A 91,038-nucleotide genomic window follows, 5' to 3' on the forward strand; every position below is an offset into this window, starting at 1 on the left:
TGGCGCTGGTTTCCCCGGCGAACGCTGGACCTGAGTCGCGGTGCGCGCTTGCGCCTGGCCCTGCAGGACCTGGGGCCAATCTTCATCAAGTTCGGGCAGATCCTTTCGACCCGTCGCGACCTGTTGCCCGAAGACATCGCCGATGAACTGATGCGGCTGCAAGACCGCGTGCCGCCGTTCGATTCCAAGGTTTCGGTGGCGCTGATCGAGGAACAACTGGGCAAGAAGGTCGGCGAAGTCTTCAGCCGTTTCGATGTCGAGCCCCTGGCTTCAGCCTCCGTCGCCCAGGTTCACGCCGCCCAACTCAAGAGCGGCGAAGAAGTGGTGGTCAAGGTCATCCGCCCGGGCCTCAAGCCGATCATCGCCCAGGACCTCGCCTGGTTGTTCATCCTCGCCCGCGCCGCCGAGCGGCTGTCGGCCGATGCCCGCCTGCTGCACCCGGTGGACGTGGTCCAGGACTACGAAAAAACCATCTACGACGAACTCGACCTGCTACGCGAGGCGGCCAACGCCAGCCAGTTGCGTCGCAACTTCGAAGGCTCGCCGCTGCTGTACGTACCGCAAGTCTATTGGGACTGGTGTCGACCGAAAGTATTGGTGATGGAGCGCATCTACGGCATCCAGGTCACCGACCTGGCCACCCTGGCCGACCAGCGTACCGACATGAAAATGCTCGCCGAACGCGGCGTGGAAATCTTCTTCACCCAGGTGTTTCGCGACAGCTTCTTCCACGCCGACATGCACCCGGGCAACATTTTCGTCAGCACGGTGCAGCCGTGGAGCCCGCAATACATTGCCATCGACTGCGGTATCGTCGGCAGCCTGACCCCCGAAGACCAGGACTATCTGGCGCGCAACCTGTTCGCCTTCTTCAAGCGTGACTACCGTCGCGTCGCCCAACTGCACATCGATTCGGGCTGGGTGCCGGCCGAGACCAAGCTCAACGAATTCGAAGCGGCGATCCGTACCGTCTGCGAACCGATTTTCGAAAAACCGTTAAAAGATATTTCCTTCGGCCAGGTGCTGATGCGCCTGTTCCAGACCGCGCGACGTTTCAACATGGAAGTCCAGCCGCAGTTGGTGCTGTTGCAGAAAACCCTGTTGAACATCGAAGGCCTCGGCCGCCAGTTGTACCCGGACCTCGACCTGTGGAACACCGCCCAACCGTTCCTCGAACGCTGGATGCGCGAGCGCGTCAGCCCCAAAACCTTGCTGGGCAACGTGCAGAGTCAGTTCGAGCAGCTCCCCCACCTGGCCAACATGACCCGCGACCTGCTCGAACGCATGTCCCAACCCCACGCACACGACCCGACGCCACCGTGGCACCGACGCAAGGACGACTGGCTGTTGCGCCTGCTTGGCGCAGCTCACCTGGGGGGCGGCGCGGTGCTGGCGACCGGCGGGCCGCTGAGCCAACTGGGTCACTGGCCGGCCGGTATCATGATGCTGGTAGGTCTGTATCTGGTCGTTCGCCGATAGCCAGCACCGGTTCGCGCTGGCACACTGTTTCAACGCTGGGCCCGCCGACATCAGGTGCGCGGCCCATGGTCGGAGTCAAAGATGAAAAACTGGCAGGACGAGATCAAGTGGGACGCTGACGGCCTGGTGCCGGCCATCGCCCAGGACCACAAGACCGGGCGCGTATTGATGATGGCCTGGATGAACCGCGAAGCGCTGGCCTTGACCGCCGCCGAGAACCGCGCCATCTATTGGTCACGTTCCCGTGGCAAGCTGTGGCGCAAAGGTGAAGAGTCCGGGCACGTGCAGCACCTGCATGAGATGCGCCTGGACTGCGACGGCGACGTCATCATCCTGATGGTCGAGCAAGTCGGTGAGATTGCCTGCCACACCGGCCGTCAAAGCTGCTTCTATCGCGTCTTCGAGAACGGCGACTGGAAAACCGTCGACCCGGTGCTCAAGGACCCGCACGCCATTTATTCAGGACATACCCATGAGTGACACCCTGACCCGCCTGGCCCAGGTGCTGGAAGAGCGCAAGGGCGCCGCGGCCGACAGTTCCTATGTCGCCAGCCTGTACCACAAGGGCTTGAACAAGATTCTGGAGAAAGTCGGCGAAGAGTCGGTCGAGACCATCATCGCCGCCAAGGACGCCGCCATCAGTGGCGATTGCAGCGACGTGATCTACGAGACCGCCGACCTGTGGTTCCACAGCCTGGTCATGCTGGCCCAACTGGGGCAGCATCCGCAGGCCGTACTGGATGAACTGGACCGTCGCTTCGGTCTGTCCGGGCACGTCGAGAAAGCCTCGCGCCCGTCCGCCTGATCAACTTTTGAGAGGAATAGCCCCATGGGTATTTTTGACTGGAAACACTGGGTCGTCATCCTGGTCGTCGTGGTGCTGGTGTTCGGCACCAAGAAACTGAAAAACCTCGGCACCGATGTCGGCGAGTCGATCAAGGGCTTTCGCAAGGCCATGAACGATGACGAAAAACCGGCCGACTCATCGGCGACTCCTGGCCAACCGGCGCAGCCGACCCAATCGGTACCCCCCCAGGGCACCCAGCCAGTGAATGCGCCGCACACCATCGACGTGCAGGCCCAGAAAGTCGAAGAGCCCGCCCGCAAAGACTCGTGAGCACTGACTAATGTTTGGTATCAGCTTCACTGAACTGCTGCTCGTCGGCCTCGTCGCCCTGCTGGTACTGGGCCCCGAGCGTCTGCCGGGTGCTGCGCGCACCGCCGGTCTCTGGGTCGGTCGTCTCAAGCGCAGCTTCAATGCGATCAAACAGGAAGTTGAACGTGAAATCGGTGCCGACGACATCCGTCGGCAACTTCACAACGAACATATTCTGTCCCTGGAGCAGGAAGCGCGGAAAATCTTCACGCCGACCCAGCAGGAACCGACGCCGGTCCAACCTGCGGTCGAGCCGACGATTGCGCCACAGGCGTCGGTGGATGACACGGCGCCCGTGGTGGCCGAGCCTGCCAAACCGGTGGAACCCGCCCCGACGGCGACAACGCCAGAAGCGCCTAACGACCCTACATTGCCGCCGCGAGCCCCATGAGCGATATCCCAGAGAACGACCAGCCGATGCCGCTGGTATCGCACCTCACCGAGTTGCGCACCCGCCTGCTGCGTTGCGTCGCGGCGATTTTCATTATCTTCGCCGGGCTGTTTGCCTTCACCCAGCAGATCTACACCTTCGTCTCCACACCGCTGCGCCAGTACCTGCCGGCGGGGGCGACAATGATCGCCACCGACGTGTCGTCGCCGTTCCTGACGCCCCTGAAGCTGACGATGATGGTCTCGCTGTTCCTGGCCATTCCGGTGATCCTGCACCAGATCTGGGGCTTCATTGCACCTGGCCTGTACAAGCATGAAAAACGCATCGCCGTACCGCTGCTGGTGTCCAGCATCCTGCTGTTCTACACCGGCATGGCCTTCGCCTACTTCCTGGTGTTCCCGCTGATCTTCAAGTTCTTCGCCGCCGCCACCCCGGCGGGTGTGGAGATGATGACCGACATCACCAGTTACCTGGATTTCGTCATGACGCTGTTCTTCGCCTTCGGCGTGGCGTTCGAAATCCCGGTGGCGGTGGTGCTGCTGGTGTGGATCGGCGTGGTTGACGTTGCCTACCTGAAGAAGGCCCGCCCCTACGTGATCATCGGCTGCTTCGTGGTCGGCATGATCCTGACCCCGCCGGACATCTTCTCCCAGACCCTGCTGGCTGTGCCGATGTGGCTGCTGTTCGAGATCGGCATCCTGTTCGGTGGCTTGGTGCGCAAGCGCCGGAAAGAAGAACCCGAGGACCAACCAGTCGATGACCACAACGACCAGCCGCCAGCGACCCAAGCGTGAACCTGCTGCTGCTCGAAGAGGCCGACTTCATTGGGCCTGACCGCGTGATCCTGAACGATCGCCGGTTGACCCACATGCAGGAAGTCCACCGCAGCGCCGTCGGTGACAGCCTACGGGTTGGGCGCATCGGTGGGTTGATGGGCACGGCTCAGGTGCTGCGCCTGGAAGCCCGCGAGGCCGAACTGCAAGTGACCCTCGACCAGGCGCCGCCGGCCAAGTTGCCGCTGACCCTGGTACTGGCCCTGCCGCGTCCGAAAATGCTCCGGCGGGTGTTCCAGACTGTCGCCACCATGGGCGTGCCGCGGGTGGTGCTGGTCAACAGCTATCGCGTGGAAAAGAGCTTTTGGCAGACGCCTTTCCTCGAACCCGAGGCCATCCGCGAGCAACTGATCCTGGGCCTGGAACAAGCCCGGGACAGCGTGCTGCCAGAAATCATCATCGAAAAACGCTTCAAGCCCTTCGTCGAAGACCGCCTGCCAGCCATCACCGACGGCACCTTGGGCCTGGTGGGGCACCCCGGTAATTACCCGCCCTGCCCTCGCGCGCTGACTGAGCCGGTGACATTGGCCATCGGCCCGGAGGGCGGCTGGATTCCCTACGAGATCGACCTGTTGGCCAAGGCCGGGCTGCAACCGGTACAACTGGGCGAGCGGATCCTGCGGGTCGAAACCGCCGTCACGGCCTTGCTCGCACGTCTGTTCTGATCCTCTGTGGCTTCATGCGCCCCTCGCCACAACGTCAGCAAGCCCAATATCTTCCGTTCATTTCTACAGATCCTTCCCTGAAAGCCGATACAGCACGGATAAAACAAAATCAGCGCTGCGAGGGAGTATCGGCATGTTCCAGTGGTTTGCCCAGAGTCTGGGAAATGTAAGCGTCAATCGCAAGCTCGGCTTCGGCTTCGGCCTTGTGCTGTTCCTGACCCTGATGATCGCGTTTACCGGATGGACCGGCCTGGGTAACGTGATCAGCCGTGGCGACAAACTGGGGTTCATTTCCGAACTCAGCGGATTGACTAAGGACTTGCGCCTGGCACGCATGGACTACTACAACTCTCGTGGAGAAAACGGTCCGCAGGAGGTCAACGACCTGATTGACAAGCTCGATGCGGGGCTGAAAACCGCCCGCCAACTGATCGAGCAACCGGACGATGTAGCGCTGATCGACAAACAACTGGCCGCCGTCGTCGAGTATAAAAGCGCCTTCGCCGAGATGATCACCGCCACCGCCAGCCGTGAAGACGCTCGCAGCAAACTCGGCGCCAGCGCTGACAACGCGGTGGCCCGCGTCACCGAAGTGGAAAATGCGCTGCTGCAAGGTGGCGACGTCGGCCAGTTCAACAGTCTGGTGAGCCTGAGCAAGGCGATCCAACAGGCGCGCTATCAGGTTCGCGGCTACACCTACAGTGGCAAAAGCGAGGCCCAACAACCGGCCATCGATGCAATTACCGATGTCCTGAAACTGCTTGCACGTTTGCCGGCCCAGTTGCCTGAAGAGCACGCCGACAGGTTCCAGCAGGCCAGCGACTCGATGAACCTCTATCGAGCGGCGGTTAGCCAGTTCCGCGATTCCCAGCTTGATACCGCTGCAGCACTCAAGCGCATGGCTGAGCAAGGCGAAGTGCTGCTCGAAACCAGCCAAGAGTTGACCGCCTCCCAGACCGGCGTGCGTGACCGTGATGCGGCCGAGGCCAAGACTTTCCTGATCGTGGCCGCAACGCTGGCCCTCGTGTTCGGCATCATCTCAGCCTTGGTGATCACCCGGCAGATCGTCGGCCCCTTGAGCCAGACCCTCAGGATCGCCCAAGGCGTGGCCGCCGGCGATCTGACCCACAACCTGACCTCCGAGCGCCGTGACGAACTGGGCCAGCTGCAGCGGGCCATGCAGAGCATGACCGTGGGCCTGCGCCAATTGATCGGCGGCATCGGCCAAGGCGTCACGCAGATTGCCAGCGCAGCCGACCAACTCTCGGCCGTCACCGAACAGACCAGCGCTGGCGTCAACAGCCAGAAAGTGGAAACTGACCAAGTCGCTACCGCGATGCACGAAATGACCGCCACGGTGCAGGAAGTAGCACGCAATGCCGAGGAAGCCTCCGAAGCCGCCCTTGCCGCCGACCAGCAAGCACGTGAAGGCGAAAAAGTGGTCGGTGAAGCCATCGTCCAGATCGAACGCCTGGCCCTCGAAGTGGGCAACTCCACCGCGGCGATGGGCGACCTGAAGCGCGAAAGCGACAAGATTGGCAGTGTGCTCGACGTGATCAAATCCGTGGCCCAGCAAACCAACCTGCTGGCCCTCAACGCAGCCATCGAAGCGGCCCGTGCTGGGGAAGCCGGGCGTGGTTTCGCGGTCGTGGCCGATGAGGTTCGCAGCCTGGCGCAGCGCACCCAGAAGTCCACCGAAGAAATCGAAGAGCTGATCGTCGGCCTGCAATCGGGCACCCAGCAGGTCGCGACCATCATGGACAACAGCCGCAGCCTGACCGACAACAGCGTCGAGCTGACCCGCCGTGCCGGTGGCTCCCTGGAAAACATCACCCGCACGGTCTCGGCGATCCAATCGATGAATCAACAGATCGCCGCAGCCGCCGAGCAACAAAGCGCCGTGGCCGAGGAAATCAACCGCAGCGTGCTGAACGTACGTGACGTGTCCGAACAAACCGCCGCCTCCAGCGAAGAAACCGCCGCCTCCAGCGCCGAACTGGCGCGGCTGGGCGTTCATTTGCAGACGTTGGTGGGGCGGTTCAAGGTCTAAGATTACTCCCGCCTGGCTACGCGCTGTAGGAGCTGTCGAGTGCAACGAGGCTGCGATCTTTCCCCTGACACTTGAGTCTCAAGCGGAAGATCAAAAGATCTCAGCCTTCGGCAGCGCCTACACAGCCCAAGCGGGAGAGCCCCGGAAAAACACCCGCCTATTTCCTACAGATCGCCACAACAGGGTCGATACTCTTCTCATAAAGCCTATAAAAGGTTCAAGGGAGTATCGGCATGTTCAGTTGGCTGACCGAGAAGCTTGGAAATGTAAGCGTCAATCGCAAACTGGGTTTCGGTTTTGGCCTGGTACTGCTGATGACCATCCTGAACACCTTCGCCGGCTGGAACAGCCTGAGTAGTGTGATCAGCCGCGCAGATAAGCAGGCTTCCATCGCCGAGCTCAACGAGCTGGACAAGGATCTGCGAGTCGCCCGTCTCGACTATGAAATGCGTCGCGGTGAACAAGGCCCAACAGCCGTCAGCGAACTCTTGGTCAAGCTGCAGGAAGGCACGCACGCCTCCCTCAAAACGTTTACGCGCGCCTCTGACCTGGAAATGCTCAATCAGCAGTTGGCGACGCTTGACGAATACATACGCGCCTTTGCCGACATGACCCAGGCGACGCAGAACCGCGAATCGGCTCGACCCAAGCTGGGAGCCAACGCCGACAACGCCGTGGCCAAGGTGAAGGAAGTCGAAGATGCCTTGCGCCAAGGCGACAGTGTCCCCCTATTCAACGACGTGGTTGAGCTGAGCAAACTGATCCAGCAAGCGCGCTACCAGGTTCGTGGCTACACCTACAGCGGCAAGGCCGAAGCCGAGCAACCGGCGCTGGAGGCCATTGATAACGTCTTGAAAAGCCTGGAGGCCTTGCCGAGTACACTGCCGGAGCAGTACACCGCCAACCTGCAACAGGCCACCGAATCAATGAAGGCCTATCGCGCCGCAGTCGGTCAGTTCCGAGACTCGCAGGTAGCCAATGCCTCAGCCCTCAAGCGAATGGTGGAGCAAGACACCCGTTTGAACGAGTTAAGCCACCGATTGACGGCCTCGCAGACCGAGAAACGTGATCAGGAGACGATTCACGCGAAAGAGGCATTGATCATCGTCACCCTCCTGGCCTTGGCGTTTGGCCTACTGGCAGCGTGGATCATTACCCGACAGATCGTCGTTCCGCTGCAACACACCCTGGTTGCAGTCGAGCGCGTCGCTTCGGGCGACCTGAGCCATGACCTTGACGTCCATCGGCGCGACGAGATGGGCCAGTTGCAAAGCAGCCTGCAACGCATGGTGATCAACCTGCGGCAACTGATCGGAGGTATCAGCGATGGGGTTACGCAAATCGCCAGCGCCGCCGAACAGCTCTCGGCCGTCACCGAGCAGACCAGTGCCGGGGTCAATAGCCAGAAAGTGGAAACCGATCAGGTCGCCACCGCCATGAACGAAATGACTGCCACGGTGCAGGAAGTGGCACGCAACGCCGAGGAAGCCTCCGAAGCCGCAGCCGCTGCCGATGCCCAGGCGCGCGAAGGCGACAAGGTGGTCGGAGAAGCGATTGCCCAAATCGAACGCCTGGCACTCGAAGTCGGTAACTCCACCACCGCCATGGGCGATTTGAAGCGAGAAAGCGACAAGATCGGCAGTGTGCTGGACGTGATCAAGTCCGTGGCCCAACAGACAAACCTGCTGGCCCTCAACGCGGCAATCGAGGCGGCTCGCGCGGGAGAAGCCGGTCGTGGTTTCGCCGTGGTGGCCGACGAGGTTCGCAGCCTGGCCCAGCGCACCCAGAAATCCACTGAAGAAATCGAGCAACTGATCGTCGGTCTGCAATCAGGCACCGAACAGGTCGCGACCACCCTGGACAACAGCCGCAACCTGACCGACAACAGCGTCGAACTGACCCGCCGTGCGGGGGGCTCGTTGGAGAACATCACTCGTACGGTCTCGGCGATCCAGTCGATGAACCAGCAGATCGCCGCGGCGGCTGAGCAGCAGAGTGCGGTGGCTGAGGAGATCAACCGTAGTGTGCTGAATGTGCGTGATGTGTCGGAGCAAACGGCCTCGTCCAGTGAGGAGACTGCCGCCTCCAGTGCGGAGCTGGCGCGGTTGGGGGTGCATTTGCAGACGTTGGTGGGGCGGTTCCGGGTTTGATGCCTTGCGGCTGCCTTACTTAGGATTTGTGTGTATATCCGTTTTTTTGGTAACGGCGGCTTAGGGTTCCGCTCTTACAGCGGCTCACTTTCGAAAAGCGCGAAAGTAACCAAAGCGCTTCTGCCCCACCACTTGGCACCTCGCCTAGGCTCGGTGTGCCCGAGATCAACGTCCACCACGAGGCGGCCTAACAGCCGACCTGGTTCTTGATGGAGACCGCGTTCCTCCTGTGGGAGCGAGCTTGCTCGCGATGGCGTTGGGTCTGCTTGCATCAATGCTGAATGTGCCGCCGTCTTCGCGAGCAGGCTCGCTCCCACAATGGGATCGGAGTACGACCGGGAGAGCCAGGTCGGCTATAAGGCCGCCTCGCGAGCAAGCTTTGCTCCCACAGGTCCTGCTCAAACAGATCTGAGGGGTGTACGACCGCAAGAGCCAGGCCGGCTACTAGGCCGCCTCGCGGTGGACGTTGATCTCGGCGCCCCGTTAACCACGCTGGCCGAACGCAGGCATTGTGGAGTGGGCATCCCGGAGCAATGCCGGAGTGAGGGCATGCCGAGCCCTAGCGAGGCACCGAGTGGTGGGGCAAAAGCGTTTTGCTTACTTTTGCGCTTCTCAAAAGTGAGCCGCTGTAAGAGCGGAACCGTCAGCCGCCGTCACCTAAATAACGGATATACATACAAAAATACCTGCGTCCCACAATCCGTCATCCCAAGGCTACGGAGCCTTGCGCCATTGCCTACAACTACGCCAGAATCCGCCGGCTTGTGCGCCTTGGCCCTGGGCTCTAACGTTTGCAGGTCGCTGTCAGTTCAGCGATCGGGTTTAGCAGCTCGGCACAATATCAAGGCACGCAGGTCCGCTTTATGGCGGCTGTGCGTGGGGCACTTCGGTGCGCCGGGTTCCTTGATTCCTGGTCTGCTAACCCGCGCACAGTCGCCACCTTTTTCGTTTAGCAGCGATGTCTGGCGGCTCCATCAATCAAGGAGCGTCAACCATGCACAAGGTCACACCCAACCCACCAGAACCAGAAACCGACCCCAAGAAACTCCAGGAAGCCACTGATCGCGCGCTCGATGACTACCTGATCCCCAAACAGGCCAAATCCGAGAATAAGCCATCGCCAGGCCAGCTCTTCACCGTCGTCGCCTGCATCGACACCGAAAGCCTGCTGGCCAACCTCAGCGAAAACCTGGCCTCAGCCGATGCCATGATCAGCGACCTTGCGTTCGACCTGAAAGGCTCGCGGCGCCACGTTGCCTTCGGCATTCAGCAACTGATGGAACTGAGCAGGTTATTGGCAAACCGGATGTTGGATAGCATCAACCCGCAACACTGAGCGCACCACAGAATCGGGGGCGGCTGCGCCACCCAGCGGGAGCAAGCTCCCTCGCCACAAGGGCGATCCGCAGATAGAAAATACGCCCAACAAAAAGCCCCGCTTCCTTCCAGAAGCGAGGCTTTTTTGCGTATCAGGCCAGTTGAGGCTGTACGCTCACCGGCTGTAGCGGCAGCAACGGTGCATGAGGGTCGGCCTTGACCGACTCACGCCACGCCGCCAGCCACTCCGGATGCGCCTCGCTCCAGACCTGCTCATGTAGGCGGGACAGGGCCACCGGGTCACTTAGCAACGCCAGTCGCTCAGCGTTGCTTAGCTCGGCAGGACCGACCTTCAGGGCGTGGCGGACACGTTCGACCCGCAGCCATTCAATCGGCTCGGCCTGGCCGTGACGCGAGGTCGCCAGCGCACACGCCAAGGCGTTTTGTTGCGGATCGACCACCGCCCGGATGAAACCGTCTTTGAGCGCATGCCAACGGTTTTCATGGGTGTACTGGTCCGTCGACAGCAGCTCCTGTGGCGGGGCGTATTCCTCGGGGATCAGGAACAGGCTTTCATCACGGGACTTCAAGCCCAGGCCCACGCGGCTGGAGATCACCGACACCGGAATCGACAGCATCAGCGAACCCACGATCGGCACCAGCCACCACAGGAAGCTTGGGTTCAGCCAGATCACCAGCAAGGCCCAGAAGAAGCCCAGCAAGGTTTGCGGACCGTGGCGCTTGAGCGCTTCGCTCCATGGCGTGGAGTCGTCGTCACGTTGTGGCGAGTTCCAGGTCGCAGCCCAGCCCAGGAACGCGGCGAGCACGAAACGGGTGTGGAAAATCATCCGCACCGGCGCCAGCAGCATGGAGAACAGCATCTCCAGCAGCATCGACAGCGTCACCTTGAACTTGCCACCAAACGCCTTCGCACCCTTGGCCCAGATCAACACGATACTCAGCAACTTGGGCAGGAACAGCAGCACGATGGTGGTGGAGAACAGGGCGATGGCCTTTTCCGGATGCCATTGTGGCCACAACGGATAGAGCTGACGCGGCTCGAGGAAGTACTGCGGCTCCATCAGCGTGTTCACCGCCAACAACGCAGTGGACAGCACCAGGAAGAAGAACCACAGTGGCGCCGACAGGTAGGACATCACGCCGGTCAGGAACACCGCACGGTGTACCGGGTGCATGCCCTTGACCAGGAACAGCCGGAAGTTCATCAGGTTGCCGTGGCACCAGCGACGGTCACGCTTGAGTTCGTCCAGCAGGTTTGGCGGCAGTTCTTCGTAGCTGCCCGGCAAGTCATAGGCAATCCACACGCCCCAGCCGGCACGGCGCATCAGCGCCGCTTCGACGAAGTCGTGGGACAGGATGGCACCGGCGAACGCGCCTTTACCGGGCAGCGGCGCCAGGGCGCAGTGCTCGATGAACGGTTTCATGCGGATGATCGCGTTGTGGCCCCAGTAGTGGGATTCACCCAACTGCCAGAAGTGCAGGCCGGCGGTGAACAGTGGACCGTACACCCGAGTGGCGAACTGCTGCATGCGCGCATACAGCGTGTCCATGCCCGAGGCACGTGGCGCGGTCTGGATGATGCCGGCGTCCGGCGTGGCTTCCATCAGGCGCACCAGGCTGGTCAGGCACGTACCGCTCATGACGCTGTCGGCGTCGAGCACGACCATGTACTTGTAGTCGCTGCCCCAACGACGGCAGAAGTCGTCGAGGTTGCCGCTCTTGCGCTTCACGCGACGGCGACGGCGGCGATAGAATATCTTGCCGAAACCACCGGCTTCACGGCAGACGTCCAGCCAGGCCTGTTGTTCGGCCACGCAGATATCGGTTTCGTTACTGTCACTGAGCACGAAGAAGTCGAAACGATCCAGGTCACCGGTGGCGGCCACCGACTCGAAGGTTGCGCGTAAACCGGCAAATACCCGTGGCACGTCTTCGTTGCAGATCGGCATCACCAGCGCGGTGCGGGCGTCCTTGGGAATCGGCTCGTTGCCAGCGCTGGCACCGGAGATGCGGTATTTGTCGTGACCGGTGAGCAATTCGAGAAAGCCCATCAGCGCCGTCCAGAAACCCGCCGAGACCCAGCAGAACAGAATCCCGAACAGAATCAGGATGCTGGTTTGCAGCGCATACGGCAGTACTTGCGTGGCGGTCTGCAACAGCGGTTGGTGCAGGACTTCTTCCAGGTCCACGAACGACCAGCCCTGGTACGGCATGATGCCTTTCATGTACCAGCCGGCGACGATAGTCTGGCCGAGCATCAATATCAGCAAGATGTAGCGGCGGATCGAGCCCACGGTACGCCAGCGCGCATGTGGCAGCACGCGCTCGTCCTTGGGCGGCTTCGGCGGGTTGGTACGACCGGTCAGGCGTCGCCAGCCGCGCACCAGGATATTGGTGCGCCACGGCTCCGGCACGACCTTGGTCCGACGGATCGGCGGCGTCGCTTTCAGGCAGACCCGACCACCGGCGTCGAGCCCCAGCATCTGGGCGTCCTCGAGTTCCTCGGCGCTGCTCAGCGTCAGCCGGCGGCCCACCGAGGTTTGCGCCGCCTCGGCGGGCTGGTCGAAGGCCGATGAGGACAAGCGTTCGTGCAATTCGCTGAAGGACTTGCAGCCCGCCAGTTCGGCGCGCTGCTCGTCGGTCATGGGCAAATGGGCCAGGTACTCGCTGAGCGTCTCTGGCTGTACTGGCGTATTACTCATCGGCTGGCAACTGATAGCTCCAGGTCTCGGTCAGGACTTGTTCAGTCGGTTCCGGTTCCTGCTGGGTTGGGGTCGGTTCAACAGCTGCGTCCGCCGCCTTGACGGCCTTGGCTTCGTCTTTCGCTTTTTCTTTCGCGAGTTCTTTTGCGGTCTGCTGGCGGGCGACTTTGTCGGCCTTGGCCAGGGTCGTGGTCACGGAATGCGAGACAGCCGGGGCTTCGACAGGCATCAATGGACGGACCAGCGCCGCACGCATTTCGGTGGGCTGTTTCGAGTCCTTGATCTTCAACCGCAGGGTCAAGCGCCAGCCCTTGGTTTCAGGGTTGTAGCGCACGCTATTCTCGACGATCTCGCCGTTTTCGCCGACGCTCACCTGGCTACGCACATCGGCGTCTTCCGGCAGGGCCTGCAGGGACGGACCTTCGAAATCCACCAGGTAGGCCACGCTGCCGTCCGGCTGACGGATCAGGTTGGACTGCTTCACGTCGCCGGTGGAACGCAGGGTCTGCTGGACCCAGGCGCTGTCCGGCGAGTGCAGGCTGGCTTCGTCGAGGGTCCAGTGCAGGCGATAGTTGAAGTCCAGCGGCTGACCTGGCTCAGGCAGTTTTTCCGGGCTCCAGAAGGCAACGATATTGTCGTTGGTTTCGTCGGCGGTCGGAATTTCTACCAAGTCGACGGAGCCCTTGCCCCAATCGCCTTTGGGTTCGATCCAGGCACTTGGACGCTTGTCGTAGCGGTCGTCGAGGTCTTCGTAGTGGCTGAAGTCACGCCCCCGTTGCAACAGGCCGAAGCCACGCGGATTTTCTACCGAGAAGTTGCTCACGGCCAGGTGTTTCGGGTTGTTCAGAGGGCGCCAGATCCACTCGTCGTTACCGGCATGGATCGACAGGCCACTGGAATCGTGCAGTTCACGACGGTAGTTCAGCACTTTGGACGGTTGGTTGGCGCCGAACAGGTACATGCTGGTCAATGGGGCCACGCCCAGCTTGGTCACGCGCTCACGCAGGAACATGCGCGACTTCACGTCGACCACGGTGTCGGTGCCCGGACGCAGGATCAGGCGATAGGCGCCAGTGGCGCGCGGCGAATCCAGCAGGGCGAAGATCACCAAGTGCTTGTCGGTCGGTTTCGGACGCTGGATCCAGAATTCGCGAAAGCGTGGGAACTCTTCACCTGATGGTAATGCGGTGTCGATGGCCATGCCACGAGCCGACAAGCCATAGACCTGGCCCTTGCCGATGACGCGGAAATAACTCGCGCCCAGCATGGTCATGATTTCGTCTTGCTTGTCGGCCTTGTTGATCGGGTACAACACGCGAAAACCGGCGTAGCCCAATTGCTCGGTGGCCTTGGGATCGAATTTCACGTCACTGAAATCGAAGCGCGACGGGTCATACTTGAGCTCTTCGACGGTGGTCGCGGTGATTTCGTTGATCTTCACCGGCGTGTCGAAATGCATGCCCTGGTGATAGAAGGACAGCCTGAACGGTGTCTTCTGGTCGGCCCATTCGGCTTTTTCGGTGCGAAAACGGATTTTTTGATAGTCAGCGAATTTCATATCGCGGAATTCGTTCGGCAGATTGCTGCGCGGGGCTTCGTATTTTTGCCCGGCCAGTTCTTGAGCCTTCGCCGATACATCATCCAGGCTGAATGCCCACAGTTGGCCCGCGCCGAACAGGCACAGCAGAGCCGAGCCCGCTACCAGGGCGTTTCTAAACCGTTTGGCAGACATTTTTGGTGCATTACAGGGACTAACAATCACGAGCAACCCTCGCCGAAAACTGATCAAAAAACCAACGGCCAGATAAAGTACCTGCACGGAAACGGCGCTGAAAACCGTTCCTGCTGACCACCCTTGCCAAGTTGGCGAGCATTGTTCCGACTCCGATGGGACAAAATGATTCCCCAAACGGTTCAGGACAAATCTCTACCTAAAGTCAAATGGACCAGCGAATGCTGGTCCCCCGTAGCGCGCGATTATCTAGTAGCCCGCGTGACAACGCATCAGGGGCAACAAAGTATTTATCGAGAAAACTCCCTGTTTTGCCTCGAAACAGGACCGAAAAGATGTTTCAAAGGCTTTCAGACCTGTAACAGGAAGGTTACCGGGCCATCATTGACCAGATGCACCTGCATGTCGGCGCCGAATCTACCTGATGCCACAGTGCCATGCACCTGTTTCGCCTGGTTCAGCAAATAGCTGAACAACTCTTCCCCCAGGGCCGGAGGCGCGGCTGTCGAAAAGCCCGGGCGCAAACCACTTTTGGTGTCGGCCGCCAAGGTGAACTGCGACACCAGCAGCAACCCACCACCGACATCCACCAGCGACAGGTTCATCTTGCCGTCGGCGTCACTGAATACTCGATAGTTAAGCAACTTATGCAAGAGCTTGTCGGCGCTGGCCCGGGTATCCCCGGGCTCGACGGCCACCAACACCAGCAAGCCTTGATCCACCGCCCCGACGATCTCGCCTGATACTTCGACCCGTGCGCCGCGAACGCGTTGCAACAGCCCCTTCATGCTTCTTCGGGCGGCAGGTCGAGCAGGCGCCGGGCCATTTGTGCAGCGGCGCGCACCAGTGCATCGGTGATCCCCGGCTCCGAGGCGGCGTGGCCAGCGTCGCGAATCACCTGCAGTTCGCTGTTGGGCCAGTTCTGATGCAGCTCCCAGGCATTGTCCAACGGGCAGATGACGTCGTAGCGGCCATGCACGATGACGCCCGGCAAATGGGCGATCTTGCCCATGTCGCGAATCAACTGGTTGGGTTCGAGGAAGGCGTTGTTGGTGAAGTAGTGGCATTCGATCCGGGCGATCGACAGTGCCCGCTGCGGCTCGGAGAAGCGATCGACCACCAGCGGGTTCGGACGCAGGGTCGCGGTGCGGCCTTCCCAAGTGGACCAGGCCTTGGCCGTGTGCATCTGGGCGATCTGGTCGTTACCGGTCAGGCGCTTGTGGAAAGCGCTGAGCAGGTTGTCACGCTCGTCCAACGGGATTGGTGCGATGTAGTCCTGCCAATAGTCGGGGAACAGGCGACTGGCGCCGGCCTGGTAGAACCACTCGATTTCCTGCGGCCGGCAGAGAAAGATCCCACGCAGGATCAGGCCGTGTACCCGCTCCGGATGAGTCTGGGCGTAGGCCAGGGCCAGGGTCGAGCCCCAGGAACCGCCAAACAGTACCCATTTCTCGATGCCCAAGTGCTTGCGGATGCGCTCCAGGTCTTCGACCAGATCCCAGGTGGTGTTGTTTTCAAGGCTGGCATGGGGGGTGGACCGGCCGCAACCGCGCTGGTCGAACGTGACGATGCGGTACAGGTTCGGATCGAAGTAGCGGCGGCTCTGTGCATCGCAGCCAGCACCCGGGCCGCCATGAATGAACACCACCGGCAGGCCTTCTGGGGAACCGCTTTCATCGACATAGAGCGTGTGGGTGTCATCGACAGCCAGATCGTGCCGGGCATGAGGTTTGATCTGCGGGTACAAAGTCTGCATTGCGCGCTCCGTAAGGGGTCGAGTCATCCCTGTGGGGACGTCTATTTAGTCTGCCGTACGGCATCATAAACCCGAATCACCTTAATGAGCATGTCCCTGCGCAGTCAAAGCATGTCAGCCAGGTACGCCAGCAGTGTGCGATACATCCGATCGACCTCCGGCACCTGGCCCCGACCGCGCAGGCAACCGTGGACCAACCCTTCGCCGACAGACAGCACAGCGTCCACCCCTGCGGCGTTCAGCCGCTCGCTATAAAGGACACCATCGTCGCGCAGCGGGTCCCATTGCGCCACGACGATCAACGCCGGCGGCAAGCCGCCCAGGTGATCGGCGAGCAACGGCATGGCGCAAGGCGACGGTGCATCGCCGCCCAGGTACAGCGCGTGATAGCCGTCCAGGTCATGGCGGCTCAGCAGCGGCGCATCGGCACATTCGTGGCGCGAGGCGAGCGTTGCCGGGCCACCGAGCGCCGGATAGATCAACACCTGGGCCCGGGGCAACGCTTGCCCGGCATCACGCAAGGCCAGGCATAACGCAGCGGCGAGATTGCCGCCAGCACTGTCACCGACCACCAGCCGACGACGCGGATCGATGGCAAAGGGCATGGCTGCCAGATGACGCCACACGGCGAGGCAATCGTCCAGCCCGGCTGGAAACGGATGCTCTGGCGCCAATCGATAATCCACCGCCACCACCAGCGCACCAAGGGCGCCCGCCAGCTCCATGCAGATGAAGTCATGGGAGTCCAGGTCCCCCACCACCCAACCACCGCCGTGCAGATAGAAAATGCAGGGCCAGCCAGCGGGTGGCGCGGCACCCCGCGGGTGATAGGCCCGCACCGCCACACCGGCCAACTCGAAATCCTCGACTGCCAGTGTTGGCGGGCACGCCGGGGTGAACGCCCGGCACATCTGGCTGTAGGCCTGGCGCAAACCGGTGAGACTGTCGTCCGGGCTGGTAAAGCTCATGGTTTTGTCGATGAAGGCTGACATCTGTTCAGAGAGTGGATATGAGGTCATGACCAACACCACCTATTGAAATGTGGGAGCAAGGCTTGCCCGCGATGGCGGCGTGTCAGTCGACGTAATGATTGGATGTACCACCGCCATCGCGGGCAAGCCTTGTTCCCACAGGTAAATCACCCCGCCACAGCCGGGTAGGTCAATGCTTGAGGCTGGCCTGCACCGTCGCCACGCCATCCTTGCCGTCGAAGCTGGTGACTCCGGCCAGCCACTTCCGCACATCCTCGGGATGATCGCGCAACCATTGCCGGGCGACGTCCTGGGGCGTCTTGCGCGCCATGATCGGTACCATCAACTGACTCTCCTGGGCAGCGCTGAAGGTAAGGTTTTCCAACAACCGGTTCACATTCGGGCACCGTTGGGCGTAGTCCGGTGCGGTGACGGTGGAGACGGTGGCGGCGCCTTCGTTCGGGCCATAGACATCCTCGCTGCCGGTCAGGTAGGTGATGTTCATGTTGATGTTCATCGGGTGCGGGGTCCAGCCAACGAAGACCACGAACTCCTTGCGATTCACCGCCCGCTGCACCGCGGCCAGCATGCCCGCTTCACCGGACTCGATCAGCTTGAAGTCCTTTAGGCCAAAGTGGTTGGTTTCAATCAGGGTCTTGATGGTGGTGTTGGCCCCGCTGCCTGGCTCGATCCCGTAGATCTTGCCACCGAGCTGATCCTTGAACCGGGCGATGTCGGCAAAGGTCTTGAGCCCCGCCGCCGCGACGTAGTCTGGAACAGCCAGGGTGGCCTGGGCGTCGGCCAGGCTCGGCGTGTCCAATACCTTCACTTGGGTGGCCGCCAGAAACGGCGCGATGTTCTTGTCCATCGCCGGCTTCCAGTAGCCCAGGAAGATGTCGAGACGCTTGTCGCGAATGCCCGCGAAGATGATCTGCTGCACGGCGCTGGTCTGCTTGCTTTCGTAGCCCAGCCCGGTGAGCAACACATCGGCCATGCCGCTGGTGGCGATCACGTCGGTCCAGTTGACCACGCCCATGCGCACGGTCTGGCACGACGCAGGCTCGGCGGCCATCGCCCCGGCGCTCAAGAGGGTGGTACCGCAGAGGATCGACAGACAACGTTTGAACAGTCTTTTCATCGGGAAGGTCTCGTGCGGCAGCGGATTATTGTAGGTCGGTGTCTTGCTGCACCGTGCCAAAAACATTACGCAGCGCCGAGGGGCTGAAGATGAACTGTGGCGACTCGGTTTTGCACAGTGGCGACAGTTCCTCCCGAGACTCAAGGACAAAACCAACCTGTGGCAAGGGGGGCTGTGAGAGCAAAGCTTGCCCGCGATGAAGGCGACGCGATTGCTCTGAAGCAGCGGCGCCTGTATCGCGAGCAAGCTTTGCTCCCACCGATAATTCCCCTCGCCACAGGAGTCATGGCTAGATCTTTATTTCTTGTAAGCCTGCCGTCCCCACCCCAGGAAGCCTTCCAGCAATTCCCTGAGCACCACCTGGGTCGGTGCCGCCAGATCAGCGCGGTAGTTGAACGGTTCGAACTCTTCCATGTAGGTGCTCTGGCACAGTTCCAGTTGCACCGCGTGGATGTCTTCGGCCGGGTTGCCGTAATGCCGGGTGATGTGTCCGCCCTTGAACCGCCCGTTAAGCACATGAGTGAACTGACCGTGACCGGCGCAGATGGCTTCGAGCTGGCTGGCCAGGGGCGGGGCGCAACTGACACCGTTGAAAGTACCGAGGTTGAAGTCCGGCAGCTTGCCGTCGAACAGGTGCGGGATCACCGAACGGATCGAGTGGGCATCGAACAGCAAGGCATAGCCAAACTCGGCCTTGAGCCGCGCCAGCTCCTGTTGCAGCGCCTGGTGATACGGCATCCAGATCTGCTGCAGATAAGTCGCCCGCTCCGCAGCTGACGGCTCCAACCCTTCTCGATACAACGGCACACCATCGAACAGTGTCGCCGGGTACAAACCGGTGGTGGCGCCGACGTACATCGGTTTGTCATCAGAGGGGCGGTTCAGGTCGACGACGAACCGTGAATACTCGGCGGCCAGGGTGCTGGCGCCCAGCTCGGTGGCACATTCGTATAACCTTGGGATGTGCCAGTCGGTGTCTGGCAGGCTTTGGGCCTCGGGGATCAAACCCGCCTGCACCGCAGGGGTCAGACGCAGGCCGGCATGGGGCATGCTGATCAACAGCGGCACGCGGCCTTGCTTGAAATTCAGGACCTTCTCCACAACCGTTCTCCTCAATCGATTTGCACGCCGTGACGCACGACGCGTTTTTCCAGTTCGCCACCGAGCCAGTACGCCAGGTCGGCCGGGCGGTCGATGTGCCAGGCGACAAAATCCGCGACCTTGCCGGCTTCCAGCGAACCGTGGGTATGAGCCATGCCCAAGGCCTGGGCCGCATGAATCGTCGCCCCGGCCAGGGCTTCTTCAGGGGTCATCCGAAAGCATGTGCAGGCCATGTTCAACATCAAGCGCAACGACAACGCTGGCGAGGTGCCGGGGTTGAGGTCGCTGGCCACGGCGATTTTCACACCGTGCTTGCGCAGGGCATCCATGGGCGGCAGTTGGGTTTCGCGCAGGAAATAAAACGCCCCTGGCAACAGCACCGCCACGGTGCCGGATTCGGCCATGGCCTTGGCATCGTCCTCGGTCATGAATTCCAGGTGATCGGCCGACAGCGCCTGGTAACGCGCGGCCAGGCTTGAACCGTGCAGGGATGACAATTGCTCGGCGTGCAGCTTCACTGGCAGCCCCAGTTGTTGCGCTGTGATAAACACCCGCTCGACCTGCGCCGGGGAAAACGCCAGGTATTCGCAAAAGGCATCCACCGCATCCACCAGCCCTTCAGCCGCCAGGGCCGGAAGCATCTCGGTGCAGATGTGCTCGATGTAGTCGTCGGCCCGATCCTTGTATTCCGGCGGCAAGGCGTGGGCCGCCAGACACGTGCTGCGCACGCTGACCGGCAATTCGGCGCCGAGGCGACGAATGACGCGCAGAATCTTGCGCTCGCTGGCTAGGTCCAGGCCGTAGCCGGATTTTATTTCCACCGTGGTCACGCCGTCGCGCATCAGGCTTCCCAGGCGTTTGGCGGCGCTGGCGAACAGTTCATCTTCACTGGCGGCCCGGGTGGCGCGCACGGTGCTGGCGATGCCGCCACCGGCTGCCGCGATCTCGGCATAGCTGACGCCTTGCAGGCGCTGTTCGAACTCACCACTGCGGTTGCCGCCAAACACCGTGTGCGTGTGGCAGTCAATCAGCCCCGGCGTGACCCAGGCGCCCTTGAGGTCGTTGACCGCCGGGTAGTCACCCGTTGGCAATTCGGCACGCGGGCCGATCCATTGAATGTGCTCACCCTGGGTGACGATGGCGGCGTCTTCGATGATCGAGTAGACGCCCTGGGCCATGGTGGCGGCGTGGCAGTTTTGCCAGAGGGTTTTCATCCCGATGCCTCCGTATGATTAATGACAAGCGCACACGTAGGAGCTGCCGAGTGCAACGAGGCTGCGATCTTTCCCCAGACAATTGAGCCGTGAGCGAACGCACAACAGATCAAGATCAAAAGATCGCAGCCTTCGGCAACTCCTACAGGGTGCACGCTCTTGAGCAGTTAAAGGCTCGGCAACAACTGCGCCGCAACCAATTCGTTCAGGCACCGGCTCGCCAGCAATTGACTGGCCGCATTGATGTCCGGCGCAAAGAAGCGGTCCTTCTCATAAAACGGTACGTCTGCACGCAGCAATGCCCGGGCCCGTTCCAGTTTCGCGGAGGTCTTCAGGCCACCGCGCAGGTCCAGCCCCTGGCAGGCCGCGAGCCATTCCACCGCGAGGATCCCACGGGTGTTCTCGGCCATTTCCCACAGCCGCTTGCCGGCAGCCGGGGCCATGGAAACGTGGTCTTCCTGGTTGGCCGACGTCGGCAGGCTGTCCACCGAATGGGGATGGGACAGCGCCTTGTTTTCACTGGCCAGAGCCGCCGCGGTGACCTGGGCGATCATGAAGCCGGAGTTCACCCCGCCATTGGCGACGAGGAACGGCGGCAGTTGCGACATGTGCTTGTCCATCATCAACGAAATGCGTCGTTCGCTCAGGGAGCCAATCTCGGCAATCGCCAAGGCCATGTTGTCGGCCGCCATCGCCACCGGTTCGGCGTGGAAGTTGCCGCCGGAAATCACGTCGCCCTCGGCGGCGAACACCAGCGGGTTATCCGACACCGCGTTGGCCTCGATCACCAGCACCTCGGCGGCCTGGCGGAACTGGGTCAGGCAGGCGCCCATCACTTGCGGTTGGCAGCGCAGGGAGTACGGGTCCTGGACCTTGTCGCAGTTCTGGTGCGAATCGGAGACTTCGCTGCGCTCGCCCAGCAGATCGCGGTAGGCAGCGGCGGCGTCGATCTGACCCTTCTGGCCACGGGCGGCATGGATGCGTGCATCGAATGGCGAACGCGAGCCGAGCACCGCTTCCACCGTGAGGCCGCCCAGGGCCAGGGCACCGGCAAACAGATCTTCACCTTCAAACAGGCCACGCAGGGCAAACGCGGTGGACACCTGGGTGCCGTTGAGCAGTGCCAGGCCTTCTTTGGCGGCCAGGGTCAGCGGCACGAGGCCAGCCACTTTCAGCGCGTCGACGGCCGGCAGCCATTCGCCCTTGTAGCGAGCCTTGCCTTCGCCCAGCAGCACCAGGGACATGTGGGCCAGTGGCGCCAAGTCGCCGGAAGCACCGACCGACCCCTTGAGCGGAATGTGCGGATAAACCTCGGCATTGATCAGCGCAATCAGCGCATCGATCACCTGCCGACGGATGCCGGAAAAACCCCGGCTCAGGCTGTTGACCTTAAGCACCATGACCAGCCGCACCAGCGCGTCGCTGATTGGCTCGCCCACCCCGGCGGCATGGGACAGCACCAGGGAGCGCTGCAGGTTTTCCAGGTCTTCGCTGGCGATACGGGTCGAGGCCAGCAGGCCAAAACCGGTGTTGATGCCGTAGGCGGTGCGGTTCTCGGCAAGGATCTGTTCAACGCAGGCAACGCTGGCCTCAATCTGCGCCGACGCGCTGGCGTCGAGGCTCAAGGTCACAGGTTGCTGATAGATGTCACGCAATTGAGCCAGGCTCATTTGGCCAGGAATCAGGTTTAAGGCAGTCATGTATTGCTCCTTTTGAGCGTTTTGTTTTTACCCGCCAGTCGCTCCGGAATGTTCCGTTATCCGTCACCTTCGCTTTTTGGGCGATGCTTTATGGGCAATAGGTGCCTTGGCACGCTGGCGCTTTTTTGATCAGTTCAAATTCGGTAATACGCTGTGCAGCACATTCGGGTCTTTGAGCAGGCCGGCGGCACTGGCGATGTCCGGCGCCAGCCAGCGGTCCTGGTCGTAGGCCGGGACGCGCTCGCGCAGCAATTTCCAGGCGATGTCGGTGCCGGCGCCGAAACGCTGGGCCTTGAGAAACTCAAAGGCCTGGGCCGCCAGCAGGTATTCGATGGCAAGGATCTGCGTGCAGTTTTCCAGCGCCCGGTGCAGCTTCAGGGTCGCGTTGGTGCCCATGCTCAAATGGTCTTCCTGCAACCCGGAGGTGACGAAATTGTCGAGCACCGCCGGTTGCGCCAGTTGCTTGTTCTGCGCGCACAACGACGCGGCGACGTATTGCACGATCATCATCCCCGAGTTCACCCCGGGGTTGGCCACCAGGAAGGCCGGCAGGCCGCTGACGTGGGGGTTGATCAAACGGTCGAGACGGCGCTCTGCGATGGAGCCGATCTCAGCCATGGCAATCGCCAGCAGATCCGCCGCCAAGGCGACCGACTGGCCGTGGGGATTGGCCTGGGACATGACCCGGAAGTTCTCCGGCGTGCCCAGCAGCAGCGGATTATCGGTGACCGCGTTGAGTTCGGTTTCGATCTGTTGCCGGGCGTGGGCCAATTGGTCGCGAGCCGCGCCGTGCACCTGGGGAATCGAGCGGATGCTCAATGCGTCCTGGGTGCGAATGCCCAGGCTCGCGGCGATGACCTCGCTGCCGTCCAGCAGGGCCCGCAAGTTGACGCCGACCTGCTGCATGCCCGGGTGCGGCTTGAGGGCGATGACGTCGGCATCGAACGCGGCAATCTGCCCGCGCTGGGCCTCGAAGCTCATGGCACCGATCACATCGGCCCATTGCACCAGCCGCGTCGCATCGGCCAGGGCCAGACAGCTCAGACCGGTCATGCACGGCGTGCCGTTGACCAGACACAAACCGTCCTTGGCCCCCAACTGCACCGGTTGCAAACCCTCTGCGGCCAGGGCCTGTTGCGCCGGGACGATTTGCCCGCGATAGCTGACTTGGCCGACGCCCAGCAGCGCGATGCCGATGTGGGCCATGTGGGTCAGGTAACCCACCGAACCCTGGGACGGCACTTGCGGCGTGATGCCGCGATTGAGCAGCGCCAGCAACGCTTCGACCACCCGGCGATGGATGCCGGACTTGCCCTGGCTGTAGTTGAGAATGGCGGCGCAGACAATCGCCCGGGTCTGTTCATCGCAAAGCGCCGCGCCGACGCCACAGGCATGGCTGAGCAGGGTGTTGCGCGACAGCTGGCTGAGTTGTTCATCCTTGAGCGAAACATTGCACAAGGCCCCCAGGCCGGTGTTGACGCCATAGGCACGCTCGCCGCTTTCGACGATGCGCTGGACGATGGCCTGGGCATTGTCGATCCGCGCCCAGGTCTCAGTCGATAGCTCGAGCACCGCGCCAAAGCGCGCGACGGCGACCACTTCCTGCCAACGCAACGGGGCGCCTGTGATTACGATTTTTTCAGCCTGGGACATCTTCAACCTCATGAAAAATTCACTTCAGCATCACATCTGGCTTAAGGCATAGCCTCTGTGGCGAGGGAGCTTTCTCCCGCTGGACTTTTGTAGGAGCTGGCGAAGCCTGCGATCTTTTGAGCTTTCGCTTGGGATTCAAGTGGCAGGGGAAAGATCGCAGCCTCGTTGCACTCGACAGCTCCTACAGGCCGAGCGGGGGCAAGCTTGCTCGCCACAAAAGCGCGCCGAGCACCAAAAACCTCTCAAACCACCGCCGCCCGCCGTTGCACAAACCGATCGACATACTCATCCGCCGGCGAGTGCAGGATCTCCCGAGGCGTGCCGACCTGGATCAGCTTGCCGTCCTTGAGGATCGCGATACGGTTGCCGATGCGCACGGCCTCGTCGAGATCGTGGGTGATGAAGACGATGGTCTTGTGCAGGGTCTTTTGCAGTTCCAGCAACTGGTCCTGCATTTCCGCGCGGATCAGCGGATCGAGCGCACTGAAGGCTTCGTCCATCAGGATAATGTCGGTGTCCGCCGCCAAGGCCCGGGCCAGGCCGACGCGCTGGCGCATGCCGCCGGAGAGCTGGTGCGGGTATTTGTTCTCGTAGCCTTTCAGGCCCACGGTGTTGATCCAGTGCAGCGCCCGCTCGGCACACACCTGCTTGCTCTCGCCGCGCACTTTCAAGCCATAGGCGACGTTGTCCAGCACGCTCTTGTGGGGCAGCAGGCCGAAGCTCTGGAACACCATGCTGATCTTGTGCCGGCGAAATTCGCGCAGGGCGTCCATGTCCAGTTGCAGGATGTCCTCACCGTCCACCAGGATCGCGCCACTGGTAGGATCGATCAGTCGGTTGAAATGGCGCACCAGGGTGGATTTGCCGGAACCGGACAAGCCCATGATCACGAAGATCTCACCGGTGCCGATGCTCAGCGACAGGTCGTTCACGCCAACCACGCAGCCGGTTTCGGCCAGCACCTGGTCCTTGGTCTTGTTCTGGCGGATCAGCTCCAGGGCTTCCTTGGAGCGATTGCCGAAAATCTTGAAGACGTTCTTGACTTCGATCTTGCTGATGGCTGCGTTGCTCATTTGCTCACCTCGTGCCGAGGACGACCATAGGCCTGGGTAATGCGGTCGATGACCACGGCGAGAATCACGATCGCCAGCCCAGCTTCCAGGCCGCGTCCGACGTTGAGGGTCTGGATGCCCACCAGTACGTCTTCACCCAGGCCACGGGCGCCGATCATCGAGGCGATGACCACCATCGACAGGGCCATCATGGTGGTCTGGTTGATCCCGGCCATGATGCTCGGCAGGGCCAGGGGCAGTTGCACGCCGAACAGCTGTTGCCAGCGGTTGGCACCGAAGGCATTGATGGCTTCCATCACTTCGCCGTCCACCTGGCGGATACCCAGGTCGGTCAGGCGAATCAGTGGCGGCGCAGCGTAGATCACCGTGGCGAAAATCGCCGGGACCTTGCCCAGGCCGAACAGCATCAACACCGGAATCAGGTACACGAAACTCGGCATGGTCTGCATGATGTCCAGCAACGGCATAAGTACCGAACGCAGGCGATTGCTGCGCGCCGAGAGAATGCCCAGCGGAATGCCGATCATCACCGAGATCAGTGTCGCCACCAGCATCAGGGCGAGGGTCTGCATCAGCTTGTCCCACAGGCCCACCGCGCCCACCAGGAACAGCAGGCCGACGATTACCGCCGTGGTTGCGACCTTGCGGGTGGCGTGCCAGGTGATGCCGCCGACGATGGCCAGCATCAGCCACCAAGGCGCCATGCGCAGCAACCCTTCGAGGTTGACGATGGCCCACAGCAAAGTGTCGGAGATGTGTCGGAACACATCGCCATAGTTGGTCACCAGGGAGTCGACCCAACCGTTGACCCAATCGGCGATGGAGAAGGTAAAGCTTTCGGGAAACATAAGAGACTCTCAATCAAGTGGATGCGGTGAACGTCCCAGCCAGCCCCACGGTTGGCCGGGAAGTATTCGACCTACAGAGCCGCGTCGATTTTCTTGGCAGCGTCTTCGCTTACCCAGGCGTGCCAGACTTCAGGATGTTCCTTCAGGAAGATCTTCGCCAGTTTCGGCGACTCGATCCGCTCTTTGGCCATGCGCCCGAGGTTCTGGTTCAGGATGTCGATAGGCAAGTTGACCTTTTCCAGCACCGCCACCAGTTCCGGAGCCTCGTCGTGGAAGGTCTTGGACAGGCCGACCTTGATGCTTACGCTCTTATCCACACCCGGTTTTTCTTCCAGTTTCACCAGGTCCACCTGGCCCATCAGCGGCGTGGGTGACCAGTAGTAGAACAGGATCGGTTCACCGCGCTTGTAGCTCGACAGCACCGCCGCATCCAGCGCCGGGCCGGTGCCTGGGCGGAAGTTGGTGTAGGTTTTTTCCAGGCCATAGCTTTTCAGCATTTCACTGTTGTCCAGCTCACAGGTCCAACCGGCCGGGCAGTTGTAGAAACGGCCCTTGGACGGTTCTTCCGGGTCCTTGAACACGGCAGCGTACTGGCCCAGATCAGCGATGTTCTTCAGGCCTGGCGCCTTGGCTTCGAGCTTGCGTTTGGCGTCGCCTTCAATCACGTAGCGCGGCACATACCAGCCTTCAATGGCGCCCACGACCGGGGCGCCGACGCCGACCACCTTGCCGGCCTTCTCGGCCTTGTTCCAGACCTCACTGCGGCCGACCCACTCTTCGGCAAACACCTGGATGTCGTTGCTGCCCAGGGCGTTCTCCATGGTGATGGAGTTGCCTGGCAGGCTGTCGACCTTGCAGCCGTAGCCTTTTTCCAGCACCACTTGCATGACGTCGGTCAGCAGCATGCCGCTTTCCCAGTTCAGGCCGGCGAACTTCACCGGTTTGCCCGACTCGCACCAACCCGCCGCTTGTGTGGCGCCAGCGCTGGCCAGCAGGCCCATGGAAAGCAACGTGGTCAGCAGGGTCTTGTTCGATTTCATTGTGTGACGCTCCTAATCAGTGAATTGGCTTACGGCAGTCAAGAGGCATCCAGCCCTTTCCACGTCCAATCAGGCCTGCGCCGCAGCGCGACCAGCCCCGCTTGTTATAGGTGCTACAACGCCGGCTGGTTCGACCGGCAGAATCAGTTGATCGGGTACTGCGCCGTGCCATTGTTTCGCGCACCTGCGCACCAATAACCGAACCGGCACCTGCGGCAAAAAAGGTTTTCACCGAAGAAGTCTCGCTCGGCAGGTAACGCGAATAGTCCGCCACGTAGGGGTCGAAGGCGATCTGCCAGGATGCCGCGAGCGACACCGCAAGCAGGAAGCTGCTCCAGCTGAAATGGCGGATTTGCAGGAGTGCGCCAACGTCCGTCTGGCTCATCAGGCGAGCGAACAGGTAAACAAAGGCAATCACACCAAGGAGGCTGGCGACACGTCCAATGAAGTGAATCACCCGATAACCGAGCACCGTGACCAGCACGATGACACTGGCGAAAATGAGGATGCCGACACTGTCGCTGACGCCAAACAACTGGCCCAGCGCCTGGCCGGAAAGCACGGTTCCCGTTGCGGTGAAACCCAGGTACATCAGGCACACCAGCACGATCGGGATAGCCGCGCCATACACACCAAACTGCACCCGGCTGGAGATCACCTGCGGCAGGCCCAGCTTGGGCCCTTGCGCGGCATGCAACGCCATGACGCCACCGCCGAGCAGTTGGCCGATCAGCAAACCGATCAACGACCAGAACACATCACCGCCAAGCACCACCGCCAATGCACCGGTGACAATTGCGGTGATTTGCAGGTTGGCCCCCATCCAGAGGGTGAACTGGCTCAACAATCGGCCGTGTCTCTCTGCTTCCGGGATGTAGTCGATCGAACGTTTCTCGATCAACGGCTTGCTGCTTGCGCGTGTGCGGGTGACAGCCATGGTTCAACCTTTGTGGATTGTTCTGGTCATTGGATAACGCCCTGTAGGAGCTGCCGAGTGCAACGAGGCTGCGATCTTTCCCCAGACACTTGAATCTCAAGCGAAAGATCAAAATCAAAAGATCGCAGGCTTCGCCAGCCCCTACCCGGTAATCATCGGCAGGTTCAGCCCCTGCTCCTTGGCGCAATCAATGGCGATCTGGTAACCGGCATCGGCATGACGCATCACGCCCGTGGCCGGGTCGTTGTGCAGCACGCGGGCAATGCGCTCGGCCGCTTCGTCGGTACCGTCGCAGACGATCACCATGCCCGAGTGCTGGGAGAAGCCCATGCCAACGCCGCCACCGTGGTGCAGCGACACCCAGGTCGCGCCGCTGGCAGTGTTGAGCAAGGCGTTGAGCAGCGGCCAGTCGGAGACCGCATCGGAACCGTCCTGCATGGATTCGGTTTCACGGTTGGGGCTGGCCACGGAACCGGAGTCCAGGTGGTCGCGGCCAATCACGATCGGCGCCGACAATTCGCCGCTGCGCACCATCTCGTTGAACGCCAGGCCCAACTTGGCCCGCTGGCCCAGGCCAACCCAGCAGATACGTGCCGGCAAGCCCTGGAAGCTGATGCGCTCGCGGGCCATGTCCAGCCAGTTGTGCAGGTGGGCGTCGTCGGGGATCAGTTCCTTGACCTTGGCGTCGGTCTTGTAGATGTCCTGGGGGTCACCGGACAGCGCGGCCCAGCGGAACGGGCCAATGCCGCGGCAGAACAGCGGACGGATATAGGCCGGTACGAAACCCGGGAAGTCGAAGGCATTTTCGACGCCCTCTTCCTGGGCCATCTGGCGGATGTTGTTGCCGTAGTCGAAAGTCGGTACGCCCATTTTCTGGAAGGCCAGCATGGCGTTGACATGGACGGCCATCGATTGCTTGGCGGCCTTCACCACGGCCGCGGGTTCGGTCTTAGCGCGGGCACGGTATTCGTCCCAGGTCCAACCGGCCGGCAGGTAGCCGTTGAGTGGGTCGTGGGCGCTGGTCTGGTCGGTGACCATGTCTGGGCGCACACCACGACGGACCATTTCCGGCAGGATCTCGGCGGCGTTCCCACACAGCGCAATGGAAATCGCCTTGCCTTCGGCGGTGTATTTCTCGATGCGCGCCAGGGCGTCGTCGAGGTCCTTGGCTTGCTCGTCGACGTAGCGGGTTTTCAGGCGGAAATCGATGCTCACCTGTTGGCACTCGATGTTCAGCGAGCACGCACCAGCCAGGGTCGCGGCCAAGGGTTGCGCACCGCCCATGCCGCCCAGGCCGGCGGTCAGGACCCAACGGCCCTTGAGGTTGGAGTCGTAGTGCTGGCGACCGGCCTCGACGAAGGTTTCATAAGTGCCTTGCACGATGCCCTGGCTGCCGATGTAGATCCAGCTGCCGGCGGTCATCTGGCCGTACATGGCCAGGCCCTTGGCGTCGAGTTCGTTGAAGTGCTCCCAACTGGCCCAGTGCGGCACCAGGTTGGAGTTGGCGATCAGCACGCGAGGGGCGTTGCTGTGAGTCTTGAACACGCCCACTGGCTTGCCGGATTGCACCAACAGGGTTTCGTCATCGTTCAGATTGGTCAGGCTTTCGACGATCTTGTCGTAGCATTCCCAGTTGCGTGCCGCGCGGCCGATACCACCGTAGACCACCAGTTCCTTAGGGTTCTCGGCCACTTCCGGGTCGAGGTTGTTCATCAACATGCGCAGCGGCGCTTCAGTCAGCCAGCTCTTGGCGGTCAGCGTGTTGCCGCGAGGGGCACGGATTTCAACGTCACGGTATTTTTCAGGTTTGCGGGTAGCGTCGGTCACAGCAAAAACTCCTCAGCGATCAATCCAGACCAGCCCGGGCAGTGGGCAGCGATTTAGCGAACGTTGCGTTGAACATCGGTAACCCATACGCATACGTCTTTACTTGTATGTACAAGCATATGCAATCAAGCGGCCAACTTGTTGGAGGTGGTGTTCAGAAACGGTTGGGGGTTTGGCTGAAAGCCTTGTGATTTAAGGGCTGCTGAGCGGCAGGAAATTTTTCAAGAGGGTTTTCGAGGGGGAAATCGGAGGGTCACAGAAGCGTGGTGTTGCGCCACGCTGGGGCATTCGGTAACAAGTTGGTGCGCAGAAGAAACAGCAGGCAGGCACCTTGTGGCCAGGGAATTTATCGGTGGGAGCAAGAAGCTGGCATTAGTGGGCCGTCAGCTCAATCACGCAGCATTGACCGTGGGTGGAGACATCCACCAACCCGGTGTTACCGCTCAGTTGCAAACAGTCGTAGAGGCCCAAGTCAACGGCGGATTCACCGATCTTGATAGCCAACCCCGGGGCGGCACAGAACACCAATACTGTTCCCGCCTCACTGAAAAACCGCTGCTGGCCGCCCAACCACTGCAACCGCGCGCGGTAACGTTGCGGTGCGTAGATCAGGTTGAAGTCACGAATCGGTCCGCCCAGCAGCGTGCAATACACATGGCTCTCGCCACTGAACGCAAAAGGGTCCAGCGGATGCAAAGGCCGCGTGGCCTGGCCATCGACATTCAGCGTCATGCCATCACCCTGCAAGACACTGATGACCCGCTCGTAACCGGCGAAGGTGGAGAAGCCGCCCGACTCACCAATGTCGGCAATCGACAGGCGCCAGCCGAAACCTTCCAGGCCGGCACCGGTATCGCGAGTGATTTCTTCAGTGCTGCCGCCACCGTTTTTCCACGGCATGCGCGGGTAGTCTGCTGCGCGTAAAACCTTCAAATGGCTCATTTATGAAAGCGCCCTTCGAGACTGTGACGGGAGCCCGGATGGATCAGGCGTGCGGCGGTCACCGGCTGGCGTCCGGACCAGGTGCGGCGGCGGATCAACAGGCACGGCTCGCCCTTTTCGATCTGCAACAGCTTGCATTCACTCGGCTCGGCCAGGATCGCCTCGACCACATGCTCGCCCTCGGTCAGCGGCGCGACCTGGTTCAGATAGGCGTAAGGCGTTTGCACGGTGAAGTCCTGCTTGAGGTAGTCCGGGGCCACCAGTGCGTTGACGAAACGGTCCTCGATTTGCACGGGGATGTCGTTCTCGAAATGCACAATCAGCGAATGGAACACCTTCTGGCCTTCGCGCATATCCAGGGCCAGGGCCCGCTCGGAACCGGCCGCCTCTTCTTCCAGGGTGATGACCTTGCAAGTGTGGCGATGACCACGGGAGGCGATTTCGTCGGCGATGTTATGCACTTCGAACAACGCGGATTGGCTCTTGGGTTCGGCCACGAAGGTGCCGACCCCCTGCATGCGCACCAACAGGCCGTCGGCGGTCATTTCCCGCAGCGCACGGTTGATGGTCATGCGACTGAAGCCCAACTGACTAACCAGTTCGCTTTCCGACGGCACACGGTAATGTGGCGGCCAGTTTCCACTGTCGATCTGCTGGGTGATCATTTGTTTGACGCGGGCGTACAGGGGTGCCGGACTGTCACCCATGTTTGCGGCCAGCGGCGGTTTGGCAGGCGGAGTCGACACGGCGGTTCCTTGTTCTGCGGATAAGAATGCTAGCTTGCCGGAGTTTACCGGCCAGGCAAACGTCTGTATATGTATATACAAATTACGCACAATGAGGTTGAACCATGTCCGCCTTCTTTGCCGAACGCGCGCTGCTGCCTAGTGGATGGGCCCATAATGTACGTTTTGAGGTCGACGCCGAAGGCGTCCTGACCCATATCCAGGCCGGTTCCCACGCAGACGGCGCCGAACGGCTGGGCGGTCCGCTGTTGCCGGGCATGCCGAACCTGCACTCCCATGCCTTCCAACGGGCCATGGCCGGGCTGGCGGAAGTGGCGGGAAATCCCAACGACAGTTTCTGGACATGGCGCGACTTGATGTACCGCCTCGTCGGAAAAATCAGCCCCGACCAACTCGGCATCATCGCCCGCCAGCTGTACATCGAAATGCTCAAGGCCGGCTACACCTCGGTCGCCGAATTCCACTATGTGCACCACGACACCGATGGCGCGCCCTACGCCGACCCCGCGGAGCTGGCCCTGCGCATCAGCCACGCCGCCAGCGCCGCCGGCATCGGCCTGACGCTGCTGCCGGTGCTCTATAGCCATTCCGGTTTTGGCGGCCAGGCGCCCAATGACGGGCAGCGCCGGTTCATCAACAGCACCGAAAACTACTTGAAGCTCCAGTCACGCTTGCAGCCGATCCTGGCCGGGCAGCCGTCCCAGGCGCTGGGTTTGTGCTTCCATTCGCTGCGTGCCGTGACACCCGAGCAAATCCAGGATGTGCTGGCCGCCAGTGACCGTGAGTGCCCGGTGCACATCCACATTGCCGAGCAGCAGAAGGAAGTCGACGATTGCCTGAGCTGGAGCGGCGCCCGCCCGCTGCAATGGCTGTACGAAAACACCGAAGTCGACCAGCGCTGGTGCCTGGTCCACGCCACCCACGCCAACGCCCAGGAGGTTAGCTTCATGGCCAAGAGCCGGGCGATTGCCGGCTTGTGCCTGACCACCGAAGCCAACCTGGGGGACGGGGTTTTTCCGGCCGTGGATTTTCTCGCCCAAGGCGGGCGCCTGGGTATCGGCTCCGACAGCCATGTATCGTTGAGCGTGGTCGAAGAATTACGCTGGCTGGAATATAGTCAGCGCCTGCGGGATCAACGGCGCAACCGCTTGTATCGCGCGGATCAGCCGATGGTCGGCCGCACCTTGTTCGATGCAGCCCTGGAAGGCGGTGCCCAGGCCCTGGGGCAACCGGTCGGCGCCCTCGAAATCGGCAAGCGCGCCGACTGGCTGGTGCTCGATGGTAACGACCCCTACCTGGCCACGGCCCAGGACGACGGGATCCTCAATCGCTGGCTGTTTGCCGGCGGCGATCGCCAGGTGCGCGATGTGATGGTCGGCGGACGGTGGGTGGTACGCGCTGGCCGTCATGCCGACGAAGAGCAAAGCGCCCGGGCGTTTACCCAGGTCCTGCGCGAACTGCTGGGCTGATTCCCAAAACACCAATGTAGAAATACCCCTGTGGGAGCGAGCCTGCTCGCGATGACGGCCTACCAGTCAACTTATGTGTTGAATGTGAAGCCCCCATCGCGAGCAGGCTCGCTCCCACAGGTTCTATAGCGTTAGTCCGAGGTTTTGGCCATCTGTCGATCCGACGCGCGCCAGATCAAGCGTGTGGTGTCGTAGCCCTGCTGGCGTGCCTTGCTCAGCAGCTCCTCGCGCACGACGCTATTGACGGTCGGTGTACGGGACAGCAGCCACATGTAGCGACGGCTTGGGTCGCCGACGATGGCGGTCTTGTAGTCATCGCTGACGTACAACACCCAGTATTGCCCTTTCGCCACGCCTGGCACGATCCGCGAAAACCAGTTGTCGAACTCGACCCAGAGCTTGTCGGTCTTGCCCGGCACCTGAGGTGTGGCGGTGCCTCTGGCTTCTTCCCACTGCCAGTCCGAGGTCAGGCAGCGATTGAGCACTCCCACGTTACCGTCTGGCTTGAGGGTGTAGTGAGCTTCCGATTGCGCGCAATTGCGCTGGAAATACATGGGTAGGCGGGCCAACTCATACCAGGTCCCTTGGTAACGTTTGAGATTGACGCTGTTGACCGTCTTGGGTGCCAACGGATCTTCGCCAGAAGTGGCACAGCCAGCCAAAATCAGGCCAGCCAAAAGCACAAAAACTAACCGCATCATTATTTTTCTCCCGCAGGCCTCTGGCCTCGGTTTACTTCAGGCCTTGGCCGGAAAACATCAACACTTTGTCACCGGCGTACTGCACGCTGATAAAGCTTTTCTGGTCGCCCCAGGTGCAGCTGGACATGCCGAGCGCGCCTGAACAATCGGTCGGTTTCCCCAGTAACGTTTCGACTTCGGACTTGGGCATGCCAGCCGACAGCTTCGAGTAGTTTTCCTGGTTGACCTTGCTGCATGCAGTCAATACGACACACACAAACAACAAGGCGATAGATCGCAGCGACATGGTGTAACTCCTGGAACGGAAGGGGGCTGGCAGGTGCCAACCAGAAGCTTAGAAGAGAAAACCCCTATCTGGTTCCCCGACGACCCCAGTATTTATTGGGCCTCGACAAGTGTTTCACCGGTGAAACACCCGGTTTGTGACCGGGTCGTGCATTTCGTCGCAATGAATCGCTGACGATTGATGAGATGGGCGCCTGCGCCGATAAAAGAAACAGCGCAATCGACTGCCTTATGGCAAATTGACACCCCACCCTGACCCGTCCCTCCGCGGTAGTGTTATTAATGACCAGAAACATGAAATTCAGCCATAAAATACTGTTGGCTGCCGCCCTCGTGGTGGCCGTTGCATTCGCCTGTTTCATCCTGTTCAACGACTATCGTCAACGCCAGAGCCTGCACGCCAGCACCGAGACCTCCATGCAGGAACTCGGCAGCCTGACCAGCCGCAACATCCAGACGTGGGTCGACGGTCGCATCCAGTTGCTGCAATCGCTGGCCCAGCAGATTGCCGTGGATGGCAGCAGTGCCGACAGTCTCAAGCGCGCCGTGGGCCTGCCGGCCTACACCGGCAATTTCCAGCTCAGCTATTTTGGTGGCACCGACGGCGTGATGTTCTCGGTACCGGCCGGCAATCGCGCCGCCGATTACGACCCGCGCGCCCGTGGCTGGTACAAGGCTGCCAACAGCGCGCAGCAAACCATCGTCACCGAACCCTACATCGCCGCCTCGTCGGGCAAGCTGGTGATTACCGTCGCCACCCCGGTGCAGCACCAGAACCAAATGATCGGCGTGGCCGGTGCGGACATCGACCTGTCCAGCGTCAGCGCCATCATCAACTCGCTGAACTTCGGCGGGCACGGCCACGCGTTCATCGTCAGTGCCGACGGCAAGATCCTGATCCACCCCGACAGCAAGCGCGTGCTCAAGACCCTGGCCGAGGCCTACCCTAACGGCGCGCCTCAAATCAGCCCGGGTGTGAAAGAAGTCGACCTCGACGGCAAGACCCAATTCATCTCCTTCACCCACGTCAACGGCGTGCCGGGAGCGGACTGGTACGTGGCGCTGGTGCTCGACAAGGACACCGCGCTGGCAATGCTCAGCGAGTTCCGTACTTCAGCACTGATCGCCATGGTCATCGCCGTGGTATTCATCATCGCCCTGCTCGGCATGTTGATCCGCGTGCTGATGCAACCGCTGCTGACCATGGGCCGTGCCATGCATGACATCGCCGAAGGCGAAGGCGACCTGACCCGGCGCCTGGTCATCCACGGCCACGACGAATTCGGCGCACTGGGGACTTCGTTCAACCGCTTTGTCGAGCGCATTCATACCTCGATCCGCGAAGTGGCCTCGGCCACCGGTCGGGTCAACGAAGTCGCCCTGCGCGTGGTCAGCGCGTCCAACTCATCGATGTTCAACTCCGACCAGCAGGCTTCGCGCACCAGCAGCGTGGCCGCGGCCATCAACCAGCTCGGTGCCGCCGCCCAGGAAATCGCCCAGAACGCCGCCCTCGCCTCGCGACACTCCAGCGATGCCCGTAACCAGGCCGAAGACGGCCAACACGTGGTGGATAAAACCATCGCGGCCATGCAGCAGTTGTCGGCCAAGATCAGCGATTCGTGCGCCAACATCGAAACCTTGAACAGCAACACGGTGAACATCGGTCAGATTCTTGAGGTGATCACCAGCATCTCCCAACAGACCAACCTGCTCGCCCTCAACGCCGCCATCGAAGCAGCCCGTGCCGGAGAAGCCGGGCGCGGCTTCGCGGTGGTGGCCGATGAAGTGCGTAACCTGGCCCACCGCACCCAGGACTCGGCGAAGCAAGTGCAGAAGATGATCGAAGCGCTGCAAGTGGGCGCCCGGGAAGCGGTACTGACCATGACCGATAGCCAGCGCCAGAGCGAAAGCAGCGTCGGCATTGCCAACCAGGCCGGCGAACGCCTGGGCAGCGTGACCCAGCGTATTGGTGAAATCGACGGCATGAACCAGTCCGTGGCGACCGCCACCGAAGAACAGACGGCCGTGGTGGAGTCGATCAACGTCGACATCACCGAGATCAACACCCTGAACCAGGAGGGTGTGGAAAACCTGCAAGCCACCTTGCGGGCCTGTGCCGACCTTGAACAGCAAGCGGTGCGGTTACAGCAGTTGGTGGGTAGTTTCCGGATCTAGTGTTTTGGCGGGCCCCATCGCGAGCAGGCTCGCGATGGGGATAGCATCCGCAACACCATTTAGAACCTTGACCCAGGCCTGCTCAAGAATTCCACTTCCTCAGCCGTGGACTCGCGCCCCAACACCGCATTGCGATGGGGAAAGCGCCCAAACCGGGCAATGATCTTCTGATGCCGTTCGGCATAGTCCAAGTTGTCTTCAAACACCGCCCGCTGCGCCTCCGGTTGTTCTCGCACCAAGTCGATAAACCGCGACACAGCCTCGTTCTGCACCGCCAGGTTTTCGCAGTGTTCGAGTACCAGATAAATGAATACACGCTGGATCGGCTTGAGTTCTCGGTCGAGCCCCGCCGCCAGGCCTCGGGCTACCAGTGCTTGAGCACGCAGGTCGCCGGAAAAGCTTTTGGGGGTGTCGCGAAAGATCATCCGCGCAAGTTGATCCAGTAGCAGCACCAGGGCCAGCCAACCTTCCGGGCGTTGCGCCCAATCGGTCAATCCGCCGGCCAGTGCCTGCTCGACCCATTCGCCGAAGCGCTCTTGCGCCTGGCGATCATGGCCTTTGCCAAACCACAGCGCGCCCTTGTCAGCGGCTATTTCGTCCGGCGTTTGGGTTGAACCAAACCACCAATCGAGCAAAGGCTGCCAAGGCTCGGCCATGATTCACTCCTTGTGGTAAGCCGTGGCGCGCGCCACTTCTTCTTTCGAACCGAGGAACACGGCCACACGCTGGTGCAGGCCTTCGGGCTTGATATCGAGAATACGCTGGTGGCCGTCGGTGGAAGCGCCACCGGCCTGTTCCACCAGGAACGACATCGGGTTGGCTTCGTACATCAGCCGCAGTTTGCCCGGCTTGGACGGCTCACGGTTGTCGCGCGGGTACATGAACAGACCGCCACGGGTCAGGATCCGGTGCACATCGGCAACCATCGCAGCAACCCAGCGCATGTTGTAGTTCTTCTTCAGCGGACCTTCTTCGCCCGCCAGCAATTCTTCGACGTAGCGTTTTACCGGGGCTTCCCAGTGACGCTGGTTGGACATGTTGATGGCGAATTCCTGGGTGGTTTCAGGAATGGTGATGTCTTCGTGGGTCAGTACGAAGCTGCCCATCTCGCGGTCCAGGGTGAAACCCTTGACGCCGTCGCCCAGGGTCAGCACCAGCATGGTCTGAGGGCCGTAGATGGCGTAACCGGCGGCGACCTGCTCGGTGCCTGGCTGCAGGAAGGCCTTTTCATTCAAGGCTTCGTTCTGGCTCAGGTACTCGTTCGGGCAACGCAGTACCGAGAAGATGGTGCCGACCGGTGCGTTGATGTCGATGTTCGACGAACCGTCCAGTGGGTCGAACACCAGCAGGTAGGCGCCCTTGGGGTATTTGCCCGGGATCTGGTAGGCATTGTCCATTTCCTCGGACGCCATGCCGGCCAGGTGGCCGCCCCATTCGTTGGCTTCGAGCAGGATTTCGTTGGACAGCACGTCGAGCTTCTTCTGCACTTCGCCCTGCACGTTCTCGGTGCCCATGCTGCCCAGGACGCCACCCAGCGCGCCTTTGGAGACGGCGTGGCTGATCTCCTTGCACGCACGCGCCACCACTTCGATCAAAAAGCGCAGATCGGCAGGGGTGTTGTTGCTGCGGGTCTGCTCAATCAAATAGCGACTCAAGGTAACGCGGGACATGGACGGCTCCGAAGAATAGGGGGCGGAAAAACCAGCGCAGTTTAGCGCGAGTCGGGACTTAATTCCTCCTATGAGACGGGGAATGGTGGATTGAGTTCATATCCGGGCCTGCCAACCTGCGTTCCTACGGGGATTTGACCGGTGGCTTGCGCAACAGGCTGAACGCCATCGCCGCGAGGAACAGCACGCTGAGCAGCAGCACCGCCCACAAGCCGATTTTCTTCCAGCGGATATCGACCGTTGCAGGCGCGGTTGCCGGGACCACGGTCGGCGTCGACGTGGCCGTGTCGTTCACGGTCGCCGTACCCAGCGTCGCCAGGCGCGACGGTTTGTAATCAGGCACCAGCGTGGTCAAGGGCAAGCTGGCCGTTTTCACTGTCGCGCTGCCCAGGGCCAGGCTGTAGGGCCCTTCGCCGCGCGCCAGGAACACCACCTGGGTCGGGCGCACGGCAAAGCGCAGGGCCGGGGCTTCGCTACCCAAGCCGCCGCCACGCTCGTCCACGGTCAATTTCAATTGCTGCACGGTCTGGCCGGACAGTTGCAATTGATTTTGCAGCACATCCTGGCCGTTCTGGGTCAGGCGATAGAGCAAGCCACTGCCCAGCGGTTGCCACGGATGGCTGCTTTCACGGCGACCGGCCAAGGTCACCGGCGCCAGGCTGTTGGCCTCGCTCAGCTCGACCTGCACCTGCTCGATGTTCAGCCCCATGGGCAACTGCCAGGTGTATTCACCGGCCTTCGCGGTGCTGCCGGCCAATGGCTGCGACCAGGCCAGCGGCAACGGCAGGCTTTCGCGGCTGGCGCTTTGCAACTGGGCCGAAGTCAGGATCGGCGCGGAGGACGGCGAATCCCACAACAACCGCAGATAGCGCGCCGCTTGCCCTGGCAAGGTCACTTCATGCTGCTCGACCCGCTCATCGGCAAAGGTCAAGCGCGCCACCTGGCCTTCCCCCCATGACTGCCAGTGCTGCAAATCATCACTGGCTTCGATGGTGAACCGTTGGAAACCGTCGCGTTCACTGGTCCAGTCGAGGACCAACCGCTGCAACGGCGCCTTGATCGCACTGGCATCCAATAACCAGCCACGCAACGCCTCCTCCCCCGCTTCGAGCCGACTGGAGGGTTGGACTTCCACCAAGGTACCGTTGGCGCTCGATTGCACGCGCACACTGGGCGCGCGTTCGTTGTCATCGGCGGCGTTGTACAGCGGGAACCACTTCACGTCGGTGAGGGTGCGATTTTCCCGGCTCTGGGCCGACTCACGCACCAAGGCGTAGGCCTGGGCCTGACCGGCCGCGTTGAAGACCCGCAGGTCGCTCAGGTCGGTCTGCCGCGCTTGCAGCTGAACGTTCAGTGGCAATGTTAGGCGATACCACGGCCCTTCGCCGCTCAAGGCCAATGGCACCTGATGGGCGAAATCCGCCGCTTGCTCCTGGGCCACGGCCGACAATGCCGCCCATAACCCCACCACGCCCAGCCCGATCCGACTCAACTTGCGACTCAAGATGACACTCCCTCACTGACAGGCATAGGCGGCTCATCCTGCGCGACCGTCTCCGGGCGCTTGGGTGGCAGCGGCGCGAAGTAGCCCACCACCAATAGCAATACACCCACGCCGATAAACGACACGATCCGCGCCAGACCGCCACGGTTACTCAATTCGACAAAGAACAGCTTGGCCACGACCACCGCGATCAACGCCGCGCCGATCAACCATACTTCACGGCGGTGGCGCAGATGCCCCCCGATCATCAGGCCCAGGGCAATCAGGGTCCAGACAATGGACAACCCGGCTTGCACGAACATCGACTCAAGCAACGCATCCAACTCGTATGGCACCCCCATCCACTGGTGAGCACTGCGCATCACCAGGGCAGTGAAGAACGCGAACAGCGACACACCGGCGATCAACTGGGTGATGTGCCCGACGCGATTGCAACGGTTCGTCGATTGCGCCACGGCGCTGCGGGCCCACACATAGATACCGAACAAGGCAAACAGCAGGCCAAGCTCCAAGGGATTGAGCAACGGCACATAAGGCAGTGGCGCTGAGTTGCCATCGCTGAAGGTGTTGGTCAGCCAGAACCAACCGAGCATCGACAGCGCCATCGGCGCCGCCGCGTAGACACGGTATTCGCGCGGTTGGGCCGACACCGGCCACGGCCAGGTACGCGGCGAGGCCATCAGCACCAGGTAAAGGCCTGGCAGGATCGCCCAGGCCAGCCAGCGCCAGGCGTTGTATTGCTCAGACAGCAACAGCAGGCCGTAACGCAACTCCAGCATCAACACCGCCATCAGCAACCAACAGCCGAGCACATGGGCCGTACTGCGCGCCGGGGCGGGCAGCATCGGCGCCAGGCGCTTGAGAGAGAGGAAATGCACGGCAAATACCGCCAGCCAGGCCAGCCAGCCAAAATCCGCCGCCGGGTGATAGTGGCTGTGCCAAGCCGCAACGAGCACGCAGCCCGCCGCCGGAATCAGCAAGGTGCACAGCAGCCCCAGCGCCGGCCATTTCAAACGCTGCGCCAAGACCGTCCACACTGCCACGCTGGTCGCCGCGACCAGCAGTAGCCAGCTGCCTTGCAGGTTCGCCGGGGCAAAGCGCAACACTTCGCTGACCCACGCCAACGCCCACCACCCGGCCCCCCAGATCAGCAGGAGTTCGGACAGGCGCTGCAAGCTCAAGACCTTGAGTTCCTGCGCCGCGTGCGCCCGTTGCAGGCGCCATGCGCCCACCAGCGCTGCCAGCCCCAGCACCAGCGGCGTCCAGAAGCCACTGTGGGCCAGCGGTCGGAGATCCTCGGCATTGAGCGGCCCCAACAACGCCGGCCCCGCCGTCAGGAACGCCGCACCGCCCAGTAATTGCAGCAGCAGGCCGAAGACAAAGCTCACACGTTGTTTCAGGTACAGGCTCAGCCAGATGATCAACAGGCCGCTGGCCGCCCACACACCGCTCGCCGTTTGCCACGGCAGGACGAACAGCACCGCAAGATTGATCAGCACCAGCCCCGCCAGTAACACCACCGACAAGCCGCGCAGCAACCGGACATCGTTGCGCACCATGTTGTCACGGGCCGCCAGCAACATGCCGCCAATCAACGCCAGGCCGATCAGCGAGGCGCTGAGCAAACCACTCCAGCCCGCGCTGAACACCGCCGTCGAATCCACTTCGGCGCCTTGCAAACGCAGCAGGAACAGCGCACCGCCAAGCAGTTGCACCCCAAATGCAGTGAACAGAAAGCTGCGCGACTGCAGGCGCAGGCCAACAAACAGCGTCGCCAATCCAGCCAGGGCCCAGGCAATGGCGGTGCCGTGGGTGAAGAAGAACAGCGGTGCCAGTAGATAGAGGAAACTCAACCCCAGCACAGCCAGCACCGGCAAGCCTTGGCGCTCCCAATGGGCGCTGTGTTCAGGCTCAGCCTTGTGCAGTTGGTAGAAGGTGAACAGCAAGGCGCCGCCGAGCATCAACGCGCCCAGCGCTGAACCATCGAGCAGGCTGGCGTCGCCGATACGCAATTCGCTGACAAACGCCAGTGCCGAGCCCAATTGCAGCAACAAGGCAAAGGCCCGGGCGAATGGGCGCTGCTGGCGCAGGCCCAGCCAGAAGATCCCCGCGCCTTCCATGGCCCACGCCGCGGCGGTCCAACGGGCATCGAGCCCCAGAGGGATCGCCAGGCTGGCAAAAATCACCCCCAGGGCAAGGCAGGTTTCCGCCAGCAGCAGGGCGCGACCGCCCATCAATACCCGCGCCAGGCCCATGTAGATCATGCCCAGGGCCAGGGCGCTGAACGCAGCGGCGAACTCAACATGCTGCACCAACGCGAACTGCAAGCCGAAGCCCACCAGCGGCGGGCCGAACAGCATGGTGCCGTCCACGTAATCGCCCTTGCGCGCCGACCAGTGCAACAGCGCGTCGCGGCTGGCGTCTTGGGGAGCATCGCTCATCTCCAGCAATTTACGCCGCGTGAACAGCAAGCCAATCGCCAGGTAGATGAGGAAGAACAGGATCAGGAACGGCTCGGTGCTCCAGAGCAGTTCTGGCGTGTAGGAACGCAGGCCCCAGGCGAAACCGATGCCGAAGGTGCCGACAAAGCCGATCAGGTTGAGCAGGCGCCAGGCCTTGAACCAGGCAATCGCGAGAATGCCGGCGTTGAGCAGGATGAAATAGCTGAACAGGGCGACGTGATTGCCACTGCCGGTGGAGGTCAGGATCGGCGCGGCAAACCCACCCAGCGCCGCAGCCGCAGCCAGGCCCAGGGCGTTTTGGGTAATCGCCAGGATTGCCGAGAACACGGTCACCGCGACCAGCAAGCCCAGGGCCGCTTTGGAGTCGAGCAATGGATGCAGGCGCATGGCCGCGAACACCGTCAGGTACAGCACGGCGATCCCGGTGCCCTGGAGCATCAACGCATAACTGCTGTTGCGTTGGCGCAACCACCAGCCCAGGCCCAACAGGCCCAACGCGCTGGCCGCGACACCGGCGTAACGCAACTCGATCGGCACCACCATGCCTTCGGTGGCGTAGCGCAGCAAAAACGCCAGGCCAAGGAACAACAGCACCACGCCGACCCGCAGCACCGTGTTGCCGCCGAACAGCCAGTTGCGCGCGCCAATTACGGCGCGGTCGAACAGATTCGGGCCACGGGAAGTTGCTGGTTTCGAAACCATCGAATCCAGGGGCAGCGGCGCGAAGTCGCGCTCGGCACGGCGACTGGATGTGGTTGGCGCGGGTTTCCAAACGTCATCAGGCAACGGTTGGCTGGCCTGGGTGGCCATCGGGGGAACGGGTTCGAGGTCTGGCGGCAATTCCCAGACGAGCTCTGGCTCCGTAGGCGTCTCGGGCTTCTGGGCCTGGGGCACGACAACCTCGGGCGCTGGCGCCGGATCACTCGATTCGGCGACCTTACCGCGCTCGAGAACCGCTAGACGGGCTTCCAACGTGAGCAGGCTCTGCTGAGTTTCTTGCAACAACATCTGCTGCTTGGCCGCCTGGGTAGCCAGGCGCCCCAATCGAAACGACTGGGCGATGCCAAGCCCCACCAACGCGCCTATCAGCGCATCGGCGAACGACTCGTCCACCACCCAGCCGAGTGCCAGGCCCAACAGCATCAAGATCCATTGCATGGTCGATATCCCTAAGCGGCCCATTGCGGGCGTAACCGGGGTGATGCGGTGCCTGACTCAGTCTAGTGGAACAGCACAAACCTTGTGGGAGCGGGCTTGCTCGCGAAGGCGGCGTGTCAGGCGACATCATTTCTGCCTGATACTCCGCTTTCGCGAGCAAGCCCGCTCCCACATTGGATTGTCAGCGCTGCCAACAACTGAGCCCGGCCACACCCCAGCCCGGCGAAACTGGCGCCTAGTATATCGACGAAGCCCAACCGCCGTTGGGCTTCGCTCACACTTCTTACAGTGAATGCTACTCCAGGGCTTTCCAGATGTCGGTGGCGTATTCGCGGATGGTCCGGTCCGAAGAAAACCAGCCCATGCGCGCGGTGTTGAGCACCGCCGAACGCCACCATTGTGTGGAGTCGTGCCAACATTCATCGACCCTGACCTGGGCCTCCCAGTAGGCGTCAAAATCGGCGCAGACCAGGAAGCGGTCGTAATCGACCAACGAGTCCACCAGCCCGACGTAGCGCATCGGATCATCTGGAGAGAACACCCCACCACGAATCGCCTGCAACACATCGCCGAGCCGATGGGAGGCGGCGATATCCGGCGCGGCGCTGAATTCACCGTTTTGCTTGCGGGCTTCCACCTGTTCAGCGGTCAGGCCGAAGATGAACATGTGTTCACCGCCGACGCGCTCATGCATCTCCACGTTGGCGCCGTCCATGGTGCCGATGGTCAACGCACCATTGAGGCCGAACTTCATGTTGCTGGTGCCCGACGCTTCGAAACCCGCCGTGGATATCTGCTCCGACAGGTCCGCCGCCGGAATGATGCTTTCGGCCAGACTGACGTTGTAGTTGGGCAGGAACACCACTTTGAGCAAGCCGCGCACGGTCGGGTCGTTATTCACCACCCGGGCGATGTCGTTGGTCAGCTTGATGATGAGCTTGGCCTGGTGATAACTGGCGGCGGCCTTGCCGGCGAAAATCTTCACCCGCGGCACCCAGTCTACTTCCGGTTCGGCGCGAATCGCCTGGTACAGCGCCACGGTGTGCATCAAGTTGAGCAACTGGCGCTTGTACTCGTGGATCCGCTTGACCTGCACGTCGAACATCGCCGCCGGGTTCACGGCAATGCCCAGCCGCTCGTGAATCAGGTACGCCAGGGCTTTTTTGCTATGCAGGCGCTGCTCGGCGAACTGCTTGCGGAACGCTGGCTTGTCGGCAAACGGCTCCAGTTCGATCAAGCGTTCCTCGGGGTTGTCGAGCACGCTCGGGCCGAGGGCATCGACCATCATCGAGGTCAATTCGGCGTTGGCCTGGAACAACCAGCGGCGGAAGGTGATGCCATTGGTCTTGTTGTTGATCCGGTGCGGATAGAGCTTGTGCAACTCGGAAAACACCGTGCTGCGCATCAACTGGGTATGCAACCCGGACACGCCGTTGACGCTGTGTGAACCGAGGAACGCCAGGTTGCCCATGCGCACTCGGCGACCATTGTCCTCTTCGATCAGCGAAACCGAGCGCAGCACATCGAAATCGTGCACGCCCTTGGCCCGCAGTGAATCGATGTGCCGGGCGTTGATCAGGTAAATGATCTGCATGTGCCGGGGCAACATGCGCTCCATCAGCCCCACCGGCCAGGTTTCCAGGGCTTCGGGCAGCAGCGTGTGGTTGGTGTAGGACAGCGTGTCCTGGGTGATCTGCCAGGCCGCGTCCCAAGCCACGTCGTAGACATCCACCAGCTGACGCATCAACTCGGCCACGGCAATGGACGGGTGAGTGTCGTTGAGCTGGATCGCGGCGTGGTCGCCCAGGGTCAGTACCGAGGTGTGCATGTTGCGATGACGGCGCAGCAGGTCTTGCAGCGAGGCAGCCACGAAGAAGTATTCCTGGCGCAGACGCAGTTCCTGGCCAGCCTCGGTGCTGTCGGCCGGGTACAGCACACGGGAAATACTTTCGGCCCGGGCCACTTCGGCTACCGCACCCAAGTGGTCGCCGGCGTTGAAGCGTTCCAGGTGCAGCTCTTCCATGGCCCGGGCACGCCACAGGCGCAGGGTGTTGACGCTGGCACCGCGCCAGCCCACCACCGGCGTGTCATAGGCAATGGCCCGCACGGTTTCCGCCGGGGACCAGACCTGCCGGGTTTTACCCGCCTCATCGGTCACGGTCTCGACGCTGCCGCCAAAGCCGATCGGGTAGGCCACCTCCGGCCGCTCGAACTCCCAGGGGTTGCCGAAATCCAGCCAGTGTTCGGTCTGCTCCTGCTGCCAGCCGTCAACGATAGCCTGGCGGAACAGGCCGTGTTCATAACGGATGCCGTAACCATGGCCGGCAATGCCCAGGGTCGACATGCTTTCCATGAAACACGCAGCCAAGCGGCCAAGACCGCCGTTGCCCAGTGCCGCATCGGGCTCAAGCAGGCGGATACGCTCCAGGTCCACGCCCAGTTCGGTCAGAGCCTCACGTGCCGTGTCCAACAGGCCGAGGTTGCTCAGGCTGTCGTAGAGCAAGCGACCGATGAGAAATTCCAGGGAGAGGTAATAGACGCGCTTCTGGCCCTTGCGGTAGATCTGTCGCGTGTGGTCCATCCAATGTTCGACCATGTGGTCGCGAGCGGCGAGGGCGATGGCTTCGAACCAGTCGTGATCAAACGCATGATCCGGGTCCTTTCCGACGGCATAAGTGAGCTTGGTCAACACGGCATCGCGAAATGCAGCAACTTCGGCTTCGCGAACAAGTGGTTCTTGAGTCATTGATAAGACCTCGAACGAGCATGGAATTGTCTGAGCCTATGCAGTCTGACAGACGGTACAGGCGCTTGGTTCGGTGGATTTCCCCAGATGTCGGGGAATCGCCGCCAGGGAGTTGCCGGATGGTCGAATGAATGCAGGGGGCGTGCCGATCCGGGCGGGTTTGGCTGGGATGAAAAAAAACTGGCGGATGGTCGTTCAAAATTTCACCAGTCCCGGTATGATCGCGCGCCCTGATGCATGCTGGTAAACCGTGATGATGAAGCCCAACCTGATCGCCGCCGCGGAGATCGACCGACTCGATACCTGGGCCAAGTACTCCGCCCCGATGTGCGGTTCCTGCGTGTCGAGCTGCTGCACACTGCCGGTAGAGGTCAAGATCAAGGACCTGATCCGGATCGGCATCGTCGATGAGTTCGAACTGGGCGACCCGCCGAAGAACATCGCCAAGCGCCTGCAAAAGGAAGGGATCGTCGAGCGCTATAACCAGAAGTCGGAGATCTTCACGCTCCAGCGCATGAGCAACAATGACTGCCTTTATCTGGACCGCAAGAGCCGCTTGTGCACCATTTACGAGAAACGCCCGGACACCTGCCGCAACCATCCACGGGTTGGGCCACGGCCGGGCTATTGCGCCTACAAGCCCAAGGAAGTGGAGCGCGAGCGCAATCCGCGGACGTTGGACAAATTCTGATCGACTGCTGATTTTTTAGCGTCTGATCTATCGTCGCGAAGAGGCCTTAATAGACGCTACATAAACCCAGGCATAAAAAAACGCCCCCGATCTCGCGACCGGGGGCGTTTTTTTAACGGCTAACTAAGTCGAAACTCAGTTGCCGCTTTTCTTGGCAGCACGAGTACGCTCGCTTTCGCCAAGGATTTTCTTACGCAGGCGAATCGACTTAGGCGTCACTTCACACAGTTCGTCTTCCTGCACGAACTCCAGCGCTTGCTCCAGGGTGAACTTGACCGGCGGAACCAGGGCGATGGTTTCGTCTTTGCCCGAAGCACGCATGTTGTCGAGCTTCTTGCCTTTGGTCGGGTTCACGCCCAGGTCGTTGTCGCGGCTGTTCAGGCCGACGATTTGACCTTCGTAGATATCCTGGCCGTGCTCGACGAACAGCTTGCCGCGCGCTTGCAGGGTTTCCAGCGAGTAGGTCAGTGCCTTGCCGGTCGCAACCGATACCAGAACACCGTTCTGACGGCCGGACATGTCGCCGGACTTCATCACGTCGTAGCGATCGAAGATCGAAGTCAGGATGCCGCCACCGGAGGTCAGGGTCAGGAACTCGTTACGGAAACCGATCAGGCCACGAGCCGGGATGTTGTACTCAAGGCGCACACGGCCCTTGCCATCCGGAACCATGTTGGTCAGGTCGCCTTTACGCAGGCCCATTTGCTCCATGATCGCGCCCTGGGATTCTTCCGGCAGGTCGATGGTCACGTTTTCGTACGGTTCGTGCTTGACGCCATCAACCATGCGGATGATCACTTCAGGACGGCCAACGCCCATTTCGAAGCCTTCGCGACGCATGGTTTCGATCAGTACCGACAGGTGCAGCTCACCACGGCCGGAGACCTTGAACTTGTCGGCCGAGTCGCCTTCTTCAACGCGCAGGGCAACGTTGTAGAGCAGCTCTTTGTCCAGGCGTTCTTTGATGTTACGGCTGGTCACGAACTTGCCTTCTTTACCGCAGAATGGCGAGTCGTTGACCTGGAAGGTCATGGAAACGGTTGGCTCGTCGACGGTCAACGCCTTCATCGCTTCGACGTTCAGTGGGTCGCACAGGGTGTCGGAGATGAACAGTTGCTCGAAGCCGCTGATGCAGACGATGTCGCCGGCCGCTGCTTCTTCAACGTCGATGCGGTGCAGGCCGTGGTGCCCCATCAGCTTGAGGATACGACCGTTGCGCTTCTTGCCGTCGGCGTCGATGGCAACCACTGGAGTGTTCGGCTTGACGCGACCACGAGCGATACGGCCAACGCCGATAACACCCAGGAAGCTGTTGTAGTCCAGTGCCGATATCTGCATCTGGAACGGACCGTCACGGTCGACTTTCGGCGCCGGTACGTCGTCGACGATCGACTGGTACAGCGGGGTCATGTCTTCAGCCATGTTGGTGTGGTCCAGACCGGCAATACCGTTCAGGGCCGAGGCGTAGACGACTTTGAAGTCCAGCTGTTCTTCGGTGGCACCCAGGTTGTCGAACAGGTCGAAGATCTGGTCCAGGACCCAGTCCGGACGCGCGCCCGGACGGTCAACCTTGTTGATCACCACGATCGGACGCAGGCCGGCTTCGAAAGCCTTCTTGGTCACGAAACGGGTTTGCGGCATAGGGCCGTCCTGGGCATCGACCAGCAGCAGCACGGAGTCGACCATCGACATCACGCGCTCTACCTCACCACCAAAGTCGGCGTGGCCCGGGGTGTCCACGATGTTGATGTGGTAGCCATTCCAGTTGATGGCGGTGTTTTTCGCCAGGATGGTAATACCGCGCTCTTTTTCCTGGTCGTTGGAGTCCATCACGCGCTCGTCGTTGAGCTCGTTGCGCTCCAGAGTGCCGGATTGACGCAGGAGTTTGTCTACCAGGGTGGTCTTACCATGGTCAACGTGAGCAATGATGGCGATGTTGCGTAGATTTTCGATCACTTGTGTATCTCGATCAGAGGATTCGGTGTGCTGACAGGTCGTGGCAGCGATTTACGTTGAGTCCGACAAAGCCGTTACAGCTTGTCGGCGGCGTCGGGGGGCCGGTGACGCAGGCCACAGGCAAACAGCCCCGGGCACTTAGCTCGGTCGATAAACGCGCACATTGGCATGCCCCTCACTGAGCAAATGGTGGGCATGCAGGCGACTCATCACGCCTTTGTCGCAATACAGCAGGTACTGGCGAGTAGGGTCCAGTTCCTTGAAACGCGCGTTCACGGCATAGAACGGCATCGTTTTTACCTCGATGCCGGCGATACTCAGCGGGTCGTCCTCAGCGTCGTCCGGGTGACGGATGTCGATGATGATCTGACCGGCCAGTGCTTCGCCGACTTCTTCAATTTGTACGTCCTGGCCCAATTCATCGATCACCCGATCGATCGGCACCAGCCTGGCGTTTTCGAGCGCTCGTTCGAGCACTGCCATGTCGAATTCTTTCTCTTCGTGCTCCACCCGCCCGCGCTTGGCCGCCGTCTTCGGATTGACCGAGATGACGCCGCAGTACTCCGGCATGTGCCGGGCAAACTCGGCGGTGCCGATTTCATTGGCCTGGTCGATGATGTCCTGCTTGTGGCTGGCAATCAGCGGCCGCAAGACCAGCTTCTCGGTCACACAGTCGATCACCGACAGGTTCGGCAGCGTCTGGCTCGACACCTGGGAGATCGCCTCGCCGGTCACCAGCGCATCGATTTGCAGACGATCGGCAATTCGTGAAGCGGCGCGCAACATCATACGCTTCAAAATGACGCCCATATGACTGTTATCGACTTTGCCGAGAATCTCGCCCAGGACTTCTTCGAACGGCACACTCACAAATAACACGCGTTGGGAGCTGCCGTACTTCTTCCAGATGAAGTGCGCCACTTCCATCACGCCCAACTCATGGGCGCGCCCGCCGAGGTTGAAGAAGCAGAAATGGCTCATCAACCCGCGACGCATGATCTGGTAGGCGGCTACCGTGGAGTCGAAACCGCCGGACATCAGCACCAGGGTCTGCTCCAGCGAGCCCAGCGGATAACCGCCGATGCTGTTGTGCTGGCTGTGGATCACGAACAGCCGCTGGTCGCGAATTTCGATGCGCACTTCGATCTGCGGGTCTTTCAATGAAATGCCGGCGGCGCCGCACTGCCGGCGCAATTGGCTGCCGACGTACTTTTCCACGTCCATCGAACTGAACGGGTGCTTGCCGGCACGCTTGCAACGCACCGAAAAGATCTTGCCGGCCAGGGCATCACCATAATGAAACATGCACTTGGCGAGGATGTCGTCGAAATCCCCCAGCGGGTATTCATCGACTTGCAGGAAATGCGCGATGCCCGGCATGCAGCTCAGGCGCTCGGTCATTTCCTTCAGGACCTTGGGTTCGCTGACACGGGTTTCCAGCTCGAGGTTGTCCCACACGCCATTCACCACCACGGCCGGGTCCAGGTCTCGGAGCACGGCACGGATGTTCTTGGCCAACTGGCGGATGAAACGCATCCGTACCGGGCGGCTCTTGATGGTGATCTCGGGGAAGACTTTTACGATTAGTTTCATGAAAACAGCGCGCGAACGGCCAGCCGAAAAAGGGGGGCGCGGATTATAGCGGAAATTGCTCAAGGTTTAACCAGTTTATGTGCAGATGGTTTTGCACGCACCAAAACAGGTCATTATCGATTGACGGCGCCACATTGCGGTGCGTTATTGTCTGACAATCTTTGGTTTACGCCTATAAAAGCGTGGATTTGGTGCAGAAAACCCATGCTGGGGCACTGGCATGCAATTTGCTCCCTTGTGAGGCAGGTTGCCTTGGCAGAGTATTCGCGCCGGCATCACCCATATCTAAGGGCACTCCACTACCCGCCCGAAGCCACCCGGAGGACATATGTCGAAGTCGGTTCAACTCATCAAAGATCATGACGTCAAGTGGATTGATCTGCGCTTCACTGACACCAAAGGTACTCAACATCACGTGACCATGCCGGCCCGTGATGCGTTGGACGACGAATTCTTTGAAATCGGGAAAATGTTCGACGGTTCCTCCATCTCCGGCTGGAAAGGCATCGAAGCCTCCGACATGATCCTGATGCCAGACGACGAAACTGCCGTCCTGGACCCGTTCACCGAAGAGCCGACCCTGATCCTGGTCTGCGACATCATCGAACCTTCGACCATGCAAGGCTATGACCGCGACCCACGCGCCATCGCCCACCGCGCCGAGGAATACCTGAAGTCCACCGGTATCGGCGATACCGCTTTCTTCGGTCCTGAGCCTGAGTTCTTCATCTTCGACTCGGTCAAATTCAAGTCCGACATCTCCGGCTCCATGTTCAAGATCTTCTCCGAACAGGGTTCGTGGATGTCCGACCAGGACGTGGAAGGCGGCAACAAAGGCCACCGCCCAGGTATCAAGGGCGGCTACTTCCCGGTTCCACCGTTCGATTTCGACCACGAAATCCGTACCTCCATGTGCAACGCACTGGAAGAAATGGGCCAGACCGTCGAAGTTCACCACCACGAAGTGGCAACTGCCGGCCAGAACGAAATCGGCGTGAAGTTCAACACGCTGGTCAAGAAGGCTGACGAAGTCCAGACCCTGAAGTACTGCGTACACAACGTTGCCGATGCCTTCGGTCGCACCGCGACCTTCATGCCGAAGCCGCTGTACGGCGACAACGGTTCGGGCATGCACGTTCACATGTCGATCTCCAAAGACGGCAAGAACACCTTCGCTGGCGAAGGCTATGCCGGCCTGTCGGACACCGCCCTGTACTTCATCGGCGGTATCATCAAGCACGGTAAGGCCCTGAACGGCTTCACCAACCCGTCGACCAACTCCTACAAGCGTCTGGTACCTGGCTTCGAAGCGCCGGTCATGCTGGCCTACTCGGCTCGCAACCGTTCCGCCTCGATCCGTATTCCTTACGTGAACAGCCCTAAAGCCCGCCGTATCGAAGCGCGCTTCCCGGATCCGGCTGCCAACCCGTACCTGGCCTTCGCTGCACTGATGATGGCCGGTCTGGACGGTATCCAGAACAAGATCCACCCTGGCGATGCTGCCGACAAAAACCTGTATGACCTGCCGCCTGAAGAGGCCAAGGAAATCCCACAGGTGTGTGGCAGCCTCAAAGAAGCCCTGGAAGAGCTGGACAAGGGCCGTGCCTTCCTGACCAAGGGCGGCGTATTCAGCGATGACTTCATCGACGCTTACATCGCACTGAAAAGCGAAGAAGAAATCAAGGTTCGCACCTTCGTACACCCACTGGAATACGAGCTGTACTACAGCTGCTGATCCAGTAAACGCCGCCACGCACGGCGTGAAGTAAAAAAAGGCCTCCTTCGGGAGGCCTTTTTTATGGGCGCAGGTTACGTGCATGATGCCTCGCTGCTCCCCCAATAGAAGACGAGACTGACCATGACTTTGCGCTTCAAACGCTGCCTTGCCCTGTCTGCCGCGCTGCTGGCCTCCACCGCCGAAGCCGCCCCTACCCCCGCCCCCGAGGCCCTTACCCCGTTGCTCAATGCCATTGGCGAACGCCTGGCCCTCGCCGATCAGGTGGCGCTGAGCAAATGGGACAGCCATAAGCCGGTAGAAGACCGCCAGCGCGAGCGCGAAGTCACTACCGCCGCCGTCGCCCAGGCGCCGGCCTACAAACTGAGTGGCGAAACCGTGGAAGCGTTTTTCGCCGCCCAGATAGAAGCCAACAAAATGGTGCAGTACATCAACTTGTCCGACTGGGCCTTGGCAGGTAAGGCCCCGAGCCTCCCACGCCCGGACCTGGTGGGACAAATCCGCCCACAACTCGACCGACTGCAAAAACGCCTGCTGCAACAACTGGCCGACTTCGCCCCCTACCGCACCGACCCGCAGTGCCCACAATGGCTGGCCCGAGCCACCCACCACAACAAGCAACACCCGGTGCACCGCCTCGCCCTGATCCGAGCGACCGGAGAGCTGTGCACCTCCACAAAATCCTAGAACAACACCCCTTCACCTGTGGGAGCGAGCCTGCTCGCGATGAGGCCTGTACATTCAACATCTCAGCGTCTGACACAACACTTTCGCGAGCAGGCTCGCTCCCACAGGGGTTCTGCATCGGGCACAAGATTTGTGTTCACAGCAGATCCCTGCGGGAGCAACAACTTGGGCCAACCCTGCGCCCTGGCCTATGCTGCACCCATCACTTTTCGTTTTCGGTCGATTTTCCATGGGTCGCGGCTTTTCAATCATCCTGTTGTTGCTGCTGGCACTGCCCGCCGCCGCGCAGATCTACAAGTACACCGACGCCGACGGCAACACCGCCTATAGCAACCAACCGCCCCAAGGCGTACCGGCCCAGACGGTGGAGTTGCCGCCGCTCAACAGTATCGAACGTCCATCCCCGGCCAGCCCGGACACACCGCCAGCCCCCGTCAACGGCGACGCGCCGCGCAATGCCTACGAGGTGCTGGAACTGACGGACATCCCCACCGAAGAAGCCCTGCGCGCCAACAACGGCATCTTCACCGTTGGGGTGCGGGCGCAACCGCGCCTGCGCAGCCCTCAACTGTTCCGGCTGCTGCTGGACGGCCAACCCTACGGCCAGCCGACCAACGTGCCGCGCCTGCAATTGGTAAACATCGATCGGGGCGAGCACAGTCTGGCGGTTCAAGTCATCGACGGGGACACCCTCGTGCAACAAAGCGAAACCGTCACGTTCACCGTGCAGCGGGTGCACCAGCCATGATCCGCTGGCTGCTCGCGCTTAGCCTGGCGCTGGCGGCGCTGCCTGGGGTGGCGCAGATCTACACCTACATCGATGCCCAGGGTAATCGCGTCTTCACCGATCAGCCGCGCCCCGGCAATGCGAAGAAAGTCCAACTGCCACCCGGCAACCGGATGCCGACGCCACCCCCGGGCACAACCTCGGCGTCCATGGCCGAAGACCGGCCCGAGCCCCTGTTTCATTACGAAATGCTCCGACTGTTGATACCCGAGCCGGACGCGACGATACGCAGCACCGCAGGCGAACTGATCGTCAGCGTCACCAGCGAACCCGGCCTGAAAAAAGGCCACCGCTACCGCCTGCTGCTCGACGGCCAGCCGACAGGCGCACCGGGGCCGAGTCCGGTGTTTGCCTTGAGCAACATCGATCGAGGCACCCATCACCTGGCGGTAGAAATCCTCGATGAGCAGGACCGCATCGTCGAACGCACCGCCAACCAGCCCTTGCACATGCAACGCATGTCCCTGGCGCAAAAGCGCCGCATCAAACCCTGCGCCACGGCCGATTACGGTCAACGGCCCGAGTGCCCCCTCGCCGAAAAGCCTGAAGAGGAAAAAAGCAGCATCTTGCCGTTCTTCTGATGCCGCTCAGCATGGCGCACTATATTGGTGCAAACCCTTGCACGCTACTCAGCTTCCAAACCCATTTTGGTTCGAAAGTACCCGAAAAAGCTGGCAGAACGCCACGCGACCGGGCTAAAAACACCCTTTTGAGGCTCTAAACGCTTCTTTTCGGAGCCTTGGTTTGGTTTTTGCATTTTCATTGCGACAGCGCATTAATCGCGCGCGCAATTTGGGACCGGTCCTGAGTTGCGACGCTCCAAAAGAGGTCCTGATGACCATTAGCGACGCACTACACCGCTTGCTGCTCGACAACCTCACCACCGCCACCATCCTGCTCGACGCCGAACTGCGCCTCGAGTACATGAACCCGGCGGCAGAGATGCTCCTGGCCGTCAGTGGCCAGCGCAGCCACGGGCAGTTCATCAGCGAGTTATTCACCGAATCCACCGAAGCGCTCCACTCCTTGCGCCAGGCGGTGGAACAGGCCCATCCGTTCACCAAGCGCGAAGCGATGCTCACCGCGCTGACCGGCCAGACCCTGACCGTGGACTACGCGGTTACGCCGATCCTGAACAACGGCGCCACCCTGCTGCTGCTGGAAGTCCACCCGCGTGATCGCTTGCTGCGTATCACCAAGGAAGAAGCGCAATTGTCCAAGCAGGAAACCAGCAAGATGCTGGTGCGCGGCCTGGCCCACGAGATCAAGAACCCCCTCGGCGGGATTCGTGGCGCGGCGCAGTTGCTCGCCCGCGAACTGCCGGAAGAAAGCCTCAAGGACTACACCAACGTCATCATTGAAGAAGCCGACCGCCTGCGTAACCTGGTGGACCGCATGCTCGGCTCGAACAAGCTGCCATCGCTGGCGATGTGCAACGTCCATGAAGTGCTGGAGCGGGTCAGCAGCCTGGTGGAAGCCGAAAGCCAAGGCTGCATCACGTTGGTGCGCGACTATGACCCGAGCATTCCCGATGTCTTGATCGACCGCGAGCAGATGATCCAGGCCGTGCTGAACATCGTGCGCAACGCGATGCAAGCCATCAGCAGCCAGAACGAGCTGCGCCTGGGTCGCATCAGCCTGCGTACCCGCGCCATGCGCCAATTCACCATCGGCCATGTGCGCCATCGCCTGGTGACCAAGATAGAAATCATCGACAACGGCCCAGGCATCCCTGCCGAACTGCAGGAAACCATTTTTTTCCCCATGGTCAGCGGCCGTCCGGACGGTACCGGACTGGGCCTGGCCATTACCCAGAACATCATCAGTCAGCATCAGGGCTTGATCGAGTGTGAAAGCCACCCTGGCCACACCACCTTCTCGATCTTCCTGCCACTGGAACAAGGAGCCACATCGACATGAGCCGTAGTGAAACCGTGTGGATCGTCGATGACGACCGTTCTATCCGTTGGGTCTTGGAAAAAGCCTTGCAGCAGGAAGGCATGACCACCCAAAGCTTCGACAGCGCCGATGGGGTGATGAGTCGCCTGGCGCGTCAGCAACCGGACGTCATCATCTCCGACATCCGCATGCCTGGCGCCAGCGGCCTGGACCTGCTGGCGCGGATTCGCGAACAGCATCCGCGACTGCCGGTGATCATCATGACCGCCCATTCCGACCTGGACAGCGCCGTAGCGTCCTACCAGGGCGGCGCTTTCGAATACCTGCCCAAGCCTTTCGACGTCGATGAAGCGGTGTCGCTGGTCAAGCGCGCCAATCAACATGCCCAGGAACAACAGGGCATGGAAGAGGTGCCAGCCCTGGCCCGCACCCCGGAAATCATCGGCGAAGCGCCGGCGATGCAGGAAGTGTTTCGCGCCATCGGGCGCCTGAGCCACTCCAATATCACCGTGCTGATCAACGGCGAGTCGGGCACCGGTAAAGAACTGGTGGCCCATGCCCTGCACCGCCACAGCCCACGGGCGGCATCGCCGTTCATCGCGCTGAACATGGCGGCGATTCCCAAGGACCTGATGGAGTCCGAGCTGTTCGGCCACGAGAAAGGGGCGTTCACCGGCGCGGCCAACCTGCGGCGCGGGCGCTTCGAGCAAGCCGACGGCGGCACGTTGTTCCTCGATGAAATCGGCGACATGCCGGCGGACACCCAGACCCGCTTGCTGCGCGTACTGGCCGATGGCGAGTTCTATCGGGTAGGCGGGCATACGCCGGTCAAGGTGGACGTGCGCATCATCGCCGCGACCCACCAGAACCTGGAAACCCTGGTTCACGCCGGCAAATTCCGTGAGGACTTGTTCCACCGCCTGAACGTGATCCGCATTCATATCCCGCGCCTGGCGGACCGTCGCGAAGACATCCCGACCCTGGCCAGGCACTTCCTCAGCCGCGCGGCCCAGGAACTGGCGGTCGAGCCCAAGCTGCTCAAGAGCGAAACCGAGGAATACCTCAAGAACCTGCCATGGCCGGGCAACGTGCGTCAGTTGGAAAACACCTGCCGCTGGATCACGGTGATGGCTTCAGGTCGCGAAGTGCACATCAGCGACCTGCCGCCAGAGCTGTTGAGCCTGCCACAGGATTCGGCTCCGGTGACCAACTGGGAGCAAGCCCTGCGCCAGTGGGCAGACCAGGCCCTGTCCCGTGGCCAGTCGAGTCTTTTGGACAGCGCCGTGCCGGCCTTCGAGCGAATCATGATCGAAACCGCCCTCAAGCACACCGCCGGCCGCCGCCGCGACGCCGCGGTGCTGCTGGGTTGGGGCCGTAATACCTTGACCCGCAAGATCAAGGAATTGGGGATGAAGGTAGACGGTGGGGATGATGATGACGGGGATGAGGGTTGAATAGCCTTTAGCTCTTCGCTGATCTTGAAGGCCAATCGCGAGCCTGCTCGCGATGCTTTTAAAAGCTTTGTGCACCGCATCAATGCACAGCGAACCGCAATTGCGCATACACAACGAGCCAAAACCCATCGTTCCAGTTCGAAAAAAACGCACTCACAAAAGCAAAAGCCCCGGAATACGGGGCTTCTCGCATCTTCAGCAGATTTTTTGTGACAAGCCATTCAAAACTGGCACGCCCCCTGCAATAACCCAATCACTATCCAGTTTCGGGGACCTTGGTACAGGCAGGCCGGGGATTCCCCTCTTTTATACCGGGCTCATCGAGCCCACTGTTTTGGGGGCCTTGATACAGGCAGGTCAAGGTTTCCCTTCTTTACACCAGGGCTGGACCTTCGCGGCAAGCCCTCCCGTTTTGGGGACCTTGGTACAGGCAGGCCGGGGATTCCCTCTTTTATTGCTCCTGGAGACGGACCTCCAGCCGCCAGCGGTCATCGACCTCGCTGGCGGTCCACGCTCCGCGCAACGGACGCGCCGCCACCAACGTCAGCAACAACCCCTTGTCACTCAACCGCACCCGCCAGTTCACGTCCTTGCCGTTGAGCTTTAACTGGCCGTTCTGCGGTCGACCTCCTGCTTCGAACAACAACGCGACCGAACCGTCGACGACCTCCCCGTGCAACTTGGGTTCGGTGTTGAACCAGGCCACCACACCACCGTCAGCCACCTCGACCTGCTGCAGCACGCTCGGCTCGGGCGTGGTCAAGCGTCCGATCATCAGCCCGACCATCATGCCGAAGATCGCCAACGAGCCCATCACCCGAGGCATTAGCTTCGAACGTCGGTCGGTTTGCAGCGTAGAATGCCGCTCATCTTCATCTGCGGAGCCGTGCATGTTTCACGTCATCCTTTTTCAACCGGAAATTCCGCCGAATACCGGCAATGTCATCAGGCTGTGCGCCAACAGCGGCTGCCACCTGCATTTGATCGAACCGCTGGGCTTCGACATGGACGACAAGCGCCTGCGCCGTGCCGGTCTCGACTACCACGAGTATGCCACCTTGCAGCGTCACGCCGACCTTGCCAGCTGTCTGGAAAGCCTCGGGCATCCGCGCCTGTTCGCCTTTACCACCAAGGGTTCGCGGCCATTCCATGACGCCAGCTTCGTCGCTGGCGATGCGTTCCTGTTCGGCCCGGAAAGCCGTGGCCTGCCGGCCGACGTGCTGGACGCCCTGCCCGCCGATCAGCGCCTGCGCCTACCGATGCGCGAAGGCTGCCGCAGCCTGAACCTGTCCAATACCGTGGCAGTGGCGGTTTATGAGGCGTGGCGGCAGAACGGCTTCCGGTAACAAGATTGATAATCCCAGACCAGAAACCCCTGTGGGAGCGAGCCTGCTCGCGATAGCGGTGTCTCAGTCAACTCACGACTGACAGACATAACGCTATCGCGAGCAGGCTCGCTCCCACAGGTTTTGCGTCTTGGCTTACAAGCGCGAGACCGCTTACTGAACGGTCACGTCGCCTTCTTGCTGCATGCGCTGCAGCTCTTGCGCATACAGGGCATCGAAGTTCACAGGGGCCAGCATCAGGGCCGGGAACGAACCGCGGGTGACCAGGCTGTCCAGGGTTTCGCGGGCGTAAGGGAACAGGATATTCGGGCAGAACGCGCCGAGGGTGTGGCTCATCGAAGCGGCATCCAGGTTCTTGATCAGGAAGATCCCGGCCTGTTGTACTTCGGCGATGAACGCCACTTCGTCACCGTTTTTCACGGTAACCGACAGGGTCAGCACCACTTCGTGGAAGTCATCTTCCAGGGCTTTCTGGCGAGTGTTCAGGTCCAGGCCTACGCTCGGCTCCCACTGCTGGCGAAAGATCGCCGGGCTTTTCGGGGCTTCGAAGGACAGGTCACGTACGTAAATGCGCTGCAAGGAGAATTGCGGTGCGGTTTCTTCTTCGCTGGCAGCTGTGTTCTGTTGGTCAGTCATCGCAGATCCTTCTTACTTTCAGGTTCTTTAAGTGGGGAATTCAGGCCTTGAGCAGTGCGTCGAGCTTGCCGGCGCGCTCCAGGGTGAACAGTTCATCGCAACCGCCCACGTGGGTGCTGCCGATCCATATCTGCGGCACGGACGTGCGCCCGGCCTTCTGGGTCATTTCGGCGCGCAGTTGCGGCTTGCCGTCGACCTTGATCTCTTCGAAGGCGACGCCTTTGTTCTGGAGCAGGAACTTGGCTCTGGAACAATAGGGGCAGTAATCGCTGGAATAGACAACGACGTGGGACATTTCACTTCACCAGGGGCAGATTGTCGGCTTTCCAGCTCGCAACACCGCCGGACAACTTGGCGGCGGTGAAACCGGACTTCATCAGCTCGCGGGCGTGGGTGCCGGCGTGCTGGCCTTGGGCATCTACCAGGATCAGCGTCTTGACCTTGTGCTTTTCCAGCTCGCCGATACGGGCGATCAGTTTGTCCTGGGGGATATTCACCGCCCCGACAATGTGGCCAGCGGCGTAATCCTTGCTCGGGCGGATGTCCACCACCACGCCGGCATCCTTGTTGACCAGCGCCGTCAGCTCGGCGGTGCTCAGGCTGCGGCCGCCGCCCTGCATCGTGTGGGCAAGCAGCAATGCCAGCAGCACGACGAAGATACCGACGAGAAGGTAGTGGGTAGTGGCAAATTCAATCAGGTGAGCAACCATCGAAGGAGGTTCCAGGGCGTTAAAATGTCGGCCAGTATACACAGCACACAAGGCCGGCCAAACCCCGCCCGGCGGTGACGCCGTCGGAACTTACCTTTAAACTGCCCGTCCCTTTTGCATCGTCTTCTTTATTAACCCGCCACGAGTGGATTCCATGACTACCACGCCTAAACCTTTGGTCCTGATGATTCTCGACGGCTTCGGTCACAGTGACAGCCACGAATCCAACGCCGTGTATTCGGCCAACAAGCCTGTGCTGGACCGTTTGTGGGCCACCGTGCCCAACGGCCTGATCTCCGGCAGCGGTATGGACGTCGGCCTGCCAGACGGGCAGATGGGCAACTCCGAAGTCGGCCACATGAACCTCGGCGCCGGCCGCGTGGTGTATCAGGACTTCACCCGCGTGACCAAATCGATCCGCGACGGTGAGTTCTTCGAAAACCCGACCATCTGCGCCGCCGTGGATAAAGCCGTGGCCGCCGGCAAGGCCGTGCATTTCATGGGCCTGCTGTCCGACGGTGGCGTGCACAGCCACCAGGACCACCTGATCGCCATGGCCGAACTGGCCTTCAAGCGCGGCGCCGAGCAGGTCTACCTGCACGCGTTCCTCGATGGCCGCGACACGCCACCGAAAAGTGCCACGTCGTCGATCGAACGCCTGGACGCAGCGTTCCAGGGACTCGGCAAAGGGCGCATCGCCAGTCTCATTGGCCGCTATTACGCCATGGACCGTGACAACCGTTGGGACCGCGTGTCCCAGGCCTACAACCTGATTGTTGACGGCAGCGCCGAATTCAACGCCGCCACCGCCCAGGAAGGCCTGCAAGCCGCCTACGAGCGCGGCGAAAGCGACGAATTCGTCAAGGCCACCACCATCGGTGAGCCGGTGAAGGTTGAAGACGGCGACGCCGTGGTGTTCATGAACTTCCGCGCCGACCGCGCTCGCGAACTGACCCGCGTGTTTGTCGAAGACGACTTCAAGGAGTTCGCACGCGCTCGCCAGCCGAAACTGGCCGGTTTCGTGATGCTGACCCAATACGCCGCCAGCATCCCCGCGCCATCGGCCTTCGCCGCCGGCAGCCTGGAAAACGTGCTGGGCGACTACCTGGCGAAGAACGGCAAGACCCAACTGCGCATCGCCGAGACCGAAAAGTACGCCCACGTGACGTTCTTTTTCTCCGGCGGCCGTGAAGAACCCTTCCCGGGCGAAGAACGCATTCTGATCCCCTCGCCAAAAGTCGCCACCTACGACCTGCAACCGGAGATGAGCGCGCCGGAAGTGACCGACCGCATCGTCGACGCCATTGAGAACCAGCGTTACGACGTGATCGTGGTCAACTACGCCAACGGCGACATGGTGGGCCACAGCGGTGTGTTCGAGGCAGCGGTCAAGGCCGTGGAGTGCCTGGACACCTGCGTCGGCCGTATCGTCGAAGCCCTGGAAAAGGTCGGCGGCGAAGCCCTGATCACAGCCGACCACGGCAACGTCGAGCAGATGTCCGACGAATCCACCGGCCAGGCCCACACCGCCCACACCACCGAACCGGTGCCGTTCATCTATGTTGGCAAGCGCAACTTCAAGGTCCGCGACGGCGGGGTGCTGGCTGACGTGGCACCGACCATGCTGATGTTGCTGGACATGGAGAAGCCGGCGGAGATGACCGGGACGTCGATCCTGGTCTGATTGATCCATCAATCCGCAAACCCAGTGGGAGCAAAGCGTGCTCGCGATAGCAATCTGACAATCTGCATCTTTGTTGGATGGGCTGATGTCATCGCGAGCAAGCTTTGCTCCCACTGGGGGTTGGCGGGAAATGACCACCCTGCACCGCTCCAGTTATCACACAGCCCCAAATGGGCGTTTTTTTTGCGGCGTGGGGCGGGCATACTAGGCCGTCCCTTTCCCTGGTGTCGCCCGCCTCTATGCTTCGCGTCCTGATAGCCCTCGCTCTGACCTGCCTGCTCCAACCGGCCTTTGCCGACGAGCGCGCGCAAACCCAACAGCAGTTGGAAGCCACGCGCCAGGACATTGCCGAGCTGAAAAAGCTGCTGGGCAAGTTGCAGGAAGAGAAATCCAGCGTGCAGAAAGACCTGCGCGGCACCGAGACCGAGATGGGCGATTTGGAGAAACAGGTCGAGTCCCTGCAAAAAGAGCTGAAAAAAAGCGAATCCGAGTTGCAGCGACTCGATGGAGAGAAAAAAAAACTCCAGAGCGCGCGCACTGAACAGCAAAAGCTGATTGCCATCCAGGCTCGGGCCGCCTACCAGAACGGTCGCCAGGAATACCTCAAGTTGCTGCTCAACCAGCAGAACCCCGAGAAATTCGCCCGTACCCTCACTTATTACGATTACCTGAGCCAGGCACGCCTGGAACAGCTCAAGAGCTTCAACGAAACCCTGCGCCAACTGGCCAATGTCGAAAAAACCATCGAACTGCAGCAAGCCCAGTTGCTGGTGCAAAAAAGCAGCCTCGACACCCAGCGCGAAGAACTCGAGAAGGTTCGCAAGGAACGCCAGGTGGCCCTGGCCAAGCTCAATGACGACGTGAAGGCTCGCGACAGCAAGCTCAAGGCCCGCGAGCAGGACCAGGCACAGCTGGCCAAGGTGTTGAAAACCATCGAAGAAACCCTGGCCCGCCAGGCCCGAGAGGCAGAAGAAGCGCGCCAGAAAGCGCTGATCGCCCAGCAGCAAGCCGAAAAAAAGCGTTTGCGTGAAGCCCAGGCCGACGCGGACGCCGGCCAAGCGCCGCGCAAGTCGATGAAATCAAGCCCCGGCGCGCTGGTTTCCAATGGTGGCGAAACCTTTGGCGGTGCTTTTGCTTCGACTCGCGGCAAACTTCCGTGGCCGGTCAATGGTCGATTACTGGCGCGCTTTGGTGAAACCCGCGGCGGCGACACCCGCACCAAATGGGACGGCGTGATGATCAGCGCCTCCGCTGGCAGCCAGGTGCATGCCGTTCATGGCGGGCGCGTGGTCTTCGCCGACTGGCTGCGCGGTGCCGGCCTGCTGGTGATCCTGGATCACGGCAACGGTTATTTGAGCCTGTACGGCCACAACCAGACGCTGCTCAAGTCCGCAGGGGATGTGGTCAAGGCCGGTGAGTCCATTTCCACGGTCGGTAACAGTGGCGGGCAGCAGATGCCAGCACTGTATTTCGCTATTCGTCAGCAGGGTCGCCCCAGTGACCCGGCCCAATGGTGTCGTGCGCAAGGATAAGCGCGCCCATCCTATTAAGGAGTTCGTTCGACATGCTGCATTTGTCCCGCCTTACCTCGCTGACCCTGACGATCGCCCTTGTGATCGCAGCGCCCCTGGCTTTCGCCGCCGAACCGGCCTCGTCGGCACCCGCCGCCACAGCCGCGACCACCAAGGCCCCGCTGCCGCTGGACGAACTGCGCACTTTTGCCGAGGTCATGGACCGGATCAAGGCCGCCTACGTCGAACCTGTGGATGACAAGATGCTGCTGGAGAACGCCATCAAAGGCATGCTCAGCAACCTCGATCCGCATTCGGCCTACCTGGGGCCAGAGGACTTTGCCGAGCTGCAGGAAAGCACCAGCGGCGAATTCGGCGGCCTGGGCATCGAAGTCGGCAGCGAAGACGGTTTCGTCAAAGTGGTTTCGCCGATCGACGATACACCCGCTTCCAAGGCTGGCATCCAGGCCGGTGACTTCATCGTCAAGATCAACGGCCAGCCGACCCGCGGCCAGAGCATGACCGAAGCCGTGGACAAGATGCGCGGCAAGATCGGCCAGAAGATCACCCTGACCCTGGTGCGCAACGGTGGCGCGCCGTTCGATGTGACCCTCACGCGGGCGGTCATCCAGGTCAAGAGTGTGAAGAGCCAGCTGCTGGAGTCGGGCTACGGTTATATCCGCATTACCCAATTCCAGGTCAAGACCGGCGAAGAAGTCGCCAAGGCCCTGGCCAAGATGCGCAAGGACAACGGCAAGAAGCTCAATGGCCTGGTCCTGGACCTGCGCAACAACCCCGGCGGCGTGCTGCAATCGGCAGTGGAAGTAGTGGATCACTTCATCACCAAGGGCCTGATCGTCTACACCAAGGGTCGCATCGCCAATTCCGAGCTGCGCTTCTCGGCCACCGGCAACGACCTGAGCGAAGCCGTGCCAATGGTGGTACTGATCAACGGCGGCAGCGCCTCGGCATCGGAAATCGTCGCCGGCGCTCTGCAAGACCAGAAGCGTGGCGTGATCATGGGCACGACCAGTTTCGGCAAGGGCTCGGTGCAGACCGTATTGCCACTGAACAACGACCGCGCCCTGAAAATCACCACCGCGCTGTACTTCACGCCCAACGGCCGCTCTATCCAGGCCCAGGGCATCGTCCCGGACATCGAGGTGCGCAAGGCCAAGATCACCAACGAGCAGGACAGCGAATACTTCAAGGAAGCCGACCTGCAAGGTCACCTGGGCAATGGCAACGGCGGCGCCGACAAACCGACCGTTTCCGGTGTCAAGGCCAAGCCAATGCCACAGGATGACGACTACCAGTTGGCCCAGGCCTTGAGCTTGCTCAAAGGGTTGAACATCACGTCCGGCCGCTGAGATGAGCCTGCGTTTCACCTTCATCCTGCTGTGCCTGCTGACGGGCGCCGTTAACGCGGCGCCTGCCACACCCTCTTCGCCGCACAAGGCCTACCTGAGCCTGATCATCGATGACCTGGGGCAAAACCTGCCTCGGGATCGCCGGGTACTGGCCCTCCCCGGCCCGGTCACCGCCGCGATCATGCCTGACACACCCCACGCCGCCGAATTCGCCCGCGAAGCCCATCGTGCCGGCAAACTGGTCATGCTGCACATGCCCATGGACCCGGCCACCGGACCGTTCGCCTGGCATCCGGAGCTGCCCATCGAAGAGCTGGGCAAGCGCCTCGACGCCGCGTTCGCTGCCGTGCCTTATACCAGCGGGATCAACAACCACATGGGCAGCCGCATGACTGCCCAACCCCAAGCCATGGCCTGGCTGATGGCGAATTTACAGCAGCGACACAAGTTTTTCGTCGACAGCCGCACCAGCGCCCAGACAGTCGCCGCCGCCGAGGCGCAGAAAATCGGCCTCGCCAGTGTGTCGCGGGACGTGTTCCTGGACGACGAGCGCACCGAAGTCGCCATCGCCCACCAGCTCCAAACCGCCATCGACCTGGCTCGCCGGCAAGGCTCGGCCGTGATGATCGGCCATCCCTACCCACAGACCCTGGCGGTGCTCGAACGCGAACTGCCCCGGCTCCACGCCCAGGGCATCGAGTGGATCGACATCCAATCGATGATCAGCCTGCGCAGCAATCGCGCGATGGCCGGGCATGGGAAAGATGGGGTTTATCGGTAGCGGCGACCGCGTTGCCGCCATCGCGAGCAATTTCCCACAGTGGGCCTATGGTAGGCACCGCACCTGTGAACCCCCAAGCAACCTTGTGGGAGCGGGTTGGTCGAAAGTCATGTGCCCACCGCAGATCCAGCGTGGGAGCTAGCCTGCTCGCGATAGCGGTGGCGCAGTCTTCAGAGATAGCGCGCCATGATCGCGTCCACCGCACCTTCCTTGCGCAGCTCATCCAGGGCCGCTTGAAGGCGGGCGACCACGTCGTCGGGCACGTTTTTGTTCAACGCCAGGTACAACTGGGCACTGTTGAACCGCAGCACGGTCTTGAGATCGTCCACCCCTTCCTGACGCGCCAGGTATCGCCCGGCCGGGTCCCCGGTGGCCCACAGATCGATCTGGCCGCTGACCAGTTTTCTGGCGTTGTCCTGATCCCGTAATACGACAATCGGCTTCAGTCCCTGCCTGGCCAATGTCTCGGCAATCGCGTCGCCTTTATAGGCCCCGATCCGGTATTGACGCGCCTGCTCCAACGAGTCCAGGGAAATCTTGCTGTCGGCCTTGGCGAGCATGATCCAGTCGTCCGGACCAATCGGACCGACCCATTTGAAGAGTTTTTCACGCTCGGGCAATCGCGCCGTGACAAACACGCCGTACCCGGGATTATCCAGGGCCAGTTTATAAATTCGCTCCCACGGGAAACGCAGCGTCAGGCTGTAGCTGATATCGGCACGCTTGAATATCTCGCGGACAATATCCACCGCGATGCCATTGATGTTCTCGTCCTGAGCGAAGTTTTTGCCATTCTTGGCCATGTTGTAGGGCGGGAAATTTTCCGTCAGCAACACCAGGCCGACGTCACGGCGATCTTGAGCTTGTGCCCCGTTGAAGAACAACAAAGAGGCACTGGCAAGAACCAAAAGAATGCGTCTGAACATGTCTGGCTACCCGAATCCATGGCGTGCCCAAGAGTGCCTCGGGCCCGCGAGCATGTCCACAGCCCTTTGCTGCCCAGGCGGCTCAACGACTCAAAATATAATAGAGCACTCTCACCGTTGAGGTAACTATTTACCGCCAACCGTCAGCCCCTACCTGATTAATTGGAGAACACCGGCCACTGCCGGTTTTCATTCAACTAACCAAAGGTGTCACTCGATGAAATCGATCTTCTTTCTGCTGACCGGCCTGTTCTGCTCGCTGAGTTTGCAGGGTATCGCCCACAGCCAGGACTTAGGCGAAGGCATGCAAAATTTTACGGCCTCAAAGGTTCTTGAAAACGCGGATGGATCACACAACCACTGGCGAGGCGTCGGACGCCTGTTTACCGACGGCTTTTGTACCGCGACGCTCCTCGACACTCAGGATGCATCGGTACCCCAACCAACACCCGCCTATGTACTTACTTCAGGACACTGTATCGAAAAAGGCAACGGCAACATCGTGACGGATAAACCGGTCAGCGGGGTCATGCAGTTCGATTACTTCGCCGACACCGAATTATTCAAAACCTACGCGCTGAAAAAGGTGGCATGGCGCAGTATGCAAGGCGTTGATCTGGCGATCATAGAATTGGACGTCAGCCTTCAGAAACTCATCGAGGAAGGTATACAGCCCCTGGAGCTGGCCCGACAAAAGCCTGCCGACGGGACTGATGTTCTGATCGTGAGTGCCCCACTGGGTTTCAACAAAATCACATTGCGCATGGCTGCCTGCACTTTGCAGCCTGCTCGGGAAATAGTGGAAGGCCCATGGGTATGGCGAAACAACGTGATGACGCGCTGTCAGGATATAGCCGGCGGCAGTTCAGGGGGGCCGATTCTTGATCGTCACTCCAACGAGATAATAGGCGTAATAGGCACCGGTAACCAGGCGGCCGGTTTCGCTCCATGCGACGAAAATGCACCCTGTACGCGGGTTGGGGATGTCTATAAAGCCATTCCCCAAAACGTTTATGGGAACCCGACAATCTTTCTCAACGGATGCTTTGTACAAGGCCACATTGCCAATGAGGCAACTTCCTCTTGCCCGCTTTATCCAGTGTTTACCGTGAGTGCTGATACCAACGAGCCGGCAAGGTACAAGAGGCTCAAAAAACGGGATGACGGGACAACGGAGATTCCGACATGGGATTACCACTTCTCCATCAGCACCGCTTTTTATCGCCACAAGACCGTGCGCGCTGCGAAGGACTGCGAAAGTGGCCATTACTACAGCGACGCGATAAGTTCTAACGACGCGTTTATCAACAGCGAGATTGGCACCCAGCCCGGTTTCTATTTCCTTTGCATTCTTGGCGTTGATTCCGCGACTCAAGGAGCGCAGGTCGGACTCCTCAAGAATGGACTATCCCTTGCGGTGGAAGTCCTCGATGACACGCCAACGGCGCAGCCCGATTTGTCGATCAGCAGCGGAGTCGGTGTGGAGCTGGCACGCGGTAACGAGTACCGGACCTACACCGTCAAATTTGGCCCGCTGGACACCACAGATTGTTCAAGGGATGAGCAATATTCTACCGACACCAACATGGATTTCTGGTTTCCGGATGCAGAACTGCCGATGAAGTTCTGCACCATCGCCTACGACAAATCCGGACAGGCATCCGAGCCGAGGGTCGACGTGCTGAGCCCTACGACTGGCGCACAAAACGCCACCCCGGTTGCCCCCTGACGTGAGCACCGGGGCTTGTCTGTGCACGCTTATCGAATGACGATTCCGCGATGCGCCATGTAGGCCTTGGCTTCCGGCACGGTATATTCGCCAAAGTGGAAAATGCTCGCCGCCAGTACCGCACTGGCATGGCCTTCAAGGATGCCATCGGCCAGGTGCTGCAGATTGCCGACGCCGCCGGAGGCGATGACCGGAATGCCCAGGGCATCGCTGATGGCGCGGGTGACGCCCAGGTCGAAACCGTTTTTCATGCCGTCCTGGTCCATGCTGGTCAGCAGAATCTCACCGGCGCCCAGGCCTTCCATCTTCTTCGCCCACTCGACGGCATCGAGGCCCGTGGCTTTACGACCGCCGTGGGTGAAGATTTCCCAGCGCGGGGTTTCGCCCGGGCCAGAGACCTTCTTCGCGTCAATGGCCACAACGATGCACTGCGAACCGAAGCGCTGGGCCGCTTCACCGACGAATTCCGGGTTGAACACCGCCGCGGTGTTGATCGACACCTTGTCGGCACCGGCATTGAGCAGGTTGCGGATGTCCTGCACAGTGCGTACACCACCGCCCACGGTCAGCGGGATGAATACCTGGCTGGCCATGCGCTCGACGGTATGGAGCGTGGTATCGCGGCCATCGACGCTGGCCGTGATGTCGAGGAAGGTAATCTCGTCCGCACCCTGTTCGTCGTAGCGACGGGCGATTTCCACCGGGTCGCCAGCGTCACGGATGTTCTCGAACTTGACGCCCTTGACCACCCGGCCGTTGTCCACGTCCAGGCAAGGGATGATGCGTTTGGCCAGCGCCATGGTGAGTCCTCAGCCGTTGTAGGCGTCGCAGAAGGCCTGGGCCTCGGCGACGTCCAGGGTGCCTTCGTAGATCGCGCGACCGGTGATCGCACCGATGATGCCCGGCGCCTTGGCGTCGAGCAGCGCCTTGATGTCACCCAGGTTGTGGATGCCACCGGAAGCAATGACCGGGATTTTCGTGGCGGCGGCCAGGGCGGCGGTGAACGGGACATTGCAGCCCTGCATCATGCCGTCTTTGGCGATGTCGGTGTAGACGATGGCAGACACGCCGTCGGCTTCGAAACGCTTGGCCAGGTCGATCACCTGTACGGTGCTGACTTCAGCCCAGCCGTCGGTGGCGACGAAACCGTCTTTTGCGTCCAGGCCAACGATGACCTTGCCCGGGAAAGCCCGGCAGGCTTCGGCGACGAACTCAGGCTCCTTCACCGCCTTGGTGCCGATGATTACGTAGCTCACGCCGGCCTTGACGTAGTGCTCGATGGTTTCCAGCGAGCGAATACCGCCGCCGATCTGGATCGGCAGGTTCGGATAGCGCTTGGCAATGGCCGTGACCACTTCGCCATTGACCGGTTGCCCTTCAAAGGCGCCGTTCAGGTCGACCAGATGCAGGCGACGGCAGCCGCCCTCCACCCACTTGGCGGCCATGCTCACCGGGTCATCGGAAAACACCGTGGAGTCTTCCATGCGGCCCTGACGCAGACGTACGCAAGCGCCGTCCTTGAGATCGATAGCGGGGATAATCAGCATCTGGCAAACCTTCAAATACGAATATTCAGCTTGGCTCGAAAATCAGTTTTTCTCGAGCGCCCACAAGTCGCTTTCAATGCTTTCGAACCTTTCTTTAAGGTGCGTCTGCACATCGAAAATCGCCCTGTTGTAATAGTGCGGAGCAATTTCGCGGGTAAACAGGTCAAGAATTTCCGCTGCTTCGAACGAACCCAGGTCCAGTTCGAAACGTTCCTCCATGAACCGCTGGATCTTGCGGTTCGCTTCACTCTCCTGCTCGGGCGTGAGGGTGAGGATCGGCGGCTTCTTGCGGGCCATTACCAGCGCCCGTCCCACGCTGCGAAGTTCTGCAACAGCTGCAGGCCATGGGTATGGCTCTTCTCCGGGTGGAACTGCACGGCGAAGCGCGAACCATCGGCCAGGGCCGCGGCGAAATCGACGCCATAGTGACCGCTGCCCACCACCTGCCGCGCATTGCCGGCCGCGATGTAATAGCTGTGCACGAAATAGAAACGCGCCAGGTCCGGGATGTTGTGCCACAGCGGGTGATCCACCGTCTGTTTCACTTCATTCCAGCCCATGTGCGGAACCTTCAGGTGCTCGCCGTCTTCATGCAGGCCCTTGCCAAAAAATTTCACTTGGCCTGGGAACATGGCAATGCAATCGACGCCGTCGTTCTCTTCGCTGCTTTCGAGCAAGGCTTGCATGCCCACGCAGATGCCGAGAAACGGACGGTCCTGGCTGACTTCGTGCACCAGCTTGTCGAAGCCCAGGCGACGAATCTCGGCCATGCAATCACGAATCGCACCGACGCCGGGGAACACCACCCGGTCGGCTTCGCGAATCACGTCCGCATCGCTGGTGATCAGCACCTTGCCGGCGCCCACGTGCTCGAGGGCCTTGGCCACCGAGTGCAGATTGCCCATGCCGTAGTCGATAACCGCGACCGTCTGCATTACAGGACGCCCTTGGTGGAAGGCATCTGGCCGGCCATGCGGTCATCGAGCTCAACGGCCATGCGCAGCGCGCGGCCGAAAGCCTTGAACACGGTTTCGATCTGGTGGTGGGTGTTGTGCCCGCGCAGGTTGTCGATGTGCAGGGTCACGTTGGCGTGGTTGACGAAGCCCTGGAAGAACTCCTGGAACAGGTCAACGTCGAAGCCGCCGACGGTGGCGCGGGTGTACGGCACATGCATCTGCAGGCCCGGACGGCCGGAGAAATCGATGACCACGCGCGACAGCGCTTCATCGAGCGGCACGTAGGCATGGCCGTAACGACGGATGCCCTTCTTGTCGCCGATGGCTTTGGTAAAGGCCTGGCCCAAGGTGATACCGACGTCTTCCACCGTGTGGTGGTCGTCGATATGCAGGTCGCCCTTGCTGACGATGTCCAGGTCGATCAGCCCATGACGGGCGATCTGGTCCAGCATGTGCTCAAGAAAAGGCACACCGATATCAAACCGGGCCTTTCCGGTGCCATCCAGGTTGATCGAGGCTTTGATCTGGGTTTCCAGAGTGTCGCGCTCGACAGACGCCTTACGTTCGGCCATCACCAGCTCCGCAAAATCATTGGGCGAAAAAGGCAGCCATTATAGGGGCGCGAGCGGCAAACAGAAACACAAGAGGTGAGATCGGTGACGGGCTGAATCCCGGGCTGTCGGTGATAGACATGTCCATACAAGCCATCCCGTTTGAAATTCGCTCCGTCAACACAGCGTCCGCGAACGTCTCATCCAAGACGCATATATCTGAAGTGGACTGGGCCCATCGCGGCAATGGTGGTATTTGCAGTGCGATGCAGAACTCCCAAACCTGGTTCGTCGTCCCCACGGACCCCGGCAAATACCGTGCGTTTCCCAACAGGAGGTACGCGCAATTCAACTTCAGTCTCTGTTGAGTTCCCGGTTCGCCCCATTACCAATCTGACGTTTTGCCCGGCACGCGGGGGATGAGGCAACTCAAAGTTACCCGGCTGACCGCCCAAGTCCTCGCCAAGCGACCAGACTTTCCTGACGCCATCGACAAAGAACCGCGGACGCTCCAGCAAAGCTGCAAGCAATGAAGGCAGCTTGCTCTGCGTTGAAACATAGAAGGTACAGTCCACCAGACGTAGATCGCATTGTTCATCTGCGACGACTAAGTCTTTTCCATCTCTACTATCAACCACAAGCACGCCGTAGGCCTGGAGCAAGACGGGTGCAACGGGGGCTTGAGTACCGGAACAGTCGAATCTGGAGAGGCAACCGCCCGTCACTGTGTATTCACCGGGAGCCTGTGGCTTGAGGGCAACCCCGTCTTGCTGACCAACACCACGACAGTTCCTTATGGATGCAATGACTCTAAAGCCCGGGGCATTGCCCGAGGTGGAAATGCTCTCACCGACAATATTTTCGAGGTCAAGCTTGAGCGGGAACGTCCCGACTTTTGAAGGGGTTCTGCCATTCAGATTCACGTCTACGTTAAGCCCGGTACCATGGGCATTGTGAAGCGTGAACTCTTCGCAGATTGCAATAGGTGTTCCGCTGAATTGAATTTTGCCGGGCCTGATCCAGAGCCGTTGGGGCGTAGTCAATTGGGACCTGTATTCCAAGCCATCCACCATAATCCTGCGCCAAAAACGGTATTCAATGGGGCTATCAGCGGGCTTAGCCGTATCGCCTGAATTTTGGGTGTGCTGAAGCAGCTCCAGATCTCCGACATCTTTGGGGGCGATTACCCTGACGTTACGCATCAACAGATCGCCGTCGCAAAAACCACCCGTATCACCCCTGCTCTTCACAAATCCAGTACTGGTATTCGCCATTCTACGAGCGTGGAACGTGACCGTATCCAGATCCAGGTCACCCAGAGCAGTGACGAGAATACCCGAGTGGCCCACGACCATGTTTCGCAATCGTAGCCATTCCATAAATGGCTGATGAAAATCGACACGGCTGAGTACACCGTCTCGATAAGTGACTCGTTGACAAAGATTGCTCCCCGTAGCGCCCCATCCTTCGCCTTCGGCATGCGGGGTTATGTCCACGTCATAACAATAGCCAAGTTGAAAGTTATAAGCGTAGTTGAATGCACTGTTGCGAATCGCCCATTGCATCTCCATACGAGCGCTAACTTGACAACATTCATAAAAATGCACGTATGTGGGGTTTCGCGGAGTATAGACATCCTCATCCTGGATAAAACGTACGTCCAGGTCGAGCAAACTGGTCGCCACACGCACAAACTCATTTGAGATGCTGTTATTGCGTATATCGAGCGTCAACCCTTTTACCGTACGACGGCGCCGTTCCATTCGAAAAACCTTAACGGAGGAAATACCGACCCCTGCCAGCGAGTACCTTAGCGGCGACGACACTACGCCATCCTTGTAGACCCTGTTTAATTCGATTCGCTTCTGCACGTTTTCCCGATACGTATAAAAATCCTGCTCGGTAGTGATGATGACAAAGCTGTCGCTGACTTCCGGGCGCCCCATCCACCCAGAGAAACGCAGTGATCCGGCGTCGAGGTTTTCAGATCCTTTCAAACCCCTGACCACGGCTGTATCGGGCCCGTATGTCAAACCTGCATCCTGACGTCCAAAAACAAAACGTCCAGACCACGCTGAACATTCAAATGTGGCCCCGGAAAAATCACAATCGGTGGTCAACTCAACGGTGCCTCCACCTGATAGCTTGAACCTGCCCCTCGCGACCAGGGTTGCCTCAGCTTCGTTGGCAGCACGCGCGGCCTTTTGCAGAGCCAGCAGGCAGTCCTCTTCTCCCGTGGGATCCGCGCCGAATGCTGAAATCGACATCCGCTCCGACGCATCTGGAAGCACGCAAAGTTTCAAACCAGCAGCGGTTACTAGATCATGTGTTTCTGCCGCTGCGACAACTTTGTATCGAAAGCCTTGCGCCAGAATAATATCTCCCGCGGACACTGCTGAATAATCAACCTCTGTATCCGCCAGCATCTCCGAGACAGAATTGAACAAACTTCCGATGTGCGCTGACAGGCGGCGCACGAGTTTTCTTTCGGTGATTGAACTATCAGGAATCTCTTCCATTTCGCCATTCATAAACAATCACCTGAGTGTTCAACATGAGAGACGGGACTTTACTCAAGAACAATGCAGAAAACCGAATAAAAATGATGCTATACAAAACAAAGATTCAATCGGATCGAATATAGATACAACTGTCAGATCCTACAGGTGCGCCAAACGGTCCTCCAATGCTGCTCTGATCTGAGGCCAACCCTAAAACAAATGTGGGAGCGAGCCTGCTTGCGATAAGGGTGTATCAGTCGACATTACTGCCTACTGACCCACCGCTTTCGCGAGCAAGCTCGCTCCCACAAAGTTCGCCCTTACCCCTGATGGGTTCGGGCTATTGCCTTAGCGGAACAACACCGCCGTCTTCTGCAGGGTCACCCACACACCCCACGCCAACGGAATGCCCACCACCAGCCAGGCGGCGATCGCCAGGGGCTTGGTGCCCGGTGCGGCTTTCCATTCCAGCGAAGTGGTGCTGTCGGCGCCTTTGTCATGGCCCAGCGCCTGTTCGGCGGCCAGTTCGGCGTCGGTCATGAAGTACTTGTCGGCGACTGGGCGGACCAGCAGGTTGCACAGCAAGCCCAGCACCAGCAGACCGGCGAGGATGTACAAGGTGATGTCATAGGCCGCGGCACGTTCAACGCCGATGCTCAGTTGATATTCACGCAGGTAGTTCACCAGCACCGGACCCAGCACGCCTGCCGCAGCCCAGGCGGTCAGCAGGCGACCGTGGATTGCACCGACCATTTGCGTACCGAACAGGTCCGCCAGGTAGGCCGGCACAGTGGCGAAACCGCCGCCGTACATCGACAGGATGATGCAGAACGCCGCCACGAACAGCGCGACGCTGCCCAGGTGACCCAGGTTCGGGATCAGCGCGTACAAGGCAATGCCCAGGGCGAAGAACACGAAATAGGTGTTCTTGCGACCCAGGTAATCCGAGAAGGATGCCCAGAAGAACCGTCCACCGATGTTGAACAGGCTCAGCAGACCGGTGAAACCGGCCGCGATGGCCGCGATCTGGCCCAGTTGCGCAGCATCCAACTGACCGAAAGGCAGGTCATTGCCGAGCAACTTGCCGCCGAACACTTCCTGCAACAGCGGCGAAGCCATGCCCAGGATGCCGATACCGGCGGATACGTTCAGACACAGCACCAGCCATACCAGACGGAACTGCGGGGTTTTCCAAGCCACGTTCACGTGAACGTGACGATGGGTGATCATCGCGTTCGCGGCTTTCTTCGGTGCCGGGGTCCAGCCCTCAGGCTTCCAGCCGGTTGGCGGAACGCGGTACGACAAGGCGCCACCGATCATGAACACGAAGTAGATCGCGGCCATGACCAGGAAGCTCTGCCATACACCCACGCTGGTTGGCGAAGCGAAATGGTTCATCAGCGCCGCGGCCAGCGGAGCACCGACCATCGCACCACCACCGAAGCCCATGATTGCCATGCCGGTGGCCATGCCGCGTTTGTCCGGGAACCACTTGATCAGCGTCGACACCGGGGAGATGTAGCCTAGCCCCAGGCCGATACCGCCGATCACGCCGGAACCGAGCCACATCAGCCAGATCTGGTGGGTATAGATACCCAGTGCGGAAATCACCAGGCCACCGCACCAGCACAATGCCGATACAACACCAGCCTTGCGCGGCCCGGCGTGTTCCAGCCAGCCGCCCCAGATGGCTGCCGAGCAACCCAGGAAGATGAAGAACAGGGTGTAGATCCAGCCGAGCATCGAAATCGGCCAGTCACATTGGGACGAAAAGACTTGCGAGATGAAGCTCATATCCGGTGCACAGGCCATAGGCTTGGTGACACCCAAGGCCTTGGACAGCGGCAACCAGAACACCGAGAAGCCGTAGGCCATGCCGATGCAGAGGTGAATGGCCAGTGCGGCCGGTGGAACCAGCCACCGGTTGAAACCTGGCTTGGCGATGATACGTTCCTTGGAGAGGAACGCTGGCTGGTCGGCGATGCCGTCCGCCGTGATGCTCGTGCTCATGTTGTATCCCCCAATTATTGGAATGGTCCGTCAGCCTCGCGTCACCCTCAGCCTTCATCGCACGCAGGCATGGCTGTATTTTCTGGTGAAGCCCCAGTGTGCGACATAAAGTCGCAGCAGGACGGACGAACGGTCAAAGGTTACCACTTGCTCGCGGCAGAAAAACCAAAGTGATATCACCTTTTTCGTGCCATCTGTCTTATCGCACGCCTGCTCGCTTTCTGTAGGGGGCTAACGATTTATTTTTTCAGGAATTTCCATGCCCATCGTTGTTGAGCTCAGTTCCGGCGCCTGCTGCCAGGACCTGCGGGACCTACAGAGAATCTGCCGGGATGCCCCGGGCTGCCGGTTCGAACCCTTTGGCGATGCCACGCAACTGATCACCTTTCAGTTGACCGACTGCTCGGAGCCGAACGGCTGGAGATAAATCCTGTGGTGAGGGCGCTTGCACTGTAGGAGCTGCCGAAGGCTGCGATCTTTGGATCTTTGGATCCTTCGCTTGAGATTTAAGCGTCTGGGGAAAGATCGCAGCCTCGTTGCACTCGACAGCTACAGTGCAAGTTCCCTCGCCATAGGGGGCAGGCCTGCTGGTCTAATGGCGAGAATCGAGAAACGATCCCGCAACGCGGCACCAACTCAGGGCGTTATACTCCCGGATAAATTTTGAACTCAACCTACAAGGATTCGCCCATGAAAGCGTTCGGCAAAATCCTGGGTCTGGGACTTCTCGGGCTGTTGCTGATCATTGTGGCCCTGGGCTTTGCCCTGACCCACCTGTTCGATCCCAACGACTACAAAGAAGAGATCCGCCAGATAGCCCGCGACAAGGCCCACATCGAGCTGACCCTCAATGGCGACATCGGCTGGAGCCTGTTTCCATGGCTCGGTCTTGAGTTGCACGACGCCAGCGTCGCTACCTTGGCCAGTCCGACCCAACCTTTCGCTGACCTGCAGATGCTCGGCCTTTCGGTCCGCGTAATACCGCTGCTGCGCCGGGAAATACAAATGAGCGATGTGCGGGTCGAAGGCCTGAACCTGCGGCTCAACCGTGACAAGAACGGGCACGGCAACTGGGAAGACATCGGCAAGGTACCAGCCTCTGCAACGACCGCGAACCCGCCGGCACCAGTGCCAGTCGAACCACCGACCCCACCCGTGAGCCCCCCGGCAGAAAAACCTGCCCAGCCGACCCGACTGGATATCGACAGCCTGACCGTGAACAACGCCCGGGTCGAATACACCGACGAGCAGACCGGCAAGCTGTTCACGGCCGAGAGCATCCAACTGAGCACCGGCCCGGTCCACGACTCCACCAACATCCCGGTCACCCTGACCGCATTCCTGTCCAGCAACCAGCCAGCGGTGCGCATACGCACCGAAGTGACGGGGGAATTGCGCTTCGAACGTGCCCTGCAACGCTACAAGTTCGAAGACCTGAAACTGTCCGGCGAAGCCACCGGCGACCCTTTGCAGGGCAAGACCCTGAACTTCGCCGCCCAAGGCCAGCTGTTCCTGGACCAAGCGGCAAACGTCGCCGAATGGACCGGCATCAAGCTGTCGCTCAATCAACTGCGCGCCCTGGGTGAACTGAAGGTCAACGACCTCGACAAGACCCCGCAATTGAATGGCGGGGTGTCCATCGCCCAGTTCGACTTGGCGAAGTTCGTCGACAGCGTCGGCCAGAAACTCCCTGCCATGGCCGAAGGCAGCCTGAGCAAGGTCGAACTGTCCAGCCGCATTGCCGGCACGCCAAGCAGCGTCGACTTCAACAACATCAACCTGAAGGTCGACGACAGCAGCTTCAGCGGTCGTATCGCCGTGGAAGATTTTGCCAAGCAGTCCCTGCGCGTGCAGCTCAAGGCTGACACGTTCAACGTCGACCGCTATCTGCCGCCAAAGTCCGCCGAAGCCGACAGTTCCACGGCGGCCCGTGATGCCGAAGTCAGCAACACCGAAGCCAGCGCCATAGCCGGTGCCGGCAGTACACCGCTGCCAAGCGCCCCGACCCAGGGCGCCTGGAGTAACGATCGACTGTTTCCGGTGGAGCGCCTGAGCAAACTGGACCTCGATGCCGACCTGACCTTCGGCCAACTGACCCTCGATAAACTGCCGATCCAGAACGCTGCGCTCAAGGCCTCCGGCCGGGGCGGCCTGCTGACCCTGGAGAACCTGCGAGGCGACCTGTACAGCGGCAACTTCGAAACCAAGGGCACCCTGAACGTGCGCCAGCCTACGCCACAGTTGAGCCTGCAGACGCGCATCAATCGGGTCCCTGCCGAGAAGATCATCGAAAGCCAAGGCAAGAATCCGCCGGTCAAAGGCCTGGTCACCGTCAACAGCGCGATCACCGCCAGCGGCAATAGCCAGAAAGCCCTGATCGACAGCCTCAACGGCACCGCCGGGTTCGTCATCAACGATGGCGTGCTGCTCAATGCCAACCTCGAACAGCAATTGTGCAAAGGCATCGCCACCCTCAATCGCAAGGCCCTCAGCGGCGAACCCCGGGGCAAGGACACGCCGTTCCAGCAACTCAACGGCAATCTCACCTTCAACAATGGCGTTGCCCGCAACCCTGACCTGAAAGTCCGCATTCCCGGCATGACCGTCAACGGCAACGGCGACATCGACCTGCGGGTACTGGGCATGGATTATCGCGTCGGCATCGTCATCGAAGGCGACAAGAGCGAGATGCCCGACCCGGCCTGCCAGGTCAACGAACGCTACGTCGACGTCGAATGGCCATTGCGCTGCCGCGGCCCGCTGGAACTGGGCGCCAAGGCGTGCCGCCTGGACAACGAAGGGATGGGCAAGGTTGCGGCGAAACTGGCCGGCGACCGCCTCAGTGACAAGATCGATGAGAAGCTAGGCGACAAGGTCAGCCCCGAACTCAAAAATGCGCTCAAGGGGCTGTTCAAGCGATGAGAGCCGAGCAGTTCTCCAGCGCAGTACTGGACTGGTTCGACCGTCACGGGCGCCACGACTTGCCCTGGCAACAAGGCATCTCGCCCTATCGGGTGTGGGTCTCGGAAATCATGTTGCAACAGACCCAGGTCAGTACCGTGCTCAACTACTTCGACCGGTTCATGGCCTCGCTGCCCACCGTCCAAGCCCTGGCCGCCGCGCCGGAAGACGAAGTGCTGCATCTGTGGACCGGGCTGGGCTATTACACCCGTGCGCGCAACTTGCAGAAAACCGCGAAAATCGTCGTCGAACAGTACGGCGGCGAGTTCCCCCGGGACGTGGAAAAACTCACCGAGTTGCCGGGGATCGGCCTGTCCACCGCCGGCGCTATCGCCAGCATCAGCATGGGCCTGCGGGCGCCGATCCTCGATGGCAACGTCAAGCGGGTACTGGCGCGCTTCACCGCCCAGGAAGGCTACCCAGGCGAACCCAAGGTTGCGAAACAGCTGTGGGCCACCGCCGAGCGCTTCACGCCACAGGACCGCGTCAACGCCTACACCCAGGCGATGATGGACCTGGGCGCCACGCTCTGCACCCGCAGCAAACCCAGTTGCCTGCTCTGCCCGCTGAAGCAAGGCTGCGAGGCCCACATGCTGGGCCTGGAAACCCGCTACCCGATTCCCAAGCCTCGCAAGGAAGTGCCCAGGAAGCGCACCTTGATGCCCATGCTGGCCAACCACGAAGGCGCAATCCTGCTTTACCGACGCCCTTCCACGGGGCTGTGGGGCGGTCTATGGAGCCTGCCGGAACTCGACGACCTCGACGACCTGCAGCACCTGGCCCTGCAACACTCGCTGGAATTGGGCAGCCAACAGCCAATGCCAAGCCTGATGCATACCTTCAGCCACTTCCAGTTGGCGATCGAACCCTGGCTGGTCCGTGTCCGGGAAACCGGCCATCACGTGGCCGAGGCCGACTGGCTCTGGTATAACCTCGCCACCCCGCCGCGCCTGGGCCTTGCCGCCCCGGTCAAAACCTTGCTCGAACGCGCGGCCGCCGTAATGAACGCAGGAGAGTTGCAATGACCCGCACCATCATGTGCCGCAAGTACAAAGAAGAACTGCCCGCACTGGAACGCGCTCCATTTCCCGGCGCCAAGGGCCAGGACATTTTTGACCATGTCTCGGCCCAGGCCTGGGCCGACTGGCAGAAGCACCAGACCCTGCTGATCAATGAAAAACGCCTGAACATGATGAACGCTGAAGATCGCAAATACCTTCAGGGCGAGATGGACAAGTACTTTTCCGGCGAAGATTACGCCAAGGCCGAAGGCTACGTACCGCCGTCCGAATAAGCTGTTCCGCGTGGGGGCGGATCGTAAGCGACGGTAATAATTAAATATTTTTTGAAAACGTGCTTGACGCCCCCCTGAAAAACCCGTTTAATGCGCCCCGTTGCCCAGATAGCTCAGTCGGTAGAGCAGGGGATTGAAAATCCCCGTGTCGGCGGTTCGATTCCGTCTCTGGGCACCAAATACCGAAAACCCCGATCAAGCAATTGATCGGGGTTTTTTATTGTCCGGGATTTTCTTCCAGCGCCTTATCGACTCGGCTACATTCGTCCGCTCCCCTCCAGCAAGCGAATCGACATGGACATCACCGGCATCCCCTTTGGCACCACCGATTGGTCAACCATCGAGCCCACCGAACACAAAGGCGTCACTGGAACCGCGTATTGGCGCACCCAGCAGTTCGGGAACATTCGCGTGCGGATGGTGGAATATACGCCGGGGTACCTGGCCGACCATTGGTGCACCAAGGGCCACATCCTGTTTTGCCTCAAAGGCGAGCTCAATACGGAACTCGACGATGGCCGGCAATTTTTGCTCAAGCCCGGCATGAGCTACCAGGTAGCCGACCAGGCCGAGCCCCATCGATCCTCCACCTCATCGGGAGCTACGCTCTTGGTAGTGGATTGAGATTCGAAGCCCCCCCACTGAAGCTGTAGGATAGATAGCCTTATCCATCAGGAATCCGACTATGTCATCGGCCAACAAACAGCAGAAGCGCAGCCAGCGCGCCAAGGCGAAAGCCAAGCAGAACCGTACTAAGCGTGCTGCTGCGCCGAACGATTTCCTCGACCCGAACGACGAGCGCATCGACCTGGAAACCGTGGACCTATCGGACATGTTCCGACTCATGGGCGCTGCCGAAAAGATCAGCCAGCAGGCCATGTGCATCGCCTTCCTGGGGCATCCACTGCTGGAGTTGGTGCTGGAGCAGGAAGGTGAGGAAGAAGCGACCGACTTCATCTTTACCGCATTGATCGAATACCGCCGCTTGACCACCGGTGTGGATGAGCAGACCGCGCTGGATTGGGTGGAAAGCAAGCAATTCCAGGCCGATTATGTGGCTGCATCCCAGGCACTGGCGCAAGGTAAGGTCTGACTGTCACCCGCCAAGCGCTTTGTGGCGAAGGGGTTCGCGGTGGCTGACAGGCTGCGGGAATAGTTCCTACAAGCCAAGGTCAACCAACATGGGACGGCGTCATACCCGTCCTGCGTCAATCAGCTATTTTTCCTCCCAAGCAATCAGCCCCGTCCGGCATCATCGAAACGTCACCAGGAGCATCCTTGCGGTCCGCCCCTCTCAATGGCTGGACACTGCGATGACGCCACTGCTACCTCAAGATGACCCACAGCTCGCCCCCTTGATCAACGAACTCGGTGAGCTGATTCGCCAGGCACGCCAGAAGGTCCTGCGTGCCGTCGATACGCTCCAGGTACAAACCTGCTGGCAGATCGGCCGGCATATCATTGAATTCGAACAGGGCGGCGCCGAACGGGCGGCTTACGGCGCAAGGTTGCTACCGTCGTTGGCGAAAGTGCTGACGGCGCGGTTTGGGAAAGGGTTTGATGCTTCAAATTTGCGCTACATGCGTCTCTTTTATCAGGCGTTTCCAATCTGTGACGCACTGCGTCACGAATTGAGCTGGACTCACTATCGAACGCTGCTACGCGTCGAAAATGCGAATGCACGCCGTTGGTACATGAACGAAGCCGTCACTCAAAACTGGTCCACCCGCGCCTTGGAACGACAGATCGGCACGTTCTATTACGAACGTCTCCTGGCAAGCCGCGACCGGCCTGCGGTAGAGCAGGAAGCGGCCGCCAATCTTGAGAAACTGGATTTCGGTCCCAGGGACATCGTCAGGGATCCGGTGGGCCTTGAGTTCCTAGGACTGCCCAATACCGGCACGCTGCTGGAAACCGACCTTGAACAGGCCTTGATCGACCCGCTACAAGGCTTCCTTCTGGAACTGGGCAAAGGCTTCGCCTTTGTCGCCCGCCAACAACGCATCAGCACCGAAAGCAAAGACTTCTACATCGACCTGGTCTTCTACAACTACCTGCTCAAGTGCTTTGTGATCGTCGATCTCAAACGTGGCGAGCTCAGCCACCAGGACATCGGCCAGATGGATATGTATGTACGTCTCTACGATGATCTCAAGCGCGGCCCTGACGACAAACCTACCGTGGGCGTCATTCTCTGTGCGCGCAAAGACGACTCGGTGGTGCGTTATTCCGTGTTGCAAGGCCATGAACAGTTGTTCGCCAGCCAATACCAATTGGTGCTGCCCACGGAAGAAGAGCTGCGCAACGAGCTGGATCGCGAACGGGCGCGGCTTGAAGACGTGGCAGCCAACACCCAATAACCGCCTCTCGTGTGTTTTTTCAGCAACGCCTACCCCAAGAACGCTATCCTGCACGTCACCGGCCGCATCCCATTGCCCTCCAATCCAGGTGTTGCGGACCTCCCCTCACGAATTGGAAACCGAAGCCCAATGGCCTCACTGAACAAACAGCAAAAACGCGCCAAGCGCGCCAAAGACAAAGCCAAACAGATCCGCATGACCGGGCGCAAATCGATCCCGATGTATGGCGACCCGGCCCACGCCACCGCCCAGCCGCCGGTCTACGTGCTGGAACTGTTCGCCAAACTGCGCGACGCCGAGGCCATCAGCCGCAGTGAAATGCTCGATACGCTGCTCGCATCCCTGAGCGTGATGATCAATGAGCGCCCAGGCCTGCTCGACCTGAAAAACGCCGAAAACGAAAGCATGGCGGCGACCAACCTGGCCGCCGACATGCTGGTGGACTACCGCATGTGGGTCGATGAAATGGACCGCGAGACCGCCCAGCGCTGGCTCAGCACACCGGAGTTCATCAAGGACTTCAGCGAGGCACTGGACCGCTACCGCCAGACCCTGGAAGAACCCGCCAGCGAATAAACCGACCGGTTATTCGTCACCGTTCCAATGGAACACCAGGTTGCGCGCGGCCCCGCTGCCTATCTCAGCAGTGTCGCGCCGCGCCTCACCATTGCGCGTCGCCACCACGTCGTACTTGCCCGGCGGCAATTGCACGTAAACCAGCGGCCCGGCCTCATCCAGCGTCAACAGCGTTTGCCCCGACGCGTTCTGGACGGTGACCTCCACATCCGGGATGTATTTGTTTTCCGGGCCAACCGCGAATGTCATGTGCAAGTTGTAACCCTGGGCCTGCCCGATGGCCCGGGCCTCATCCTCACCGATACCGCCCGACAGGTAAGTGATGCCGTTCTGCTGCATGGGTTGGACCTGGACGCCTGCGTTGTCGATGGGCGCGAGGTTGGTGGCGTTGAGGGCGATGGGGAACAGCAGGATGCTGATGGCAACGAAAGGCAACAACAAATGGTGGAGGGATTTCATGATGGAAACTCCCGCGCTCAGGAAAAAACCAAGTGTGGCTGCTTGTTTGATTATTAATCGTCCCTATGGGTTTAGACCGATTGGAACTTGCCCACACTGCGGATTGGAATAGAGGAATTCAGATAATCCCCTCCCAGGACAATAAACAGGCACAACACGAACGCTCATCCGGTTAACCCTTCCAACCCCCGCCCAAAGCTGGCACCATCGCGCCTTTTTTTACGCGACTCCCGGACTTTTCACCGGTAAACCAGGTTCAAACGGCCGTTCGGTTGTTGATGGCGCGACAGTCTGCTGTGCCGATGCGACAACCTGCCACACATCACCGGTTTACCGCCCGTAACGCTGTTGGCTGCCATTCGGACGCATGCTAGCTTGGCCGCCTCGCCAAGGAAGGCAGCCAACAGCAAGGGAGCACATACCATGAGGACCGCACATGGCCCAGGCCACGCCCGCGCTTGAAATCCGCAACCTGCACAAACGCTACGGACAGCAGGAGGTGCTCAAAGGCGTCTCGCTGACCGCCCGCGACGGCGATGTGATCTCGATCCTCGGATCCTCCGGGTCCGGCAAATCCACATTCCTGCGCTGCATCAACCTGCTGGAAAACCCCAACCAGGGCCAGATCCTGGTGGCCGGCGAAGAGCTCAAGCTCAAAGCCGCAAAGAACGGTGAACTGGTGGCCGCCGACGGCAAACAGATCAACCGCATGCGCAGCGAGATCGGTTTTGTCTTCCAGAACTTCAACCTTTGGCCGCACATGAGCGTGCTCGATAACATCATCGAAGCGCCACGCCGGGTGCTTGGCCAGAGCAAGGCCGAAGCCGTCGAAGTGGCCGAAGCGCTACTGGCCAAGGTCGGTATTGCCGACAAGCGCCACGCCTACCCGGCCGAACTGTCCGGCGGCCAGCAACAACGCGCCGCCATCGCCCGCACACTGGCGATGCAGCCCAAGGTGATTCTGTTCGACGAACCCACCTCCGCCCTTGACCCGGAAATGGTCCAGGAAGTACTTAGTGTGATCCGCGCCCTGGCCGAAGAAGGACGCACCATGCTGCTGGTCACCCATGAAATGGGGTTCGCCCGTCAGGTTTCCAGCGAAGTCGTGTTCCTTCATCAGGGCCTGGTCGAGGAGCAAGGATCGCCACAGCAGGTCTTCGAAAACCCGCTTTCGGCGCGCTGCAAACAATTCATGTCCAGCAACCGCTAACGGAGCAGTACACATGCAGACCTACAAGAAATTCCTCCTGGCCGCAGCGGCCAGCCTGGTCTTCTCGGCCAGCGCCATGGCGGCCGACAAACTGAAGATGGGCATCGAAGCGGCCTATCCGCCGTTCAACAACAAAGATGCCAGCGGCAACGTGGTCGGCTTCGACAAGGACATCGGCGATGCCCTGTGCGCCAAGATGAAAGTCGAGTGCGAAGTGGTCACTTCCGACTGGGACGGCATCATCCCGGCCCTGAACGCCAAGAAGTTCGACTTCCTGATCTCGTCGCTGTCGATCACTGAAGAACGCAAGCAGGCCGTGGACTTCACCGACCCGTACTACTCCAACAAACTGCAATTCATCGCGCCAAAAAACGTCGACTTCAAAACCGATAAAGCGTCACTCAACGGCAAGGTCATCGGGGCACAACGCGCCACCCTCGCTGGCACCTGGCTGGAAGATGAAATGGGCAGCGACATCACCATCAAGCTCTACGACACCCAGGATAACGCCTACCTGGACCTGACCTCCGGCCGCGTCGACGCGATCCTGGCGGACAAATACGTGAACTACGACTGGCTGAAAACCGATGCGGGCCGTGATTACGAATTCAAGGGCGACCCGGTGGAGGAAAGCGACAAGATCGGCATCGCCGTGCGCAAAGGTGACCCGCTGCAAAACAAGCTGAACGCGGCCTTGAAAGAAATCGTAGCCGACGGCACCTATAAAAAGATCAACGACAAGTACTTCCCGTTCAGTATCTATTGATATTGACGTGCCTGGCCGGCGCAGCTGCCTGGCAGCGCCGGCCCTTAGCAAAGCCTGCCGCGATATGAATTCTTACCCATGATGATCGATCTCTACGGATTCGGCCCGGCGCTTGCCGCCGGCGCGCTGATGACCGTCAAGCTGGCACTGTCGGCCTTGAGCCTGGGGCTGGTGCTCGGCCTGCTTGGCGCCTTGGCCAAAACCTCGCCATACAAGCCGCTGCAATGGCTGGGCGGCACCTATTCGACACTGGTTCGTGGCATCCCGGAATTGCTCTGGGTGCTGTTGATCTATTTCGGCACCGTCAACCTGATGCGTGCCCTGGGTGAGTATTTCGGCAAACCCGACCTCGCCCTCGACGCCTTCGCCGCCGGGGTGATTGCCCTGGGCCTGTGCTTTGGCGCCTACGCCACAGAAGTCTTTCGCGGCGCGATCCTGGCGATCCCCAAGGGCCATCGTGAGGCCGGCGTAGCCCTGGGCCTATCGAAGTGGCGGATCTTCACCCGATTGATCATGCCGCAGATGTGGCGCATCGCCCTGCCTGGCCTGGGCAACCTGTTCATGATCCTGATGAAGGACACCGCGCTGGTCTCGGTGATCGGCCTGGAAGAAATCATGCGCCATGCGCAAATCGGCGTGACCGTGTCCAAGCAACCGTTCACCTTCTATACGGTCGCAGCGCTCATGTACCTGGGCCTGACAGTGCTCGCCATGATTGGCATGCACCTGCTGGAACGACGCGCCGCCCGTGGATTTACCAGGAGCACCCAATGAACTGGGACGTCATCATCAAGTGGCTGCCAAAGCTGGCCCAGGGCGCCACACTGACCCTGGAGCTGGTGGCCATCGCCGTGATCGCCGGGCTGCTGCTGGCGATTCCCCTGGGCATCGCCCGCTCTTCGCGCCTATGGCAGGTGCGGGCATTGCCCTACGCCTACATCTTCTTTTTCCGTGGCACGCCGCTGCTGGTCCAGCTGTTTTTGGTCTATTACGGCCTGGCGCAGTTCGATGCCGTGCGCAGCAGCGCGCTGTGGCCGTACCTGCGGGATCCGTTCTGGTGCGCCACAGTCACCATGACCCTGCACACCGCCGCCTACATCGCCGAAATCCTGCGCGGCGCGATCCAGGCCATCCCACGGGGCGAGATCGAAGCCGCACGGGCCCTGGGCATGTCGCGGCCCAAGGCGTTGTTCTACATCATGCTTCCCCGTGCCGCGCGCATCGGCCTGCCGGCCTACAGCAACGAAGTGATCCTGATGCTCAAGGCCAGTGCCCTGGCGAGTACCGTGACCTTGCTGGAACTCACCGGCATGGCCCGGACCATCATTGCCCGGACCTACCTGCCGGTAGAGATCTTCTTCGCCGCCGGTATGTTCTACCTGTTGATGTCTTTCCTACTGGTGCAAGGCTTCAAGCAGCTGGAGCGCTGGTTGCGCGTCGATGCCTGCCAAGGGCGCTGACAGCGGCGTGCTGACGGGCGAGGCCCTGCTCGCCCGCTTCACGGCGCTGGACGCGTTTCTCACGACGCACCAGGCACTGTGGAAACCACGTCCGTTCACCCATCTGCAGCTGCCTTGGCAAACGTCCCACCCGGAACTGTCCCGATGGCTACGCCAGCGTTCACTGGAAGCGGCGGAAAATGACCATCATCAGCCATGGTTGATGGCAGACGCGCCAGCGCCATTTCCGGAATTGGCCGCTGTCTCCCGTGCATTAAGCGCGGTCGCACAATTGCCCGCCAGTACACTCGAAGCCCCAAGCCATCGCCTCAACGTCGACGTGCCCGGGCGCAAATGGCAACAGATCGAAGCCTTCGCCAGCCGCCTGCACTTCACCACCCAACCGACCCACTGGCTGGATTGGTGCGCCGGCAAAGGCCACCTCGGTCGACGCCTGCTGCACGGTGCTCAGCAACTGACCTGCCTGGAGTACGACCCCGCCCTGGTCGCCTGCGGCCAACAACTGAGCCAGCGCCATCACCTGCCCGCCACGCACGTGCAACAAGACGTGCTGGCAGCGGACGCCGTCCAGGCGCTCCACCCCGGACACACGCCTGTGGCCCTGCACGCCTGCGGCGACCTGCATGTGCGTTTGATGCACCTGGCCAGCGCCGTCGGCTGTGCACAACTGGCTATCGCACCGTGCTGTTACAACCGCATCAGCAGCGAGCGCTATCAAGCGCTGTCCGACGCCGCCAAGGGCTCTGCCCTACAGCTGTCGCTCGACGATCTCAGCCTGCCGCTGACCGAAACCGTCACCGCTGGCGCCCGCGTCAGAAGACAACGGGACCACTCCATGGCCTGGCGCCTGGGTTTCGACCTGCTGCAACGGCACATCAGGGGGCGCGACGACTACCTGCCTACCCCCTCACTGCCCAGCGCCTGGCTGGAAAAATCCTTCGCCCAGTACTGCATCGATCTCGCGGCCCTGAAAGACTTATCCACAGTCGGCACGCCGGATTGGCTCGCCCTGGAAGCAGCAGGCCATCAACGCCTGGCCGAGGTGCGCAACCTGGAGTTGCTGCGAGGCCTTTTCCGACGGCCACTGGAGCTTTGGCTGGTGCTGGATCGGGCGCTTTTCCTCAGTCAAAAAGGCTACCAGGTTCGCCTCGGTACCTTCTGCGAAACACCGCTCACCCCGCGCAATCTGATGTTGCTGGCAGAGCGTTGCTGAGATGAAACACCCTGTGGATAACTCTGTTGATGAAATAAACTCGGATCCAATCAATTCGCGATTTCCTGACCGAATCAACGTTGGTCATTTTTTGTTCATATGGATAAAAAACCATGAAAACAGGCATTTGCGACGAAATGCGAAAGCGGTCACAAAATCGCAAGATGCCCTACGTCTCATCCTGCCCGTTGTGCATAAGCGTCTAAGCGAAACGACATAACCGCCGAATTCCGTGCTGCCCCGCGCCAGTCATTGCCTCCACCGCGCCCGTGCTATTCAACAGCCCAACGTATCGTGATCGACCTGGCCCTCAAACCCGCCTTCGACATCCCACCCTGCCACCTGGCCGGCCTTCAACTCGGCAAAAGCCACAAATTCAGCCACCCCGTCGACGCCGCAGACCAACCGCTCAGCGCCGCCCTGCACCGGGCTGAACAGGCCGAAGCCCAACTCCACGGCATGCAAAACAGCCGCACTTGGCGAGCCCTGAACAAACGGCGAAACCTGCTCCACCGCACCTAAGCCGGGCTTGCGCAAAAATAGTCAGAATTCAGGGGTTTACAGAACGCACCCAATCGCTATAATCGTCGCCCACACGCCGGTATAGCTCAGTTGGTAGAGCAACTGACTTGTAATCAGTAGGTCCCGGGTTCGACTCCTGGTGCCGGCACCATACAAGGTTCCATAGAAAGCTTTCAAAATCTCTGGAACCCCCGAAAAACCCGCCTTCTGGCGGGTTTTTTCGTTTTGGCGTTCCATCGATTTCCGTCAGAAACTGGTGGATTCCAACCGTTTTAAGGGTAGAGTTTGGGATACAGGTCACTTCGATAAAAGGGAGTACCCTTATGTCGCGCACCACAGCTCCGCTCTCCGACGCAGCTTGCCGCTTGGCAAAACCTACAGACCGCGCCTACAAGCTTTTCGACGGCGATGGCCTCTACCTCCTAGTCCAACCCAATGGCCGCAAAGGCTGGCGGCTCCGTTACGTCAAACCTGACGGACGCGAAGGATTGACCTCGTTTGGCAACTACCCTGTCATCGGCCTCGCCGATGCGCGCCGCAAGCGCTTGGAGGTCAAGCGAATGCTGGCGGATGGCATTGACCCCATAGAGACCAAGCACCAAGCCAAGGCGGAAGCCGTGATCAAAGGCAGAACCTTTGAAAGCGTTGCGCTGGACTGGCACACGGAAATGTCGGCCAAGTGGGCACCAGGCCACTCCAAGACAGTGATGAGCCGCCTCAAAACCCACGTGTTCCCGCTGATCGGCGCCCGCGCCATTGTCGACCTCGACACCCATGACCTCATGCAGCCCTTGGAAGCGATCAAGAAGCGCGGAACGATAGACGTTGCTTTAAGGGTACAAAACTACCTGCAGAGCATCATGCGCGAGGCAAAACGCCTCCGGCTTATCACCGCAAACCCTGCTTACGACCTCGAAGGCTCGATCAAAGCCCCGCGGGTGGTACATCGCCCCGCTCTACCCTTATCACGACTGCCGGAACTGCAGGAGCGGATCGACACCTATAAAGGCCGCGCACTTACCCGCCTGACGGTGATGCTATCGCTGCATGTGTTTGTACGCTCCAGCGAGCTACGTTTCGCACGCTGGAGCGAGTTCGACCTCAAGCGCGGCACCTGGGAGATACCGGACACTCGGCCAGCGCTGGAGGGAGTACCCTTTTCCACAAGGGGTACGAAGATGGCAGGGGATATCCATTTAGTACCCTTATCGCCGCAAGCGGTGACTCTGCTTGAACAGATCCACGCCCTCACCGGTAAATTCGCGTTGGTCTTCGCAGGGGATGCCAAACCCTGGAAGCCCATGTCCGAAAATACCGTGAACAACGCGCTACGGACGATGGGATACGACACCAAAACCGATATCTGCGGGCATGGGTTTCGTTCAATGGCCTGCAGCGCACTGATCGAGTCCGGACTGTGGTCCGAGACCGCCATTGAAAGGCAGATGAGCCACAAGGAACGCAACAACGTCCGCGCCGCTTACATCCACAAGGCCGAGTTCATCGAGGAGCGCAGGCTGATCATGAACTGGTGGAGCCGGTACCTGGAGACCAACCGGCAGGAGCATGTCACTCCACACGAATTCGCGAACCAGACCGGAGCGAACGTTACTCGCCTAAAAGCAAAACGTGGCGCAACCGAGTAAGCGCTCGGTCTTCATATCTCAGTGATCCGCTTTTCCACGCGGGTCCATCCAAACAGGGCTGCAAAGCCGCCCTGCTTGGATCGACCTCACTTAAAAAATCGAAAGTCCAAGTAACTGTCTGTGGAAAACCACTGATTTCCACCGGTGGATAATTTCATCCACAGCCGCAGAACTCCCGAAAATTCGAGCCTTGACCCGAATTATCCACAGGCGTAGAAAAGATCGGGCAAAGCGCTGTCGTTGACAGCAACCCAGGTAGCCAGAACCTTTAAGGCTACGCCACACCGTGGTGGTTCTCCCAAAGTGCGATTAGCGTCCGGCAGCTCGCACGCTCACAGCGATGTGATGGATGCCTACTTTTACCAGTGTGCCCACTGCGGCAACTCATCCCCTTTCATAGCTGCCCTGCAGCAATCCATCCGCTTGGCCATTTCATTGCGCCAACCTGCGCCCGTCTCTTTCTTACGGAAAGAGACGGGCGCTCCTACCGCTGCTGCAGCCCACCTCGTACAAGGCTTTGCGGCATTCCCCCTCGTGACAATCGGCGTGACAAACACCGAAGTCACCAGCAACAGCGATGCAGATGATGATGCCGCAGACCAGGGAATGGACTGCACCTGAGTGACAGTCAGGCATGCCCCGGTCATCGCGTCACTGCCTTCACCCGACTCAGGATCTCGCGGCGCTGGTCTCGTCAGCCAGTGCAGCCTCCACCCGCCCACTTCTTCGGAAGTGCCCAGGAGGTCAGATCATGAGATGCCCAAGCTCCCGGTCGTAAGGAGCCGCAAGTCCCGCGTTAGTGGACAACCCTCACAGGTCGCAGGGGCCTTGATCCCTGATAACACTCAACATTCTTGGCGGGATGACGTGGGGAAGGTTTCAAAGATTTTGGCTTCGAGAGGAGTTTGATCATGGCGTTGGTCGGTAAACGAGATGGGCGTAATTTTGGCTATGGTCGGCAGCTGAGCTATGCCGGGCCGCAGGCATTGCGGGATCTGTTTGGCGGCGGGCGTTACGGCACGATCAGGGCGCACAGTGATCGGTGGCAGGCGTTTGTGCGATGGTGTCGGTCGAAGGATGGGCCCGGGTTTAACGATGCACGGCAAATAGATCGGCAAACCTTGGTGGACTACGCGATACATCTGCGTCACCACGTTGAACAAGGCGACCTTGCCATCACCACCGCGCAAAACCGGTTGTCCAGTGTGAATCGGACCATGGCCGCGCTTCGCGGTGATCAATATGTGAAAGTGCCGAGTCCGAGCAAGGCGCTGGGAATGCAGCGAACCAGTGTTCGCCGCTCGGTGCCGCAAGGCCAAGACCGCGAACAGGTGAAGCGGATCGTAGACGCCCTCTGCGAACACCAACTGCCACGCGCCGCGGCTATCGTTCAATTAGCGCGAGCCACCGGCATGCGCTTACGCGAGGCCATTTTGGCCGACCTACCGCGTCTAAAAGATGAGGCCGAACAACTTGGCAAGATCAACATCCAGGACGGCACCAAAGGGGGCCGTTCAGGTGCGTCGGCACCTCGCTGGATTACGGCAGATAATCATATTCGTGACGCACTGAGGTTTGCCGGACAGGTCTCACCCAACGGCAGCTGCAACCTGCTGGCACCGAACGAAAGTTACCTCGATTTCCAACGGGAAATCGTCCGTACCGCCCGAGACATCCTTCATCAGCACAACCTCAAAGGCTTCCACGAATTGCGCGCGGCTTATGCGTGCGAACGCTATGAGCAGATCACCTGTCACGTAGCGCCTATCAACGTAAACGATCCATCACCCACACATTCAAAGCCGCCCATTGAAGCCCGATGCTGCGCTCCCGATCTCTTTCCGGAGCCAGCACCTCATGATGCGTCCCGACGCCAAAGTCGAAAAAGTTTACCTTTAC

Annotated in this window: 78 protein-coding genes, 2 tRNA genes and 5 pseudogenes (1 of these 85 cut by a window edge); 46 read left to right on the top strand and 39 right to left on the bottom strand. The window is 60.6% G+C overall.

Annotation, left to right across the window (positions count from 1 at the left end):
* The 12 genes and pseudogenes from ubiB to AACY42_RS16910 form a co-directional block, all read left to right on the top strand.
* A protein-coding gene (ubiB, locus tag AACY42_RS16865; protein ID WP_339481049.1) for a ubiquinone biosynthesis regulatory protein kinase UbiB crosses the window boundary here: on the top strand, window positions 1–1,479 show its 3' portion. Its footprint begins 126 nt before the window's first position; only the last 1,479 of its 1,605 coding nucleotides appear in the window; the start codon falls outside the window, past its left edge; its stop codon occupies window positions 1,477–1,479.
* Between the two features lie 81 nt (window positions 1,480–1,560).
* Window positions 1,561–1,959 (top strand): phosphoribosyl-AMP cyclohydrolase, encoded by a 399-nt coding sequence (hisI, locus tag AACY42_RS16870; RefSeq protein WP_003196931.1) that lies wholly within the window; start codon window positions 1,561–1,563, stop codon window positions 1,957–1,959.
* Window positions 1,952–2,284, top strand: a complete 333-nt coding sequence (locus AACY42_RS16875) for a phosphoribosyl-ATP diphosphatase (protein WP_003186671.1) — start codon at window positions 1,952–1,954, stop codon at window positions 2,282–2,284. Before hisI ends, AACY42_RS16875 begins: the two co-directional genes overlap by 8 nt.
* Window positions 2,285–2,308: 24 nt before the next feature.
* Complete coding sequence (locus AACY42_RS16880) at window positions 2,309–2,596, top strand: twin-arginine translocase TatA/TatE family subunit (RefSeq protein WP_339481052.1); 288 nt, start codon at window positions 2,309–2,311, stop codon at window positions 2,594–2,596.
* A 10-nt stretch (window positions 2,597–2,606) separates the two neighbouring features.
* A complete protein-coding gene (gene tatB / locus AACY42_RS16885) occupies window positions 2,607–3,026 on the top strand; it encodes a Sec-independent protein translocase protein TatB (RefSeq protein WP_339481054.1) in 420 nt (139 codons plus the stop codon).
* Window positions 3,023–3,820, top strand: coding sequence for a twin-arginine translocase subunit TatC (gene tatC, locus AACY42_RS16890; protein ID WP_445261511.1), 798 nt, complete (start codon window positions 3,023–3,025; stop codon window positions 3,818–3,820). Before tatB ends, tatC begins: the two co-directional genes overlap by 4 nt.
* On the top strand, window positions 3,817–4,524 hold the full coding sequence (locus AACY42_RS16895) for a 16S rRNA (uracil(1498)-N(3))-methyltransferase (RefSeq protein WP_339481056.1): 708 nt from the start codon (window positions 3,817–3,819) through the stop codon (window positions 4,522–4,524). Before tatC ends, AACY42_RS16895 begins: the two co-directional genes overlap by 4 nt.
* Before the next feature lie 223 nt (window positions 4,525–4,747).
* A pseudogene (locus tag AACY42_RS28665) lies at window positions 4,748–5,716 on the top strand (methyl-accepting chemotaxis protein); the annotation flags it as partial.
* Window positions 5,711–6,574: a methyl-accepting chemotaxis protein gene (locus AACY42_RS28670; protein ID WP_445261516.1), complete on the top strand. Its 864-nt coding sequence runs from the start codon at window positions 5,711–5,713 to the stop codon at window positions 6,572–6,574. The pseudogene AACY42_RS28665 and the gene AACY42_RS28670, both read left to right, overlap by 6 nt.
* Before the next feature lie 314 nt (window positions 6,575–6,888).
* Window positions 6,889–7,869: pseudogene (locus AACY42_RS28675) on the top strand (methyl-accepting chemotaxis protein); the annotation flags it as partial.
* 141 nt (window positions 7,870–8,010) lie between these two features.
* A complete protein-coding gene (locus tag AACY42_RS28680) occupies window positions 8,011–8,724 on the top strand; it encodes a methyl-accepting chemotaxis protein (protein WP_445261748.1) in 714 nt (237 codons plus the stop codon).
* 994 nt (window positions 8,725–9,718) lie between these two features.
* Entirely contained in the window at window positions 9,719–10,060 is a 342-nt protein-coding gene (locus AACY42_RS16910) for a DUF6124 family protein (RefSeq protein WP_339481062.1), read from the top strand.
* A gap of 133 nt (window positions 10,061–10,193) precedes the next feature.
* Here AACY42_RS16910 and mdoH read toward each other — a convergent pair whose 3' ends face one another.
* The 17 genes and pseudogenes from mdoH to hutC form a co-directional block, all read right to left on the bottom strand.
* The gene (gene mdoH / locus AACY42_RS16915; protein ID WP_339481064.1) at window positions 10,194–12,764 is read right to left on the bottom strand and encodes a glucans biosynthesis glucosyltransferase MdoH; all 2,571 of its coding nucleotides are present in this window, start codon (window positions 12,762–12,764) and stop codon (window positions 10,194–10,196) included.
* Window positions 12,757–14,526, bottom strand: coding sequence for a glucan biosynthesis protein G (locus AACY42_RS16920; RefSeq protein WP_339481065.1), 1,770 nt, complete (start codon window positions 14,524–14,526; stop codon window positions 12,757–12,759). Before AACY42_RS16920 ends, mdoH begins: the two co-directional genes overlap by 8 nt.
* Before the next feature lie 320 nt (window positions 14,527–14,846).
* Window positions 14,847–15,284, bottom strand: a complete 438-nt coding sequence (dtd, locus tag AACY42_RS16925) for a D-aminoacyl-tRNA deacylase (protein ID WP_339481067.1) — start codon at window positions 15,282–15,284, stop codon at window positions 14,847–14,849.
* The gene (gene pip, locus AACY42_RS16930; RefSeq protein ID WP_339481068.1) at window positions 15,281–16,252 is read right to left on the bottom strand and encodes a prolyl aminopeptidase; all 972 of its coding nucleotides are present in this window, start codon (window positions 16,250–16,252) and stop codon (window positions 15,281–15,283) included. The genes dtd and pip overlap by 4 nt, the downstream gene beginning before the upstream one ends.
* 104 nt (window positions 16,253–16,356) lie before the next feature.
* A complete protein-coding gene (locus tag AACY42_RS16935; protein WP_339481070.1) occupies window positions 16,357–17,271 on the bottom strand; it encodes an alpha/beta hydrolase in 915 nt (304 codons plus the stop codon).
* Between the two features lie 142 nt (window positions 17,272–17,413).
* Entirely contained in the window at window positions 17,414–18,361 is a 948-nt protein-coding gene (locus AACY42_RS16940) for a choline ABC transporter substrate-binding protein (protein ID WP_339481071.1), read from the bottom strand.
* Window positions 18,362–18,658: 297 nt separating this feature from the next.
* Window positions 18,659–19,462: an N-formylglutamate deformylase gene (gene hutG / locus AACY42_RS16945; RefSeq protein WP_339481073.1), complete on the bottom strand. Its 804-nt coding sequence runs from the start codon at window positions 19,460–19,462 to the stop codon at window positions 18,659–18,661.
* A gap of 11 nt (window positions 19,463–19,473) precedes the next feature.
* The gene (gene hutI / locus AACY42_RS16950) at window positions 19,474–20,676 is read right to left on the bottom strand and encodes an imidazolonepropionase (RefSeq protein ID WP_339481075.1); all 1,203 of its coding nucleotides are present in this window, start codon (window positions 20,674–20,676) and stop codon (window positions 19,474–19,476) included.
* A 167-nt stretch (window positions 20,677–20,843) separates the two neighbouring features.
* Complete coding sequence (hutH, locus tag AACY42_RS16955) at window positions 20,844–22,376, bottom strand: histidine ammonia-lyase (protein WP_339481076.1); 1,533 nt, start codon at window positions 22,374–22,376, stop codon at window positions 20,844–20,846.
* A 129-nt stretch (window positions 22,377–22,505) separates the two neighbouring features.
* On the bottom strand, window positions 22,506–24,029 hold the full coding sequence (locus tag AACY42_RS16960; protein WP_339481077.1) for an HAL/PAL/TAL family ammonia-lyase: 1,524 nt from the start codon (window positions 24,027–24,029) through the stop codon (window positions 22,506–22,508).
* Window positions 24,030–24,271: 242 nt separating this feature from the next.
* The gene (locus AACY42_RS16965) at window positions 24,272–25,102 is read right to left on the bottom strand and encodes a quaternary amine ABC transporter ATP-binding protein (RefSeq protein WP_050586211.1); all 831 of its coding nucleotides are present in this window, start codon (window positions 25,100–25,102) and stop codon (window positions 24,272–24,274) included.
* The gene (locus tag AACY42_RS16970; RefSeq protein ID WP_339481078.1) at window positions 25,099–25,950 is read right to left on the bottom strand and encodes an ABC transporter permease; all 852 of its coding nucleotides are present in this window, start codon (window positions 25,948–25,950) and stop codon (window positions 25,099–25,101) included. Before AACY42_RS16970 ends, AACY42_RS16965 begins: the two co-directional genes overlap by 4 nt.
* A 71-nt stretch (window positions 25,951–26,021) precedes the next feature.
* Window positions 26,022–26,990 (bottom strand): ABC transporter substrate-binding protein, encoded by a 969-nt coding sequence (locus AACY42_RS16975; protein WP_339481079.1) that lies wholly within the window; start codon window positions 26,988–26,990, stop codon window positions 26,022–26,024.
* 184 nt (window positions 26,991–27,174) lie between these two features.
* Window positions 27,175–27,927: pseudogene (locus tag AACY42_RS16980) on the bottom strand (purine-cytosine permease family protein); the annotation flags it as partial.
* Between the two features lie 141 nt (window positions 27,928–28,068).
* Window positions 28,069–29,754: a urocanate hydratase gene (gene hutU / locus AACY42_RS16985; protein WP_339481081.1), complete on the bottom strand. Its 1,686-nt coding sequence runs from the start codon at window positions 29,752–29,754 to the stop codon at window positions 28,069–28,071.
* 372 nt (window positions 29,755–30,126) lie between these two features.
* Window positions 30,127–30,696, bottom strand: coding sequence for a HutD/Ves family protein (locus AACY42_RS16990; protein WP_339481082.1), 570 nt, complete (start codon window positions 30,694–30,696; stop codon window positions 30,127–30,129).
* Window positions 30,693–31,403, bottom strand: a complete 711-nt coding sequence (hutC, locus tag AACY42_RS16995) for a histidine utilization repressor (RefSeq protein ID WP_339481153.1) — start codon at window positions 31,401–31,403, stop codon at window positions 30,693–30,695. The genes AACY42_RS16990 and hutC overlap by 4 nt, the downstream gene beginning before the upstream one ends.
* A 143-nt stretch (window positions 31,404–31,546) precedes the next feature.
* On the opposite strand from hutC, the gene AACY42_RS17000 reads away from it, so the two are divergent.
* The gene (locus AACY42_RS17000; RefSeq protein WP_339481083.1) at window positions 31,547–32,911 is read left to right on the top strand and encodes a formimidoylglutamate deiminase; all 1,365 of its coding nucleotides are present in this window, start codon (window positions 31,547–31,549) and stop codon (window positions 32,909–32,911) included.
* Between the two features lie 131 nt (window positions 32,912–33,042).
* On the opposite strand, the gene AACY42_RS17005 is transcribed toward AACY42_RS17000, so the two are convergent.
* On the bottom strand, window positions 33,043–33,612 hold the full coding sequence (locus AACY42_RS17005; RefSeq protein ID WP_072345109.1) for a lipocalin family protein: 570 nt from the start codon (window positions 33,610–33,612) through the stop codon (window positions 33,043–33,045).
* 31 nt (window positions 33,613–33,643) lie between these two features.
* Entirely contained in the window at window positions 33,644–33,898 is a 255-nt protein-coding gene (locus AACY42_RS17010) for a hypothetical protein (RefSeq protein WP_003196877.1), read from the bottom strand.
* A 293-nt stretch (window positions 33,899–34,191) separates the two neighbouring features.
* Between AACY42_RS17010 and AACY42_RS28685 the strand changes: the two are divergent.
* A pseudogene (locus AACY42_RS28685) lies at window positions 34,192–35,214 on the top strand (HAMP domain-containing protein); the annotation flags it as partial.
* 93 nt (window positions 35,215–35,307) lie between these two features.
* Window positions 35,308–36,072: a methyl-accepting chemotaxis protein gene (locus tag AACY42_RS28690; RefSeq protein WP_445261518.1), complete on the top strand. Its 765-nt coding sequence runs from the start codon at window positions 35,308–35,310 to the stop codon at window positions 36,070–36,072.
* Window positions 36,073–36,131: 59 nt separating this feature from the next.
* Here the strand turns inward: AACY42_RS28690 and AACY42_RS17020 are convergent, their stop codons facing one another.
* The 5 genes from AACY42_RS17020 to AACY42_RS17040 all read right to left on the bottom strand — a co-directional run bounded on the left by AACY42_RS17020 (window position 36,132) and on the right by AACY42_RS17040 (window position 45,612).
* A complete protein-coding gene (locus AACY42_RS17020) occupies window positions 36,132–36,728 on the bottom strand; it encodes a DUF924 family protein (protein WP_339481087.1) in 597 nt (198 codons plus the stop codon).
* Window positions 36,729–36,731: 3 nt separating this feature from the next.
* A complete protein-coding gene (locus AACY42_RS17025; RefSeq protein ID WP_339481089.1) occupies window positions 36,732–37,742 on the bottom strand; it encodes a class 1 fructose-bisphosphatase in 1,011 nt (336 codons plus the stop codon).
* 124 nt (window positions 37,743–37,866) lie between these two features.
* Window positions 37,867–39,246 (bottom strand): DUF3999 domain-containing protein, encoded by a 1,380-nt coding sequence (locus AACY42_RS17030; RefSeq protein ID WP_339481091.1) that lies wholly within the window; start codon window positions 39,244–39,246, stop codon window positions 37,867–37,869.
* Entirely contained in the window at window positions 39,243–42,866 is a 3,624-nt protein-coding gene (locus AACY42_RS17035; protein WP_339481093.1) for a DUF2339 domain-containing protein, read from the bottom strand. The genes AACY42_RS17030 and AACY42_RS17035 overlap by 4 nt, the downstream gene beginning before the upstream one ends.
* A gap of 295 nt (window positions 42,867–43,161) precedes the next feature.
* Window positions 43,162–45,612, bottom strand: a complete 2,451-nt coding sequence (locus AACY42_RS17040; protein WP_339481095.1) for a glycogen/starch/alpha-glucan phosphorylase — start codon at window positions 45,610–45,612, stop codon at window positions 43,162–43,164.
* A gap of 253 nt (window positions 45,613–45,865) precedes the next feature.
* Between AACY42_RS17040 and AACY42_RS17045 the strand changes: the two genes are divergently transcribed.
* Window positions 45,866–46,303, top strand: a complete 438-nt coding sequence (locus tag AACY42_RS17045) for a YkgJ family cysteine cluster protein (protein ID WP_003196865.1) — start codon at window positions 45,866–45,868, stop codon at window positions 46,301–46,303.
* Window positions 46,304–46,438: 135 nt separating this feature from the next.
* On the opposite strand, the gene typA is transcribed toward AACY42_RS17045, so the two are convergent.
* Together typA and thiI are read right to left on the bottom strand one after the other, a co-directional pair.
* Entirely contained in the window at window positions 46,439–48,259 is a 1,821-nt protein-coding gene (gene typA, locus AACY42_RS17050; RefSeq protein WP_339481096.1) for a translational GTPase TypA, read from the bottom strand.
* 138 nt (window positions 48,260–48,397) lie between these two features.
* A complete protein-coding gene (gene thiI / locus AACY42_RS17055; protein ID WP_339481098.1) occupies window positions 48,398–49,852 on the bottom strand; it encodes a tRNA uracil 4-sulfurtransferase ThiI in 1,455 nt (484 codons plus the stop codon).
* 328 nt (window positions 49,853–50,180) lie between these two features.
* On the opposite strand from thiI, the gene glnA reads away from it, so the two are divergent.
* The 6 genes from glnA to ntrC all read left to right on the top strand — a co-directional run bounded on the left by glnA (window position 50,181) and on the right by ntrC (window position 56,414).
* On the top strand, window positions 50,181–51,587 hold the full coding sequence (gene glnA, locus AACY42_RS17060) for a type I glutamate--ammonia ligase (protein ID WP_057449143.1): 1,407 nt from the start codon (window positions 50,181–50,183) through the stop codon (window positions 51,585–51,587).
* 123 nt (window positions 51,588–51,710) lie between these two features.
* Complete coding sequence (locus tag AACY42_RS17065) at window positions 51,711–52,274, top strand: chorismate mutase (protein WP_339481099.1); 564 nt, start codon at window positions 51,711–51,713, stop codon at window positions 52,272–52,274.
* A 229-nt stretch (window positions 52,275–52,503) separates the two neighbouring features.
* Complete coding sequence (locus AACY42_RS17070) at window positions 52,504–53,022, top strand: DUF4124 domain-containing protein (RefSeq protein ID WP_339481100.1); 519 nt, start codon at window positions 52,504–52,506, stop codon at window positions 53,020–53,022.
* Complete coding sequence (locus tag AACY42_RS17075; RefSeq protein ID WP_339481101.1) at window positions 53,019–53,642, top strand: DUF4124 domain-containing protein; 624 nt, start codon at window positions 53,019–53,021, stop codon at window positions 53,640–53,642. The genes AACY42_RS17070 and AACY42_RS17075 overlap by 4 nt, the downstream gene beginning before the upstream one ends.
* A 253-nt stretch (window positions 53,643–53,895) precedes the next feature.
* On the top strand, window positions 53,896–54,981 hold the full coding sequence (gene glnL, locus AACY42_RS17080; protein ID WP_339481102.1) for a nitrogen regulation protein NR(II): 1,086 nt from the start codon (window positions 53,896–53,898) through the stop codon (window positions 54,979–54,981).
* Complete coding sequence (gene ntrC, locus AACY42_RS17085) at window positions 54,978–56,414, top strand: nitrogen regulation protein NR(I) (protein WP_058546238.1); 1,437 nt, start codon at window positions 54,978–54,980, stop codon at window positions 56,412–56,414. The genes glnL and ntrC overlap by 4 nt, the downstream gene beginning before the upstream one ends.
* 451 nt (window positions 56,415–56,865) lie before the next feature.
* On the opposite strand, the gene AACY42_RS17090 is transcribed toward ntrC, so the two are convergent.
* Complete coding sequence (locus tag AACY42_RS17090) at window positions 56,866–57,306, bottom strand: hypothetical protein (RefSeq protein WP_339481104.1); 441 nt, start codon at window positions 57,304–57,306, stop codon at window positions 56,866–56,868.
* On the opposite strand from AACY42_RS17090, the gene trmL reads away from it, so the two are divergent.
* Complete coding sequence (trmL, locus tag AACY42_RS17095) at window positions 57,305–57,760, top strand: tRNA (uridine(34)/cytosine(34)/5-carboxymethylaminomethyluridine(34)-2'-O)-methyltransferase TrmL (RefSeq protein WP_339481105.1); 456 nt, start codon at window positions 57,305–57,307, stop codon at window positions 57,758–57,760. The two genes, AACY42_RS17090 and trmL, sit on opposite strands and share 2 nt — an antisense overlap.
* A gap of 153 nt (window positions 57,761–57,913) precedes the next feature.
* On the opposite strand, the gene secB is transcribed toward trmL, so the two are convergent.
* From secB to AACY42_RS17110, 3 genes are read right to left on the bottom strand one after another with little or no spacing between them, the layout of a single operon-like run.
* Window positions 57,914–58,396 (bottom strand): protein-export chaperone SecB, encoded by a 483-nt coding sequence (gene secB, locus AACY42_RS17100; protein WP_339481107.1) that lies wholly within the window; start codon window positions 58,394–58,396, stop codon window positions 57,914–57,916.
* Between the two features lie 40 nt (window positions 58,397–58,436).
* Window positions 58,437–58,691, bottom strand: a complete 255-nt coding sequence (gene grxC, locus AACY42_RS17105) for a glutaredoxin 3 (RefSeq protein ID WP_339481108.1) — start codon at window positions 58,689–58,691, stop codon at window positions 58,437–58,439.
* A gap of 1 nt (window position 58,692) precedes the next feature.
* Window positions 58,693–59,106 carry a rhodanese-like domain-containing protein gene (locus AACY42_RS17110; RefSeq protein ID WP_339481110.1) on the bottom strand — a complete coding sequence of 138 codons (414 nt, stop codon included), beginning with the start codon at window positions 59,104–59,106 and terminating at the stop codon, window positions 58,693–58,695.
* 154 nt (window positions 59,107–59,260) lie between these two features.
* On the opposite strand from AACY42_RS17110, the gene gpmI reads away from it, so the two are divergent.
* The 4 genes from gpmI to AACY42_RS17130 all read left to right on the top strand — a co-directional run bounded on the left by gpmI (window position 59,261) and on the right by AACY42_RS17130 (window position 64,452).
* Entirely contained in the window at window positions 59,261–60,790 is a 1,530-nt protein-coding gene (gpmI, locus tag AACY42_RS17115; RefSeq protein ID WP_339481111.1) for a 2,3-bisphosphoglycerate-independent phosphoglycerate mutase, read from the top strand.
* Window positions 60,791–61,029: 239 nt separating this feature from the next.
* Entirely contained in the window at window positions 61,030–62,322 is a 1,293-nt protein-coding gene (locus tag AACY42_RS17120; protein WP_339481113.1) for a murein hydrolase activator EnvC family protein, read from the top strand.
* A gap of 32 nt (window positions 62,323–62,354) precedes the next feature.
* Window positions 62,355–63,671 carry a S41 family peptidase gene (locus tag AACY42_RS17125; RefSeq protein ID WP_339481114.1) on the top strand — a complete coding sequence of 439 codons (1,317 nt, stop codon included), beginning with the start codon at window positions 62,355–62,357 and terminating at the stop codon, window positions 63,669–63,671.
* 1 nt (window position 63,672) lies between these two features.
* Window positions 63,673–64,452: a divergent polysaccharide deacetylase family protein gene (locus AACY42_RS17130; protein ID WP_339481115.1), complete on the top strand. Its 780-nt coding sequence runs from the start codon at window positions 63,673–63,675 to the stop codon at window positions 64,450–64,452.
* Between the two features lie 170 nt (window positions 64,453–64,622).
* Here AACY42_RS17130 and AACY42_RS17135 read toward each other — a convergent pair whose 3' ends face one another.
* Entirely contained in the window at window positions 64,623–65,378 is a 756-nt protein-coding gene (locus AACY42_RS17135) for a substrate-binding periplasmic protein (protein ID WP_339481117.1), read from the bottom strand.
* 217 nt (window positions 65,379–65,595) lie between these two features.
* On the opposite strand from AACY42_RS17135, the gene AACY42_RS17140 reads away from it, so the two are divergent.
* A complete protein-coding gene (locus tag AACY42_RS17140; protein ID WP_339481118.1) occupies window positions 65,596–67,107 on the top strand; it encodes a trypsin-like serine peptidase in 1,512 nt (503 codons plus the stop codon).
* Between the two features lie 29 nt (window positions 67,108–67,136).
* On the opposite strand, the gene hisF is transcribed toward AACY42_RS17140, so the two are convergent.
* The 7 genes from hisF to AACY42_RS17175 all read right to left on the bottom strand — a co-directional run bounded on the left by hisF (window position 67,137) and on the right by AACY42_RS17175 (window position 74,672).
* A complete protein-coding gene (gene hisF / locus AACY42_RS17145; RefSeq protein WP_339481120.1) occupies window positions 67,137–67,907 on the bottom strand; it encodes an imidazole glycerol phosphate synthase subunit HisF in 771 nt (256 codons plus the stop codon).
* Window positions 67,908–67,916: 9 nt separating this feature from the next.
* Window positions 67,917–68,654 (bottom strand): 1-(5-phosphoribosyl)-5-[(5-phosphoribosylamino)methylideneamino]imidazole-4-carboxamide isomerase, encoded by a 738-nt coding sequence (gene hisA, locus AACY42_RS17150; RefSeq protein ID WP_339481121.1) that lies wholly within the window; start codon window positions 68,652–68,654, stop codon window positions 67,917–67,919.
* A gap of 42 nt (window positions 68,655–68,696) precedes the next feature.
* The gene (locus AACY42_RS17155; RefSeq protein ID WP_003186749.1) at window positions 68,697–68,951 is read right to left on the bottom strand and encodes a DUF2164 domain-containing protein; all 255 of its coding nucleotides are present in this window, start codon (window positions 68,949–68,951) and stop codon (window positions 68,697–68,699) included.
* Window positions 68,951–69,589 carry an imidazole glycerol phosphate synthase subunit HisH gene (hisH, locus tag AACY42_RS17160; protein ID WP_339481122.1) on the bottom strand — a complete coding sequence of 213 codons (639 nt, stop codon included), beginning with the start codon at window positions 69,587–69,589 and terminating at the stop codon, window positions 68,951–68,953. The genes AACY42_RS17155 and hisH overlap by 1 nt, the downstream gene beginning before the upstream one ends.
* Window positions 69,589–70,182, bottom strand: a complete 594-nt coding sequence (gene hisB / locus AACY42_RS17165; protein ID WP_003186751.1) for an imidazoleglycerol-phosphate dehydratase HisB — start codon at window positions 70,180–70,182, stop codon at window positions 69,589–69,591. Before hisB ends, hisH begins: the two co-directional genes overlap by 1 nt.
* Window positions 70,183–70,361: 179 nt before the next feature.
* Window positions 70,362–72,692 carry a hypothetical protein gene (locus tag AACY42_RS17170; protein ID WP_339481123.1) on the bottom strand — a complete coding sequence of 777 codons (2,331 nt, stop codon included), beginning with the start codon at window positions 72,690–72,692 and terminating at the stop codon, window positions 70,362–70,364.
* Window positions 72,693–73,010: 318 nt separating this feature from the next.
* Window positions 73,011–74,672, bottom strand: a complete 1,662-nt coding sequence (locus AACY42_RS17175; protein WP_339481124.1) for an OFA family MFS transporter — start codon at window positions 74,670–74,672, stop codon at window positions 73,011–73,013.
* A 259-nt stretch (window positions 74,673–74,931) separates the two neighbouring features.
* Between AACY42_RS17175 and AACY42_RS17180 the strand changes: the two genes are divergently transcribed.
* From AACY42_RS17180 to AACY42_RS17220, 9 genes are all read left to right on the top strand, one after another.
* Window positions 74,932–75,099 carry a hypothetical protein gene (locus AACY42_RS17180; RefSeq protein WP_339481125.1) on the top strand — a complete coding sequence of 56 codons (168 nt, stop codon included), beginning with the start codon at window positions 74,932–74,934 and terminating at the stop codon, window positions 75,097–75,099.
* A 263-nt stretch (window positions 75,100–75,362) separates the two neighbouring features.
* Complete coding sequence (locus tag AACY42_RS17185; RefSeq protein ID WP_339481127.1) at window positions 75,363–77,594, top strand: AsmA family protein; 2,232 nt, start codon at window positions 75,363–75,365, stop codon at window positions 77,592–77,594.
* Entirely contained in the window at window positions 77,591–78,658 is a 1,068-nt protein-coding gene (mutY, locus tag AACY42_RS17190) for an A/G-specific adenine glycosylase (protein WP_339481129.1), read from the top strand. Before AACY42_RS17185 ends, mutY begins: the two co-directional genes overlap by 4 nt.
* The gene (locus AACY42_RS17195; RefSeq protein ID WP_339481130.1) at window positions 78,655–78,927 is read left to right on the top strand and encodes an oxidative damage protection protein; all 273 of its coding nucleotides are present in this window, start codon (window positions 78,655–78,657) and stop codon (window positions 78,925–78,927) included. Before mutY ends, AACY42_RS17195 begins: the two co-directional genes overlap by 4 nt.
* A gap of 102 nt (window positions 78,928–79,029) precedes the next feature.
* Window positions 79,030–79,105, top strand: a tRNA-Phe gene (locus AACY42_RS17200).
* 116 nt (window positions 79,106–79,221) lie between these two features.
* A complete protein-coding gene (locus AACY42_RS17205) occupies window positions 79,222–79,551 on the top strand; it encodes a DHCW motif cupin fold protein (protein WP_339481131.1) in 330 nt (109 codons plus the stop codon).
* 61 nt (window positions 79,552–79,612) lie between these two features.
* Window positions 79,613–80,020, top strand: a complete 408-nt coding sequence (locus AACY42_RS17210) for a hypothetical protein (RefSeq protein WP_014336090.1) — start codon at window positions 79,613–79,615, stop codon at window positions 80,018–80,020.
* Between the two features lie 220 nt (window positions 80,021–80,240).
* On the top strand, window positions 80,241–81,287 hold the full coding sequence (locus AACY42_RS17215) for a PDDEXK nuclease domain-containing protein (protein WP_339481133.1): 1,047 nt from the start codon (window positions 80,241–80,243) through the stop codon (window positions 81,285–81,287).
* Between the two features lie 129 nt (window positions 81,288–81,416).
* Window positions 81,417–81,863 carry a hypothetical protein gene (locus AACY42_RS17220; protein ID WP_339481135.1) on the top strand — a complete coding sequence of 149 codons (447 nt, stop codon included), beginning with the start codon at window positions 81,417–81,419 and terminating at the stop codon, window positions 81,861–81,863.
* 9 nt (window positions 81,864–81,872) lie between these two features.
* On the opposite strand, the gene AACY42_RS17225 is transcribed toward AACY42_RS17220, so the two are convergent.
* Entirely contained in the window at window positions 81,873–82,322 is a 450-nt protein-coding gene (locus tag AACY42_RS17225; RefSeq protein WP_339481137.1) for a carboxypeptidase regulatory-like domain-containing protein, read from the bottom strand.
* Window positions 82,323–82,758: 436 nt separating this feature from the next.
* Between AACY42_RS17225 and AACY42_RS17230 the strand changes: the two genes are divergently transcribed.
* The 9 genes and pseudogenes from AACY42_RS17230 to AACY42_RS17270 form a co-directional block, all read left to right on the top strand.
* Window positions 82,759–83,532, top strand: coding sequence for an ABC transporter ATP-binding protein (locus AACY42_RS17230; RefSeq protein ID WP_339481139.1), 774 nt, complete (start codon window positions 82,759–82,761; stop codon window positions 83,530–83,532).
* 13 nt (window positions 83,533–83,545) lie between these two features.
* Window positions 83,546–84,298, top strand: a complete 753-nt coding sequence (locus AACY42_RS17235; protein WP_339481140.1) for an ABC transporter substrate-binding protein — start codon at window positions 83,546–83,548, stop codon at window positions 84,296–84,298.
* Between the two features lie 78 nt (window positions 84,299–84,376).
* Entirely contained in the window at window positions 84,377–85,072 is a 696-nt protein-coding gene (locus AACY42_RS17240; protein WP_339481141.1) for an ABC transporter permease, read from the top strand.
* Window positions 85,069–85,758 carry an ABC transporter permease gene (locus AACY42_RS17245; protein ID WP_339481142.1) on the top strand — a complete coding sequence of 230 codons (690 nt, stop codon included), beginning with the start codon at window positions 85,069–85,071 and terminating at the stop codon, window positions 85,756–85,758. Before AACY42_RS17240 ends, AACY42_RS17245 begins: the two co-directional genes overlap by 4 nt.
* Window positions 85,739–86,971 (top strand): methyltransferase, encoded by a 1,233-nt coding sequence (locus AACY42_RS17250; protein ID WP_339481144.1) that lies wholly within the window; start codon window positions 85,739–85,741, stop codon window positions 86,969–86,971. Before AACY42_RS17245 ends, AACY42_RS17250 begins: the two co-directional genes overlap by 20 nt.
* 303 nt (window positions 86,972–87,274) lie before the next feature.
* Window positions 87,275–87,493: pseudogene (locus AACY42_RS17255) on the top strand (FkbM family methyltransferase); the annotation flags it as partial.
* A gap of 75 nt (window positions 87,494–87,568) precedes the next feature.
* Window positions 87,569–87,644 (top strand) — tRNA-Thr (locus AACY42_RS17260).
* Window positions 87,645–87,816: 172 nt separating this feature from the next.
* Entirely contained in the window at window positions 87,817–89,139 is a 1,323-nt protein-coding gene (locus AACY42_RS17265) for a tyrosine-type recombinase/integrase (protein WP_339481145.1), read from the top strand.
* 911 nt (window positions 89,140–90,050) lie between these two features.
* Window positions 90,051–91,038, top strand: a 988-nt coding sequence (locus tag AACY42_RS17270) for an integrase domain-containing protein (protein WP_339481147.1), incomplete at its 3' end; no start/stop codon positions are given.

This window comes from Pseudomonas sp. RL_5y_Pfl2_73 (genome assembly GCF_963970515.1).
In the GTDB taxonomy this organism is placed as follows: Bacteria; Pseudomonadota; Gammaproteobacteria; order Pseudomonadales; family Pseudomonadaceae; genus Aquipseudomonas.

What these genes read in the sequence shown, in the direction of transcription:
- hisI (WP_003196931.1), top strand. Translation starts at nt 1,561, where the DNA reads ATGAAAAACTGGCAGGACGAGATCAAGTGGGACGCTGACGGCCTGGTG.
- AACY42_RS16875 (WP_003186671.1), top strand. Translation starts at nt 1,952, where the DNA reads ATGAGTGACACCCTGACCCGCCTGGCCCAGGTGCTGGAAGAGCGCAAG.
- AACY42_RS16880 (WP_339481052.1), top strand. Translation starts at nt 2,309, where the DNA reads ATGGGTATTTTTGACTGGAAACACTGGGTCGTCATCCTGGTCGTCGTG.
- tatB (WP_339481054.1), top strand. Translation starts at nt 2,607, where the DNA reads ATGTTTGGTATCAGCTTCACTGAACTGCTGCTCGTCGGCCTCGTCGCC.
- tatC (WP_445261511.1), top strand. Translation starts at nt 3,023, where the DNA reads ATGAGCGATATCCCAGAGAACGACCAGCCGATGCCGCTGGTATCGCAC.
- AACY42_RS28670 (WP_445261516.1), top strand. Translation starts at nt 5,711, where the DNA reads ATGACCGTGGGCCTGCGCCAATTGATCGGCGGCATCGGCCAAGGCGTC.
- AACY42_RS28680 (WP_445261748.1), top strand. Translation starts at nt 8,011, where the DNA reads ATGAACGAAATGACTGCCACGGTGCAGGAAGTGGCACGCAACGCCGAG.
- AACY42_RS16910 (WP_339481062.1), top strand. Translation starts at nt 9,719, where the DNA reads ATGCACAAGGTCACACCCAACCCACCAGAACCAGAAACCGACCCCAAG.
- mdoH (WP_339481064.1), bottom strand. Translation starts at nt 12,764, where the DNA reads ATGAGTAATACGCCAGTACAGCCAGAGACGCTCAGCGAGTACCTGGCC.
- dtd (WP_339481067.1), bottom strand. Translation starts at nt 15,284, where the DNA reads ATGAAGGGGCTGTTGCAACGCGTTCGCGGCGCACGGGTCGAAGTATCA.
- pip (WP_339481068.1), bottom strand. Translation starts at nt 16,252, where the DNA reads ATGCAGACTTTGTACCCGCAGATCAAACCTCATGCCCGGCACGATCTG.
- AACY42_RS16935 (WP_339481070.1), bottom strand. Translation starts at nt 17,271, where the DNA reads ATGACCTCATATCCACTCTCTGAACAGATGTCAGCCTTCATCGACAAA.
- AACY42_RS16940 (WP_339481071.1), bottom strand. Translation starts at nt 18,361, where the DNA reads ATGAAAAGACTGTTCAAACGTTGTCTGTCGATCCTCTGCGGTACCACC.
- hutI (WP_339481075.1), bottom strand. Translation starts at nt 20,676, where the DNA reads ATGAAAACCCTCTGGCAAAACTGCCACGCCGCCACCATGGCCCAGGGC.
- hutH (WP_339481076.1), bottom strand. Translation starts at nt 22,376, where the DNA reads ATGACTGCCTTAAACCTGATTCCTGGCCAAATGAGCCTGGCTCAATTG.
- AACY42_RS16960 (WP_339481077.1), bottom strand. Translation starts at nt 24,029, where the DNA reads ATGTCCCAGGCTGAAAAAATCGTAATCACAGGCGCCCCGTTGCGTTGG.
- AACY42_RS16965 (WP_050586211.1), bottom strand. Translation starts at nt 25,102, where the DNA reads ATGAGCAACGCAGCCATCAGCAAGATCGAAGTCAAGAACGTCTTCAAG.
- AACY42_RS16970 (WP_339481078.1), bottom strand. Translation starts at nt 25,950, where the DNA reads ATGTTTCCCGAAAGCTTTACCTTCTCCATCGCCGATTGGGTCAACGGT.
- AACY42_RS16975 (WP_339481079.1), bottom strand. Translation starts at nt 26,990, where the DNA reads ATGAAATCGAACAAGACCCTGCTGACCACGTTGCTTTCCATGGGCCTG.
- AACY42_RS16990 (WP_339481082.1), bottom strand. Translation starts at nt 30,696, where the DNA reads ATGAGCCATTTGAAGGTTTTACGCGCAGCAGACTACCCGCGCATGCCG.
- hutC (WP_339481153.1), bottom strand. Translation starts at nt 31,403, where the DNA reads ATGGGTGACAGTCCGGCACCCCTGTACGCCCGCGTCAAACAAATGATC.
- AACY42_RS17000 (WP_339481083.1), top strand. Translation starts at nt 31,547, where the DNA reads ATGTCCGCCTTCTTTGCCGAACGCGCGCTGCTGCCTAGTGGATGGGCC.
- AACY42_RS17005 (WP_072345109.1), bottom strand. Translation starts at nt 33,612, where the DNA reads ATGATGCGGTTAGTTTTTGTGCTTTTGGCTGGCCTGATTTTGGCTGGC.
- AACY42_RS17010 (WP_003196877.1), bottom strand. Translation starts at nt 33,898, where the DNA reads ATGTCGCTGCGATCTATCGCCTTGTTGTTTGTGTGTGTCGTATTGACT.
- AACY42_RS28690 (WP_445261518.1), top strand. Translation starts at nt 35,308, where the DNA reads ATGTTCAACTCCGACCAGCAGGCTTCGCGCACCAGCAGCGTGGCCGCG.
- AACY42_RS17020 (WP_339481087.1), bottom strand. Translation starts at nt 36,728, where the DNA reads ATGGCCGAGCCTTGGCAGCCTTTGCTCGATTGGTGGTTTGGTTCAACC.
- AACY42_RS17025 (WP_339481089.1), bottom strand. Translation starts at nt 37,742, where the DNA reads ATGTCCCGCGTTACCTTGAGTCGCTATTTGATTGAGCAGACCCGCAGC.
- AACY42_RS17035 (WP_339481093.1), bottom strand. Translation starts at nt 42,866, where the DNA reads ATGCAATGGATCTTGATGCTGTTGGGCCTGGCACTCGGCTGGGTGGTG.
- AACY42_RS17040 (WP_339481095.1), bottom strand. Translation starts at nt 45,612, where the DNA reads ATGACTCAAGAACCACTTGTTCGCGAAGCCGAAGTTGCTGCATTTCGC.
- AACY42_RS17045 (WP_003196865.1), top strand. Translation starts at nt 45,866, where the DNA reads ATGATGAAGCCCAACCTGATCGCCGCCGCGGAGATCGACCGACTCGAT.
- thiI (WP_339481098.1), bottom strand. Translation starts at nt 49,852, where the DNA reads ATGAAACTAATCGTAAAAGTCTTCCCCGAGATCACCATCAAGAGCCGC.
- glnA (WP_057449143.1), top strand. Translation starts at nt 50,181, where the DNA reads ATGTCGAAGTCGGTTCAACTCATCAAAGATCATGACGTCAAGTGGATT.
- AACY42_RS17065 (WP_339481099.1), top strand. Translation starts at nt 51,711, where the DNA reads ATGACTTTGCGCTTCAAACGCTGCCTTGCCCTGTCTGCCGCGCTGCTG.
- AACY42_RS17070 (WP_339481100.1), top strand. Translation starts at nt 52,504, where the DNA reads ATGGGTCGCGGCTTTTCAATCATCCTGTTGTTGCTGCTGGCACTGCCC.
- AACY42_RS17075 (WP_339481101.1), top strand. Translation starts at nt 53,019, where the DNA reads ATGATCCGCTGGCTGCTCGCGCTTAGCCTGGCGCTGGCGGCGCTGCCT.
- glnL (WP_339481102.1), top strand. Translation starts at nt 53,896, where the DNA reads ATGACCATTAGCGACGCACTACACCGCTTGCTGCTCGACAACCTCACC.
- ntrC (WP_058546238.1), top strand. Translation starts at nt 54,978, where the DNA reads ATGAGCCGTAGTGAAACCGTGTGGATCGTCGATGACGACCGTTCTATC.
- trmL (WP_339481105.1), top strand. Translation starts at nt 57,305, where the DNA reads ATGTTTCACGTCATCCTTTTTCAACCGGAAATTCCGCCGAATACCGGC.
- AACY42_RS17090 (WP_339481104.1), bottom strand. Translation starts at nt 57,306, where the DNA reads ATGCACGGCTCCGCAGATGAAGATGAGCGGCATTCTACGCTGCAAACC.
- secB (WP_339481107.1), bottom strand. Translation starts at nt 58,396, where the DNA reads ATGACTGACCAACAGAACACAGCTGCCAGCGAAGAAGAAACCGCACCG.
- grxC (WP_339481108.1), bottom strand. Translation starts at nt 58,691, where the DNA reads ATGTCCCACGTCGTTGTCTATTCCAGCGATTACTGCCCCTATTGTTCC.
- AACY42_RS17110 (WP_339481110.1), bottom strand. Translation starts at nt 59,106, where the DNA reads ATGGTTGCTCACCTGATTGAATTTGCCACTACCCACTACCTTCTCGTC.
- gpmI (WP_339481111.1), top strand. Translation starts at nt 59,261, where the DNA reads ATGACTACCACGCCTAAACCTTTGGTCCTGATGATTCTCGACGGCTTC.
- AACY42_RS17120 (WP_339481113.1), top strand. Translation starts at nt 61,030, where the DNA reads ATGCTTCGCGTCCTGATAGCCCTCGCTCTGACCTGCCTGCTCCAACCG.
- AACY42_RS17125 (WP_339481114.1), top strand. Translation starts at nt 62,355, where the DNA reads ATGCTGCATTTGTCCCGCCTTACCTCGCTGACCCTGACGATCGCCCTT.
- AACY42_RS17130 (WP_339481115.1), top strand. Translation starts at nt 63,673, where the DNA reads ATGAGCCTGCGTTTCACCTTCATCCTGCTGTGCCTGCTGACGGGCGCC.
- AACY42_RS17135 (WP_339481117.1), bottom strand. Translation starts at nt 65,378, where the DNA reads ATGTTCAGACGCATTCTTTTGGTTCTTGCCAGTGCCTCTTTGTTGTTC.
- AACY42_RS17140 (WP_339481118.1), top strand. Translation starts at nt 65,596, where the DNA reads ATGAAATCGATCTTCTTTCTGCTGACCGGCCTGTTCTGCTCGCTGAGT.
- hisF (WP_339481120.1), bottom strand. Translation starts at nt 67,907, where the DNA reads ATGGCGCTGGCCAAACGCATCATCCCTTGCCTGGACGTGGACAACGGC.
- hisA (WP_339481121.1), bottom strand. Translation starts at nt 68,654, where the DNA reads ATGCTGATTATCCCCGCTATCGATCTCAAGGACGGCGCTTGCGTACGT.
- AACY42_RS17155 (WP_003186749.1), bottom strand. Translation starts at nt 68,951, where the DNA reads ATGGCCCGCAAGAAGCCGCCGATCCTCACCCTCACGCCCGAGCAGGAG.
- hisH (WP_339481122.1), bottom strand. Translation starts at nt 69,589, where the DNA reads ATGCAGACGGTCGCGGTTATCGACTACGGCATGGGCAATCTGCACTCG.
- hisB (WP_003186751.1), bottom strand. Translation starts at nt 70,182, where the DNA reads ATGGCCGAACGTAAGGCGTCTGTCGAGCGCGACACTCTGGAAACCCAG.
- AACY42_RS17170 (WP_339481123.1), bottom strand. Translation starts at nt 72,692, where the DNA reads ATGAATGGCGAAATGGAAGAGATTCCTGATAGTTCAATCACCGAAAGA.
- AACY42_RS17175 (WP_339481124.1), bottom strand. Translation starts at nt 74,672, where the DNA reads ATGAGCACGAGCATCACGGCGGACGGCATCGCCGACCAGCCAGCGTTC.
- AACY42_RS17180 (WP_339481125.1), top strand. Translation starts at nt 74,932, where the DNA reads ATGCCCATCGTTGTTGAGCTCAGTTCCGGCGCCTGCTGCCAGGACCTG.
- AACY42_RS17185 (WP_339481127.1), top strand. Translation starts at nt 75,363, where the DNA reads ATGAAAGCGTTCGGCAAAATCCTGGGTCTGGGACTTCTCGGGCTGTTG.
- mutY (WP_339481129.1), top strand. Translation starts at nt 77,591, where the DNA reads ATGAGAGCCGAGCAGTTCTCCAGCGCAGTACTGGACTGGTTCGACCGT.
- AACY42_RS17195 (WP_339481130.1), top strand. Translation starts at nt 78,655, where the DNA reads ATGACCCGCACCATCATGTGCCGCAAGTACAAAGAAGAACTGCCCGCA.
- AACY42_RS17205 (WP_339481131.1), top strand. Translation starts at nt 79,222, where the DNA reads ATGGACATCACCGGCATCCCCTTTGGCACCACCGATTGGTCAACCATC.
- AACY42_RS17210 (WP_014336090.1), top strand. Translation starts at nt 79,613, where the DNA reads ATGTCATCGGCCAACAAACAGCAGAAGCGCAGCCAGCGCGCCAAGGCG.
- AACY42_RS17215 (WP_339481133.1), top strand. Translation starts at nt 80,241, where the DNA reads ATGACGCCACTGCTACCTCAAGATGACCCACAGCTCGCCCCCTTGATC.
- AACY42_RS17220 (WP_339481135.1), top strand. Translation starts at nt 81,417, where the DNA reads ATGGCCTCACTGAACAAACAGCAAAAACGCGCCAAGCGCGCCAAAGAC.
- AACY42_RS17225 (WP_339481137.1), bottom strand. Translation starts at nt 82,322, where the DNA reads ATGAAATCCCTCCACCATTTGTTGTTGCCTTTCGTTGCCATCAGCATC.
- AACY42_RS17230 (WP_339481139.1), top strand. Translation starts at nt 82,759, where the DNA reads ATGGCCCAGGCCACGCCCGCGCTTGAAATCCGCAACCTGCACAAACGC.
- AACY42_RS17235 (WP_339481140.1), top strand. Translation starts at nt 83,546, where the DNA reads ATGCAGACCTACAAGAAATTCCTCCTGGCCGCAGCGGCCAGCCTGGTC.
- AACY42_RS17240 (WP_339481141.1), top strand. Translation starts at nt 84,377, where the DNA reads ATGATGATCGATCTCTACGGATTCGGCCCGGCGCTTGCCGCCGGCGCG.
- AACY42_RS17245 (WP_339481142.1), top strand. Translation starts at nt 85,069, where the DNA reads ATGAACTGGGACGTCATCATCAAGTGGCTGCCAAAGCTGGCCCAGGGC.
- AACY42_RS17250 (WP_339481144.1), top strand. Translation starts at nt 85,739, where the DNA reads ATGCCTGCCAAGGGCGCTGACAGCGGCGTGCTGACGGGCGAGGCCCTG.
- AACY42_RS17265 (WP_339481145.1), top strand. Translation starts at nt 87,817, where the DNA reads ATGTCGCGCACCACAGCTCCGCTCTCCGACGCAGCTTGCCGCTTGGCA.